General features: G+C 65.4%; 106 protein-coding genes and 1 pseudogene (2 of these 107 cut by a window edge). 56 read left to right on the forward strand and 51 right to left on the reverse strand.

The features are described 5' to 3' along the window. Positions 1–599, reverse strand: the 5' portion of a protein-coding gene (locus tag CH283_RS03435; protein WP_068053041.1) for an SDR family oxidoreductase. It extends 103 nt beyond the left edge of the window; only the first 599 of its 702 coding nucleotides appear in the window; it begins with the start codon at positions 597–599; the stop codon falls past the left edge of the window. Positions 600–659: 60 nt separating this feature from the next. Between CH283_RS03435 and CH283_RS03440 the strand changes: the two genes are divergently transcribed. Beyond that, the gene (locus tag CH283_RS03440) at positions 660–1,100 is read left to right on the forward strand and encodes a MarR family winged helix-turn-helix transcriptional regulator (protein WP_094629587.1); all 441 of its coding nucleotides are present in this window, start codon (positions 660–662) and stop codon (positions 1,098–1,100) included. On the opposite strand, the gene CH283_RS03445 is transcribed toward CH283_RS03440, so the two are convergent. After that, on the reverse strand, positions 1,075–1,836 hold the full coding sequence (locus CH283_RS03445; RefSeq protein WP_255183065.1) for an SDR family NAD(P)-dependent oxidoreductase: 762 nt from the start codon (positions 1,834–1,836) through the stop codon (positions 1,075–1,077). The genes CH283_RS03440 and CH283_RS03445 overlap by 26 nt on opposite strands. Positions 1,837–1,897: 61 nt before the next feature. Here CH283_RS03445 and CH283_RS03450 point away from each other — a divergent pair, with 61 nt between their 5' ends. The 3 genes from CH283_RS03450 to CH283_RS03460 are packed head-to-tail and all read left to right on the forward strand — an operon-like array spanning position 1,898 to position 3,390. Continuing rightward, positions 1,898–2,482 (forward strand): TetR/AcrR family transcriptional regulator, encoded by a 585-nt coding sequence (locus CH283_RS03450; RefSeq protein WP_094641261.1) that lies wholly within the window; start codon positions 1,898–1,900, stop codon positions 2,480–2,482. A 10-nt stretch (positions 2,483–2,492) separates the two neighbouring features. Next, a complete protein-coding gene (locus tag CH283_RS03455) occupies positions 2,493–2,924 on the forward strand; it encodes a DUF1810 domain-containing protein (RefSeq protein WP_094641263.1) in 432 nt (143 codons plus the stop codon). 10 nt (positions 2,925–2,934) lie between these two features. After that, positions 2,935–3,390, forward strand: coding sequence for a 6,7-dimethyl-8-ribityllumazine synthase (locus CH283_RS03460; RefSeq protein WP_094641265.1), 456 nt, complete (start codon positions 2,935–2,937; stop codon positions 3,388–3,390). A 414-nt stretch (positions 3,391–3,804) separates the two neighbouring features. On the opposite strand, the gene CH283_RS28620 is transcribed toward CH283_RS03460, so the two are convergent. Then, positions 3,805–4,044 (reverse strand): hypothetical protein, encoded by a 240-nt coding sequence (locus CH283_RS28620; protein ID WP_255183066.1) that lies wholly within the window; start codon positions 4,042–4,044, stop codon positions 3,805–3,807. 50 nt (positions 4,045–4,094) lie between these two features. On the opposite strand from CH283_RS28620, the pseudogene CH283_RS28625 reads away from it, so the two are divergent. Continuing rightward, positions 4,095–4,421: pseudogene (locus tag CH283_RS28625) on the forward strand (DUF222 domain-containing protein); the annotation flags it as partial. Positions 4,422–4,880: 459 nt separating this feature from the next. Here CH283_RS28625 and dapD read toward each other — a convergent pair. Then, the gene (gene dapD, locus CH283_RS03470) at positions 4,881–5,834 is read right to left on the reverse strand and encodes a 2,3,4,5-tetrahydropyridine-2,6-dicarboxylate N-succinyltransferase (RefSeq protein ID WP_094641267.1); all 954 of its coding nucleotides are present in this window, start codon (positions 5,832–5,834) and stop codon (positions 4,881–4,883) included. Positions 5,835–6,044: 210 nt separating this feature from the next. On the opposite strand from dapD, the gene CH283_RS28185 reads away from it, so the two are divergent. The 12 genes from CH283_RS28185 (at position 6,045) to CH283_RS03530 (ending at position 15,474) form a co-directional block, all read left to right on the forward strand. Further along, a complete protein-coding gene (locus CH283_RS28185) occupies positions 6,045–6,188 on the forward strand; it encodes a hypothetical protein (protein ID WP_176460385.1) in 144 nt (47 codons plus the stop codon). A gap of 46 nt (positions 6,189–6,234) precedes the next feature. Further along, the gene (locus CH283_RS03480; protein WP_094641271.1) at positions 6,235–7,179 is read left to right on the forward strand and encodes an SMP-30/gluconolactonase/LRE family protein; all 945 of its coding nucleotides are present in this window, start codon (positions 6,235–6,237) and stop codon (positions 7,177–7,179) included. 11 nt (positions 7,180–7,190) lie between these two features. Then, positions 7,191–8,276 (forward strand): succinyl-diaminopimelate desuccinylase, encoded by a 1,086-nt coding sequence (dapE, locus tag CH283_RS03485; RefSeq protein ID WP_094641273.1) that lies wholly within the window; start codon positions 7,191–7,193, stop codon positions 8,274–8,276. A gap of 10 nt (positions 8,277–8,286) precedes the next feature. Next, positions 8,287–9,039: a TIGR00730 family Rossman fold protein gene (locus CH283_RS03490; protein WP_094641275.1), complete on the forward strand. Its 753-nt coding sequence runs from the start codon at positions 8,287–8,289 to the stop codon at positions 9,037–9,039. Then, the gene (locus CH283_RS03495; RefSeq protein WP_094641277.1) at positions 9,036–9,599 is read left to right on the forward strand and encodes a TIGR00730 family Rossman fold protein; all 564 of its coding nucleotides are present in this window, start codon (positions 9,036–9,038) and stop codon (positions 9,597–9,599) included. Before CH283_RS03490 ends, CH283_RS03495 begins: the two co-directional genes overlap by 4 nt. A gap of 92 nt (positions 9,600–9,691) precedes the next feature. Further along, entirely contained in the window at positions 9,692–11,467 is a 1,776-nt protein-coding gene (locus CH283_RS03500) for a long-chain-acyl-CoA synthetase (RefSeq protein ID WP_094641279.1), read from the forward strand. 36 nt (positions 11,468–11,503) lie between these two features. Next, positions 11,504–12,364, forward strand: coding sequence for a dihydropteroate synthase (gene folP / locus CH283_RS03505; RefSeq protein WP_094641281.1), 861 nt, complete (start codon positions 11,504–11,506; stop codon positions 12,362–12,364). Beyond that, on the forward strand, positions 12,361–13,290 hold the full coding sequence (locus CH283_RS03510) for a glucosyl-3-phosphoglycerate synthase (RefSeq protein ID WP_094641283.1): 930 nt from the start codon (positions 12,361–12,363) through the stop codon (positions 13,288–13,290). Before folP ends, CH283_RS03510 begins: the two co-directional genes overlap by 4 nt. A 31-nt stretch (positions 13,291–13,321) precedes the next feature. Continuing rightward, positions 13,322–13,648 carry a DivIVA domain-containing protein gene (locus CH283_RS03515; protein WP_094641285.1) on the forward strand — a complete coding sequence of 109 codons (327 nt, stop codon included), beginning with the start codon at positions 13,322–13,324 and terminating at the stop codon, positions 13,646–13,648. Then, on the forward strand, positions 13,645–14,253 hold the full coding sequence (locus tag CH283_RS03520) for a DNA-3-methyladenine glycosylase I (RefSeq protein WP_094641287.1): 609 nt from the start codon (positions 13,645–13,647) through the stop codon (positions 14,251–14,253). Before CH283_RS03515 ends, CH283_RS03520 begins: the two co-directional genes overlap by 4 nt. A 95-nt stretch (positions 14,254–14,348) precedes the next feature. Next, a complete protein-coding gene (locus CH283_RS03525; protein ID WP_008714277.1) occupies positions 14,349–14,516 on the forward strand; it encodes a DUF3117 domain-containing protein in 168 nt (55 codons plus the stop codon). A 103-nt stretch (positions 14,517–14,619) separates the two neighbouring features. Beyond that, the gene (locus tag CH283_RS03530) at positions 14,620–15,474 is read left to right on the forward strand and encodes a methyltransferase domain-containing protein (protein ID WP_094641289.1); all 855 of its coding nucleotides are present in this window, start codon (positions 14,620–14,622) and stop codon (positions 15,472–15,474) included. Between the two features lie 10 nt (positions 15,475–15,484). Here CH283_RS03530 and glgA read toward each other — a convergent pair whose 3' ends face one another. Beyond that, positions 15,485–16,648: a glycogen synthase gene (gene glgA, locus CH283_RS03535; RefSeq protein ID WP_094641291.1), complete on the reverse strand. Its 1,164-nt coding sequence runs from the start codon at positions 16,646–16,648 to the stop codon at positions 15,485–15,487. Between the two features lie 76 nt (positions 16,649–16,724). Here glgA and glgC point away from each other — a divergent pair, with 76 nt between their 5' ends. Next, positions 16,725–17,939 (forward strand): glucose-1-phosphate adenylyltransferase, encoded by a 1,215-nt coding sequence (gene glgC / locus CH283_RS03540; protein WP_032394095.1) that lies wholly within the window; start codon positions 16,725–16,727, stop codon positions 17,937–17,939. Between the two features lie 67 nt (positions 17,940–18,006). Here the strand turns inward: glgC and CH283_RS03545 are convergent, their stop codons facing one another. Next, positions 18,007–18,618: an O-methyltransferase gene (locus tag CH283_RS03545; RefSeq protein ID WP_068053115.1), complete on the reverse strand. Its 612-nt coding sequence runs from the start codon at positions 18,616–18,618 to the stop codon at positions 18,007–18,009. Between the two features lie 239 nt (positions 18,619–18,857). On the opposite strand from CH283_RS03545, the gene sigE reads away from it, so the two are divergent. From sigE to tatB, 4 genes are all read left to right on the forward strand, one after another. Next, on the forward strand, positions 18,858–19,484 hold the full coding sequence (gene sigE, locus CH283_RS03550; protein ID WP_052047749.1) for an RNA polymerase sigma factor SigE: 627 nt from the start codon (positions 18,858–18,860) through the stop codon (positions 19,482–19,484). A gap of 16 nt (positions 19,485–19,500) precedes the next feature. Next, positions 19,501–19,827 (forward strand): anti-sigma factor family protein, encoded by a 327-nt coding sequence (locus tag CH283_RS03555; RefSeq protein WP_068053118.1) that lies wholly within the window; start codon positions 19,501–19,503, stop codon positions 19,825–19,827. A gap of 73 nt (positions 19,828–19,900) precedes the next feature. Continuing rightward, positions 19,901–21,433: a S1C family serine protease gene (locus CH283_RS03560; protein WP_373557658.1), complete on the forward strand. Its 1,533-nt coding sequence runs from the start codon at positions 19,901–19,903 to the stop codon at positions 21,431–21,433. 18 nt (positions 21,434–21,451) lie between these two features. Next, positions 21,452–21,901 carry a Sec-independent protein translocase protein TatB gene (tatB, locus tag CH283_RS03565; protein ID WP_094641293.1) on the forward strand — a complete coding sequence of 150 codons (450 nt, stop codon included), beginning with the start codon at positions 21,452–21,454 and terminating at the stop codon, positions 21,899–21,901. Positions 21,902–22,037: 136 nt separating this feature from the next. Here the strand turns inward: tatB and CH283_RS03570 are convergent, their stop codons facing one another. The 4 genes from CH283_RS03570 to CH283_RS03585 all read right to left on the reverse strand — a co-directional run bounded on the left by CH283_RS03570 (position 22,038) and on the right by CH283_RS03585 (position 26,057). Continuing rightward, positions 22,038–23,174 carry an Mrp/NBP35 family ATP-binding protein gene (locus CH283_RS03570; RefSeq protein WP_068053099.1) on the reverse strand — a complete coding sequence of 379 codons (1,137 nt, stop codon included), beginning with the start codon at positions 23,172–23,174 and terminating at the stop codon, positions 22,038–22,040. A 61-nt stretch (positions 23,175–23,235) separates the two neighbouring features. Further along, positions 23,236–24,108: a lytic transglycosylase domain-containing protein gene (locus CH283_RS03575; protein WP_068053102.1), complete on the reverse strand. Its 873-nt coding sequence runs from the start codon at positions 24,106–24,108 to the stop codon at positions 23,236–23,238. A 114-nt stretch (positions 24,109–24,222) separates the two neighbouring features. Beyond that, positions 24,223–24,762, reverse strand: a complete 540-nt coding sequence (locus CH283_RS03580; RefSeq protein WP_068053104.1) for a DUF1003 domain-containing protein — start codon at positions 24,760–24,762, stop codon at positions 24,223–24,225. Between the two features lie 20 nt (positions 24,763–24,782). Beyond that, a complete protein-coding gene (locus tag CH283_RS03585; RefSeq protein ID WP_068053108.1) occupies positions 24,783–26,057 on the reverse strand; it encodes a magnesium transporter MgtE N-terminal domain-containing protein in 1,275 nt (424 codons plus the stop codon). Between the two features lie 59 nt (positions 26,058–26,116). On the opposite strand from CH283_RS03585, the gene CH283_RS03590 reads away from it, so the two are divergent. The 6 genes from CH283_RS03590 (at position 26,117) to CH283_RS03615 (ending at position 32,105) form a co-directional block, all read left to right on the forward strand. Then, on the forward strand, positions 26,117–27,073 hold the full coding sequence (locus CH283_RS03590; RefSeq protein ID WP_094641295.1) for an HpcH/HpaI aldolase/citrate lyase family protein: 957 nt from the start codon (positions 26,117–26,119) through the stop codon (positions 27,071–27,073). A gap of 70 nt (positions 27,074–27,143) precedes the next feature. Then, positions 27,144–27,632, forward strand: a complete 489-nt coding sequence (locus tag CH283_RS03595) for a general stress protein (RefSeq protein WP_057475533.1) — start codon at positions 27,144–27,146, stop codon at positions 27,630–27,632. A gap of 195 nt (positions 27,633–27,827) precedes the next feature. Next, a complete protein-coding gene (locus CH283_RS03600; RefSeq protein WP_068053122.1) occupies positions 27,828–29,150 on the forward strand; it encodes an ABC transporter substrate-binding protein in 1,323 nt (440 codons plus the stop codon). Further along, the gene (locus tag CH283_RS03605; RefSeq protein ID WP_037191569.1) at positions 29,147–30,097 is read left to right on the forward strand and encodes a carbohydrate ABC transporter permease; all 951 of its coding nucleotides are present in this window, start codon (positions 29,147–29,149) and stop codon (positions 30,095–30,097) included. Before CH283_RS03600 ends, CH283_RS03605 begins: the two co-directional genes overlap by 4 nt. Next, a complete protein-coding gene (locus tag CH283_RS03610) occupies positions 30,097–30,930 on the forward strand; it encodes a carbohydrate ABC transporter permease (protein ID WP_032375916.1) in 834 nt (277 codons plus the stop codon). Before CH283_RS03605 ends, CH283_RS03610 begins: the two co-directional genes overlap by 1 nt. Positions 30,931–30,935: 5 nt before the next feature. Next, positions 30,936–32,105 (forward strand): ABC transporter ATP-binding protein, encoded by a 1,170-nt coding sequence (locus CH283_RS03615; protein ID WP_094641297.1) that lies wholly within the window; start codon positions 30,936–30,938, stop codon positions 32,103–32,105. A 65-nt stretch (positions 32,106–32,170) separates the two neighbouring features. Here CH283_RS03615 and CH283_RS03620 read toward each other — a convergent pair whose 3' ends face one another. The 4 genes from CH283_RS03620 to CH283_RS03635 all read right to left on the reverse strand — a co-directional run bounded on the left by CH283_RS03620 (position 32,171) and on the right by CH283_RS03635 (position 35,763). Further along, complete coding sequence (locus CH283_RS03620) at positions 32,171–32,455, reverse strand: hypothetical protein (RefSeq protein WP_068053133.1); 285 nt, start codon at positions 32,453–32,455, stop codon at positions 32,171–32,173. Positions 32,456–32,614: 159 nt separating this feature from the next. Then, on the reverse strand, positions 32,615–34,069 hold the full coding sequence (locus CH283_RS03625) for an MFS transporter (protein WP_094641299.1): 1,455 nt from the start codon (positions 34,067–34,069) through the stop codon (positions 32,615–32,617). A gap of 124 nt (positions 34,070–34,193) precedes the next feature. Further along, entirely contained in the window at positions 34,194–35,057 is an 864-nt protein-coding gene (locus tag CH283_RS03630; RefSeq protein ID WP_094641301.1) for a chromosome partitioning protein ParB, read from the reverse strand. Beyond that, positions 35,047–35,763, reverse strand: a complete 717-nt coding sequence (locus CH283_RS03635) for a metallophosphoesterase family protein (protein WP_068053171.1) — start codon at positions 35,761–35,763, stop codon at positions 35,047–35,049. Before CH283_RS03635 ends, CH283_RS03630 begins: the two co-directional genes overlap by 11 nt. 70 nt (positions 35,764–35,833) lie before the next feature. Between CH283_RS03635 and CH283_RS03640 the strand changes: the two genes are divergently transcribed. Next, positions 35,834–36,427, forward strand: a complete 594-nt coding sequence (locus CH283_RS03640) for a suppressor of fused domain protein (protein ID WP_094641303.1) — start codon at positions 35,834–35,836, stop codon at positions 36,425–36,427. 1,101 nt (positions 36,428–37,528) lie between these two features. Here the strand turns inward: CH283_RS03640 and CH283_RS03650 are convergent. After that, a complete protein-coding gene (locus CH283_RS03650; RefSeq protein WP_068053140.1) occupies positions 37,529–38,617 on the reverse strand; it encodes a magnesium and cobalt transport protein CorA in 1,089 nt (362 codons plus the stop codon). A 57-nt stretch (positions 38,618–38,674) separates the two neighbouring features. On the opposite strand from CH283_RS03650, the gene CH283_RS03655 reads away from it, so the two are divergent. The 4 genes from CH283_RS03655 (at position 38,675) to CH283_RS03670 (ending at position 41,883) form a co-directional block, all read left to right on the forward strand. Continuing rightward, positions 38,675–39,511: a PHP domain-containing protein gene (locus CH283_RS03655; protein WP_094641544.1), complete on the forward strand. Its 837-nt coding sequence runs from the start codon at positions 38,675–38,677 to the stop codon at positions 39,509–39,511. After that, the gene (locus CH283_RS03660) at positions 39,508–40,122 is read left to right on the forward strand and encodes a MarC family protein (protein WP_068053143.1); all 615 of its coding nucleotides are present in this window, start codon (positions 39,508–39,510) and stop codon (positions 40,120–40,122) included. Before CH283_RS03655 ends, CH283_RS03660 begins: the two co-directional genes overlap by 4 nt. Further along, positions 40,119–40,406 carry a hypothetical protein gene (locus CH283_RS03665; protein ID WP_068053146.1) on the forward strand — a complete coding sequence of 96 codons (288 nt, stop codon included), beginning with the start codon at positions 40,119–40,121 and terminating at the stop codon, positions 40,404–40,406. Before CH283_RS03660 ends, CH283_RS03665 begins: the two co-directional genes overlap by 4 nt. Before the next feature lie 271 nt (positions 40,407–40,677). Further along, positions 40,678–41,883: an NAD(P)-dependent malic enzyme gene (locus CH283_RS03670; RefSeq protein WP_176460383.1), complete on the forward strand. Its 1,206-nt coding sequence runs from the start codon at positions 40,678–40,680 to the stop codon at positions 41,881–41,883. A 78-nt stretch (positions 41,884–41,961) separates the two neighbouring features. On the opposite strand, the gene CH283_RS03675 is transcribed toward CH283_RS03670, so the two are convergent. Genes CH283_RS03675 through CH283_RS03690 form a run of 4 tightly spaced genes read right to left on the reverse strand, consistent with a single transcriptional unit; the run spans position 41,962 to position 45,438 of the window. Next, entirely contained in the window at positions 41,962–42,654 is a 693-nt protein-coding gene (locus CH283_RS03675; RefSeq protein WP_094641305.1) for an ABC transporter permease, read from the reverse strand. Next, positions 42,651–43,316, reverse strand: coding sequence for an ABC transporter permease (locus CH283_RS03680; protein ID WP_068053154.1), 666 nt, complete (start codon positions 43,314–43,316; stop codon positions 42,651–42,653). The genes CH283_RS03675 and CH283_RS03680 overlap by 4 nt, the downstream gene beginning before the upstream one ends. Beyond that, the gene (locus CH283_RS03685; RefSeq protein WP_094641307.1) at positions 43,313–44,464 is read right to left on the reverse strand and encodes an ABC transporter ATP-binding protein; all 1,152 of its coding nucleotides are present in this window, start codon (positions 44,462–44,464) and stop codon (positions 43,313–43,315) included. Before CH283_RS03685 ends, CH283_RS03680 begins: the two co-directional genes overlap by 4 nt. Next, positions 44,464–45,438, reverse strand: coding sequence for an ABC transporter substrate-binding protein (locus CH283_RS03690; protein ID WP_094641309.1), 975 nt, complete (start codon positions 45,436–45,438; stop codon positions 44,464–44,466). The genes CH283_RS03685 and CH283_RS03690 overlap by 1 nt, the downstream gene beginning before the upstream one ends. A 207-nt stretch (positions 45,439–45,645) precedes the next feature. Here CH283_RS03690 and CH283_RS03695 point away from each other — a divergent pair, with 207 nt between their 5' ends. After that, a complete protein-coding gene (locus CH283_RS03695) occupies positions 45,646–46,536 on the forward strand; it encodes a glycine betaine ABC transporter substrate-binding protein (protein WP_094641311.1) in 891 nt (296 codons plus the stop codon). Here the strand turns inward: CH283_RS03695 and CH283_RS03700 are convergent. The 3 genes from CH283_RS03700 to CH283_RS03710 are packed head-to-tail and all read right to left on the reverse strand — an operon-like array spanning position 46,492 to position 49,858. Next, positions 46,492–47,448, reverse strand: a complete 957-nt coding sequence (locus tag CH283_RS03700; RefSeq protein WP_094641313.1) for an alpha/beta hydrolase — start codon at positions 47,446–47,448, stop codon at positions 46,492–46,494. The two genes, CH283_RS03695 and CH283_RS03700, sit on opposite strands and share 45 nt — an antisense overlap. A gap of 8 nt (positions 47,449–47,456) precedes the next feature. Then, positions 47,457–48,290, reverse strand: a complete 834-nt coding sequence (locus CH283_RS03705; protein ID WP_068053168.1) for an SDR family NAD(P)-dependent oxidoreductase — start codon at positions 48,288–48,290, stop codon at positions 47,457–47,459. Continuing rightward, positions 48,287–49,858, reverse strand: a complete 1,572-nt coding sequence (locus CH283_RS03710; RefSeq protein WP_094641315.1) for a flavin-containing monooxygenase — start codon at positions 49,856–49,858, stop codon at positions 48,287–48,289. The genes CH283_RS03705 and CH283_RS03710 overlap by 4 nt, the downstream gene beginning before the upstream one ends. Before the next feature lie 69 nt (positions 49,859–49,927). Between CH283_RS03710 and CH283_RS03715 the strand changes: the two genes are divergently transcribed. Next, a complete protein-coding gene (locus CH283_RS03715; RefSeq protein WP_094641317.1) occupies positions 49,928–50,581 on the forward strand; it encodes a TetR/AcrR family transcriptional regulator in 654 nt (217 codons plus the stop codon). A 307-nt stretch (positions 50,582–50,888) separates the two neighbouring features. Here CH283_RS03715 and CH283_RS03720 read toward each other — a convergent pair whose 3' ends face one another. The 8 genes from CH283_RS03720 to CH283_RS03755 all read right to left on the reverse strand — a co-directional run bounded on the left by CH283_RS03720 (position 50,889) and on the right by CH283_RS03755 (position 64,158). After that, on the reverse strand, positions 50,889–54,695 hold the full coding sequence (locus tag CH283_RS03720; RefSeq protein ID WP_094641319.1) for a multifunctional oxoglutarate decarboxylase/oxoglutarate dehydrogenase thiamine pyrophosphate-binding subunit/dihydrolipoyllysine-residue succinyltransferase subunit: 3,807 nt from the start codon (positions 54,693–54,695) through the stop codon (positions 50,889–50,891). A 110-nt stretch (positions 54,696–54,805) separates the two neighbouring features. Next, on the reverse strand, positions 54,806–58,540 hold the full coding sequence (locus CH283_RS03725; RefSeq protein WP_255183074.1) for an ABC transporter ATP-binding protein: 3,735 nt from the start codon (positions 58,538–58,540) through the stop codon (positions 54,806–54,808). A 225-nt stretch (positions 58,541–58,765) separates the two neighbouring features. Next, entirely contained in the window at positions 58,766–59,536 is a 771-nt protein-coding gene (locus CH283_RS03730; RefSeq protein ID WP_068053192.1) for an ABC transporter permease, read from the reverse strand. Next, the gene (locus tag CH283_RS03735) at positions 59,533–60,567 is read right to left on the reverse strand and encodes an ABC transporter ATP-binding protein (RefSeq protein ID WP_094641321.1); all 1,035 of its coding nucleotides are present in this window, start codon (positions 60,565–60,567) and stop codon (positions 59,533–59,535) included. The genes CH283_RS03730 and CH283_RS03735 overlap by 4 nt, the downstream gene beginning before the upstream one ends. A gap of 112 nt (positions 60,568–60,679) precedes the next feature. Beyond that, positions 60,680–61,519 (reverse strand): LLM class F420-dependent oxidoreductase, encoded by an 840-nt coding sequence (locus CH283_RS03740; protein WP_068053203.1) that lies wholly within the window; start codon positions 61,517–61,519, stop codon positions 60,680–60,682. A 43-nt stretch (positions 61,520–61,562) separates the two neighbouring features. Further along, on the reverse strand, positions 61,563–62,282 hold the full coding sequence (locus CH283_RS03745; RefSeq protein ID WP_094641323.1) for a hypothetical protein: 720 nt from the start codon (positions 62,280–62,282) through the stop codon (positions 61,563–61,565). A gap of 47 nt (positions 62,283–62,329) precedes the next feature. Beyond that, positions 62,330–63,346 (reverse strand): glutathione S-transferase family protein, encoded by a 1,017-nt coding sequence (locus CH283_RS03750; protein WP_176460382.1) that lies wholly within the window; start codon positions 63,344–63,346, stop codon positions 62,330–62,332. Between the two features lie 68 nt (positions 63,347–63,414). Next, positions 63,415–64,158, reverse strand: coding sequence for a GNAT family N-acetyltransferase (locus CH283_RS03755; protein WP_068053223.1), 744 nt, complete (start codon positions 64,156–64,158; stop codon positions 63,415–63,417). A gap of 174 nt (positions 64,159–64,332) precedes the next feature. On the opposite strand from CH283_RS03755, the gene CH283_RS03760 reads away from it, so the two are divergent. After that, on the forward strand, positions 64,333–64,536 hold the full coding sequence (locus CH283_RS03760) for a cold-shock protein (RefSeq protein ID WP_008714360.1): 204 nt from the start codon (positions 64,333–64,335) through the stop codon (positions 64,534–64,536). A 196-nt stretch (positions 64,537–64,732) separates the two neighbouring features. On the opposite strand, the gene CH283_RS03765 is transcribed toward CH283_RS03760, so the two are convergent. Beyond that, on the reverse strand, positions 64,733–65,878 hold the full coding sequence (locus CH283_RS03765) for an acyl-CoA dehydrogenase family protein (RefSeq protein ID WP_032396497.1): 1,146 nt from the start codon (positions 65,876–65,878) through the stop codon (positions 64,733–64,735). 89 nt (positions 65,879–65,967) lie between these two features. Here CH283_RS03765 and CH283_RS03770 point away from each other — a divergent pair, with 89 nt between their 5' ends. After that, positions 65,968–66,759 (forward strand): enoyl-CoA hydratase/isomerase family protein, encoded by a 792-nt coding sequence (locus tag CH283_RS03770; RefSeq protein ID WP_068053232.1) that lies wholly within the window; start codon positions 65,968–65,970, stop codon positions 66,757–66,759. A 10-nt stretch (positions 66,760–66,769) separates the two neighbouring features. Beyond that, positions 66,770–67,711, forward strand: coding sequence for an adenosine deaminase (locus tag CH283_RS03775; RefSeq protein ID WP_068053229.1), 942 nt, complete (start codon positions 66,770–66,772; stop codon positions 67,709–67,711). A 1-nt stretch (position 67,712) separates the two neighbouring features. On the opposite strand, the gene CH283_RS03780 is transcribed toward CH283_RS03775, so the two are convergent. Continuing rightward, positions 67,713–69,200: a molybdopterin-dependent oxidoreductase gene (locus CH283_RS03780; RefSeq protein ID WP_094641552.1), complete on the reverse strand. Its 1,488-nt coding sequence runs from the start codon at positions 69,198–69,200 to the stop codon at positions 67,713–67,715. A 134-nt stretch (positions 69,201–69,334) separates the two neighbouring features. Continuing rightward, positions 69,335–70,648, reverse strand: coding sequence for a D-arabinono-1,4-lactone oxidase (locus CH283_RS03785; RefSeq protein ID WP_094641325.1), 1,314 nt, complete (start codon positions 70,646–70,648; stop codon positions 69,335–69,337). A gap of 169 nt (positions 70,649–70,817) precedes the next feature. On the opposite strand from CH283_RS03785, the gene CH283_RS03790 reads away from it, so the two are divergent. Both CH283_RS03790 and CH283_RS03795 read left to right on the forward strand, forming a co-directional pair. Then, positions 70,818–71,459: a TetR/AcrR family transcriptional regulator gene (locus CH283_RS03790; protein WP_068053247.1), complete on the forward strand. Its 642-nt coding sequence runs from the start codon at positions 70,818–70,820 to the stop codon at positions 71,457–71,459. A gap of 72 nt (positions 71,460–71,531) precedes the next feature. Then, positions 71,532–72,746: an alanine racemase gene (locus tag CH283_RS03795; RefSeq protein ID WP_094641327.1), complete on the forward strand. Its 1,215-nt coding sequence runs from the start codon at positions 71,532–71,534 to the stop codon at positions 72,744–72,746. Here CH283_RS03795 and CH283_RS03800 read toward each other — a convergent pair. Continuing rightward, positions 72,716–76,165, reverse strand: coding sequence for a TM0106 family RecB-like putative nuclease (locus tag CH283_RS03800; protein WP_094641328.1), 3,450 nt, complete (start codon positions 76,163–76,165; stop codon positions 72,716–72,718). The genes CH283_RS03795 and CH283_RS03800 overlap by 31 nt on opposite strands. 79 nt (positions 76,166–76,244) lie before the next feature. Here CH283_RS03800 and CH283_RS03805 point away from each other — a divergent pair, with 79 nt between their 5' ends. Beyond that, a complete protein-coding gene (locus tag CH283_RS03805; RefSeq protein WP_068053245.1) occupies positions 76,245–76,862 on the forward strand; it encodes an alpha/beta hydrolase in 618 nt (205 codons plus the stop codon). 60 nt (positions 76,863–76,922) lie between these two features. On the opposite strand, the gene CH283_RS03810 is transcribed toward CH283_RS03805, so the two are convergent. Next, the gene (locus CH283_RS03810; protein ID WP_176460380.1) at positions 76,923–78,710 is read right to left on the reverse strand and encodes an AMP-dependent synthetase/ligase; all 1,788 of its coding nucleotides are present in this window, start codon (positions 78,708–78,710) and stop codon (positions 76,923–76,925) included. A 277-nt stretch (positions 78,711–78,987) separates the two neighbouring features. Between CH283_RS03810 and CH283_RS03815 the strand changes: the two genes are divergently transcribed. The 4 genes from CH283_RS03815 (at position 78,988) to CH283_RS03830 (ending at position 84,414) form a co-directional block, all read left to right on the forward strand. Continuing rightward, positions 78,988–80,766 (forward strand): DEAD/DEAH box helicase, encoded by a 1,779-nt coding sequence (locus CH283_RS03815; protein WP_068053249.1) that lies wholly within the window; start codon positions 78,988–78,990, stop codon positions 80,764–80,766. A 95-nt stretch (positions 80,767–80,861) separates the two neighbouring features. Then, positions 80,862–81,362: a 2Fe-2S iron-sulfur cluster-binding protein gene (locus tag CH283_RS03820; protein WP_068053261.1), complete on the forward strand. Its 501-nt coding sequence runs from the start codon at positions 80,862–80,864 to the stop codon at positions 81,360–81,362. Then, the gene (locus CH283_RS03825; RefSeq protein WP_094641331.1) at positions 81,359–82,354 is read left to right on the forward strand and encodes an FAD binding domain-containing protein; all 996 of its coding nucleotides are present in this window, start codon (positions 81,359–81,361) and stop codon (positions 82,352–82,354) included. The genes CH283_RS03820 and CH283_RS03825 overlap by 4 nt, the downstream gene beginning before the upstream one ends. Next, complete coding sequence (locus CH283_RS03830; RefSeq protein ID WP_094641333.1) at positions 82,351–84,414, forward strand: xanthine dehydrogenase family protein molybdopterin-binding subunit; 2,064 nt, start codon at positions 82,351–82,353, stop codon at positions 84,412–84,414. The genes CH283_RS03825 and CH283_RS03830 overlap by 4 nt, the downstream gene beginning before the upstream one ends. 83 nt (positions 84,415–84,497) lie before the next feature. Here the strand turns inward: CH283_RS03830 and CH283_RS03835 are convergent, their stop codons facing one another. Genes CH283_RS03835 through CH283_RS03850 form a run of 4 tightly spaced genes read right to left on the reverse strand, consistent with a single transcriptional unit; the run spans position 84,498 to position 87,822 of the window. Next, positions 84,498–85,244, reverse strand: coding sequence for an amino acid ABC transporter ATP-binding protein (locus CH283_RS03835; protein ID WP_068053258.1), 747 nt, complete (start codon positions 85,242–85,244; stop codon positions 84,498–84,500). Then, positions 85,241–86,731, reverse strand: coding sequence for an ABC transporter permease subunit (locus CH283_RS03840; protein WP_094641335.1), 1,491 nt, complete (start codon positions 86,729–86,731; stop codon positions 85,241–85,243). The genes CH283_RS03835 and CH283_RS03840 overlap by 4 nt, the downstream gene beginning before the upstream one ends. A gap of 39 nt (positions 86,732–86,770) precedes the next feature. After that, on the reverse strand, positions 86,771–87,253 hold the full coding sequence (locus tag CH283_RS03845; RefSeq protein ID WP_068053267.1) for a RidA family protein: 483 nt from the start codon (positions 87,251–87,253) through the stop codon (positions 86,771–86,773). Between the two features lie 14 nt (positions 87,254–87,267). Then, positions 87,268–87,822 carry a histidine phosphatase family protein gene (locus CH283_RS03850; protein ID WP_068053269.1) on the reverse strand — a complete coding sequence of 185 codons (555 nt, stop codon included), beginning with the start codon at positions 87,820–87,822 and terminating at the stop codon, positions 87,268–87,270. Positions 87,823–87,900: 78 nt separating this feature from the next. Between CH283_RS03850 and CH283_RS03855 the strand changes: the two genes are divergently transcribed. Both CH283_RS03855 and CH283_RS03860 read left to right on the forward strand, forming a co-directional pair. Next, entirely contained in the window at positions 87,901–89,076 is a 1,176-nt protein-coding gene (locus CH283_RS03855; RefSeq protein WP_068053271.1) for an acyl-CoA dehydrogenase family protein, read from the forward strand. A 16-nt stretch (positions 89,077–89,092) separates the two neighbouring features. Further along, positions 89,093–90,220, forward strand: a complete 1,128-nt coding sequence (locus CH283_RS03860; RefSeq protein WP_068053274.1) for an acyl-CoA dehydrogenase family protein — start codon at positions 89,093–89,095, stop codon at positions 90,218–90,220. Between the two features lie 72 nt (positions 90,221–90,292). On the opposite strand, the gene CH283_RS03865 is transcribed toward CH283_RS03860, so the two are convergent. Beyond that, on the reverse strand, positions 90,293–91,102 hold the full coding sequence (locus tag CH283_RS03865; protein WP_094641337.1) for an alpha/beta fold hydrolase: 810 nt from the start codon (positions 91,100–91,102) through the stop codon (positions 90,293–90,295). A gap of 158 nt (positions 91,103–91,260) precedes the next feature. Between CH283_RS03865 and CH283_RS03870 the strand changes: the two genes are divergently transcribed. Then, the gene (locus tag CH283_RS03870) at positions 91,261–92,172 is read left to right on the forward strand and encodes a phosphodiesterase (RefSeq protein ID WP_094641556.1); all 912 of its coding nucleotides are present in this window, start codon (positions 91,261–91,263) and stop codon (positions 92,170–92,172) included. Positions 92,173–92,175: 3 nt separating this feature from the next. Here the strand turns inward: CH283_RS03870 and CH283_RS03875 are convergent, their stop codons facing one another. From CH283_RS03875 to CH283_RS03885, 3 genes are all read right to left on the reverse strand, one after another. Next, positions 92,176–93,606, reverse strand: a complete 1,431-nt coding sequence (locus tag CH283_RS03875) for a stealth family protein (protein ID WP_094641339.1) — start codon at positions 93,604–93,606, stop codon at positions 92,176–92,178. 230 nt (positions 93,607–93,836) lie between these two features. Next, positions 93,837–94,199: a VanZ family protein gene (locus tag CH283_RS03880; RefSeq protein WP_094641341.1), complete on the reverse strand. Its 363-nt coding sequence runs from the start codon at positions 94,197–94,199 to the stop codon at positions 93,837–93,839. A 9-nt stretch (positions 94,200–94,208) separates the two neighbouring features. Continuing rightward, a complete protein-coding gene (locus tag CH283_RS03885; protein WP_094641343.1) occupies positions 94,209–94,877 on the reverse strand; it encodes a class I SAM-dependent methyltransferase in 669 nt (222 codons plus the stop codon). An 84-nt stretch (positions 94,878–94,961) separates the two neighbouring features. Between CH283_RS03885 and CH283_RS03890 the strand changes: the two genes are divergently transcribed. Beyond that, positions 94,962–95,435, forward strand: coding sequence for a phosphoribosyltransferase (locus CH283_RS03890; protein ID WP_094641345.1), 474 nt, complete (start codon positions 94,962–94,964; stop codon positions 95,433–95,435). Between the two features lies 1 nt (position 95,436). Here the strand turns inward: CH283_RS03890 and CH283_RS03895 are convergent, their stop codons facing one another. Further along, a complete protein-coding gene (locus CH283_RS03895) occupies positions 95,437–96,471 on the reverse strand; it encodes an NADPH:quinone reductase (RefSeq protein ID WP_094641347.1) in 1,035 nt (344 codons plus the stop codon). Positions 96,472–96,570: 99 nt separating this feature from the next. Between CH283_RS03895 and CH283_RS03900 the strand changes: the two genes are divergently transcribed. Then, a complete protein-coding gene (locus CH283_RS03900) occupies positions 96,571–97,080 on the forward strand; it encodes a mycothiol transferase (RefSeq protein WP_094641558.1) in 510 nt (169 codons plus the stop codon). Positions 97,081–97,083: 3 nt separating this feature from the next. On the opposite strand, the gene CH283_RS03905 is transcribed toward CH283_RS03900, so the two are convergent. Beyond that, positions 97,084–97,578 carry an SRPBCC family protein gene (locus tag CH283_RS03905; protein ID WP_094641349.1) on the reverse strand — a complete coding sequence of 165 codons (495 nt, stop codon included), beginning with the start codon at positions 97,576–97,578 and terminating at the stop codon, positions 97,084–97,086. Continuing rightward, on the reverse strand, positions 97,575–98,411 hold the full coding sequence (locus tag CH283_RS03910; RefSeq protein ID WP_094641351.1) for an SDR family NAD(P)-dependent oxidoreductase: 837 nt from the start codon (positions 98,409–98,411) through the stop codon (positions 97,575–97,577). The genes CH283_RS03905 and CH283_RS03910 overlap by 4 nt, the downstream gene beginning before the upstream one ends. A gap of 102 nt (positions 98,412–98,513) precedes the next feature. On the opposite strand from CH283_RS03910, the gene CH283_RS03915 reads away from it, so the two are divergent. Then, positions 98,514–99,563 carry an iron-siderophore ABC transporter substrate-binding protein gene (locus CH283_RS03915; RefSeq protein WP_094641353.1) on the forward strand — a complete coding sequence of 350 codons (1,050 nt, stop codon included), beginning with the start codon at positions 98,514–98,516 and terminating at the stop codon, positions 99,561–99,563. A 164-nt stretch (positions 99,564–99,727) separates the two neighbouring features. On the opposite strand, the gene CH283_RS03920 is transcribed toward CH283_RS03915, so the two are convergent. Next, the gene (locus tag CH283_RS03920; RefSeq protein WP_094641355.1) at positions 99,728–101,140 is read right to left on the reverse strand and encodes an HNH endonuclease signature motif containing protein; all 1,413 of its coding nucleotides are present in this window, start codon (positions 101,138–101,140) and stop codon (positions 99,728–99,730) included. Positions 101,141–101,332: 192 nt separating this feature from the next. Next, the gene (locus CH283_RS03925) at positions 101,333–102,805 is read right to left on the reverse strand and encodes a cryptochrome/photolyase family protein (RefSeq protein ID WP_094641357.1); all 1,473 of its coding nucleotides are present in this window, start codon (positions 102,803–102,805) and stop codon (positions 101,333–101,335) included. Positions 102,806–102,932: 127 nt separating this feature from the next. On the opposite strand from CH283_RS03925, the gene CH283_RS03930 reads away from it, so the two are divergent. From CH283_RS03930 to CH283_RS03945, 4 genes are all read left to right on the forward strand, one after another. Then, positions 102,933–104,585, forward strand: coding sequence for an alkaline phosphatase D family protein (locus tag CH283_RS03930; protein WP_094641359.1), 1,653 nt, complete (start codon positions 102,933–102,935; stop codon positions 104,583–104,585). Between the two features lie 18 nt (positions 104,586–104,603). Continuing rightward, positions 104,604–105,446, forward strand: coding sequence for an oxygen-dependent tRNA uridine(34) hydroxylase TrhO (trhO, locus tag CH283_RS03935; protein ID WP_094641361.1), 843 nt, complete (start codon positions 104,604–104,606; stop codon positions 105,444–105,446). 4 nt (positions 105,447–105,450) lie between these two features. Then, on the forward strand, positions 105,451–106,326 hold the full coding sequence (locus CH283_RS03940) for a pseudouridine synthase (protein ID WP_094641362.1): 876 nt from the start codon (positions 105,451–105,453) through the stop codon (positions 106,324–106,326). A 100-nt stretch (positions 106,327–106,426) separates the two neighbouring features. Continuing rightward, on the forward strand, positions 106,427–106,642 hold the full coding sequence (locus CH283_RS03945) for a hypothetical protein (protein ID WP_141215313.1): 216 nt from the start codon (positions 106,427–106,429) through the stop codon (positions 106,640–106,642). A gap of 124 nt (positions 106,643–106,766) precedes the next feature. Here CH283_RS03945 and CH283_RS03950 read toward each other — a convergent pair whose 3' ends face one another. The 3 genes from CH283_RS03950 to CH283_RS03960 all read right to left on the reverse strand — a co-directional run bounded on the left by CH283_RS03950 (position 106,767) and on the right by CH283_RS03960 (position 113,919). Next, a complete protein-coding gene (locus CH283_RS03950) occupies positions 106,767–112,244 on the reverse strand; it encodes an ATP-binding protein (protein ID WP_094641560.1) in 5,478 nt (1,825 codons plus the stop codon). Positions 112,245–112,630: 386 nt separating this feature from the next. Continuing rightward, the gene (locus CH283_RS03955) at positions 112,631–113,302 is read right to left on the reverse strand and encodes a TetR/AcrR family transcriptional regulator (protein ID WP_068053330.1); all 672 of its coding nucleotides are present in this window, start codon (positions 113,300–113,302) and stop codon (positions 112,631–112,633) included. Between the two features lie 20 nt (positions 113,303–113,322). Then, positions 113,323–113,919 (reverse strand): dihydrofolate reductase family protein, encoded by a 597-nt coding sequence (locus CH283_RS03960; protein WP_094641366.1) that lies wholly within the window; start codon positions 113,917–113,919, stop codon positions 113,323–113,325. A gap of 219 nt (positions 113,920–114,138) precedes the next feature. On the opposite strand from CH283_RS03960, the gene CH283_RS03965 reads away from it, so the two are divergent. Next, positions 114,139–114,436: the 5' end (the start) of an AAA domain-containing protein gene (locus tag CH283_RS03965; protein WP_094641368.1), read on the forward strand. It continues 4,886 nt past the right edge of the window; 298 of the gene's 5,184 nt are visible here — the first part of the coding sequence; its start codon is at positions 114,139–114,141; its stop codon lies beyond the right edge, outside the window.

Here is a 114,436-nt window from a genome sequence, read left to right on the forward strand (position 1 = left end):
CGCGTTCCGCGGAATCCATTGAAGTCGGTGGCGACGTGCCCAGGAGCTGCTCCGTTGACCTTGATCGGGGTATCGGCAAGGTCTCGGGCGTAGTGGACGGTGAGGGCGTTCAGAGCGGTCTTCGAGCTCGAATACGCCATCGATGGCGTGCCCACCCATGCGCCGTCCTCGCCGATGGAACCGCGCTTGCTGGTGACGTTGACGATCCGACCGGCCGGGGACTCTCTCAGTAGCGGCAGGAATGCGTTGGTCACATCGACGACGGCGAAGACGTTGACGTCGTACACCTTTCGCAGATCCGACGAATTCTCCTCGATAGGGCGGTGATAGCCGACGTTGATGCCTGCGTTGTTGATCAGAGCGTCGAGGTGGCCCACTTCGGTGTCGATGTGTCGGACGGCCTCGTCGATGTCGTCGGCCGAGGTGACATCGAGCCGAATCGGGCGTACGTCTCCGTCGATCCCGGTGGCCGCGGTGACGCCCCCGGCGAGATCTCGCGAGCCCAGATAGACGACAAACCCCTGGGCGGCGAGGCCGCGGACGATGGCAAGGCCGATGCCTCGGTTGGCACCCGTGACCAAAGCAGTGTGTGTTGTCATATCAACACCATGCACCCGGTTGTGTTGTCATGTCAACAGGTCGGTGGATAGGGTGGCGCAATGACGCTGTTGAACGAATCCGAGATGGCCCTGTGGCACGCGTGGAAGCGGGCGCAGGACGCCGTATGGACTCGCGTCACCGCGGAGATCGCGGACAGAACTGGCTTGTCGGATCAGGACTTCGCGGTTCTGACCCGAGTGCACGAAATAGGGCATGGGGTGCTGCGACAGAGCGCATTGGCGGCGTTGCTCGAGTGGCATCGCAGTCGGCTGTCGCATCATCTGACCCGAATGGCCGACCGCGGACTGATCACTCGTCGTCCGGTCGACGGGGGAGTGGAGGTAGTTCTCACCGAGGTGGGGCGCGACGCCGTCGTGCGCGCGCGGCCCGTTCACGCGGAGGCGGTCAGACGGTATCTGCTCGACGCGATTCCGGCTTCCGAGCGAGTGGTGTTCGAGCGCATCCTTGCCGGCCTCATGCTTTCAGCAGGCGACCACTGATCACGGTGGCCAGTGCACGTGGAGCAAAACGGACACTGCCGGCGCTGATCTTGTTGGACAGGCCGGACACGATGCTGGCGGGGGTGCGGCGAGAGTCCAACGCGCGCAGAGCCGTCGCGACCACTTGCTCGGAGGTCTGGAAGTTGCCCACCGCGGCGTCCTCGGATCCGACGACGTCGAAGAACTCGGTGCGGGTAGGGCCGGGGGAGAGCGCGAGAATCTTCAGCAGCGAGGCGCGGTGCTCGAAGGCCAGCGCTTCGGTGAAGTTCAGGACGAATGCCTTCGTTGCGCCGTAGACGGCCATGTTGGGTGTGGGTTGGTACGCGGCGGTACTCGCGACGTTGATCAGTGCGCCGGTCAGGTTCGGCAGGAATGCGTGAGTGAGGTCGACCAGCGCACTGATGTTGAGGGCGATCTCTGCGGCCACGCGCTTCGGATCCTCGTCGGCGAACTTCCCGTGCGTGCCGAAGCCTGCGTTGTTGATCAGTGTGGTGGGTGTGATTCCCCTGTCCGCCAATGTGGTTCGAAGGGTTTCGCCGATGCCGGGGACGCCAAGATCCATGGCTACGACGGTGGCCGTCACCCCGTGATCGGCTTCGATGCGCCGTGCCAGGGCGTTCAGTCGATCGGTGCGTCGCGCCACGAGGACGACGTTCTCGCCGCGTGCGGCGAAGCGGGTGGCGAATTCCTCGCCGAGCCCCGAACTTGCTCCGGTGATGAGCGCTGTGGAAGTCATGGCCGCCAATGTAGGCAGTGTCAGCATTGTTGTCAACGCCAACATCACCTAGGGTGAGGGCATGGCAACGCAGCGCTACCACCATGGCGACCTGCGCGCGGTGTTGCTCGACGAGGCCGAACGGAGCATCGCGCACGGCGGGGTCGACGCGTTGTCGCTTCGGCAGCTGGCCAGAGACGTCGGCGTCAGTCACGGTGCCCCGGCGCGCCACTTCCGCGACAAGCAGGCGCTGCTGGATGCATTGGCGCTGCACGGATTCGAGGAATTGAATCGCCGGATGGTCGCAGCGGCAACGGGACCCGGTGAGCTGATGGCCAGGTTCCGTGGCGTCGCCCGTGCCTACCTCGGATTCGCCGTCGAACACCCGGAGTTGCTGGACGTCATGTACAGCACCAAGCACCACCCCGACGCCAGTGAGAAGCTGAAAAGCGTTGCGCACGAGAGTATGACCGCCACCGAGGCTTTGCTGAAGGAGGCGATGGCGGCCGGTGTGATCACCGAGGCTCCACCCGAGATACTCGCGCGCGTCGCTTTTGCGAGCGTGCACGGACTCGCGATGCTGGCCACCGGCGACCTGCTCGACGGCGTCCCGACCGAGGATCTGCTCGACGCCACAGTCGACACTCTGCTGCGCGGGTTCACCTAAGTTGAACGGCATGACCGAATACGACCTGCAACGCTTCGTCGATGCTCAGGACCCCGTCTGGACCGCGGTGACGAAGGAACTGAAAGCAGGGCGAAAGCAGACACACTGGATGTGGTTCGTGTTCCCGCAATTGGCCGGATTGGGGCGCAGTGCGCCTGCCCAACACTTCGGCATCGCCGATCTGACCGAGGCGGAGCTGTACATGTCTCACGAGGTACTGGGGCCGCGCCTGAAGAAGGCGGCCCGGCTTGTGGTGGCTGTCGAGGGGCGGACGGTCGAGGAGATCTTCGGTTATCCCGACAACCTGAAGCTGCATTCGTCCATGACGCTTTTCGCCGAAGCTACCAAGGGTCAGTCCGTATTCGGCGAAGTGTTGCAGAAGTATTTCGCCGGTGAATTCGATGGCCCGACACTCGACTTGCTCGACGAGCGATACCGCTAGCATCGCACCCATGACCACTCCACTCGCCGGTTCCATTGCCTTCGTCCACGCCAGCTGGCACCTGGACATCGTCGATCGCGCGCGAGTGGGATTCTCCGCCGAACTGCAGAAGCTCGGACAAGCCGAGACGCCGCTCGACGTGTTCGAGGTGCCCGGGGCCTTCGAGATCCCACTGCACGCACAGCGGTTGGCCAAGACGGGCAAGTACGCCGCAATCGTCGCCGCTGCGCTGGTGGTCGACGGCGGAATCTACCGACACGATTTCGTCGAAACAGCGGTCATCGACGGCCTGATGCGAGTGCAGCTGGACACCGACGTGCCGGTGTTCTCGGTAGTGCTGACACCACACCACTTCCACGAACACGACGACCACACAGCCTTCTTCACCGCGCACCTGGAGAAGAAGGGTGCCGAGGCTGCACGCGCAGTGGTGAAGACTCTGGCGTCGCTGGGGACCATCGGCTGACGCTGGTCCGAGCCTCCGATATCGATAGCGACGGAAGGCCGGTTCGACGCCGACTGGGAGGCCGGCGGGTTCGAGCTACGGGAAGTTGCACCCGAGAACTTCCTGCTGACGTACACCCTGCTGCTCGACGACCGGCTCACCCGCAGGGTCACGGTGTGGCAGCGAAGTAACGATGCATGGAAGATTCTCTACCACCAAGGAACTGTGGTGGTCGACCGTGAATCGTGAAGAATGAGTCGGCTCCTATCACACGCCTCCGACAGGTTTGATTCTCGAATCCTTGTGCAGGGCAATAGTTTTCGATTGCACTATGGTTGTCAGTCGAACGCGCGTTCGATACACTTGCTCCATGACCACGGAGATCTGGCAACTGAGCGAGAGCGAACTGCTCGCCGACGCCACCGCGGTCTCCCATCAGATCCAGTTGTTGGAAGCCAGGCGGATCGCTCTCGTCGCCGAGATCGACACCCGCGTCTCACGGGAGAAACTCGGCTTCCCCGGACCCGCCGGCTGGCTGACCTCCACCACCCTGCTCTCACCGTCCAAAGCAACCAAGATCGTCGCCCTCGCCCGCGGCATGGCTGCGTTTCCCGACATCGCCGACGCCGTCAACACCGGCGTCATGACCATCGACCACGCCGCCCTGATCCTCACCTTCGCCGAAACACCTCCCGGAAAAGGGTCGCGATGCCGCGCGCGCCGCCTTGATCAAAGCTGCGACAGGGCCCGACGCGCGCACCGGCCGGATCCGAGCAGCGATCACCAGACTCGAAGACAGCTTCGGCAGCAAGAAACCACCCGCCGAGAACACCGACCGCAACGAACTCTTCGCCTCCACAACCCTCAACGGGCGGCTGGTACTCAAAGGAGACTTCGATGCTGTCACCGGCGAGAAACTGCTCACTGCGCTCTCCCCGTTGACCGAACCCCACCCCGCCGCCGACGGCACCCAAGACCAGCGCAGCCCCGCCAGGCGCAGAGCCGACGCCTTCGGACACATCCTCGACCAGTACCTCGCCTCCAGGGATCGCCCCATCGAAGGCGGAGAGCGCCCGCACCTGAACCTGCACATCCGGTTGCAGGACCTCACCGACCTCCGCGACATCGCCGACGACATCACCGACGACGAAACCTCACGCGCAGCAACAGAATCCGACACCGACACCGCAGATCCAGTCGACATCAACACCCGACGGCGGCCCCACCGACATGAACAATCTGGTTCTGTTGTGCGGGTTACACCACCGCCTCATGCACCACTCCGACTGGGAAGTGTTCATCGGCACCGACAACCACCCGTGTGGGGGCACCTCCCGCTTGCGGGGGCTCGTACCGCCGGCAACCGTCGACCCCTACCGGCAACCCAGGCCATCCCACGCCCGAGCAGGCCCCCACATCGCGTGAGCCTCAGGAAAGACTCCAGCCCCGCACCGAGAACACGGTGCGGGGCTGGACGAGATTGTTCGACAGGCCGATTGGGGTGGAGCAAGCTAGTCGTTGGCGTGCAATGCCGCGTTCAGTTCGACGCCGGTACCCTTCCACGGCACCACCTCGACAGCACCCGACAGCGAGTTGCGACGGAACAGCAGGTTCGACTTGCCGGACAACGTGGCAGCCTTCACCACTGTCCCATCCGGACCGCTCACCTTCGTGCCGGCGGTGATGTAGAGCCCGGCCTCGACGACGCAGTCGTCACCGAGCGAAATGCCGAGCCCGGAGTTCGCGCCCAACAGGCAGCTCTTACCGACGGAGATGACGTTCTTGCCGCCACCGGAGAGCGTGCCCATGATCGACGCACCGCCACCCACGTCGGAACCGTCGCCCACCACGACACCCGCGGAGATTCGTCCCTCGACCATCGAGTTGCCGAGCGTGCCGGCATTGAAGTTGACGAAGCCCTCGTGCATGACCGTCGTCCCGCTGGCCAGGTGCGCGCCGAGACGAACGCGGTCGGCGTCGGCGATACGAACTCCGGTGGGAACGACGTAATCGACCAGGCGCGGGAACTTGTCGACTCCGTACACGGTCACCGGACCGCGGGCGCGCAGCTTTGCGCGCACCGTCTCGAAACCGTCCACCGCAGCGGGCCCGAAGTTGGTCCACACCACGTTGGCCAGCAGACCGAACACTCCGTCGAGGTTCTGCCCGTGCGGCTGAATCAACCGGCGCGACAGGAGATGCAGTCGCAGATACGCATCGTGGGCGTCGATCGGGGCGTCGTCGAGCGAGGCGATGCTGGTGCGCACTGCGACGACCTCGACGCCGCGCGCCTCGTCCGGTCCGACGAGAGCGGCCAGCTCCTCGGGGACGTCCGAACCCTCGAGCCGGGTGGTGCCGGTCTCGAAGCCCGACCCGAGCTCCGGGCTCGGAAACCAGGTGTCGAGAACAACGCCCGACGTCGTGATGTTGGCTATTCCTACTGCTGATGCTCCATGTGCGCTCACGGGACGAAGAATACGCGGTGGGCCGAATGCGGTGGGCTCGGCAACCGGCTCCGGTCGGCGACTGTTCTGCACACGGTCTCGGGCGTGCGGATTGCGGGAACACCTCGATTCGGGTGCTGCGTCGGTTCGTTATCGGTTCGACTGCCGAGCGTGATCGCATCGGGATGCAGGCCGACGAATCGGCGGCGGGGAGCTGACAGAGTGTGTCCGGTGATCACTCGTACCGCCTCCCGTAGCCGTGGCGCGACCTCGGCGATGGCGGGCAGTGTGTCCTTCACCGGGTTGGTGACCACCCTGGCGACGACGATCGTGCTCGGAGTCGCGCTGGGTTTGGTTGTCACAGGCGCGTGGTAGACATCGTCATCGGCTGACAGGGGGTCGCCGAGGCTGGGGGAGTGCCATGAATTCGAGCATGTCCGCGCGCGTGCGTTCGGTCGTCACGGCTATTGCTGCCGCTGTGGTGGTGTCGAGCGGTGTCGTCCTCGGCTCCGGCACCGCAGCCGCAGATCCCGATTGCGCCGGAGCAGGCGGGCCGTCGGCAGTGGTCGCACGAATCCCGGGGTCAGCTCTGGAAGGACTGGCAGTCGACGCGTCGGGCCGCGCCTACGTCACCGACATCGTCTCCGGCCGGGTGTACCGCATCGACGCGCCAGGACAGGCCGCCTATCCCATCGCGATGGTCCCCAGCGGAGGCGGTGGCGCTCTGGCCTGGATGCCCGACGGCACCCTGCTGGTCGGCTACGGAGCGGACCCTCGCGTCTTCGTCGGAGACATCGTCAGGGCCGCGGGGATCGTTCGACTCGACGTCGACACTCTCACCGTCACTCCGTTCGCGTCCGGTCTGAGCGCGGCCAACGGCCTTGCCGTTGCCGCCGACGGAACGGTGTACGCCACCAACGACTTCGGCTCGCTGATCGGCCGGATCAGCCCCGACGGTTCGGTCGACCCGGCGTGGGCGAGCTTCCCCAGTGCCAACGGCGCGGTGCTCGACGCCGCCGATCGGTACCTGTACGTCTCGCGGACTTTCGTGAACCCGGGCGTCAGCAGGATCCCGATCGCCGACCCCTCGGCACCGGAAAGTGTTCTCGACCTGTCGGGACTCGACGGCTTCGCGGCTCCGGACGGGCTCACCCTCGACGATGCGGGACGCCCGGTGGTGCCGCTCAACGCAGGCGGCTCCGTCGTCCGCATCGATGCGCCGGGGGCGACATGTGTCATCGGCACCGGTACGCGGTTGACGAGCGTCGTGGCCTACGGACGTTCCGACCAGGGCTTCTCGAGCGGAAGATTGTTCGGTGCCGGCTTCGACGGCGTGGTCCGCGAGATTCCGGGATCCACGGCCTAGAGTTTTCTCCCGTGACGCTCGAACTGCATGCCGACCCGATAGACCTCACCGCGGCACTGGTGGACATCCCCAGTGTCAGTGAGGACGAATCGCGCATCGCAGACGAGGTGGAGCAAGCGCTTCGCGAGCAGACGACGGGCTTCGAGATCATCCGCAGCGGCAACGCCGTGCTGGCCCGAACGAACCGCGGACTCGCATCGAGGGTGATGCTCGCGGGTCATCTCGACACGGTTCCCATCGCAGACAACGTGCCGTCGAGGCGCGAGCACGACAGCGCCGAGGGCGACATTCTGCACGGGTGCGGAACCGTCGACATGAAGTCGGGTGACGCGGTGTTCCTGCACCTCGCCGCCACGATCGACAACCCTGCGCACGATCTGACCCTGGTGTTCTACGACTGCGAGGAGATCGCGGCCGCGCGGAACGGACTGGGCCGGATCGAACGCGAACTCCCCGAATGGCTCGCTGCCGACGTCGCGATCCTCGGCGAACCTTCCGGCGGATTCATCGAGGCGGGTTGCCAAGGGACGCTGCGGGTTCGGCTGACGGCGTCGGGAACACGGGCTCACAGTGCCCGATCCTGGTTGGGCGACAATGCAATTCACAAATTCGGTGCGGTCCTCAATCGACTCGCCGCGTATCGTGCGCGCACAGTCGATATCGACGGCTGCGTGTATCGCGAAGGGCTGCAAGCAGTCCGGATCTCCGGTGGGGTCGCGGGCAATGTTGTTCCCGACGCAGCCGAACTCGACGTCAACTTTCGCTTCGCGCCGGATCGCAACGTCGACGACGCCGTCGAACACGTTCGTGAGGTCGTCGAGGGACTGGATCTCGGCTTCGAGGTCACCGACTCGTCGCCCGGAGCACTTCCCGGTTTGAACCGACCCGCAGCGTCCGCTCTCATCGAGGCAGCGGGCGGACAGTTCCGGGCCAAATACGGCTGGACGGACGTCTCCCGCTTCTCGGCGCTCGGGATCCCGGCGGTCAACTACGGACCCGGCGACCCCAATCTGGCCCACAAGCGCGACGAACGCGTACCCGTCGAGCAGATCACCCATGTCACACAGGTTCTCCGGAGCTACCTCTCTGCCGGATAGCCTGAACGCCATGAACAGCGTTGAAGGACACGGCAGCGAGAAGCCGGCCAAGCACAAGGGATCCGTAGTACTTCGGCGTGGCCGGAACACCGAGACCTCCACTTCGGATCAACGGCTGCTCGACGAGCGAGGGCCAGGAAACTGGATTCACTCCGACACCTGGCGAGTGCTGCGCATCCAGAGCGAATTCGTCGAGGGATTCGGTGCGCTGGCCGAGGTCCCGAAGGCCGTGACCGTGTTCGGTTCGGCGCGCACCCCCGTCGACCATCCCGAGTACGAGCGCGCCCGGCAACTCGGAGCCGCTCTCGCGAAGGAGGGCTTCGCCGTCATCACCGGCGGCGGTCCCGGGGCGATGGAAGGGGCCAACCGCGGTGCGAGCGAGGCCGACGGCTACTCGATCGGGCTCGGCATCGAGCTGCCGTTCGAGCAGGGCCTCAACGAGTGGGTCGATCTGGGCGTCAATTTTCGCTACTTCTTCGTGCGCAAGACCATGTTCGTGAAGTACTCCCAGGCGTTCGTGTGCCTTCCCGGCGGTTTCGGTACTCTCGACGAACTCTTCGAGGCGCTGACCCTGGTGCAGACCGCCAAGGTCACGAAATTCCCGATCGTGTTGCTGGGCAAGGACTTCTGGTCGGGACTGCTCGAATGGCTCGAGACGACGCTCGTGAAAGAAGGCAAGGTGTCCGAGAAGGACCTCGACCTCATCCACTGCACCGACAGCGTCGACGAGGCTGTCCGGATCGTCCGCGAGGCCCAGCAGTGAGCGAGCGAGCATCGACCGAACGCGCGCTCAGCGTCTGCGTCTACTGCGCGTCGGGTCCCGTCGACTCTTCGTTCATCGACCTGGCCGGTGAGGTCGGCACCGAGATCGGTCGACGAGGCTGGCAGCTCGTCTCGGGCGGCGGGAACGTCTCGATGATGGGCGCGGTCGCCGCGGCAACGCGAGCAGCGGGCGGCAATACGGTCGGCGTGATTCCGAAAGCACTCGTGCACCGTGAGGTCGCCGATGTAGACGCCGACGAGCTGATCGTCACCGACACGATGCGTGAGCGGAAGAAGATCATGGAGGACCGCGCCGACGCGTTCATCACCTTGCCCGGTGGGATCGGGACGTTGGAGGAGCTGTTCGAGACATGGACGGCGGGCTACCTGGGCATGCACAGCAAGCCGATGGTGATGCTCGATCCATTCGGACATTTCGACGGCATGATGCAGTGGATAGAAGGTTTGCGAGAGACCGGATTCGTCCAGCAACGCGCCCTGGACGCCCTGGTCAGAACGTCGACCGTCGATGCAGCATTGGATGCCTGCGCAACGTTGTGACAGGTCACCAAGCGCGGCCACGAAGTGGGATGCTCAAAGTTGTTACTCTCAAGTAGGGTAAGAAATCTCACATCGTCTTCAAAGGGGAGTTCATGGCTGTCGATGCCCGTCAGAAAATTGGAGTGACCGACCTCGCGGTCGCGTTGCCGAAAATGGTGACGGAGGTGCCTAGTCTGCTCAAGGGCCTGGCGGGATTCACCCGCAAGCCCGACCACAAAGCGTCGATCGGTCAGGTCTTCCAGGACGCCGCCGCGAAGAACAGCGACCGTCCGTTCGTGCGGTTCGAGGGCGAATCGATCACCTATCGGGACGCGAACGAACTCGTCAACCAGTACGCCGCGGTATTCGCGGACCACGGGGTGAAGCGCGGCGACGTCGTCGGCATTCTCAGCAAGAACAGGCCGGAGGCACTGTTCGCCGCGCTCGCTACCGTCAAGCTCGGTGCCACGGCGGGAATGCTGAACTACAACCAGCGCGGTGACGTGCTCGAGCACAGCCTCGGCATTCTCGACGCGAAGGTCCTCGTGCTGGACGAGAGCGCACAGGAAGCTCTCGATTCGCTCGACGGGGAGCCGAAGGTCGGAGCAGTACTGCCGCTGAAGAAGCTGGCCGAGCTCGCGGCGTCGGCGTCGACGGCCAATCCGAAGGTCACCGCCGAGATCCAGGCCAAGGAGAAGGCGTTCTACATCTTCACCTCGGGCACCACCGGCATGCCGAAGGCCAGCCTGATGAGCCACTTCCGCTGGCTCAAGTCGATGTCCGGTCTGGGTAACATGGGTGTGCGGCTGCGCAGCAACGACGTCATCTACTGCTGCCTGCCGCTCTACCACAACAATGCGCTGACGGTGACGCTGTCCTCGGTGCTCGCAGGCGGCGCGACGATGGCCATCGGCAAGCAGTTCTCGGTGAGCAACTTCTGGGACGACATCCGGCTCAACAAGGCCACCGCGTTCACCTACATCGGTGAGCTGTGCCGCTACCTGCTGACACAGCCGGAGAAGCCTTCCGATCGGGACAACTCGGTCAAGCTGATCGTCGGCAACGGACTGCGCCCGGAGATCTGGGAAGAGTTCACCCAGCGATTCGGCATCTCCCGCGTTGCCGAGTTCTACGGTGCCAGCGAGTGCAACATCGCATTCATCAACGCCCTGAACATGAAGAAGACCGCAGGCGTCTGCCCGTTGCCGTACGCCGTCGTCCAGTACGACGAGGAGTCCGGCAAGGCCAAGCGCGGCCAGGACGGCAAGCTCCGCAAGGTCGGCAACGGCGAGGTCGGACTGCTGCTGTCCAAGGTCACCGACCGAGCACCGTTCGACGGCTACTCCGACGACAAGGCCACCGAGAAGAAGCTGGTGCGCGACGGATTCAAGGACGGCGACGCTTGGTTCGACACCGGCGACCTGGTCCGCAAGCAGGGCTTCATGCACGTCGCGTTCGTCGACCGCCTCGGTGACACCTTCCGCTGGAAGGGCGAGAACGTCGCGACCACACAGGTCGAGGGAGCCCTGGGTGGGCACTCGTCGATCGACGGTGCCGTCGTGTACGGCGTCGACATCGAGGGAACCGACGGCAAAGCAGGCATGGCTGCGGTGACGCTGCGCGAAGGCGAGACCTTCGACGGCAAGACGATGGCCGAGCACCTCTACGACAAGCTCCCGACGTACGCGGTGCCCCTCTTCGTCAGGGTCGTCGAGAGCCTCGAGCAGACGTCGACGTTCAAGAGCCAGAAGGTGGCCCTGCGAAAGCTCGGCTACGAAGAGGACAGCGACAGCGACCTGTACGTGCTGCGTGGCAAGTCCGGTGGCTACGAGAAGGCGTACGACGGTTACGTGGCCGAGGTCGCCGCAGGCAAGGCACCCAAGGGCTGAGCACTCGAAATATGCCCACGTGCCACTATTGATTTCATGAGCACTCTCTGCGGCAAACCGGTCGCCGACGATCGCGCATTGGTCATGGCGATCGTCAATCGCACCCCCGATTCGTTCTACGACGGGGGTGCGAACTTTTCCGACGACGCAGCGATGGCGTCGGTGCACCGGGCCGTCGCGGAGGGTGCCGACATGATCGACATCGGCGGTGTGAAGGCCGGCCCCGGCGCCATCGTCGACGCCGAGGAGGAGATTCGCCGTGTCGTTCCGTTCGTCGAGGCCATCCGGGACGCGTATCCGGAGCTGCTGATCAGTGTGGACACCTGGCGCAGCGAGGTCGCTCGACTGGCCTGTGGCGTCGGCGCGGATCTGATCAACGACACGTGGGCCGGGGCCGACCCGGAGCTGGTGCGCGTCGCTGCCGCCGAAGGTGTCGGCATCGTCTGCTCGCACACCGGCGGGGCGGTGCCCCGTACGCGCCCGCATCGTGTTCGGTACACCGATGTGGTGGCCGACGTGATCGCCGAAGTCACCGCCGCCGCGGAGAACGCCGTCGCGGAGGGGGTGAAAAAGGATTCGATTCTCATCGATCCGACGCACGACTTCGGGAAAAACACCTATCACGGGCTCGAGTTGTTGCGTCGCGTGGACGATCTTGTAAACACCGGGTGGCCTGTGCTCATGGCTCTGAGCAACAAGGACTTCGTAGGCGAGACTCTAGGGGTAGAGCTCGCCGACCGGTTGGAGGGAACATTGGCAGCGACAGCATTGGCCGCAGCAGGCGGAGCCCGAATGTTCCGGGTTCACGAAGTTGCGTCGACCAGAAGAGTCGTCGACATGGTGGCAGCGATCCAGGGTCTGAGAACCCCGGCGCGGACGGTCAGGGGTCTGGCATGACACTCGCAGATCGAACGGACGTCACCAGGGCGTGGTCCGAGACCAACAGCTGGGACACCCCGCAATGGACCGTCGCCGAACTCGAGGCCGCCAAAGCGGGCCGAACGGTGTCGGTGGTACTCCCGGCGCTCAACGAGGAACAGACGGTCGCCGCCGTCATCGACACGATCCACCCGTTGCTCGGCGGTCTCGTCGACGAGCTGATCGTGTTGGACTCCGGTTCCACCGACGAAACGGCTGTGCGCGCGACGGCGGCCGGTGCACGGGTCATCAGCAGAGAAGAAGCGGTACCAGGAGTCGACCCGGTACCAGGCAAGGGCGAGGTGCTGTGGCGATCGGTGGCTGCGTCGACCGGTGACCTCATGGCGTTCGTCGACTCCGACCTGATCAACCCCGATCCGGCGTTCGTACCCAAGTTGCTCGGCCCCCTGCTGATGGGCGACGGCATCCACCTCGTCAAGGGTTACTACCGCCGTCCGTTGCGGACCAGCGGAACCGAGGACGCCAACGGCGGTGGACGCGTCACCGAGCTGGTGGCACGGCCGCTGCTCGCTGCGTTGCGGCCCGAGCTGACCGGGGTCATTCAGCCCCTCGGAGGCGAGTACGCCGGTACGCGTGAGCTTCTGTCCGCGGTGCCGTTCGCGCCCGGCTACGGAGTGGAGATCGGGCTGTTGCTCGATACCTACGACAGGCTCGGGCTGGGGGCGATCGGCCAGGTGAATCTGGGAGTGCGCAAGCACCGCAACCGCCCGCTGGTCGAACTCGGGGCGATGAGCCGACAGATCGTCGGGACGATGCTCAACCGCTGCGGGATGGTCGATTCCGGTGCCGGTCTTCTGCAGTTCCGCGTCGACGGTGACTCGTTCGAGCCGTTCTCGACCGAGGTGTCGTTGTTGGATCGACCGGCGATGAACTCGCTGAAATAGTCGTGTCGGGCGGTCGTGACAAGATCGAGGCATGTTGACGCTGCTGATCTACGTCGTCGTCATTGCCGTCGTCGCTGCTGCATTGTTCTTCGTGGCGTCGGCGGTGTTCGGTCGCGGTGAGGAACTGGGCCCGTTGCCCGAGGGAACCACCGCGACCGTTCTGCCCGCGGAGGGCGTCACCGGTGCCGACGTGCGCGCGCTGAAGTTCCAGCAGAGCCTGCGGGGTTACAAGCCCAGTGAGGTCGACTGGGCACTGGAGAGACTCGGCGGCGAGATCGACATGCTTCGTTCGCGATTGTCGGCCGCGCAGTCCCCGGGTACCCCACAGTCGGCCGTATCCGAGCCGGACGGGCAATGAGTGCGGTCGCCGGACCGGACGGCAAGCTCCGCTGCCCGTGGGGCGCCACCGACGACTCTGTGTATCGGGATTACCACGACGTCGAGTGGGGGCAGCCGCTTCACGGGCGCAACGAGCTCTACGAGCGACTGTGTCTCGAAGCGTTCCAATCGGGTCTGGCGTGGATCACGATCCTGCGCAAGCGCGAGAGTTTCCGCACCGCATTCGCCGGTTTCGATCCGGAGCAGGTGGCCCGCTTCGACGAGGCCGATGTGGATCGGTTGATGAACGACGCGTCCATCGTGCGCAATCGGCTCAAGATCGAGGCAGCGGTGAACAACGCGCGCGCCGTCGTCGATCTCCACGACACCGACCTCGACACCCTGCTGTGGTCCTTCGCGCCGAAACCCAGGCCGGCGCGCCTGACCGAGTTCTCCGAAGTGCCCGCCTCGACTCCCGAGTCCACAGCCATGGCCAAGGAGCTCAAGCGGCGTGGTCTGCGGTTCGTCGGTCCGACAACCGCCTACGCCCTGATGCAGGCCACCGGAATGGTCGACGATCACCTGTCGGAGTGCTGGGTGCAGGTCACGAATACCGACTCCGTTTCCCGGTATCGAGGTCGATAGGGAAGAATAGGAGTCAACACCCGTCGCCCCGCGACGAATTTATCTTTTAGGCCGAGGCGCCGAGTTGGTGGGCGCAGATCTGGAGGGAGCAGAGGATGGCGGCGATGAAGCCCCGGACCGGGGACGGTCCCCTCGAAGCAACCAAAGAGGGACGAGGAATCGTCATGCGTGTCCCGCTCGAGGGGGGCGGCCGCCTGGTCGTCGAATTGACCCCCGACGAGGCCGCGGCACTCGGTGACGAACTGAAGGGTGTCACCGGCTGATCGCCCTGTCGATCGATCATCGCTCAGCCCCGCTGGCCGTACCGGCAAGCGGGGCTTTGTGTTGTTTCCAGGGGTGTGCGTGCCGGTGTGAAAGAGGTGCTCGATGCTGACCGATGTCGTGGACGTGCTGTTGTGTCCGCAGTGCCGAGTGCGCGAGGTCGACTCCGGTCTCGGTGTAGGCGACACCGATCGGACGCTGTGGTGCGATCGAGGGCATTCGTTCGACGTGGCCCGGCAGGGTTACGTCAGTCTGCTCACCGGTGACGGCGGCAAGTTCGCCGGCGACTCGGCCGAGATGATCGCGGCACGCGACGTGTTCCTGGAGAAGGGGCATTTCGACCCGATCGCCGCAGCGGTCTCGGCGGGTGTGCCGGTGGACAGCGAGGTGGTGCTCGACGTCGGAGTCGGAACCGGTCACTATCTCGCGGCTGTTCTCGAGGCCTGCCCCGAGGCCCGGGGGATAGGCGTCGACGTGTCGAAGTTCGCGGCCAGGCGCGCCGCACGATCCCATCCCAGGCTGGGGTCCGTGGTCGCGGACATCTGGAGTGGACTTCCGGTGCGGTCGGGTGCGGTGTCCGCGGTGACGTGCGTGTTCGCCCCGCGCAACGCCGGTGAACTGAACCGAGTCCTCGTCGACGACGGAGTGTTGGTCGTCGTCACGCCCACGATGCGACATCAGCGTGAGCTGCGGGGGCCACTGGGCCTCATCGGCGTCGCCGAGGACAAGACCCGCCGGCTCGGCGAATCGTTGTCCGGCCTGTTCGAGCCGGTGGCGGAGTCTGCGCTCGACTACTCGATGATGCTCTCGCACAACGACATCGAGGCGCTGATCGGCATGGGCCCGTCGTCGCGCCACGGTGACCACGACGCTCGGTCCGCTGCCCTGGGTGAGCTACCGGACGTCACCGAGGTCACCGCGTCGGTGACTGTGTCGACCTATCGCAGGGCGAATCGCTGAGTCGTCCCGATCAGCGGCGCCGCGCCAGCGCGTCGTTGTAGACGGCGAGAGTCTGCTTCGCGATCGAGGCCCAGGAGAACTCGGCGACAGCGCGCTCGCGGCCCGCCGTGCCCATCGCCGTTGCGAGCGTGGGGTCGAGGGCGACCTCGTTGACGGTGTCGGCGAGGGTTCGCTCGAAAGCATCGGGTTCGTAGGAGTTGTAGTGCACCAGGCGTCCGGTGCGGCCCTCGTCGACGACCTCGGGGATGCCGCCGACATCCGAAGCCACCACCGCAGTTTCGCAGGCCATCGCCTCGAGGTTGACGATGCCGAGTGGCTCGTACACCGAGGGGCAGACGAACACTGCTGCTGCCGTGAGAATCTCGCGAATCTTGTCGGTGGGCAGCATGTCCTTGACCCAGAACACGCCGCTGCGCTGCTCGGCGAGCGACGCCACCGCGCGCTCGGTCTCCGCGGCGATCTCCGGTGTATCGGGCGCGCCTGCACACAGGACGAGCTGGATCGACGGGTCGAAGTGGTGGGCTGCTGCGATGAGGTGCCCGACGCCCTTCTGCCGGGTGATGCGTCCGACGAACGCGACGATCGGCTTGCTTCGATCGACGCCGATCTCGTCCAGGGTCGAGGTGCCGTGGTCGGCGAACCACCGCTGGGTGTCGATTCCGTTGCGCACCACATGAACCCGGCTCGGATCGAGTCGCGGATAGGCGTCGAGCACATCTTTTGCCATGCCCTCGCTGACGGCGATGACCGCGTCGGCGTACTCCACGGCATTGCGCTCCGACCACGACGAGATGCGGTAGCCGCCGCCGAGTTGCTCGGCCTTCCACGGTCGGCGCGGCTCGAGGGAGTGCGCGGTGAGGATGTGGGGGACGTCGTACAACTCTGCTGCCAGATGACCGGCGAGACCGGTGTACCAGGTGTGCGAATGCACCACGTCCGCGCCTGCGGCGGCGTTCGCCATCCGCAGCTCGGCCGACAACGTCGTCAACGCAGCGTTGGCTCCGGCGAGCGCGGGATCCGGGTCGTGCACCTGCGCAGTGTCGCGGGGCGCGCCCATACAGTGGATGTCCACGTCGCACAGCGACTTCAGCTGCGCGGACAACTCGGTGACATGAACTCCTGCGCCACCGTAGATCTCCGGGGGATATTCCTTGGTCATCATTGCTACGCGCACGTGAACGAACCTACATTCCCCAGCAGTTGTGCGTGTACTGCTCGCAAGGTTCTCTCGGTGCGGATAGGTTGAGTGGGTGAGGACACAACCGCACGTACTAGGGATCGTGCTTGCCGGCGGCGAGGGTAAGCGTCTTTACCCGATGACCGCGGACCGAGCCAAGCCGGCAGTTCCCTTCGGGGGCGCCTACCGACTCATCGACTTCGTGCTGAGCAATCTCGTCAACGCCGGTTACCTCCGGCTCTGCGTGCTCACCCAGTACAAGTCCCATTCACTGGACCGCCACATCTCGCAGACGTGGCGGCTGTCCGGATTCGCCGGGGAGTACATCACTCCGGTTCCCGCGCAGCAGCGTCTCGGACCCCGGTGGTACACCGGCAGCGCCGACGCGATCTTCCAGTCGCTGAACCTGGTGTACGACGAGGACCCCGAGTACATCGTGGTCTTCGGAGCCGACCACGTGTACCGGATGGATCCGGAGCAGATGGTGCAGCAGCACATCGACTCCGGCGCGGGCGTCACCGTCGCGGGCATCCGGGTTCCGCGTAGCGAGGCCTTCGCGTTCGGGTGCATCGATTCGGACGAGAACGGCAAGATCACCCAGTTCCTCGAGAAGCCGGCGCAGCCGCCCGGCACCCCGGACGACCCGGACGTCACCTATGCGTCCATGGGTAACTACGTGTTCACCACCAAGGTGCTCGTCGACGCCATCAAAGCCGACTCCGAGAACGTCGACTCCGACCACGACATGGGCGGCGACATCATTCCGGCGCTCGTCGAAGCGGGCGTCGCCTCGGTCTACGACTTCAACGACAACGTCGTGCCCGGTGCCACCGAGCGCGACCGCGGCTACTGGCGAGACGTGGGCACCATCGATGCCTTCTACGACGCCCACATGGACCTCGTGTCGGTGCACCCCATCTTCAACCTGTACAACCGCCGCTGGCCCATCCGCGGATCGGCCGAGAACCTGCCGCCCGCCAAGTTCGTCCAGGGCGGCTTGGCTCAGGAGTCGGTCGTCGGTGCCGGGTGCATCCTGTCCGCGGCCACGGTCCGCAACTCGGTGCTCAGCTCCAACGTCATGATCGACAGCGGCGCGACGGTCGAGGGCAGCGTCCTGATGCCCGGCGTCCGGATCGGCAAGGGTGCCGTCGTGCGGCACGCGATCCTGGACAAGAACGTCGTGGTGGGCGACGGCGAGATCATCGGCGTCGACCACGAACGCGATCGCGAGCGCTTCAACGTCAGTGCCGGTGGAGTCGTCTCCGTCGGCAAGGGCGTCTGGATCTAGAGCCTGCGGCATGTGAACGGTAATTCGTAACCCGCTACGAGTTACCGCTCACATGCGGCGCAGCCGCTCACGCTCTCGACGCGCAGATCAACCCGTCGCCCAAGGGCAGCAGCACCGTCGTCAGACGGTCGTCCTCGGCGATGGCCCGGGCAGCGGAACGGACTGCAACAGCGGTGGCGTCGCGCTGAGTGGGATCGGCGACCCGTCCGCCGAGCAACGCGTTGTGCAGCACCAGAACTCCGCCGGGGCGCAGCAGCCTGACGCTCTCGGCAACGAAGTGCGGATGGTCGGCCGGACTGGCGTCGATGAACACCAGGTCGTAGGTGTCGTCGGCCAACCGGGGGAGCACGTCCAACGCCCAACCGTTGATCAGCCGGGTACGTGAGGGCGCTATTCCCCCCGCGCGGAACGCTTCTCGGGCCGCGCGCTGGTGCTCCGGTTCGGTGTCGATGGTGGTGAGAACGCCGTCCGCGCGCATCCCGTCGAGCAGCCACAAGCCGCTGATGCCTGCGCCGGTTCCGATTTCGACGACGGTCTTCGCGCCGAGCATCTGGGTGAAGATGGACAGAATCGCTCCGACCGACGGCGGTACCGGGGCGGCACCGAGGTCGACGGCTCGCTCTCTGGCTGCGATCAGAACCTCGTCCTCCTGGGCGGAGTCTTCGGCGTAGGCGAGCATCTTCTCGGCGTTGGTCGGCACGCCCCGAGGCTATCGTGCCCAGGGCACATTCTCACGCACACATTCTCAGGTGCGCCTCAGCTGTTTCATACCGGACCCACACGCGGGTCCGTCAGGCTATGGAGGAGTCGAAGGTCCATCTCGATTGCGAAGTGTGAGCTGGAACATCCGAGGGTAGTCGTCGGTTGAATCAGAAGGACGTACGCAGTCCTGAGCAGGAGGATCCAACTATTTACAAGATCAACGGCGATCGCGACACCGCGCGTCTACCCGAGTCCGTACCCGCGCCCGACGACCTCAGCGGCACCGCAGTGTTCGATGCGACCGGGGAGGACTCCACCATGCCGTCCTGGGACGAACTGGTTCGCGAACACGGCGACCGCGTCTACCGACTGGCCTACCGTCTGTCCGGCAACGCTCAGGACGCCGAGGACCTGACGCAGGACACCTTCATTCGCGTGTTCCGCTCCCTGTCGAACTACCAGCCGGGCACCTTCGAAGGGTGGCTGCACCGCATCACCACCAACCTGTTCCTGGACATGGTTCGCCGTCGCAGCCGCATCCGTATGGAAGCGCTCCCCGAGGATTACGACCGCGTGCCCTCCGACCGACCCAACCCCGAGCAGATCTACCACGATGCCCGCCTCGATCCCGATCTGCAGTCCGCGCTCGACTCGCTGGCACCCGAGTTCCGCGCCGCAATCGTGCTGTGCGACATCGAAGGACTGTCCTACGAAGAGATCGGTGCGACACTGGGCGTCAAGCTCGGAACGGTTCGCAGTCGCATTCACCGTGGACGCCAGGCGCTACGCGAGTACCTTCGAGTGCACGGGAAGGTCGACTCCGGTCACGCAAGTGTCCACTAGCTACGAGGAGGGTTGGATGACGCAGGCGCGCAAGCCGAAGCAATTCAGCTCCACCGAACATCTGGCCAGTGAGGCCGTCGCGGCGTACGTCGACGGCGAATTGCGAATGCCCGCTTATCTCCGTGCAGCCGACCATCTGTCCGAATGCCCCGAGTGCGCCGCCGAGGTCGAGGCCCAGCAGCAGGCGCGCAAGGCCTTGCGTGGAGCAGGGGAGATGTCGATGCCCCATTCTCTGCTCGGTCTGCTCAGCCAGATACCGTCCTGCGCCGGCGAGGATCGGCCGTCCCACACCAAGCGAACCTTCATGTCCGCCGTAGCCGACGTCCGCCGTCGACGACGCTGACGGTGCCCGACTCTTCTCACCTGCATCGAGCCGCGCCGACCGCTCGAGTGATACTGAACTCTCACACCGACGTATGCGAGGGGTAACCGGACGCGTGACATCGAATTCGACCAGCACCGAGACCGCAGGCACCGATCCGGCAGATTCCGAGGCCGCAGGGACCGGTCCGGAAGGTCCTCGGTTGCCACCGCGTCCGCTGTATCGACCCTCCGTCGATCCGGTGTCGGCCTCGGTGTTCGGACGTCCCGACGACGTGGACGGTTCCTTCTCTCCTCGTAGGCCCGGCGACGAACTTCCCTCGCGCGTATCGGTGCGCCCACCCGATCCCGTCCTCGCCGAGGCCTTCGGTCGCCCGAACGATGCCCATGAATCACTGCAACGAGACCCGAACGCCGAGGACGAGAGCGACACCGCCCCGTCGGCTCCGGCCGATCCGTGGCGCGACCCCACCTCTCGGGTCTCCCTCGGCAGCGCGGCGCTCGATTCCCCGCCCCCTCCCGTTCTTCCACCGGGCACCAAACTCGGTGTGCGAGACGTGCTGTTCGGTCGGTCTGTGTCCGTCCGAGCTCTCGTCGCTCTCGGTGTTCTCGCACTCGTCATCGGATTGGTAGGCGGGCTGTTCGGTCGCCTCACCGCCGAGGTGACGGGCGCGTTGACCAGCCAGAAAGTGACGCTGACCCAGTCCAGCGGCGACGACATCCCGCGCGGACAGATCAGCAACGTCGCCGACGCCGTCCTGCCGTCCGTCGTCTCGATCCAGGTGACGCTCGGCGAGACCGGCGGCACCGGCTCGGGCGTCGTCATCGACGGTGCCGGCTACATCGTGACGAACAACCACGTGATCTCCCTGGCGGCATCCGACCCGGAGAACTCGACACTCGAAGTGACCTTCTCCGACGGCACCAAGGTGCCCGCCGACATCGTCGGCCGCGACACCAAGACCGACCTCGCCGTCCTCAAGACCGATGTCGGCAACCTCACCGTCGCCGAACTCGGTCGTTCCGACGACGTTCGCGTCGGGCAGGACGTGATCGCGGTCGGCTCGCCGCTGGGATTGAACAAGACCGTCACCTCCGGCATCGTCAGCGCGCTCGATCGGCCCGTGGCGCTGTCCGGTGAAGGCACCGATACCAACGCCGTCATCGATGCCGTGCAGACCGACGCCGCCATCAACCCCGGCAACTCCGGCGGTCCGCTCATCGACTTCGAGGGCCGCGTGATCGGCATCAACTCGGCCATCCGAAGCGAGAGCGGCGGATCGGTCGGCCTCGGCTTCGCGATCCCCGTCGACGAGGTCACCGAGGTGACGCAGAGTCTCATTCGGGACGGCGTCATGCGTCATCCCGACTTCGGCGTCAACGCCCGATCGGTCATCAACGACACCTCCGCCGGGGCAGAAGTGGCCAACGTGCGCTCGGGCGGGCCTGCTCAGGAAGCGGGCATCGTCGAGGGAGACGTCATCACGAAGGTCGGCGACCGCACCGTGGGTAACGCCGACGAACTGGTCGTCGCCGTGCAGGCCACGACGATCGGGGAGTCGGTTCCGGTGCAACTCGTCCGGTCGGGACGGCTGGTGGACCTCTCCGTCACGCCGGTTTCGGACTGACGACGTAGGCTGGCAGGCGTGTTCGGCAACATCGGTTGGGGAGAGCTCGTCATTCTCCTCGTAGCAGCTCTCGTGATCCTCGGCCCCGATCGCCTCCCCGGCGCCATCAGCTGGGTGTCCAAGTCGATCCGGCAGGTCAAGGACTACGCCAACGGCGCGAGCCAACAGCTCAAGGACGAGCTCGGCACCGACTTCGAGGACCTTCGCAAGCCGCTTGCCGATCTCAACCAGCTCCGGGGCATGACCCCGCGCGCGGTGATCACCAAACACCTGCTCGACGGTGACGACTCGGTCTTCAAGAACCCACTCGACGACACCTTCAAGGGCAAGCCCTTCGAGACCAAGCCGAAGAACGTGGGCGGACCGACTCCACAGGCCGGAACCGCTCGCAGTGGGGTGTCGATGAGCAAGAACGAGCCGAAACTGTCTGCAGGCGATACCCCGCCGATCGACGCCGACGCCACGTAGCAGTCTCCATCCTCGGTCGACGCTCCCGACCACGCCCATTCGGATCAATGCGGGATTCAGTCACTCTGAGTGCAACAAAGCCACATTGATCCACAGCTGGGTGGGGGCCGTCAGCCAGGCCGGCTGCCACGCGTGTCTAGAGCTTGCGCGCCGAGTCGATTCCGAGTGACATGCCGACCAGTCCGCGTTCACGGACTGCCAATTTCGCTGCCACGGCTTCGAGTGCTTGTGCTGCAGGCGATTCCGGGTTGCTCAGTACGATCGGAGTGCCGGCGTCTCCGCCTTCTCGGACGGCGGTGTCGAGGGGGATCTGACCCAGCAGAGGCACGCTGGCACCCACTGCCTTGGTCAGTCTGTCGGATACGTCCTGTCCGCCACCGGATCCGAAGATGTCCATCCGGGTACCGTCGGGCAGTTCGAGCCACGACATGTTCTCCACGACGCCTGCCACGCGCTGACGCGTCTGCAATGCAATCGCGCCCGCTCGTTCGGCCACCTCGGCCGCGGCCTGCTGCGGGGTCGTGACGACGAGGATCTCGGCACTCGGAATGAGTTGGGCGACAGAGATGGCCACGTCACCGGTGCCGGGCGGGAGATCGAGCAGCAGTACGTCCAGATCGCCCCAGAAGACATCGGCGAGGAACTGCTGCAGTGCGCGGTGCAGCATCGGCCCGCGCCAGACGACGGGGGTGTTGCCCTGGGTGAACTGCGCGATCGAGATGAACTTCACTCCGTGCGCCTGCGGCGGCATGATCATCTTCTCGACCTGCGTCGGCCGCGCGTCGTTTCCGAGCATCCGGGGCACGGAGTGACCGTAGATGTCGGCGTCGAGCACACCGACCGACAGCCCACGAGCGGTCAGTGACGCGGCGAGATTCACCGTCACGCTGGACTTGCCCACGCCGCCCTTGCCCGACGCCACCGCGTACACGCGCGTCAGGGATCCGGGTTGCGCGAAGGGAATGATCGGCTCCGCGGAATCGCCGCGCAGAGATTTGCGGAGCTCGGTGCGCTGCTCGTCGTTCATGACGTCGAGTTCGACCGTCACGGTGCCCACGCCGGCGACGTCGGCGACGGCGTTCTTCACGCGATCGCTGATTTCGGTCTTCATCGGGCAGCCGGAAGTGGTCAGATAGATGCCGACGCCGACCGCGCCGTCGTCGGAGATGTCGATGCTCTTGACCATCCCGAGGTCGGTGATGGGTTTGCGGATCTCGGGGTCGATCACCTTCGTGAGTGCGGTCCGAACGTCGGATTCGGTCAGTACAGCCATTGCCTCATGCTAGGCGGTGGGTCGTGCGCCGATGGACAGCAGGGCAGGCGCGGGCGCGATGTCAGTGAATGCGGGGCAGCTGGTCCGAGGACGGGACGATGCCGGTGGCGTAGCCGGCCGACCATGCGAGCACGTTCGCCACATAGGCCATCGAATTGTTGTAGCGCAGGATCGCTTTGGTGGTCGATCCCAGATCGCGCATGTCGGTGCCGTTGTCGCACAGGTACATGCCGGTGGCCAGGGCTGCGTCGAACAGGTTCTGGGGGTCGGAGACTCCGTCGCCGTTGCCGTCGGCGTGATAGAGGTTCCACGTCGAGGGCAGGAACTGCATGGGTCCCACTGCGCGGTCGTATTCGGCATCGCCGTCGAGCGCCCCGCCGTCGGTGTCACGAATCACCTGGTTGCCGGCCAGTGTGCCGTTCAGCCGGGGGCCGAGGATGGGTTCGTGCAGTTCGCCCGAGTCGTCGACCTTGCCGTTGTTGGCATGGGTGGATTCGACGCGGCCGATGCCGGCGATGACGGTCCAGCCGATGCCGCAGCCGGGTTGCTGCTGGGCCAGGATCCGCTCGGCGTTCTTGTACGCCGAGACGTTGACGACCGGGATGGCGATGGGGCTGACGGCGAGGTTGGTGGGCAGCTCGGGTGTGGGCGGGATCTCGGGAATCGGCGCGGGTGCGGGGACCGCGGCGGGCACCGGCTGCTCGGCCTGAGCCACCGGCTGCGCCTGCTGGTCCTGGGCGATCGGCTGCGGAGTCTCCACCACTGAGTTCGATTCCTGGGCGGCCGTGGTGGTCTTGGCCGAGACGAACGGAATGTATTCCGTGGCTCCGGCGCTGGTGGCGGCGGTGACGAGTCCTGCGGGGACGAGACCTGCCAGAGCAATCACCGAGTTCCGTCGAACCTTGGAAGTCGATGCTTTTCTGTGACGACCCACGCGTGCTGTACCTCCTGATTTCCCCGGATGACAACCGGGGCCCGACCTGATGACCGGGATCGAGGGTACCTGATTCGAGACTGTTCCGTTATCGGGCCGTTACAGAGCGAGCCGCTACGTATCGAGGTCCGAGACCTCCGGGGTGCCCGCGTCGTCCTGCACCCTGGCGGCGGCCTTCTTCCGTGCTTTCTTCGGAGCCGCTGTGGGCTGGCCCGTCGCCTGCTCGAGGAGCGCCTTGATCTCGTCGAGTTCGCGGCGCAGGTAGTCGCGGGTGGCGACCTCGCCGACCGCGATCCGCAGCGATGCCAACTCGCGAGCGAGGAACTCGGTGTCGGCTTTCGTCTGTTGTGCGCGAGAACGGTCTTCCTCGAGCGAGACGCGGTCTCGGTCGTCCTGCCGATTCTGGGCCAGCAGAATCAGCGGAGCTGCGTACGCGGCCTGGGTCGAGAACGCGAGGTTGAGCAGGATGAAGGGATACGGGTCCCACCGAAGGTTGACCGCCACGACGTTGAGGAAGATCCAGACGATCACGATGCCCGTCTGGATCGCCAGGTAGCGGCCGGTACCGAGGAACCTCGCGGCCTTCTCGCCCGACCTGCCGAGGTCGAAATCGACGTTGACGTTGAACATCCGCGATCCGCGCGGAGTGTCCATTCTCTGGCGTGCTGTTTCTTTCACTGTCCGGCCACTTCCTGATCTCGCCAGTCCTCGGGCAGCAGGTGATCGAGGACGTCGTCCACGGTCACGGCCCCGACCAGGTGGTCCTCGTCGTCGACCACCGGGCCGCAGACGAGGTTGTACGTCGCGAAGTATCGCGTGACGGCGGTGAGGCTGTCCTCGGGCGACAAGCGCGGCAGGGCGCTGTCCACCACGCCGCCGACCAGACTCGCCGGGGGTTCTCGAAGTAGCTGCTGCAGATGTACGCAGCCGAGGTACGGCCCGGTGGGAGTGGCGGTGGGCGGCCGCACCACGAACACCAGTGAGGCGAGCGCGGGCGTCAGGTCGGGGTTGCGTACCCGGGCGAGCGCCTCGGCCACCGTCGTCGATGCGGTGAGTACGACGGGCTCGGGGGTCATCAGACCACCGGCGGTGTCCGGGGAGTGCTCGAGCAGCCGTCGGACGGGTGCGGAGTCCTCCGGATCCATCAGTCGCAGAAGCGATTCCGCTTCGGTCTCGGGCAGCTCTCCGAGGAGGTCGGCGGCGTCGTCGGGGTCCATGGCCTCGAGCACGTCGGCACCGCGGTCGACGCCGAGGTAGTGCATCAGCTCCACCTGATCGTCGTCGGGCAGTTCCTGGACGACGTCGGCGAGCCGTTCGTCGTCGAGGGCCCGCGCCACTTCCATGCGTCGTTTGACGGGAAGCTCGCGCATCGCGTTGGCGACGTCGGCCGCTCGCAGGTCCTCGAACTGCATGAGCAGCTGTGCCACACCCTGATCGGGCATCGACAGTTCGTTCTGCGTGAGTCCCTGCACGTGCAGCCAGTCCACGACATGGATGGCACCGCGGCGCGCCAGGCGCTGACGTTGCTTGCGTACCGCTACTCGCGCGACGACCCAGTCCCGCGTTCGGGTGAGCTCGATACCCAGATCGACGACGATGGAATCGGCGTCGTGCAGCTCGTCGAGTTCGGGGTCGTCGACGCGCACCTTGGAGTCGAGGATCTGGGCGAACACCAGGATCTCGTTCGCGCGCTGGGTGAATCGCCGCAGACTGACGTTGCCGGTGGTGAGTTGAACCGAGTTGGGCTCGATACTGGTGACTCTGAGCATCGGTACGAAAATTCTTCGGCGCGTTGCCAATTCGACCACGAGGCCGAGGACTCTGGGTTGCGCTCTGCCGACCCGCATCGAGATGACCACGTCGCGAACTCGGCCGATGGATTCGCCGTCGGGGCCCAGGACGCCCAGGCCGGCGAGCCTGGCCGCGAATACCTTGCTCAGTGCTGCCATGATGGCAAGGTTAGAGGTTGGGCGATACAGACGATGAATCAGACAGGGGTTGTGCTGCGGTGAATGCGTCGGGCCTACGGAGATCGGTGCTGGCCGTTCCGGGCAGTTCGGACAAGATGATCGCCAAGGCCAAGGGACTGCCTGCCGACGCGATCTTCCTCGATCTCGAAGACGCCGTCGCGCCCATCGCGAAAGTCGAGGCCCGCGCGCGCATCGTCGATGCTCTGAACTCCGATGGCTGGGGCGATCAGATCAAGGTGGTGCGCGTCAACGACTGGACGACGCAGTGGACGTACGGGGACGTCATCGACGTCGTGTCCGGTGCCGGACGCAATCTCGACGCCATCCTGCTGCCGAAGGTGGAGTGCGCCGCGCACGTGCAGGCGTTGGATCTGCTGCTCACCCAGCTCGAGAAAGAGCACGGACTCGACGTCGGTGCGATCGGGATCGAGCCGCAGATCGAGAGCGCCCGCAGTCTGCGCAACATCGACGAGATCGCGACCGCGAGCCCGCGGGTGCAAACCCTGGTGTTCGGTCCCGCAGACCTGATGGCCAGCGTCAACATGCGCACCCTGGTCGTCGGCGAGCAGCCGGTCGGATACGACACGGGCGACGCCTACCACCACATTCTGATGACCATCCTGCTCGCCGCCCGAACACACGGTCTGCAGGCAATCGACGGTCCGTATCTTCAGATACGTGATCTCGACGCCTTTCGTCGGGCGGCGGGCCGGACGGCAGGCCTCGGTTTCGACGGCAAGTGGGTGCTGCATCCGACGCAGATCGAGGCCGCCAACGAGATCTTCGCGCCGCGTCAGGCCGACTACGACAAGGCCGAGATGATTCTCGACGCGTACGAGTTCCACACCTCCGCGGCGGGCGGCGGTCGCGGCGCAGTGATGTTGGGTGACGAGATGATCGACGAGGCGAGCCGCAAGATGGCGCTCGTCGTCTCGGCGAAGGGACGTGCGGCAGGAATGACACGGACGACCGCCTTCGTGCCGCCCGCGCCCTGACCGACCGTCAACCTGCTGTGAACCGCTACAACGGGTGTGCCGAGTGTCCGTTTCGGGGCACAATGGAGCCATGACCAATCCCCTCTCGCAGCCCGGTCGCCCAGGGCAGGGCCTGCCGACTCCGCCCTCCGGCTGGCCTATCGGTTCCTACCCCACCTACGCCGAGGCGCAGCGCGCCGTCGACTACCTCTCCGACGAAGAGTTCTCGGTGCAGGACGTGACGATCGTCGGTGTCGACCTGATGCAGGTCGAACGCGTGCTCGGCCGCCTCACCTGGCCCAAAGTCATTGGCGGAGGCATTGTTTCGGGTGCCTGGCTGGGAGTCTTCCTCGGCCTGGTCCTCGGCATCTTCAGTGAGAACATCTTCGGAGCGCTGCTCATCGGCGTCGGCGGCGGCATCATCTTCGGCCTGATCTCGGCGTCCATTCCGTACGCGGCCACCAAGGGACAGCGAGATTTCGCGTCGAGCATGCAGTTGGTCGCGGGCCGATACGACGTCATCTGCGAGCCGCGAACCGCGGAGAAAGCACGCGACCTGCTCGCCAAACTGTCGATCTGATCACACCTGGTGGACGACCAGGCAACCGACAGGTAACGGAATAGCCCCAAATCGCCCTCTATGCCAGTGAGTTCGGTTACGTTTCTTTCGTGCACGGCAGTCCCACACAATGTGCTGCGCGAGTAACTGAACGTACGGAGGCGGAAAGTGCCGAGACATCGTGGTCGTAGGCGTGGAAAAGCAACGAGGATAGGGGTGTTGGCGGCAGCGGCTCTGGTCACGAGTCCGTTGCTCGCAGCGTGTGGTTCGTCCGACAGTTCGGTTCCGGTTCTGAGTTTCTACACTGCCGCAGACGGCGCAGAGCAGTACGCCGCTGCGGCACAGGTGTGTTCCGACGCCTCCAACGGCCGCTACCGAGTGGAGCAACGGACTCTGCCCAAGAGCGCCAACGATCAGCGGCTCCAGCTCGCGCGGCGCCTCGCCGGCAACGACAGGACGCTGGATCTGATGACACTCGACGTCGTCTGGACGGCCGAGTTCGCCGAGGCCGGATGGGCATTGCCCGTCCCGGAGGACCTGTCCGAGAAGCTGCGCGACGGTGCCACGCTCGAGGGCCCACTCGCCACGGCAGAGTGGCAGGATCAGCTGTACGCGGTGCCGCTCAACTCCAACACCCAGTTGCTCTGGTACCGCCCGGACGAGGTGCCCGACGGAGTGCCGCCGCAGACGTGGGATCAGCTGATCGACGTGGCCGAGGCCAATGCGGCGGCGGGCAAGCCCGCACAGATCGGCGTTCAGGCAAAGCAGTACGAGGGCTTCATGGTCTGGTTCAACTCGCTGCTCGAGAGCGCTGGTGGTTCGGTCGTCGCCGAGGACGGAACGACGGTGACGCTGAACGACACTCCCGAGCATCGCGCCGCCACCGAGAAAGCCCTCGAGATCATCAAGCGAGTGGCCACGGCCGACGGCCGCGATCCCTCGGTCTCGCAGAGCGACGAGGCAACTGCCCGCCTCGGCATGGAATCGGGACGGATGGCATTCCAGGTCAACTACCCGTTCGTGCTGCCCGGGTTGAAGGAGAACGCCGTTGCCGGTGCCGTCTCGTTCCTCGACCTGTCGACGGTGCCCGAGGATCAGCAGGACGCACGCATCGCCGAGGTCTTCCGTAGCGCCCCGTATCCGGAGGTGAACCCGGGCGAGCCCGCGAAGGTCACCATCGGTGGCTTCAACATCGGCGTCGCGAAGACCACTCAGCACGAGGATCTCGCGTGGGAGGCCGTCGATTGCCTCACCAACGAGGAGAACCAGCGCAACAACGCCGTCAACGGTGGTGTGCCGCCGGTGCTGAAGTCGCTGTACTCCGATCCCGAGTTCCAGGCCGTCTATCCCGCGTGGGAAGGGGTTCTCGGTTCCATCGAATCTGCGGCTGTGCGACCCGTTTCGCCTGCCTACCAGAGCATTTCGATTCTGCTGACCGATGCGCTCAACCCGCCGCAGAACATCGATCCGGTGGCCGACGTGGACAAGCTCGCAGATCTGGTCTCCAAGGCCGTCAATTCCGAAGGGTTGATTCCATGAGCGCCACCACCGAGTCACAGCCCGCATCGCAGCCTGTCGACAAGCAGGCGGCTCTGAAGAACGTCTCCGACGGCAAGAAGGCCGAACGTCGCCTGGGGCTGATGCTCATCGCACCCGCCGCCCTGCTGATGATCGCGGTCACCGGGTATCCGATCATCTACGCGTTCTGGCTCAGTCTGCAGAAGTACAACCTCGCATTCCCCGAGGATCGTGAATTCGTCGGCCTCTCCAACTACGTGACCGTGCTGTCCGACGGCTACTGGTGGACGGCGTTCAGCGTCACGGCCGGCATCACGATCATCTCGGTGATCATCGAGTTCATCCTCGGCCTGGCCGTGGCTCTGGTCATGCACCGCACCATCTTCGGTCGCGGACTCGTACGCACCGTGGTGCTCATCCCGTACGGCATCGTGACCGTCGCCGCCGCGTACAGCTGGTACTACGCGTGGACCCCCGGCACGGGCTATCTCGCCAATCTGCTGCCCGACGGTAGTGCTCCGCTCACCGAGCAGTTCCCGTCACTGGCGATCGTCGTACTGGCCGAGGTCTGGAAGACGACGCCGTTCATGGCGCTGCTTCTTCTGGCAGGCCTGGCGCTGGTGCCCGACGATCTGCTCAAGGCGGCCGAGGTCGACGGAGCGGGTGCGTGGACCAGGCTGATGCGCATCACGATTCCGTTGATGAAGCCGGCGATTCTCGTCGCGGTGCTCTTCCGCACCCTCGACGCGTTCCGCATCTTCGACAACATCTACGTCCTCACCCGCGGTAGCAACGAAACCGGATCGGTCTCGATTCTCGGTTACAACAACCTGTTCGGTGCGTTCAACCTCGGGCTCGGGTCGGCGATCAGCATTCTGATCTTCTTCTGCGTCGCGATCATCGCGTTCGTGTTCATCAAGTTGTTCGGTGCATCGGCACCGGGATCCGACGACGGAGGCCGCAAGTAATGACCACTGTTACGCCTCGCAAGAAGGTCGGTTGGACGGTCGTCAACGTCCTCGTCCTGCTCTACGCACTCGTTCCACTGCTGTGGATCATCAGCCTCTCGTTCAAGTCGACGGCCACCATCGCCGACGGCAACTTCATTCCTCGTTCGATCACCTTCGACAACTACAAGGGCATCTTCTCGACCAATCAGTTCACCTCGGCGTTGGTCAACTCGATCGGTATCGGACTGATCACCACCGTGATCGCCGTGGTGATCGGCACGATGGCCGCGTATGCCGTTGCGCGTCTGGACTTTCCGGGAAAGAAGGCTCTGGTCGGTGCAGCACTGCTCATTGCGATGTTCCCCCAGATCTCCCTGGTGACACCGCTGTTCGACATCTCCCGCTCGCTGGGACTGTTCGACACCTGGCCGGGGCTGATCATTCCGTACATCACCTTCGCGTTGCCGTTGGCGATCTACACCCTGTCGGCGTTCTTCCGCGAGATTCCGTGGGAGCTCGAGAAGGCAGCGAAGATGGACGGCGCGACGCCGGCACAGGCGTTCCGCAAGGTCATCGCCCCGCTGGCCGCACCCGGCATCGTCACCGCCGCCATACTGGTGTTCATCTTCGCCTGGAACGACCTTCTGCTCGCCATCTCGTTGACGGCGACGGAACGTTCGGTCACCGTCCCGGCGGCCATCTCGCAGTTCACCGGTAGCTCTCAGTTCGAGGAGCCAACGGGATCGATCGCGGCGGCAGCAGTCGTCATCACGATCCCGATCATCATTTTCGTGCTCTTCTTCCAACGACGTATCGTGGCGGGCTTGACGTCCGGCGCAGTGAAGGGATAACCGTCATGGCCGAAATCGTTCTCGACAAAGTCACCAAGCTCTACCCCGACGGCGCGGCTGCCGTCAGCGACGTCGACATCACCATCGCCGACGGCGAGTTCATCATCCTCGTCGGCCCGTCCGGTTGCGGAAAGTCCACGACCCTCAACATGATCGCCGGTCTCGAGGACATCTCGTCCGGCGAGCTGCGCATCGCGGGGGAGCGCGTCAACGAGAAGGCACCGAAGGATCGCGACATCGCGATGGTGTTCCAGTCGTACGCGCTGTATCCGCACATGACGGTGCGGCAGAACATCGCGTTCCCGCTCACGCTCGCGAAGCTCTCGAAGTCGGAGATCAACAGCAAGGTCGAAGAGGCAGCCAAGATCCTCGACCTCAGTCAGCACCTCGACCGCAAGCCGGCGAACCTCTCCGGTGGTCAGCGTCAGCGAGTTGCCATGGGCCGCGCCATCGTTCGTACCCCCAGTGCGTTCCTGATGGACGAGCCGCTGTCCAACCTCGACGCGAAGCTGCGTGTGCAGACTCGCGCCGAGATTTCACGTCTGCAGAAGCGGCTCGGCACCACCACCGTGTACGTCACGCACGACCAGACCGAGGCCATGACCCTCGGCGATCGCGTCGTGGTGCTACGTGGCGGATTGGTGCAGCAGATCGGTTCTCCGCAGGAGCTGTACGACAAGCCGCGAAACCTGTTCGTGGGCGGCTTCATCGGATCGCCCTCGATGAACTTCGTTCCCGGACAGCTCACCGCGAACGGAGTGTCGACCGCGCTCGGTGAGATCGACATCCCGCTCGAGCGGATGGACGCGATCAAGGCCAAGAACCCGGGTCGCGAGGTGGTTGTCGGCATCCGCCCCGAGCACTTCGAGGACGCAGCACTGATCGACGGCTACCAGAAGATGAGCGGTGCCACCTTCACCGCCACCGTCGACGTACTCGAGTCGATGGGTAGCGACAAGTACGTGTACTTCACGCTCAAGGGTGCGCGGGTCGAATCCAGTGAGCTGCAGGAGCTCGCAGCGGACGCGGGTATTGCCGATCTCGGTGGCGCACAGGTGGTTGCGCGCCTGGCCGCCGAATCCAAGGCCGCCGAGGGTGGTCAGGTGGAACTGTGGTTCGACCCGGCGAAGATCTCGGTGTTCGACCAGGCCTCGGGTGCGAACCTGACGCTGTAGAGCGCTGCGCGCATGTGCGCGGAAACTCGTAGTGGGCTACGAAGTTCCGCGCACATGCCGCAGGCTCAGAACGCAGAGCCGGTGCTCGGCAGCTGGTAGCCCTGGAAGAAGTTGTACGGCACCACGTTCGGTGCCGGATTCTGCAGCTGCGGCGCCGGTGCCTGGGGGAACAGCTCGGAGAGCTCGAACTGGTTCGGCCCGTCGTTTCGGTTGTCGTCGTATCGGGTGTGATTGTCGCCCCGGTCCGTCCACAGTGGATCGGCCGATGCTGTGCCCGCCATTGCCACCAGAGGAATGGCCACCAGAGCCCCGGTCACTGCTGCGCGGGTGAAGATCTTTCGGGTGTTCATGTGTTCCCTTTCGTCGGTGTTCGTACTTCTCCGACGTTAGGTCGACGAGGTGGGCCCGCGACAGGGAAAACTGCTACCTCCCAGCACATTACGAGCTTTCTGCCAAGGAGCGTTGCCCGTGATTTCGTGCGTCTCCCCTGGTCGCGGCACGGGCAGTGGTCAGGTCGTCGGCGCAGACCTGGCAGTGCTGCCAGCCGGAACGGCCGGTTCGCTGCGGCCGCCGACCACCGATTCGCCGGTGTTCGGAGTGCTCTTGATGGCCAGGGCCGCCAATCCGACGACGAGACAGGCCACCGCTCCGGCGGCGAAGGCCGCGGTGTAGACGATTTCACGGGCGACCCCGGTCCCGTCGATGGCGAACATGGCCAGTGCGGTGGACAGTGTTGCGCTTGCGATCGACGTGCCGACGGTTCTGACGATCGAGTTGACACTGTTGGCCACGCCGGTGTCCGCCGCATCGACCTCGGCCATGAGCAGGTTGGGCAGGGCAGCGAACGCGAGACTGACGAACACGTTGATGACCACACCGGCGGTGATCAGTTGCCAGGTGTGATCGTGCGCCAGTGCGACGAACACGAAGCCGACCAGCCCGATCACCGCACCTGCGATCAGAACTCGACGCGGCCCGAAGGACCGGATGAGACGACCGCTGAGGACGGCCGCAACCACGCCGACCGCCGCGCCGGGTAGCAGGTAGACCACGCTCGCCTCGAGAACGTTGGCGGTGAAGCCGTAGCCCGCCACCGCTCGTGGTGTCTGCACGAAGTACGAGCAGGCGAGGAAGTTGACGAACATCCCGATACCGACGAACACGGTGGCGACGTTGGTGGCGAGCAGCGGACCGTGGGTGAGCATGCGGGGCGCGACCAACGGTTCGGCGGTGCGCTTCTCGAGCAGCCACCAGAGCGTCCCCGTCAGTACACCGGCAAGGGCGCAGCCGAGGGTGGCCACCGAACCCCAGCCCCAGGTGCGGCCTTGTGTCAACGCGAGGAACAGGAGCAGGAGGGTCACGGCGAGTCCTGCGGCACCCCACCAGTCGACGGTGCCGCCGCTGGTCTTCGGTCGCGCGGGCACGCCGAACCAGGCGATCGCGAGGGCGAGCACGACGAACACGACAGTGAGCCAGAACACGCGGTGGTAGTCGGCTCCGTTGGCGGTGAGCAGCCCGGTCAGTACCAGTCCGAAGCCGCCGCCGACGCCCAGTGTCCCGGACAGGACGGCCATCGAGCCGACGAGCTTTCGTGGGGGCATCTCGTCGCGCAGTACCGCCAGCGCGATGGGGAACAGGGCATAGGACACTCCCTGCAGGACGCGACCGACGATCAACCAGAGCAGCGAGTGCGTCAGGGCCGCGAGCAAGGACCCGGCGAGGACGACGGTGAGTACACCGATGAGCACCGGCCGCTTGCCGTGCAGGTCGGCGAGCCGGCCGATGACGGGGGTGGCAATGACCGCTGCGAGGAGGTTGCCCGTCAGTACCCAACCTGCGGCCGTGGTGCTGACGCCGAGTTGGGTGCCGATGGTTCCGACGATGGGGACGACCATCGTCTGCAGAACGGCGAGAGTCATGACGATGAAACAGAGTCCGGGCAGCAGTATGCGGCGGGTGGACATGGAAGAACTACCTCGTTACCTGTCGAAAAAGCACTAGAAGCGACGCAAATAAATTGTTGAATGCATCTAAGTGACTATCAGATATCGCCGAACGAGGGAAGCGGTCCCCGACGACGGCACCGTGTCACTGCGGACGGGTGGGCTTGCCCAGCGCCTTCTGCCGCAGTTCGCTGACGATCTCGTCGTTCCACACATGCTCGCGCACCAGGCGGTAACGCTCCCGGCTCATCCACAGGTACGCCTCCGCGTCGGTGCGGTCCTCGAGGATCTCCGCAGCGCGCACCATGCGCACCACCGGGAGGTACTCCTCACCGAACCAGCGCCGCGCGACGGTACCGCGGTCGACGAACTCGCCGACCTCCTGCATCAACCGGAAGCCCCACGCCTCCACCGATTCGCTCAGCTGGGCGTAATCGAACGGATCGGTCACCTGAACGGCCTCGCGTGCCTTGCCCACCAACGGGACACGACTGAGGAAGATGCGCCGGTGATCCTTGATCAGCAGGTCGCCGCGTCGGGTGATGCCCTCCGGTGAGATGCGGGTGATGATCTCGGTGACGACGGCGTCGATCGACGTCCGGTGCATCGCGAAGGCGATGGAGACTCGATGGTGTCCGTCGACGACGAAGTGCATGCCACCGATGCGGTACACCTGGATCGGCGGCATCGCCTCGCCGCGGCGCTGAGCAGCCGCGAGTCGTTGCCAGCGTTCGCGGATGCGCGCCGACGTCGGCCGAAAGAATCGATCGAAGTCACGAGTGCGATCGACGCTGCCGACGATGGTCTCGACGCGGATGACCTGCAGGCCGAGGTGACGCTCGCCCACCTTGCCGAGGGCGGCGACCACCTCGTCGAACGGCAGGATGGTGTTGACGTCGTCGGGTTGACGACGCAGCCACCCGACCAGACGTGCGACGTCGGCGCGGCGGCGTTGGCGGGTGAAGTCGTTCTCCGCGTCGGCGGCCGGAAATCCGGTGTCACGTGCCATGTCTGCGCCTCACGATCTTGGGTGTCTCGAAATCCGGTCTCTCGCCGCCCGGTTCGATCTCGAGGAGGGTGTATCCGACGGTGTTGATCACCGCCGCGCCGTGCAGGGACAGGTCGTCCGGGGTGTGACCGTGCGGATGAATGTGGCCGTGCAACAACAACTGTGGGGAGAGTCGACGCGTCACCTCGTCCAGACAGTCGAAACCGATGTGCGCCGGGTCGGTGTCGTCGCCGACGCCGAGCGGTGGACTGTGGGTGAGCAGAATGTCGACGGGCCGAAGGTCCTTGCGCACGTTGCGATGCCACGCGAACGTCCGGGTCAGCGTTCGTGATCGACGTCGCTGCTGCCGTTGGGTCCACTGATTGGGCCCACCGTTGTAGCGGATGGACCCGCCGAGCCCGGCGATCCGGAGGCCTGCCGCCGACACGATGCGACGATCGACGTTGACGGCACCGACCGGTCCGGGCCAGGTGGCGGGCAGCCCGGCACGCATCCACCCTGCGCGCCCGGCCGAGTACCCGGTGAGGTCCGCGTCGTGATTGCCCGGCACGAACACACACGGTGCGTTCAGCGCGTCGGTGAGGTACTCGAGGTAATCGAACGGGAGGTCGCCCGCGCCGAGGATCAGGTCGACTGCGAGCGACTTCACCTGCGGACTCCACAGGGATTCGATCGTTTCGTCGGCAACTGCGAGAACGGAGACCACGGGTACGACGGTACCCACCTCCGGTGCGGTGGTACCTCCGAACGGACTTCTCGGGCATCGGTGGTGTTGGATGGGTCAGGTGAGCGACAGTGTCATCGAAGCGGTACGCGCACATCTGGTGACCGAGATCGGCGACGAGAATCCGTCGTCGGCGTCGGTGACGTTCCTCGGCCTCGAGTCACTGGACGTGCTGAGATTCGGCGCGGACTCCGACGTGGTCCGATACGTCAGTCTCGGCTGTTCTCGTCACCCCATGGCCGACCCCAACGAACTCGTCGCCGATCCCTCGCGCGGCCCCCGAGCCGAACTGGTGCTGACTCTGCGCGGTGGAGCAGGCGTGGCGTCGGGCGTGCACAAGTCCCTGGCCGTGCTCGCTGCCTCTCCCGCGGTGGAGGGCGTCGTACTCGTCGAGGACGCGCTGCTCGACCTGGGCGAGCCGCTGTGGACCAACGCGCCGTTCACTGCGGTGCTGCTGGGCGAGAGCGATATCGCCGATCTGACGCTGCCCGAGCCCTACGATCCGGTTCGCTTTCTGGCCGCCGTGCCGTTGACCGGCACCGAGGCCGCGTGGGTGCGGCTGCGCGGTGCCGCGGCCCTGCGGGAGGCCTGGACCGAGGCAGGGATCGACGTGCGTGATCCGAATCGATCTGCGGCCAGTCTCTGACGAGACGTCATCGCGTAGGACGCCAATTCCGGTTCGGCGGTGACGGAATCGAAGATGAGGTGCAGAGGCACCTCGGCCAGGTACATCAGTCCGGTGATCGCGGCATCCGCGTCGTAACGCAGGTTCGGCATCGTGGTGGTGAAACACAGGTCGTCCGAGATGCGTTCGCGCACAGCAGGTCCGTCGTGTTCGAGCGCGTCGAGGACGAGATTGAAGGCGACGTTGTCGCCGATGATGTTGAAATGTTCGACGGGCCGGAGCGGGCAGACGTCCTGGACGGCGATGTTGGCGGCCCCGGCGAGGGTGCTGGCGTGCGGTTGCGGGTAGATCAATTGGTCGAACTTCGTATAGATCGAGGTGTAGCTGGGCCCCGCGGGCAACGGACGCGCCGCCAGTGCGGTGAGGAACTTCGATCCGGTGGCGATCTGCCAGTTCGCCGGCGGGCATTCGTGCGAGTCGTCGCATCCCGAGCGCGCCGAGTCGGTGCCGTTGTACGGGGTGGCGAGCGAGATGAAGTCGGACACCAGTGCGGGCAGATCCGGCCAGAACGTCAACGCCCACAGCTCGTCGAGTGGACCGTGCTGGTGACCCATCAGGACGACCTGGCGACCGCTGTCGGCTGCCATGGTGCGGACCGCATGCACCACGTACTGGGCGGCGACCTGCAGGTCTCCGTAGCCCTCGTCGGGAAGCGAAAGGCTGCACACCGGTATCCCAGCGGCGGGCAGTGACTGCAGATAGTTCCAACCGAACGATTGCTGATCGGTGGCGAAAGCCGGGGTGAGCAGGACCGGATCGCGGGTGGCGTCGTGCAGATCGGGGGTGCACGTGAGGGCGTGGTCGAGGGCGGCCGGAGCGACGGTGAGCACGGGACCGAGATCGGGGTTCGACCCGGCATGAGCTGTACCCGGAGCGCAGACGGTCATGATCGCGACGGCCACTACCAGTGAGCGGATTCTCATCGATCCCTTCCGGACGGAGATGCAGAACTTCTGCAGTCTCATCCGGTCAGGACCGGCGGGATCGTGACCCGGAAGGGGTCGGGGTAATCACCAACGACCGTCGGACTCTGTTGGACGTTGTCCAATCTGCGAAAGGTCGCTAGAGCCAGTCGTTCTTGTGGAACGTCCGCCACAGTCCGATACACACGCACAACACGACCGCGACCATCAGGTGATAGCCGTACGTCCAGTGCAACTCGGGCATGTTGTCGAAATTCATCCCGTAGATGCCCGCGACCATCGTCGGCACAGCGGCGATCGCCACCCACGACGAGATCTTGCGCATGTCCAGGTTCTGCTGCATCGTCACTCGCGCCAGCGCGGCGTCGACCAATGAGCTGAGCACCTCGTCGTACTCGGAGATACGTTCGGCGACGGTCGTCTGATGGTCCTGCACGTCGCGCAGGTAGCGTCGCACCGCCTTGGGGACGCTCGGCTCCTGCACCAGACGCGCCAACGGCGTCGACAGTGGTGTCACCGACCGGCGCAGCTCGACGACCTCCCGCTTGAGGAGATAGATGTTCTCGATGGGCACGTGGTGGTGCGGCGAGAACACTTCCTCCTCCATGCCGTCGACGTCTCGCTCGATCGAGTCGGTCACCGCGAGATACTCGTCGACGACGTGGTCGGCCACCGCGTGCAGTACCGCCGACGGACCGAGCGCGAGCTGTTCCGGGTTCGCTTCGAGGCGCTGACGCACACCGGCCAACCCCGAATGCTCCCCGTGCCGGACGGTGATGACGAAGTCGCGGCCGACCATCACCATGATCTCGCCGCTCTCGACGATCTCGTTGGCCGTCGTCACCGACTCGTGCTCGACGTACTTCACCGTGCGCAGCACCAGGAATGCGACGTCGTCGTAGCGCTCGAGCTTGGGCCTCTGATGGGCGTGCACGGTGTCCTCGACCATCAGCTCGTGCAGGCCGTAACACTGGGCGATCGCGCTCATCTGGTGTTCGTCGGGTGCATGCAGACCGACCCACACGAATCCCTCGCCGCGGGCGCGGACCTCCGCGATGGCCGAGGTGTGCGTGAATCTCCCGGGCAGTCGAGCCCCGTCGACGTAGACCGCGCAGTCGACGATCGCCCGGGCCGTGGGCACCGGAATGCGCGGTATCGGCTCGGGACCGGCCTTGGCCGAACGTCGATGCAGTGACGGCAGCGACGGGCGTGGTGGAAGGGACGGCATGGCGGGCAATCGTACGCCAGCAAAACGACGACGGAGTGGGCCTGGAACACTGTGCAGGTGCTCATCGATCTCCACACCCACTCGACGGCGTCCGACGGCACCGACAGCCCGGCCGAGCTGGTCCGCGCCGCAGCCGAGGCGGGACTGTCGGTGGTGGCTCTGACCGACCACGACACCACCTCGGGGTGGGACGAAGCGGCCGCCGCACTGCCGTCCGGCCTCACGCTGGTGCGCGGCATGGAACTCTCCTGCACCGGGCGAGGCGAGGACGGCGAGCCGGTTCCGGTGCATCTGCTGGCGTATCTGTTCGACCCGGCGAACGCGGCCTTCGCGGGCGAGCGCGCACGTTTGCGCGGCGAGCGGGTCACTCGATTGCGTGCCATCGCCGAGAAGATGGCGGCGGACGGTCTGCCCATCGATCCCGACGCGGTGCTGGCCTCGGCCGGAGCGGCAGCCGGACGACCGCACCTGGGTCGCGCGCTGATCGACGCCGGCTACGTTCCGAACATGGACGCAGCGTTCGCCGGTCCGTTGGCGACGAGCGGCAAGTACTACGTCGAGAAGGTCGACACTCCCCTCGAGGTCGCGGTCGACATGATCGCCGCGGCAGGCGGTGTCAGTGTGCTCGCGCACGCCAGAGCTCGTGCCCGCGGTCGCATCCTCGACCTCGATCACATTCGCGAACTCGTAACGCGCGGTCTCGGGGGAGTGGAAGTGCATCACATGGACCACTCGCCGCAGGACACCGCGGTGATGGCCGATCTCGCTGCCGAACTGGACCTGATCGTCACCGGATCCTCGGACTACCACGGCACCAACAAGACGGTGAAACTGGGCGAATACAACACGGCCCCAGAGCAATACGACCGTCTCGTCGCGGCGGCACGCCCATGACATTCGACGTGACGCTCTACCTGACGGTGCTCATCACCCTGTTCGTCATCATGGACCCACCGGGCGCGATCCCCGTGTTCCTGTCGCTGGTGGGCCGCAAGAGCAAAGAAGAACGCAACAAGGCCGCGTGGCAGGCTCCCGCCGTCTCACTGACCGTCATCTCGGTGTTCGCGATCGGCGGCCAAGCGATCCTGAGCTACCTGCACATCGGCATTCCGGCACTGCAGGGCGCAGGTGGGTTGTTGCTGCTGCTCATCGCGTTGTCACTGCTCACCGGAAAGGGCGCGGGCGGAGACACCGCCGCGGAGGACGTCAACGTCGCGCTCGTGCCGCTCGGGACTCCGCTCATGGCCGGCCCCGGTGCCATCGCCGCGGTGATCGTCTACGTCAGCCAGGCCGACGGTGACGCCGGTTCGTTTCTGGCAATTGCGTTGGGCATCATCACCATTCACGTGCTGTTCTTCCTGGTGCTGCGATTCTCGACGGCGCTGATCCGGCTCCTCGGAGAGGGCGGCATCTCGCTGTTGGCCCGCATCGCCGGCCTGTTGCTCGCCGCCATCGCGGTGCAGCTGATCGCGGATTCTGTTCGCGGATTCGTGGCCGGCGGATGACCGGGGGATCGTTCGGGCTCCGATTCCTGCGCGGGCTCAGCGGCATCGTCACCGCAGGACTGGTGGTGCTCGCCATAGGCGTCGCCGTCACGCAGTATCTGGGGCACTCCCGCGGATTCCCCGGTCCTGGCGGTCTCTCGGTCGCCGCACACATCGTCGCGGCGATCGTTGCCGTGTTCGCGCAGCGCGTCACCGATCACCGTCGCGGATTCTCGGCCGTCCTCGGGGCGATCGTGGTCTTCGTCGCCACCGGCCTCGTCCTGTGGACACAGTGGTGGCAGTAGAAGCGGTGGTGGCAGTAGCACAGCGGTGGCACCGAGATCTGCTCCGTTCTGACTCTGTGGTCAGGTGGGGTTGCGATGTGGCACACTGGGGCACCGACAGGGCTACAGCCCATCGCTGATCGTGCAGGCGCACCCGCCTCACATGCGAGACACGCTCTCGGCAGTTTGCAGCCAGCACTGGCGCACTCCGACGGCCCTCATTTCCACCACTCACTTCGTTGACATTTCGTCGCCTCGCCGGTCGAGGTCGACAGTGCGAGGAGCTTTCACCGTGACGGCAGTCGAAGACACCGCAGCAACACCCACAACGCCGGCCCTTCCCGCCGGAATCACCGACGAGGAGATCTTCGCCGGGCACCTCGGCGGAAAGCTGTCGGTCGAGTTGGCGGCACCGCTCGAGACCCAGCGCGATCTCTCTATCGCCTACACCCCAGGAGTGGCCCAGGTCAGCCGCGCCATCGCCGCCGAACCCGCGCTGGCCAAGCGATACACCTGGACCGATCGCCTCGTCGCCGTCATCTCCGACGGTTCCGCAGTGCTCGGCCTGGGCGATATCGGTCCGCGCGCGTCGTTGCCGGTGATGGAAGGCAAGGCCGCACTGTTCAAGAAGTTCGCGGGCCTCGACTCCATCCCGATCGTGCTCGACACCAACGACGTCGACGAGATCGTCGAGACCATCGTGCGGATGCGGCACAGCTTCGGTGCCGTGAACCTCGAAGACATCTCGGCACCGCGCTGCTTCGAGATCGAACGCCGCGTCATCGAGGCGCTCGAATGCCCGGTGATGCACGACGACCAACACGGCACCGCCATCGTCGTCCTCGCCGCGCTCAACGGGGCTGCGAAGGTGCAGGGCCGGAGCACCTCCGAACTGAAGGTCGTCATCTCCGGAGCCGGGGCAGCAGGTGTGGCGTGCGCCAACATGCTGCTCCTGGCCGGCATCCGGGACGTGGTGGTGCTGGACTCGCGGGGGATCGTCTCTTCAGATCGCCAGGATCTCACCAGCGTCAAGGCCGACCTCGCCGCGCGCACCAACCCCCGTGCACTGGCCGGCGGAGCGGTCGACGCCCTGGCCGGAGCCGACGTGTTCCTCGGTCTGTCCGCGGGCAAGGTCGACGAGAGCTACATCGCCTCGATGGCCCCGAACTCCATCGTGTTCGCGCTGTCCAACCCGGATCCGGAGATCCATCCGGAGGTGGCGAGGAAGTACGCCGCCATCGTGGCAACCGGACGCAGCGACTTCCCGAACCAGATCAACAATGTTCTCGCCTTCCCCGGTGTGTTCAAGGGCGCGCTCGACGCAGGTGCCCGCCGCATCACCGAAGGCATGAAGCTCGCCGCTGCCGAGGCAATCCTCTCGGTTCTCGGCGACGAGTTGGCTGCGGACAAAATCGTGCCCAGCCCACTCGATCCTCGTGTCGCCCCGGCCGTTGCGGACGCAGTTGCGGCAGCAGCGCGAGCCGAGGGCGTCGCGTAGGAAAACGGAAAGAAAACACCGGCGAACCCGGCCCCACCCGGGCCTGCGGTTCGCCGGTGTCTTTCGTCGTGGCTCGAGTCAGACCTTCGCGAGTCCGGTCGGCATCCGCCGCAGGCGACCGGTTCCCGGGACGGACGCCCACACGGCGAGGGCGAGCAGACCGTCGACGATCAGGGTCAGCAGCGCCACCAGAATCGCGCCGACCAGAACGCGGCCGTAGTCGTAGAGCGCGAGCCCGTCGAAGATGTAACGGCCGAGCCCGCCGAGGTTGACGTAGGCCGCGATGGTCGCGGTGGCGATGATCTGCAGTGTGGTGTTGCGCAACCCGCCGAGGATCAGGGGCAGAGCGTTGGGGATCTCGACGCGAAACAGCACTTGGGTTTCGGTCATCCCCATCGCCCGGGCGGCGTCGACGACGTTGGCGTCGACGTTCGCGATGCCGGAGTACGTGCCGGCCAACAGCGGAGGAATGCCCAGCAGCACCAATGCGATGATCGGCGGGATCAGGCCCAACCCGATCACCAGAACCAGAAACACGAGAATGCCGAGGGTCGGCAGCGACCGCAGCGCGTTGACGAGCCCGACGATGACGGCCTCACCGCGGCGCAGGTGACCGATGAGCAGACCGACCGGAACCGCGACGGCAGCCGAGAGCAACACTGCCAACAGGCTGTACCACATGTGTTCGATCAGCCGTGCGCCGATTCCCGTGGGACCGGCCCAATTTCCGCCGTCGAGAATGTACGAGAACGCCTCGGAGAAGAGATTCATGCGCGTGCCTTCTTCTTCGACGAGCCTGTGCTCAGCCGCGTCCACGGGGTGAGACGACGCCCCAGCAGGTACAGGGCCGCGTCGAAGATCAACGCCAGGAACACGATCGAGATGATGCCCGCGAAAATCTGATCGGGATAGTCACGCTGGTAGCCCTGGGTGAACAGCTGGCCGAGGCCGCCGATGCCGATCACCGAGCCCACCGAGACCAACGAGATGTTCGTGACCGCGACGACCCTGATGTTGGCGATGAGTACCGGAAGTGCCAGTGGCAGTTCGACGGTCACTGCTCTCCGCAGTGTCGAGTAGCCCATCGCCTCGGCGGAATCGACCACGGCGAACGGCACCGAATCGAGTGCCTCGGGTACTGCGCGCACGAGCAGCGCGGTCGAGTACACCGCCAGCGCGATCACCACGTTCAACGGATCGAGAACGGGCAGACCGACGATCGCGGGGATGGTGACGAACAAAGCCAGCGACGGAAGCGTGAAGGCAATACTGGCCACCGTCAGCGTGATTCGGCGAACCCAACGGGTGTTGCGAATGACGGTACCCAACGGGATGGCGATCAACAGTCCGATGAGCAGCGGGACGAGCGAGAGATACAGGTGAGTCTTCGTGTAGCCGAGAACCACATCGAAGTTGTCCAGCAGCCAGGTCACTGTTCGTTGTCCCCGGTAGTGAGGAAGTGGTGCCGGTTGCGTTCGGAGTCCTCCGACTTGCGTTGTGCAGCAAGGTTTTCGAGTATCTCAGCCCCGTCGACGCTACCCACGGCCGCCCCGGATGCATCGACCGCGACACCGATCCCCGACGGCGAGGAGATCGCCGAGTCGAGTGCCTGACGCAGATCGCCGCCCTCGAGGAACAGGGAGCCGCCCGCCGCCGTGCTCTCGTCGATGCTCCGGCCTTCGCGCACCTTCTCGACTCCGGTCGCGTCGATCCATCCGAGTGGACGGCGCTGCCCATCGACGACGAGGACCCACTGCCCCTGGTCCAGCCTCAGACCGTGGATCTCGTCCTCGGTCGCCGTATGGATGGGGTGCATGGTCACCGACTGTGCCGACCGAAACGACAGGCCGCGGTAGCCACGATCGCGACCGACGAACGACGCCACGAAGGACGTTGCCGGGGAGGCGAGTACGGTCTCCGGCTTGTCGTACTGCTGCAATCGGCCCTGGGGTCCGAACACGGCGATGCGATCACCGAGCCGTACGGCCTCGTCGATGTCGTGGGTGACGAACACGATCGTCTTCTTCAGATCGGCCTGCAGTCGCAGCATCTCGATCTGCAGTTCCTCCCGAACCACCGGGTCGACCGCGCTGAAGGGCTCGTCCATCAGCAGGATCGGCGGGTCTGCGGCAAGCGCCCGGGCGACGCCCACACGCTGTTGCTGCCCGCCGGACAGTTGCGCGGGGTAGCGCGAGGCGAATGCCGGGTCGAGGCCGACGCGCTCGAGAACGTCGAGCGCGGCTGTGCGTGCTGCGCGACGCGATTCGCCGTTGAGTACCGGCACCGTGGCGACGTTGTCGACGACGGTCCGGTGCGGCAGCAACCCGGCACTCTGGATGACGTATCCGATGCCGCGGCGCAGCTTCACCGCGTCGATGTCTGCGATGTTGCGCCCGTCGACCGTGATGACGCCCGAGGTGGGCGTGATCATGCGATTGATCATTCGCATCGAGGTGGTCTTGCCGCAGCCGGACGGCCCCACGAACACGGTGAACGAGTGTGGCTCGATCACCAGGTCCAGCGAGTCGACGGCAGTGGTGCCGTCCGGACACGTCTTGTTGATGCTCTCGAAGGTGATCATCAGCTGACCGGCTGATCCAGACCCTTGTCCTGGACCCAATCCGCTGCTGCTGCCGCGGGCTCGACCTTCTCGTCACCGGACACTCGCGTGTTCAGCGCAATCAGCTCCTCGGTGGTGATCTGCGCCGACACGGCGTCGAGCACCTGAGTGAGCTTGTCGGACTGCTTGGCCGTACGCAGCACCGGAATGATGTTCTGGGCCGCGAAGTTGTTCTCCGGATCCTCGAGAACGACGAGATCGTTCTGTGCGATCGAGGGTGCGGTGGTGAAGATGTCCGCGGCGACGACCTGTCCGGAGACGAGGGCCTCGACCGTCGCCGGGCCGCCGCCGTCGGAGATCGGGATGTAGTTGCCGGGTGAGATGTCCAGGCCGTACTTGTCTCGCAGACCGGGCAGGCCGCCGACGCGTTCCTGGAATTCCGGGGTACCGGCGAAGGTCACCTCGGAGGAGAACGGGGCGAGGTCGCCGATGGTGGTGAGGTTGCGCTCGGTGGCGGTCTGACGCGTGACGACGACGGCGTCCTTGTCCTCGCCCGGTGCCTGCGCCGTCACGGTGAGGTCGTCGCCCAGAGCCGCGGGTAGCGCGGCCAGGACGTCCTCGGAGGACGTGGCGGTCGCGGATTCGTCCAAGTACTGCAGCAGGTTGCCGGTGTAGTCGGGGATCAGGTCGATCGACCCGTCTCGCACTGCCGGAATGTAGGCCTCACGGCTGCCGATGTTGAGCTTGGTGCTCACCTCGAAACCGTTGGCGCGCAGAGCCTCGGCGTAGATGTTCGCCACGGTCTCGGACTCGGGGAAGTTGGCCGAGCCGACGATGATCGAGTTGGTGTCGCTGTTGCTCTCGCCGCCACCGCTGGACAGTGGATCCGAATTTCCGCCGCAGGCGGTCAGAGCGGTGACCGAGAGAGCGAGTGCGGCTACGGCGGCCACTGCCCTCGGAGCGGAGAACGCGCGCGTGATTCGGGAGGTGGTCATGGTGTCCTTCCATCGGTTCGGGCACAGTCCTACCCATCGCCGACCGCCGCCACCGGGCTGCGGGGGCATCGTCGAAACCAGGACTCGGGCTGCTCGGGATGGTAGTCGAATTCAGCGTGCCCATAAGGTTGGTTCGACTACCGTCTCGTTCGCACTAGTGCCCCGCGGCCGAGATCGGTAAACCACCCGGGCAGTGAACAGGAGAAAATGACAGTGCGATCGTCGGTTCTGGCAGCAGCCCTGGTGATGTCGATCGCCGGACTGGTCGGCGGTTGCAGTGCGGGCGCGTCGACCGACCCTGCCGGCGCGGCCGTCGTCGTCGGAGCAGGCAGCTCGGATCTGTCGCGTCTGCTCGCGCAGATCTACGCCGGTGGACTGCGGTCGACGGGAGCGGACGTCGAGGTGAAGGACGACCTGGGAGACCGAGCCGACTACCTCGCGGCACTGGACCGCGGTGAGGTGACGATGGTTCCCGATCTCACCGGAGAACTGCTGCGCACTTTCGACACACTGTCGGCGGCAACCGAGGCCGAGGACGTGTACACCGAACTGAACCGATCACTGCCGGCCGGGTTGTCGGTGGGGGATTACGCCACCGCCGAGGATCGACTTGCCGTTGCGGTGGCGTCGGACAGTGAATCGGGCGACGAGACGGTGACCGACTTCCTGGGGCGTGAGGAAAAGACCGTGGGAATCGTGGACGGCCAGGTCGATCCCATGGACGTCATTGCCGAAGGCACGAAGAGTCCCACGTTCACAGGGGCGTCGTTCACCGATATCACTCCGTATGCCGATGCGCAGTCCGCCGTCGACGGGTTGAACGCCGGGGAGGTCGACGTACTCGCGATTCGCACCGCCTCGTTCGGCCCGTTGGCGAAGGATCTGACCACGCTGCCCGACGACGATCATGTGTATCCCGCGCAGAACGTGGTTCCGCTCTACGTCGACGGAGTGCTCAGCGAGAGTGCTGTGAGGTCCTTTTCCGTGGTGGCGGGGGAGCTGACGACTGCGGACCTCGCCGACATGATCGGCGAGGTCCGCAACGGCGTTCCGTCAGGCGAGGTCGCCGGCCGCTGGCTCGGTGAGCGCAACCTGTGACACTGTGCCCGTCTGCGTTGCCCTGACCTTGCGGCCCAGGTACGAGCCCATGTGATGGACGGCCTGAGCCGCCTCCCGCAGGATCGACGCCTGTAGATGAGCCACGTGCCAGAGCTTCTTGTATTCCACGTGCTCGAGCTCGACGCCCGACGATCGCAGCTTGTCCGCGAACGCGGTGATCTGCGCGTACAGCACCTCGTCGGTGCCGACGTGCATGACGGTCGGAGGCAGTCCGTCGAGGTTGCCCAGCAGTGGTGCGAAGCCCTGGTCGAGTGGATCGCCCGCACCCAGATAGGCGTCGGCCGAGCTGTAGGACCAGCCGGTGTTGACCACGAGATCGCGGTCCTTGGCGGCGTCGCGCGCACCGGGATCGACCCAGGGCGAGATCAGGCCGAGGGCGGCCGGGCTGGTGCCGTCGTCCACCAGACGCCGGGCGGTGGCGACCGTCAGACCTCCACCGGCGGAATCGCCTGCGATGGCGATGCGGTCCGCGGTGAATCCGTGCACGCGGACCAGCTCGCGGAACGCCGCCACGGCGTCGTCCAGACCGGCCGGGTACGGGTTCTCCGGGGCCAACCGGTAGTCGAGCACGTAGACGGCGCTGGCCGATTCCCGCGCCAGATGCGCGGCCAACGACCGGTGCGTGTTGATCGAACCGATCGTGTACGCGCCGCCGTGCAGGTACAGAATCGCGGTGCCGCGTTCGGTTGCCCCGACGGTGATGCGCTCCGCTCGCCGTCCGGCGAGCGTCAACTTCTGCGCGACGGTTCCGTGCGGAAGAGTCTGCGCCGGAGCCGCCGCCTCGAGCAGGGCCCGCTGCGCTCGGAACGACAGACGCGGATTCAGCGCCAGGCGATAGAAGGGCTTGAGTGCTGCCGCGACGATCGGCAGGGGAACGTAGAAGGACTTCACGGGCTCGCCTACTTCTTCGTACGCGGCAGCGCGCGCTTGGACACCGCGGCGATCAGGCCCTGGTAGCGAGAGCCGGTGATGCGCTGCAACAGATCGAGGGCGATGGCGTCGGACCCGATGAGTACCCGGCCCTTGCCCTTCTCGACGCCCTTGAGGATGGTCTTGGCCGCGTCGATCGGGGTGGTCTTGGCGAGCTTGCTGTCGAAGAACTTGGCCACGTCGGCCTGATCGAAGTTCTCGGCGACGGTCGCGTTGCGGGCGATGGCGGTCTTGATGCCACCGGGGTGCACCACGGTCACCTTCACCGGTGCCTTGGAGATCAACATCTCCATCCGCAGCGATTCACTGAACCCGCGGACGGCGAACTTCGCCGCGTTGTACGCCGACTGGGACGGCATGGCGAGCAGGCCGAACAGGCTGGAGATGTTGATGATGTGGCCGTCGCCGGAGGCCTGGATGTGCGGCAGAAATGCCTTGGTGCCGTTGACGACTCCCCAGAAATCGACGTCGACGATGCGCTCGATGTCCTTGAACGAGGACTTGTCCACGTCACCGTGGTACGCGATACCGGCGTTGTTGTAGATCTGGTTGACCTTGCCGAAATGCGCGACGACGGCCTCGGCGTAATCCAGCACGGTCTCGCGCTGGGACACATCCAAGAAGTCCGACTTGACCTCGGCGCCCAACGCCTCGACTCGTCGAACCGTTTCGTCGAGTCCGGCGGTGTCGACGTCGGACAATGCCAACTTCGCTCCGCGGCCGGCCAGTTCGAGGGCCAGGGCGCGGCCGATTCCCGAGCCCGCGCCGGTGACGACGGCCACCTTGCCTGTGAATGTGCTCATCGTGCGGACACCTTGTCTGTGTTGTTGCCGGCGGAGTTGGTCGCCGACGGTCCGGAGGGCAGGTCTGCGGTAGCGACGCTACGGTACGCATCGAGATCGAAGTTCCTGGTGATTCTGCGGAACTCGAAGGTGAAGCCCGGCCACAGCGTCGTGTTGTTGCCGTGCTTGTCGAGGTACCAGCTGGCGCATCCGCCGTTCATCCAGACACTCTTGGAGAGTTGGTCCTGCAGCGTCACGTTGTACTCGTCCTGCACGTCCTTGCGCACCTCGATGGTGCCGATGTCGTGCTTGTCGATGGTGTTCAACGCGTCGACCAGGTAGTTGATCTGCGACTCGATCATGAACACCATCGACGTGTGGCCCAGGCCGGTGTTGGGGCCCACCAGGAAGAACATGTTGGGGAAGTTCGCGACCGCCGCGCCCTTGTAGCCCTGCTGACCGCCGTCCTCGAAGGTTTCGGCCAGTGTGCGGCCGTCCTTGCCGGTGATGCCGTGGTAGGCGGGGGAGTCGGTGACGTGGAAGCCGGTGGCGACGACGAGCGCGTCGATGGGGCGTTCGGTGCCGTCCTTGGTGACGATGGAGCCCTCGCGGATCTCGGCGATGCCGTCGGTGACGAGATCGACGTGGCTCTTGGCGAGCGCGGGGTAGTACGCGTTCGAGATCAGCATGCGCTTGCAGCCGATGCGGAAGTTCGGCGTGACCTTCGCGCGGAGGGTCTTGTCCTTGATCTGCGTGCGCAGGTGGTTCTCCGACGCCCACTGCAGCGGCTTCATGAAGGCCGGAGCCTTCGCCAGTCCGACGACCTGCGTCTCGCGCATCGCGTAGATGCCGGTCCGCGAGAGACGCTGGAATCCGGGAACGTGCTTGAAGGCGAAGCGTTCGAGCTTGGTGTACGGGCGGTCCGCGCGGGGAAGAATCCACGGCGCGGTGCGCTGGTACACGTCGAGGTGCTTCACCTGATCTGCGATGGCGGGCACGATCTGAATCGCCGAGGCACCGGTACCGATGACGGCGACGCGCTTGCCGGCGAGCGAGACGTCGTGATTCCACTGGGCCGAATGGAAGACGTCGCCCTTGAAGTCGTGAATTCCCTTGATGTCGGGCAGGTTCGGCTCACACAGCGCGCCGACGGCGGAGACGACGATCTTCGCGGTGTAGTTGCCCGTGGTGGTCTCGACGTCCCAGCGGTTGGTCTCGGCGTTCCAGCGGGCCGAGGTCACATCCGTGCCGAACACGTGCTTGTCCATGACGCCGTACTTGCGCGCCACCCCGGCGATGTACTTCTGGATCTCGGGCTGCGTGGAGAACGAGCGCGTCCAGTTCGGGTTCAACGCGAACGAGTAGGAGTACAGGTGCGACGGCACGTCGCAGGCGGCACCGGGGTAGGTGTTGTCGCGCCAGGTGCCACCGACGTCGTGGCCGCGTTCGATGACGACGAAGTCCTTCTTGCCTGCCTTCGTCAACTTGATCGCGGCACCGAGGCCGGCGAATCCGCTGCCGATGATCAGCGTATCGACGTGACGCGGCGTCGTTGCACGGTCCGAAGTATCTGTTACGGGAAGACTCATGTAGGGGAGCGTAGAAGCTTATTGAGTGTGAGTCAATAGTTATTGACTAACATTCAGTAGGGTGGTTGCATGGCGTTCGTGAACAGCCCCGGCACATCGACAACGAAGAGGACCAGACTCAGTCCGCAGCAACGACGAGCGCAACTGATCGAGCTCGGCACCGAAATGCTCGCCGACCGCCCCCTCGAACAGATCTCCGTCGAGGACATCGCAGACCAAGCAGGCGTCTCCCGAGGTCTTCTGTTCCACTACTTCGCCTCCAAGCAGGAGTTCCACCTCGAAATCGTGCGTGAATCCTCGCGCGTCATGCTCGAGCGCACCGCACCCGATTCGTCGTTGCCACCGTACGAGATTCTGCGCGATTCCATCGCGAACTACGTCGATTACGTCACCGACAAGCGGCAGATGTACGTCTCGCTCCTGCGCGGCACTCCCAGCGGTGATCCGCAGATGCGCGCGGTGTTCGAGGACACCCGCTCCGCCATGGCCGAGCGAACCGTCGCGCAACTCGGGGGACTCGACATCGAGGTCACCCCCACCATCGTGCTGGCCGTCCGCGGCTGGATCGCCTTCGTCGAGGAAACGACCATCAACTGGCTCACCGCTCCCGAACTGAGCCGCGACGAACTGATCGACCTGAACGTCAACGCTTTGCCCGCGGTCGCACTGGCACCAGGAATGATCACCGCACTCCTGGGAACCGACGCCGACGCCTCAGCCTGACCGACGCCCGCCCCGGTTGGGATCAATGTCCCTTCGTTGCAGTCTGACCGACTGAATCTCGCATTGATCCAGTCGGTGGCCCCCCGCCCGTCGCCCCGCACGCGTCGCCCCGCCCCGCACGCGTCAATGGACCCTTGCACTTCCCAGACGTATGCAGCGGTCCATTCACTCAGCCACTGACTCTGCGTGGATGGACCGTTGCACTGCTCAGACGTATGTGATGGTCCATTGACGCGGAGCGGGGAGCCCCGAAACGACAACAGCGGCCCACTTCCGAGGAAGTGGGCCGCTGTCGTTGTCGAATTTTCTAGCCTTCGCCGACTGCGTTGAAGGCCTCGTCGATGATTTCGAGTTGCTCGACGGCGTGCACCTTGCTCGATCCTGACGACGGGGCGGACATTGCGCGACGCGAGATGCGCTTGATGCCGACCAGCTTCTCGGGGACGAGCTCGGGCAACGCGAGACCGAAGAACGGCCAGGCACCCTGGTTCGCAGGCTCTTCCTGAACCCAACGGAATTCCGTTGCATTCGGGTAGCTTTCGAGTGCTTCCCGGATGCGGCGGACCGGCACGGGGTAGAGCTGCTCGATGCGGACGATGGCGACGTCGTCGCGGTTGTCCTTCTGCTTGCGTGCGAGCAGCTCGTAGTAGAGCTTGCCGCTGACCATCAGAACTCGCTTGACCGCGCTGCGGTCACCGGTGCCGGTGTCGTAGGTGGGCTCGTCGAACACCGAGTGGAACTTGCCGTCGGTGAAGTCCTCGATGTTGCTCACTGCTGCCTTGTTGCGCAGCATCGACTTCGGGGTGAAGACGATCAGCGGGCGACGGATGCCGTCACGCGCGTGCCTGCGCAGCAGGTGGAAGTAGTTCGCGGGGGTCGAGGGGAGTGCGACGGTCATCGAGCCCTCGGCGCACAGCGTCAGGAAGCGTTCGATGCGTCCGGACGTGTGGTCGGGACCCTGGCCCTCGTGGCCGTGCGGCAGCAGCAGCACGACGTCGGAGAGCTGACCCCACTTGGCTTCACCGGACGAGATGAACTCGTCGATGATGGATTGCGCGCCGTTGACGAAGTCGCCGAACTGCGCTTCCCACATCACCAGTGCGTCCGGGTTGCCCACGGAGTAGCCGTACTCGAAGCCGACTGCGGCGAACTCGCTGAGGGCGGAGTCGTAGACCATGAACTTGCCGGGGTTGTCACTGCCGATGTTCTGCAGCGGGGTGTACTCGGCACCGGTCTTGCGGTCGATGATCACCGAGTGACGCTGGGTGAACGTGCCGCGTCGGGTGTCCTGGCCGGAGAAGCGGATGTTGCGTCCCTCGTCCACCAACGATCCGAGCGCCAACAGCTCGCCGAAGGCCCAGTCGACCTTGCCCTCGTGCGCCATCTCGCGACGCTTCTCGAGCACCGGCTTGACGCGCGGGTGGACGTTGAATCCGTCGGGAACGTCGAGGTGCGCATCGCCGATGCGGTGCAGCACTGCCTTGTCGACGGCCGTGGTGAGCTTGGCAGGCAACTGCTGGTCGAGTTCGACCGATTCGCTGGGCTCCGGGGTGTACTTCTCGAGTTCGCGTACCTCGTTGAAGACGCGTTCGAGCTGGCCCTGGTAGTCGCGAAGTGCATCCTCGGCTTCCTTGAGCGAGATGTCTCCACGGCCGATGAGCGATTCGGTGTAGCTCTTGCGGACGCTGCGCTTGGTGTCGATCACGTCGTACATCGCCGGCTGCGTCATCGAGGGGTCGTCGCCCTCGTTGTGGCCGCGACGGCGGTAGCAGATCATGTCGATGACGACGTCCTTGTGGAACTTCTGACGGAAGTCCACCGCCAGCTGAGCCACCCAGGCGCAGGCCTCGGGGTCGTCGCCGTTGACGTGGAAGATCGGCGCGGCGATCATCTTCGCCACATCGGTGCAGTACTCGGACGAACGCGAGAACTCCGGTGACGTGGTGAAGCCGACCTGGTTGTTGACGACGATGTGCACGGTGCCGCCGGTGCGGTAGCCCCGCAGATCGGACAGGTTCAGCGTCTCGGCGACGACGCCCTGGCCTGCGAATGCCGCGTCTCCGTGCAGCATCAGCGGCAGAACGGAGTAACCGCCCTGGCCGGTGCCCTTGTCCAGTAGGTCCTGCTTGGCGCGGACGAGGCCTTCGAGAACCGGGTCGACGGCTTCGAGGTGCGACGGGTTCGCGGTGAGCGAGACCTTGATGTCGTTGTCACCGAACATCTGGATGTACGTGCCCTCGGCACCGAGGTGGTACTTCACGTCGCCGGAGCCGTGTGCGGCGGCCGGGTTCATGTTGCCCTCGAACTCGGTGAAGATCTTCGAGTAGGGCTTGCCGACGATGTTGGCGAGCACGTTGAGGCGACCGCGGTGCGGCATACCGATGACGACCTCGTCGAGGGCGTACTCGGCGCTCTGGTCGATGACGGAGTCCATCATCGGGATGACCGACTCTGCACCTTCGAGCGAGAAGCGCTTCTGCCCGACATACTTGGTCTGCAGGAACGTCTCGAACGCCTCGGCTGCGTTGAGCTTGCTCAGAATGTACTTCTGTTGCGCCACAGTCGGTTTGACGTGCTTGGCCTCGACGCGTTCCTGCAGCCAGGTGACCTGCTCGGTCTCGAGGATGTGGGTGTACTCGACGCCCACGTGGCGGCAGTACGAGTCGCGCAGAACGCTGAGCACGTCCCGCAGCTTCATCTTGTCCTTGCCGTGGAATCCACCGACCTTGAATTCGCGGTCGAGATCCCACAGCGTGAGGTCGTGGCTGATCACGTCGAGGTCCGGATGCATCCGGAACTTGTCCTTGGTGAACTGCAGCGGATCGGTGTCGGCCATCAGGTGACCGCGGTTGCGGTACGCCGCGATGAGCTCGAGCACGCGGGTGTTCTTGTCGACCGTGCCCTCGGGCAGATCCTTGCGCCAGCGAATGGGCTCGTAGGGGATCTTCAGCGAGTGGAACAGCTCGTCGTAGAACTCGTCGCTGATCAGCAGGTTGTGGATCGTCTTGAGGAAGTCACCCGACTCCGCACCCTGAATGATGCGGTGGTCGTACGTCGAGGTCAGCGTCATGAGCTTGCCGACGCCGAACTCGGCGAGACGCTCATCGCTGGCTCCCTGGAACTCTGCCGGGTACTCCATGGCACCGGCACCGATGATGGCTCCCTGGCCGTTCATCAGACGCGGCACCGAGTGCACGGTTCCGATTCCACCGGGGTTGGTCAGCGAGATGGTGACGCCCTGGAAGTCCTCACCGGTGAGCTTGCCGTCGCGAGCGCGACGCACGATGTCCTCGTACGCGTTGTAGAACTGCGTGAACGTGAAGTCCTGCGTGTTCTTGATGGCAGCGACGACGAGGGAACGGTTGCCGTCCTTGCCGGGCAGGTCGATGGCGAGACCGAGGTTGATCGCGGCCGGAGTGACGGCGTTCGGCTTGCCGTCGACCTCGGCGAAGTGGCGGTTCATGTTCGGGAACGCCTTGACGGCCTGCACGATGGCGTAGCCGAGCAGGTGTGTGAACGAGATCTTGCCGCCGCGGGTACGAGCGAGATGGTTGTTGATGACGAGGCGGTTGTCGACCATGAGCTTGGCCGGAATCGCACGCACGCTGGTCGCGGTGGGAATCTGCAACGAGGCGGACATGTTCTTCGCCACCGCGGCAGCAGCGCCGCGCAGAATCTTGCTCGACTCTTCACCGAACTCGGCTGCGGCGGGCTTCGCGGGAGCGGACTTGGCCGGCGCTGCCTTCTTCTCGGCAGGCTTGGCAGCAGCGGCAGGCTTCGCGGCCTCGGCCTTGGGAGCGGCGGCTTTCGGAGCGGCCTTGGGTGCTGCGGCCTTCGGCGCGTCGGTCTTGTCGGGAGCAGAGGCGGCCGGCTTGGCTGGTGGCGCTGGTGCTGCGGGAGGCGCGGACTTGGTCGAGCTACCGTTCGAGGCTGCGCCGTTACCGGCAGCACCGTTGGATCCGGCGGTCTCGTCGGTTGCTGCCTCGGGGTCGTAACCGGTCAGAAACTCGTGCCAGCTCGCGTCGACGGATGAAGGGTCCTGCTTGAATCGCTGGTACATCTCGTCGACCAGCCATTGGTTTTGTCCGAATTGGGTAGTAGAGCTGCTGCTCACGGCAGTAGTTCGCCTCGTTTCTGTCTTCGTTCCCGTTCAGCGCGCGTACGTGTCCAGGCTAGACCGTTGGTCCAGCTCACGTGCGTCCGGGACGTAGCTGTGATATGTACTCACCGGTAACCATCGGCCTCGTTGTCGATGACACCTTCGATTATCGAATTATTCCCTCGGTTCGTTTCGGCTGCAGTCCACAGCTGCGCGTAGAAGCCGCCCTGCGTGCGGAGCTCCGAATGTCGACCTACTTCCACGATACGGCCGCCGTCGACCACCACGATCAGATCTGCCCGCGCGGCGGTGGCCAAGCGGTGCGCGACGACCACTGCGGTGCGAGTACGCGCGACGGCACTGCCGGCGGCTAGCACGGTGCGTTCGGTCGCGGGATCGAGCGTGGCGGTGGCCTCGTCGAGGAGCAGCAGGTCGGGGTCGACCAGCTCGGCCCTGGCCAGTGCGATCAGCTGTCGTTGACCTGCGGACAGTCCTTGGCCGCGCTCGCCGACGGGTTGGTGCATACCGCCGCGAAGTGCGGCGATGGTGCTCAGAGCACCCACCGAGCGTGCCGCGTTCTCGATGTCGGTGCGGCTGGCATCGGGTCTGCCGTAGGCGATGTTCGACGCCACGGTTCCGGTGAACAGGTGCGCTTCCTGCGGTACGACGCCGAGTCGGTGGCGGTAGTCCGAGAGGCGATAGTCGCGTAGATCGTGGCCGCCGACCCGCACCGATCCGGAGGTCGGATCGTAGAAGCGGGCCAGCAGTTTCACCACTGTGGATTTGCCCGCGCCGGTGCGTCCGACCAAGGCGACGGTGGTGCCGGCGGGGATGGTGAGATTTACCTCACTCAGGGCGTCGGAGTGGGCCCCGGCATACCGGAAACCGACATCGACGAGTTCTATATCGGCGCGCAGGCGTCCGCCGGGAAGTGCGGTGGTGTTCGCGTCGGCGGAGGTTTCGATCGAACTCGTGGTGCGCAGGAGATCCCCGATGCGGCCGACTCCGACGCGTGCCTGCTGGTAACCGTCGAACACCTGCGAGAGCTGCTGGATGGGTCCGAAGAGCAGTCCGAGGTAGAGCACGAACGCCAAGAGGGTGCCCGCTGTGGTGGTGCCGGTGGCGATCTGATGCGCGCCGACGAACACGACGACGGCGAGGGCGATGTCGGAGAGCAACGTGATGAGGGGGAAGAACACCGAGATCGCGGTCTGCGATCGCATTCGACTCGCGCGGTAGCGGTCGGAGCGTTCGGCGAATCGGGATGCGGCGTACTCCTCGCGCCGGTAGGCCTGTGCCGCGCGCAGGCCGGTGACGTTCTCCTGGAAATCGGCGTTGACGATGGAGATTCGCTCGCGGGACGTCGAGTACGCCGCCGAGGAGATGCGCCGGAAGATCACGGTGGCCACGGCGAGCGGTGGCACGACAGCCAGCGCCACCAGCCCGAGAGTGGGGTCGGTGACGAGCAGAGCGGCGGCAATACCGACGACGGTCAACACACTCACCACGGCCGTAGATGCCCCGGTCTGAATGAACGACGACAGTGCGTCGACGTCGGTGGTCATGCGGGTCATGATGCGGCCCGACAGCTCACGTTCGTAGTAGTCGAGGCCGAGCCGCTGAATGTGTGCGTAGCTGCGGACACGGAGTCCGAAGAGCACTCGCTCACCCGCCCGCGCGGTGATCACCGTCGTCCAGCAGACGACGAACCAACTCGCCGCTGCCAACACGACGCCGATCGAGGTGGCGATCCACAGGGTGTTCGAGTCTCCACTCGCCACTCCGTTGTCCACCGCGTAGCGAACGAGCGAGGGGAAGGCGATCGAGGCCAGTGAGTCCAGCGCGAGAAGCACCACCACGACGGCGAGCAACGAGCGCACGGGGCTCAGCAGTCTCGACAGCCGGAACTCCGGGTCGGGTCGACGCAGCTGCGATCCGGATGTGCCCGGATCCTCGGTCGCAGGCGGCAGGGCCGCGACTGCCCGGGATATGGCGGGTGTGGGTGCGAGCGATCCGAAAGCCCCGGCCATCGCAGTTCCGTGACCACCGCCGCCTCCGGGCGCGGGTGTCGAGACTGCGCCGGGCTCGACCGTCGACTCCGGATCCGTGTCCGGCCAGAGCGTGTCGGCGGAGGGGTCGACGGTCGGCTCCGCACCGGGATCGTCGTTCTCCTCGCCGTCTCCACCGGCCAGGAGGGCCCGGAACAACGGACAACGCCGATCGAGTTCGTCGACGGTTCCGGTGTCGATGATGCGGCCGTTGTCGAGCACGGCGACGCGGTCGGCCAGGGTCAGGGTCGAGCGGCGATGAGCGAGAACGAGGGTCGCGCGCGTCCGGACGCCACGCAACGCGTCGAAGATGGCGGCCTCGGTCTCGGCGTCCACTGCCGAGGTGGCGTCGTCGAGGATCAGAATTCGAGGCTCGACGAGAAGAGCACGGGCCAGTGCGATGCGTTGGCGCTGGCCGCCGGACAGGGTGAGTCCGCGTTCGCCGACGAGGCTGTCGTACCCCTCGGGCAGCGCGTCGATGAAGGTCGATGCCTGTGCCAGCCGCGCCGCATGCTCGATCTCCTCCGCTGTGGCGTCGGGCCTGCCGAGGGCGATGTTGGCGGCGATGGTGTCCGAGAAGAGGAACGGCTCGTCGAACACCAGCGAGACCGCCTCGCGGAGCGACGTCGAGTCGAGGTCGTCGATATCGAACGACGTTCCGTCGGATGTCAGCGCAATCTGTCCCTCGGAGGGGCGATAGAAACGGGGGAGCAGCAGGGCGAGAGCGGTCTTTCCCGAGCCCGCGTGGCCGACGACGGCCACCGTCTCACCCGGCGAGATGGTCAGATTCAGGCCGGTCAGCACATCGCGTTCGGGCTCGAACCCGAAGGTCACCTCGGAGATGCGGACTCCGAGCGGGCCGTCGGGCAATGTTACGGGGGCGGCCGGTTCCGGGTCGGACGGCTGGGTATCGACCACCTCGTAGACGCGCTCGACGGCCGCGCGGGAGAGCTGAGCCATGATGACCACCGACGAGACGGTGCGGGTCACGGCGGACAGCGTTGCGACGTAGGTGGCGAAGGCCAGGAACGTGCCGATCGTGATGTGGCCCTGCAGGGCCAGATAGCCGCCCAGGGCGATGACTCCGACGAGTCCGAGTTGCGGAATGGTGGCCAGCGACGGTGCGAACCGCGAGTTGCTCTTCGCCGATCGCATGCGCTCGGCGAAGAGCGTGCGACCGAGCGTCTCGATGCGATCCACCGCGCGGGCTTCCTGGCCGAAGCCCTTGACGACTCGAACGCCGGTGACGGTTTCCTCGACGTGCTGAGCCAGATCGGCGGCGCGTTGTTGCGCCGACCAGGTGGCCGCGAAGAGAGTGGGCCGCATTCGGTAGACCACGATGCTGACCGCAGGAACGATGAGTATCGCGACAACGGTGAGCAGCGGCGACAGATACGCCATCACTGCCAGCGCCAGTACGAACTGCAGGACGGCTCCCGCGGACAGCGGCACCATGGCCAGCAGACCCTGCACGAGTTGCAGGTCGGTGATCGATCTCGACACGACCTGGCCGGTGCGGATCTCGTCCTGCTTTCGACCGTCGAGCCGCTGCAGCGACGCGAGCAGGTCCAGGCGCAGATCGTGCTGAACGTCGATCGAGAGCCGGCCGGCGAGCATGCGTCGACCGAATTGGCATGCGAACCGGACCAGACCCAACAGTGCGATGGCGGCGGCGACGGTGGCGATCTTCTCGCCGTTTCCTGCGGTCGCGTCGTCGATCGCCACTCGGGTCAGCAGCGGGAACGAAATGTCGATCACGGCCGCGATCATCGTCACGCCCAGGGCTCCCAGTGCGGTACGGCGATGCAGCATGCACTGCGCGATCAGACGTCTGATCCATCCACGCCGGGTTATCGGCGCGGGTTCTGCGCTGTCGAGTGTCGACGAGCCGCGTCGGGGTGCCGCTGCACGGTCTTTCACCGCATTACTGTGTGCCATCGATTCACCACGGTAGACCCGGGCACCGACAGCGTCGGCCTGCGAATGTGGGGACCGGTTGTCTGGGTCGTTCCGCAGGCTCCACTCCCGGTACCGACCTCAGTCGATGTCGCGAGTGCGGGCCAGGAACCAACCGACGCCGGTGAGAATCGCCGCCCACAGCGCGAGGCCGAGCGGTGCCCACGGCCACGACGCCAGGTCGCCCGCGTCGTCGAGTTGCGTCGCCGCCATGGTCGGCAGGGTCAGGTTCGACGGAAGCGCCACGGCGACCGATCCGAGCCCGAGTCCGAACAGGATCAGCGAGAGCAGACCCTCGCCGAACGGGAGCCAGGCGACGAGCACGACGGCGGCCCACGTCGGAGATTTGAGCAGCAGACCGAGGCCGGCACCGATGATCGACCACAGCACCACGGCGAGGAGGCACGATGCCACCACGCCGATGAACGCGCCGTCGAGCAGCACGGTCCGCTCGTTGAAGATCAGCAGGCAGATCAGGCTGGCCAGCAGCACCACCATGCCGTATCCGAGGCCGAACAACGCAGTGACGATCAGCTTGGCGGCGATCACTCCGTCTCGGCCGCGAGCGGTGAGGAAGCTGGTGGTGATGGTCTGGTGGCGGAACTCGGTTCCGGTGTTGACGGCACCGAAGATGCCGGCGAACAGAATCGCGGCACCGGCGGCGACGTAGAGACCGATGGAGGCGACCCCGCCGGAGATGTCCAGGTCCTCCTCGAACTCGCCCAGCTGGTTCGCGATCACCGACGTGATGACGGATGCGAAGACTCCGACGACGATCGGCGCGATCGCCAGTGCCCACCAGAACTTCAGTGTCGTGACCTTGCGGATCTCCGACGTCAGCAACGCGTTCATCGCGGGCCCCCGTTCCAGTTCTGCGGCGGAGCGTAACTCTGCGGCGGCGGGCCGTAACTCTGCGGCGGCGGGCCGTAACTCTGCGGCGGCCCGCCGTACGGGTTCTGTTGGACGGGTGCGGCGTTGTACTGGCCCGCGGTCATGGACAGGAACACCTGCTCCAGGTCGACGTGTTCACTCGTGGTCCCGAAGATCGTCACCTGGGCGTCGGCTGCGATGCGGGCGATCGTGGCCGCGTCGGTCCCGGCAACGCCGATGCGTCCGTCGGACAGCAGTTGAGAATCGTTGAAGCCGTTCGACGCCAACGCGAGCGCCAGTTTCGCCGGATCCGATGCGGCCACGAGTACACGGCTCGGACGCGTCGATCGCAGTTGCGCGATGGATCCCTGGTAAACGAGTGCACCGGCGCTGACGATCACCAGATTGTCGACGGTCTGCTCGATCTCGCGCAGGATGTGACTCGACACCAGCACGGTGCGTCCCGACGCGGCGAATGCCTTCAGGAAGTCGCGCAGCCAGGCGATGCCCTCGGGGTCGAGACCGTTCGCGGGTTCGTCGAGCACGAGGATTTCCGGATCCCCCAGCAGCGCGGTTGCCAACGTGAGGCGTTGACGCATGCCGAGGGAGTATCCGCCCGCGGCGCGGTCGGCGGCGTCGCCGAGGCCCACCAGGTGCAGCACGTCGTGTGCGCGACTGTCGGGTACGCCGATCGCGGCGGTGTAGATCTTCAGGTGATGTGCAGCGCTGCGCTTGGGGTGCAGGCTCAGCGAGTCGAGGACGGCTCCCACCGTGCGAGCCGGGTGGGTTGCCGTGCGGAACGGAACGCCGTTGACGAGGCCCACGCCGGAGGTGGGTGCAACGAGCCCGAGGAGCATGCGCAGTGTCGTCGATTTACCCGATCCGTTGGGGCCGAGGAATCCGGTGACGGTGCCGCGCGGGACGACGAAGCTCAGATCCGAGACCGCGCGAACAGTGCCGAATTGCTTGGTCAGTGCGTGCGCTTCGAGCGCTGCTCCCGAGTAGCTGGTCATCCGTGCGCACTCCCCCTCACCGTGAAACACCTCGTGTACCGGCTGCTCGCGGCAACCGGTACCCGAGGCTACGGGGTGCGCCCGACATCGCCCTCGAGAGCGCCGTCTTCGGTCAGCGATGCAGCGCGGCGGCGACCTCTCTGTACGTCTCGACCGGATCGGCCAGGTCGGGTAGCGAGTGCAGTGTCACGTGCGACGCACCCGCGTCGAGGTGCTCGTTCAACCGTGCTGCGATCGCGTCGGCGGTGCCGTGCGCCACCAACGCGTCGATCAGTCGGTCGCTGCCGCCGTCGCCGATCTCCTCGTCGGAGTAGCCGAGTCGGTTCAGGTTGTTGGTGTAGTTCCGCAGGTGCAGGTACGGGTTGTTGACCGGTGGTCGGCCGATCGAGCGCGCCTTCTCCGGATCCGACTCGAGGACCACCTTGTGCTCGGGTGCCAGAATCTTGTTCGGGCCCAATGCTTCTCGCGCATCCCGGGTGTGCTCGGGGGTGGTCAGGTACGGATGCGCACCCGCGGTGCGGTCGGCTGCCAGCGCGAGCACCCTCGGTCCGAGGGCTGCCAGGACGCGTCGTTCCACCGGAACTCCGGCCTCGTCGAGAGCGTCGAGGTAGGCCACCAAGGCGTCGTACGGCTTGGTGTATTCCTGCGTCGCCTCCGGGTGGCCTGCACCGATCCCGAGCACGAAACGGCCCGGGTGCTTGCTCTCCAACCGGTGATACGACGCGGCGACGTCGGCCGCTGCGTCCGACCAGATGTTGACGATGCCGGTGGCGACGACGACCGTCTCGGTGGCGTCGAGGATCTCTTCGGTGGTGGTCAGATCCGCAGGCGGTGAGCCGCCGAGCCAGATCGTGCCGTAGCCGAAGGACTCGATCGCCCGCGACAGTTCCGGGGTGAACGCCGAATGCAGTCGCCAGACGCCGTACTTGCCGAGTTCAGGTGTGGAAGTCATGTTCGGAGTCAACGCCTCGGGCTCGGGAAGATTCCGCAAGCCCTCATTCGTCCGGCTCGATGATGCGGTTCTCCGGGAACCGGGCAGGCGGAGGACCGAAGGCGTCGCGGGCGTTCTTGATGACGCCCTTGCCGACGGCGCGGTTTCCCGCCCCGCCGATCGCCGCGCCGATTCCGGCGGGAAGCAACTTGCCGACCAACAACGCACTGCGTTTGGCGAGGTACTTGGTGATGAACTTCTTCACCAAGGACTTGTTCATGCTGGTCATCGATCCACCGGGAATTCGGGACGTGATCAGCGGTCCCCAGTTCTTGGCAGTCTTTCCGACGGTTCGCTGCACGATCTGCATGCCCGATTCGCCCAGCGCGACCGAGAGCACCAGGGCGCGTCGCTGTTGGTGATTCTCTACGGGAATGCCGTGGACGGCCGCGACCGACAGCGTCAGCAATGCCGAGGACTCGATGAAGAACGCGGTTTCGGCGCCCACCGCCGCGATCGAGGCGACGGTTCCGACGCCGGGGATCGCCGCCGCACCGCCCACCGCGGAGCCGCTGCCGGTGACGGCGAGCAGAAATCGCTTCTCGAGCCGTTCGATGATCTGCGCCGGGGTGTCGTACGGGTGTGCTCGACGCACGTGCGCGACGTATTTGTCGACGGCGGGTCCCTGGAGGCGGCTGGCGTTGTCGAGGATGTTGACGAGCGCGCGTTCGAGCTTGCCTCCGATCGAGACCTCGACCTGTGCGTCGTCCTTCTTGCCTGCCATCGATGTCTCTTTCGGTCGCGTGTGTGGTTGCCGGTCGAACCTGGGGTTCAACGCACCCAGTGATCGGGCGGAACGAGTTCGTCGGGCTTCGGCGGCGAGGGAGCGGTGCCGTCGCCGAAGGGTGATCCGCCCAGGGCTTCGCGGCCGTGGGGTTCGAGCCACCCGGTCAGGTCCGGTCCGTTCGGCACGATGCCCGACGGATTGATGTCGGTGTGCACCGCGTAGTAGTGCCGCTTGATGTGGTCGAAGTCGACGGTGTCGCCGAATCCGGGGGTCTGGAACAGGTCGCGTGCGTAGTTCCACAGCACCGGGATCTCGCTGAGCTTGCTGCGGTTGCACTTGAAGTGGCCGTGATAGACGGGATCGAAGCGCACCAGTGTGGTGAACAGGCGCACGTCGGCCTCGGTGATGTGGTCGCCGACCAGGTATCGCTGCGTGGACAGGCGTTCGACGAGCCAGTCGAGGCGGGCGAACAGTAGGTCGTAGGCCTTGTCGTATGCCTCCTGCGATCCAGCGAATCCGCAGCGGTAGACGCCGTTGTTGACGTCCTCGAACACCAGCTGGGCCACTTCGTCGATCTCGCTGCGCAGGGCCTCCGGGTACAGATCGGGGGCTCCGTCGCGGTGATACTGCGTCCACTCGGTCGAGAAATCGAGGGTGATCTGCGGGTAGTCGTTGGTGACGACCTCACCGGAGGGAACGTCGACGATCGCGGGGACGGTGATGCCGCGCTCGTAATCGGGGAAGCGGGCGAAGAACGCGTCCTGAAGTCGAGGGATCTGCAGAACAGAGTCGACGCCGCCGGGCTCCTCCTGGAAGTTCCAACTCCGAGGATCATGGGTCGGACCCGGAATGCCGAGCGAGAGAACATCTTCGAGGCCGAGTAGCCGTCGGACGATGATGGATCGATGGGCCCACGGGCAGGCGCGCGCGGCGATCAGTCGGTACCGTCCCGGCTCTACCGGATACCCGTCCCGGCCGTCGGCGGTGATCCGCGTCGGGATGTAGTTGGTGTCGCGCTTGAATTCCTTGCCCGGTTCCACATATGCGGCATCGTCGGCCATGCTCTCGAACTCCTCAGATCGATCGGTCTCATCTCGACGCTACCCAGTTCGGAGCCGGCTCAACCGGGTCACGGTCGGAGCACTGCGGTGTGGCACGCGCCGATTTCCACATATCCCAGCCGCGCGGCGAGGCGTCGAGCAACGGCGTTCTCGGGTCGCGATCGCCACTGCGGAATCAGGCCGTCGTCGATGGCGTCGTTGGTGGCCAGCCTGCCGACCACCTGGGCGTGGCCCCGTCGGCGATGGTCCGGGTCGGTCAACACGCGCATGTCGGCCAGAATCAGCTGCTCCTCCGAGTAGCCGGCCGACGCTTGCGAATGGGCCGAGTCGGCAGGTCGGTCGTCGCCGAGCAGCGTGAACCAGTTCCGAGAGACCGGCTCGCCGAATGCCTCGGCGACGTCGGCGTCGCTGCAGTGCGCGGCGAGGTTGCGTGCGTGCTGCGCATCGTGGGAGATCAGCGGGTCGTGTACGTCGATGGTGTGGCCGATGTCCGAGCCGTACGCCAGCGTGTGGGTGCCGATCTCGTAGTGCGCCGAACGGTCGCCGAGCAGTGCCGAGATCCAGGTTCGGTCCGCGCTCGCCGGGCCGCTGATCGCGCGAGAGGCATCGACGGCCCAGGACGGTCCGACGATCACGGTGGTTTCGGCCAGTCGCAGCACGGTGACGTCGTCGGTGGCACCGACATGTTCGACGCGGTCGGCGTCGGTGTCGAGGGCTCGATCGTCCATCTGCAGGCGGCGACACCAGGCCAGACGGACGATGTCGAGTCGATGGGGATCGAAAGGGCGGGCATCGTGAGAGGGGAGATCCACGTCTGAAACCCTAGCCACCGGGGCGCTGAGCAACGTTCCGGTTTCACCGTCCAAAAGCAATCTTTCGAACTTTTTCGCCCCCGGTGTTTCGCTCAGCGCCGATAGATGGCAGACTCACTTTTGAGATTAGAGCTTCGACGTGAAGATCTAGCTCGCTTACAGAAGGTTTACAGAATGACGCAGGGCAGTGTGAAGTGGTTCAACGGCGAAAAGGGCTTCGGCTTCATCGAGCAGGATGGTGGCGGACCGGACGTTTTCGTTCATTACTCGGAGATTCAGGGTAGCGGCTTCAAGTCGCTCGACGAGGGCCAGCGCGTGGAGTTCGAGGTGGGCCAGGGTCAGAAGGGCCCCCAGGCTACCGGCGTCCGCGCCATCTGATTCAAGCTTCGTAACCCGACTTCTCCTGGTGGAGTGACCTTCTCGAAGTAAATTCCACCAGAAACTCGGTGACAAGGCCGGATACACGGAAGAAATTCCGAGTATCCGGTCTTCGTCTGTTTCGAAGTGCCTGCGGCAGTGGTGCGGTTGGGTGCCTTCCATAACACTTGTTCACACCACTGCCGCAGGCACTCACCTACAGCCCCAGATCGCGTCCGATCAGTTCCTTCATGATCTCGTTCGATCCGGCCCAGATTTTCGTCACGCGAGCGTCTTTCCATGCCCGGGCGGCGCGGTATTCGTTCATGAATCCGTAGCCGCCGTGTAGCTGGACGCAGTGGTCGAGGATTTCGTTCTGCACCTGCGAGCTCCACCACTTCGCCTTGGCGGCGTCGATGGCGGTCAGTTCACCGATCCCGTGTGCGGCGATGCAGTTGTCGATGTACGCCTGTGCCACATCGAGTTTGGTGACGAGCTCGGCGAGCAGAAACTTGTTCCACTGCAGTGAACCGATCTGCTGGCCGAATGCCTTGCGATCCTTGGCGTACTGCAGCGTCTCCTCGAGAATGGGACGGACGTGTCCGAGGTTGGCCACCGAGCAGCTGATCCGTTCCTGGGGGAGTAGCTGCATCATGTGGATGAAGCCGCCGTCGAACTCGCCGATCATGTTCGAGCTCGGGACGCGCACGTTCTCGAAGAACAGCTCGGCCGTGTCGGATTCGGGCTGACCGACCTTGTCGAGCTTGCGGCCGCGGGAAAAGCCTTCGGTGCCGTTCTCGACGGCGAACAGCGTGATGCCCTTGGCCTTCTTCTCCGGCGTCGTGCGGGTGGCGACGATGACCAGGTCTGCGGAGTTGCCGTTGGTGATGAACGTCTTCGAACCGTTGATGATGAAGTCGTCTCCGTCCTTGACGGCAGTGGTCTTCAACGCGGCCAGGTCGGAGCCACCGGACGGTTCGGTCATCGCGATCGCCGTGAGAATCTCGCCGCTGCAGAAGCCGGGCAGCCAGCGCTTCTTCTGCTCTTCGGTGGTGAGCTTGACCAAGTAGGGCGCGACGATGTCCACGTGGATACCGAAGCACGACGCCACCGCGGCGCTCGAGCGGGCGAGTTCCTCGGCGAGGACGGCGTTGAATCGGTAGTCCTCGGCTCCGCTGCCGCCGTATTCTTCCGGTACTTCCAGTCCCAGGAAGCCGTTGCGTCCGGCTTCGAGCCAGATCTCGCGGTCGATGTATCGCTGCTCGACGAGCTTTTCCTCGACCGGTGTGATGGTCCGGGTGACGAATTCGCGTACCGACGCGCGGAAGTCCTCGTGATCGGCCTCGAACAAGCTGCGCTTCATCTATCTGTTCCTCTCGGTAACGGTGAGTTATCAGCGAACAATACTCGTTGGTAACAACCGTCCCGGACCGGTGTGGCACTATGCGAACCATGGCTGACGCACCCACTTCGCTCGTTCGATCGACCACCGCGGCAGGCGCCGAGCTCGCCGTCCTCACCTTCGACCACGGTCCGCTCAACCTGTTCGATCAGGCCATGTTCGACGCGGTTGCCGCGAACGTTGCCGATCTCGTCGCGCGACCTCCGCGGGCGGTGTTGTTGCGCGCCGAGGGCAAGGTGAACTCTGCGGGCGTCGACGTGCACGTCTTCGATGGTCTGTCCGCTGCGCAGGGTGCCGATCTGTGGCGTGGATTGTTCGCACAGATCGCCCATCCGCTCGAGGCGTTGCCCTGCCCGGTGATTTACGCCGCGCACGGTTTGACGCTCACGGCGGCGTTCGAGATCTCGCTGGCGTGCGACATCATTCTCGCCGGTCCCAAGGCCAAGTTCGGTCTGGTCGAGACCGTCGTCGGTCTGACACCGTCGATGGGCGGACCGCAGCGCCTCGCCGAGCGGGCCGGTTCGGGTCGAGCTCGCGAGCTCGTCATGACCGGTGATCTGTACGACGCGCAGACGCTGAAGGAGTGGGGCGTGGTCAATCAGATCCACGACGACGTCGATGCCGCTGCGCTGGCGCTGACACATCGACTGGCCGACGGCCCCACCGTCGCGCATGCGGCAACGAAACAGATTGTGGCAGCGTGGCGTTCGGGCGGCGTGGCCCATGCGGACGAAATCACCTCGGAGGTCTCCGGAGCACTGTTCGAGACCGAGGATCTGCGGGGTGCGGTGAAGAGCTTCCTCGAGGTCGGCCCGGGGAAGGCGACGTACACGGGCAAGTAGCATCGGGTGAGTGAGTACTGATCAGCTGGCCGAACTGCACCTGCACATCGAAGGGTCGCTCGAACCTCCGCTGATATTCGATCTTGCCGAGCGCAACGGATTGTCGCTGCCGTACAACGACATCGATGAACTGCGGGCGAAATACGAGTTCAGCGACCTGCAGTCGTTCCTGGATCTGTACTACGCGAACATGGCCGTGCTGCGCACTGCCGAGGATTTCGCCGATCTCGCCCGGGCCTACTTCCGCCGCACCGCGCAGGCCGGGGTGACGCACGCGGAGATCTTCTTCGATCCGCAGGCGCACACCGAGCGCGGTGTCCCGCTCGCGGCTGTCGTCGAGGGATTGGCCGACGCATGTGCGTCCAGTGAGCGCGAATTCGGTGTCACCAGTGGGTTGATCGCGTCGATCCTGCGGGACAAGCCGGTGCTGCATGCCAATCAACTGTTGGACGATCTGTTGGCCATGCAGGCCCCGATCATCGGTCTCGGCCTCGATTCCGCAGAGGTGGGCTACCCGCCATCGCTCTTCGTCGACGTGTTCGCCAAGGCCCGCGCCGAGGGTCTGCACGTCGTCGCCCATGCCGGTGAGGAAGGTCCACCCGACTACATCTGGCAGGCACTGGATCTGCTGAAGGTCGAGCGCATCGACCACGGGGTGCGGTGCCTCGAAGACGAGGCGCTGGTGAATCGTCTTGTCGAGGAACAGATTCCGCTCACGGTATGCCCACTGTCCAACGTCCGGCTCAAGGTGATCGACACTGTCGAGCAGCTGCCGCTGCGACAGATGCTCGAGCGGGGCCTGTCGGTGTCGATCAACTCGGACGATCCCGCCTACTTCGGCGGCTACGTCGACGACAATTTCGCTGCCCTCGAAGCAGGTATGGGGTTGACCTTGCAGGAGCGAAACGTGTTGGCCGAGAACTCGATCCGCGCGAGCTTCGTGACTGTCTAGATCAGCTCGCCGTCACCGAGATCCTGGGGTAGCCGGTGGCACCGTCGGGAACGGTGTCTGCGGTCCTGTTGGTCTGCAGTTCTCCCGCGGAGTTGGTGGCGCGGGCGCGGATCGAATGCGGCCCCGCGGGTAGGTCGAGCTCGACCGTCCATTGCCGCCAGGTGTCCTTGGAGTACTCCTCCGACAGCGTGGCCGGCACCCAGTTGCCCTCGTCCACTTGCACTTCCACGCCGTCGATTCCGGTGTGCTGGTCCCACGCCACTCCGGCGATCACCGTCTGTCCGGCCGGCACGGAACTGCCCGATTGCGGGGTGTCGATCCGCGAGGCCGTCTTGATCGGTCCGCGTTCGCCCCAACCTCGGTCGGTCCAGTATGCCGTCGCGCGGTCGAAGCGGGTGATCTCGATGTCGGTGACCCACTTGGTCGCCGAGACGTATCCGTACAGACCGGGGACGACGAGCCGGGCCGGGTAGCCGTGCTCGACGGGCAGCGGTGCACCGTTCATCCCGACGGCCAGGAGGGCGTCGCGGCCGTCGAGCAGAACCTCGAGGGGAGTGCCCGCGGTGAAGGCGTCGCTGCTCGACGACAGGGCCATGTCGGCGTCGGGGGAGATGCCTGCCTCTTCGAGAATGTCCTTGAGCGGGTAGCCGATCCACGTCGCATTGCCCACGAGGTCGCCGCCGACGATATTGGACACGCAGGTCAACGTGACCGTCTTCTCCACTGCCTGGCGCTCGGCGAGGTCGGCGAACGTCAGCTCGATCTCGCGGTCCACCATGCCGTGGATGCGCAGCGACCAGTCCTCGGACGCCACGCGCGGCACGACCAACGCGGTGTCGATGCGGTAGAAGTCGTCGTTCGGGGTGATGTACGACGCGAGGCCGTCGATCTGCAGGTCAGCCCCGGCCGGTATCGGGGGTTGCGGCGTCGGCGTGGGCAGCATGAAGCCGAGTCGATCGGCGGTGACGGCGCGGGCGGAGGTGAGCATCCGTCCGGCTGTTCCGGCGACGACGCCGAGTACCGCGGCACCGGCGGCGAGAGTGAGGAAGCTGCGTCGGTTCATTCCCTCGGTCGCAGGCGCGGCGGCACCGATGAGGGCGTGCAGCACGACGATGCCGACGATGACGCCGCCGATGGTCGGGACTGCGTAGAGGGCCGTCGCGTCGGGTCGGGTCACTGCCGCGAGTACGCCCACGACGCCCAGTGCGGCGAACACCACGGCACCGATCGGCTTGCGGGCGATGCCTGCCGCCGCGGCGATCGCTCCGATCACCACTGCCATGCCGATGAACAGGGCGAGCTTGTCGGAGGTGCCGAACGTGTCGATGGCCCATTCACGGATCGGGGCCGGACTGTTGTCGACGGCCGAGGACCCGACGGCGGTCAGCGGTGACGAGTTGGGTCCGATGGGTACGGCGATCAATTCACCGACGCCGAGGACCACCCCGGCGGCGACGATGCCGGACAGCGCGCGTTTTCCTGTGCTCACTCGTTCCAATGTAAGCGTGCGGGGAGTGGCTGCGCGCACGGGACACTCCAATCGACCCGTTGGCCTGGGGAAACCCACTCGACGGTCGCAGGAGTGGAGCAAAAATTGCGCGCAGCGCTACACCGGTCGGCCGCTCAGGACAGCAGACGCTCGAGGTATCTGCTGCCGAACAGCTTCATCGGGTCCATCGCATCCCGAACACGCAGGAAGTCGTCGAAGTGTTCGTAGGTATCGCGCAGCTCGTCGCCGTCGAGGGAATGCAGTTTGCCCCAGTGCGGCCTGCCGCCGACGCTGCGGCAGATGGCCTCGACGGCGCCGAAGTACTCGCGGTGATCACGTCGGTGGTACTGGTGCACGGCGATGTACGCCGTCGGGCGCCCGTACGCGGTGGAGAGCCAGATGTCGTCGGCCGCGGCGAACCGCACTTCGACAGGGAACGCGATGGACACGGCAGACCGTTCGAGCCAGCGATCCACCTCGCGCAGCACCCCGCCGATCTCGGCTACAGGCACGGCATATTCCATCTCGACGAACTTGACGGTCCGCGACGACGCGAACACCCGGTACGAACGATCGGTGTACTCACGCGCCGACAGCGCCCGGGCCGAGACCGAGTTGAGGCGCGGAATCAGGGCAGGCACCCGCGTCACCACGCGGTTGAGGCTCTCGAAGACGGTGTTGGACAGCAATTCGTCGTCGAGATACGACCGCACCTTTCCCAGCGGACGCAGCGCAGCGTCGCCGGGTAGGCGGGTGTTGCGTTTGGTCAGCACCCGGTCGGTGTGCGGAAACCAGTAGAACTCGAAATGGTCGACGCCTGCCACGATCGCATCGAGATCGGCGAGCGTCGCCCGGAGCGTCGACGGCTCCTCGACGGCCCGGAGGGCGAAGGCCGGAACGCATTCGAGCGTGACTCGGGTGATGACACCGAGCGCACCGAGCCCGACGCGGGCCGCGTGGAACAGTTCCGTGTTCTCCTCGCGAGAGCACTGCACGAGGCGGCCGTCCGAGGTCATCAGCTCCAGTGCGTACACCTGGGTAGCGATGCCGCCGAAGCGGGCTCCGGTTCCGTGAGTGCCCGTGGAGATGGCTCCGGCAATCGATTGTTCGTCGATGTCGCCGAGGTTGGTCATGGCCAGGCCGAGGTCCCACAACCGCGCGGTCAGATCGCGAAGCCGGGTGCCTGCGAGCACCGTCACCCGGGCGGAACCGTCGTCCTCGCGCACCACCGATTCGATCCCGCGCAGCGAATCCAGGCTGATCTGAACGCCGTCGGTGACCGCGATCGGAGTGAACGAGTGGCCCGCTCCGACGCACCGCACCGTCCGAGATCGTTCGACGGCATCCCGCAGAATCGCACGCAACTCGTCCACCGATGAAGGCTCGGCTCGATGCAACGGATACGCATGCTGGTTGCCCGCCCAGTTCTGCCACGACCGCTCGATCATCGAATCACTATCGCACTGCTCAAACCGAAGGTCGTTCCGCAGGCTCCACTGCTGCAACCTCCAGGTCATTCCGCACGCTCCACTGCTGCAACCTCCAGGTCATTCCGCAGGCTCCACTCCCGTGGGTCAATCGGAGGCACAGAACTCGTCTGCGCCCTAGGATCGGGTGATGCAATCGAGGCTGCCCGCTGATGTGCGGCGCGCACAACTGGTGCAGTCTGCGATCGATGTCGCGGAGCGGGTCGGCATCGAGTCTCTGACCGTGCGTGCTCTCTCTGAGCACGCCGACGTCACCAAGGGCATCGTGCAGTACCACTTCGAGACCAAGCAGGATCTGGTGATCGCGATGGGGGAGCACCTCATCGTCGACGTCACCGAGATTCTGCATGCCGCGTTGGACAGCGCGGTGGGCACGCGCGAACTCCCGGGTGTCCGTGGTCTGCGCGAGCTGGTGCACGGCGGTCTGAGCGCGGTGTGGTTGCTGATCGAGAAGTCACCGGGTCGGCAGTTGCTCGCGTACGAGATCAAGACCTACTTGCTGCGCCATCGTGCGCTCGGGTCCGCCACGGCCGCCGAGATCGCCAGTGGGCAGTACCGAATCCGGGACTCCGAGGCCCGGTTGTTCTTCGAGAAGTGTTCCGCCCACACCGGGACGCGATGGCTGGAGCCGGTGGCGTCGATCGCGCGTTTCGGGATGGCCACCCTCGACGGCCTCGTGCTGCGATGGTTGGTCGACGGCGACGATCTCGAGGTGCTGGCGCAGATCGACGACCTGTCGGGTCTGATAGCGGCCAAGGCTCAGGACCGCTGAATGCTCGCCGGGACTTCTCGGCTGTGGAGTGTTTGACTGTTCGGACCTGGCAACGACAAAGGAATGAGCCGCATGAGTTCGATCGCCGGTGTCGCAACCACCGACACGACACCACTGTCCCGTATCGCCGCTGCCACCGAAGGGCTCGAATCACCATTGGCTGCAGTCGATCTGGCGGCCCTCGATGCCAATGCTGCGGCGCTGCGAGCACGGGCGGACGAAGTGCCGATCAGGATCGCGAGCAAGTCGGTTCGGTCCCGGGCGGTTTTGGAGCGGGTGCTCGCGGCCGACGGCGTGAGCGGGGTCATGGCGTACTCCCTGCGTGAGGCGATCTGGTTGGCACGCCACGGCGTCGAGGACATCCTGATGGGGTACCCGACGGTCGACCGCACCGCCCTCGCCGAGGTCGTCAACGATCGTGTTCTGTCTGGGCGCATCACGCTGATGGTCGACGACGTCGCACAGCTGGACATCGTGCGCGACGCCACCGCCAGTGATCTTCTCAAGCCCCGTATCTGTCTCGACGTCGATGCCTCGCTGCGGATCGGGCCGCTGCACATCGGTGTCAGACGTTCGCCACTGCGCGAACCCGAGCAGGTCGCCGCCTTCGCGCGGGCGGCGCATGCGCGGGGGTTTCGGGTGGTCGGGCTGATGTTCTACGAGGCGCAGATCGCCGGTGTGCCCGACGCCAATCTCGCGGTGGAATGGATGAAGTCGCTGTCGTCTCGTGAGATCTCCACGCGCAGAACGGCGGTGGTCGAGGCCGTGACCGCGGCAGTCGGCCGGATCGAGATCGTCAACAGTGGCGGGACCGGGTCGATCGAGTTCTCGGCGGCCGATCCGGTCGTCACCGAGGTGACCGCGGGATCGGGTCTGTTCGCGCCGACGCTCTTCGATCGGTATCGCGCGTTCTCGGCCGAGCCCTCGCTGTTCTTCGCGTTGCCCGCGGTGCGCAAGCCGACGCCACAGATCGCGACGCTGTTCGGCGGTGGCTACATCGCGTCGGGTCCGGCGTCGACGTCGAGGTCCCCGCGGCCGATCGCGTGGTCGAGAAAGGCCAGGGGCGCGGTGACGTCAGGTTTGAAGTTGCTGCGCAACGAAGGTGCGGGCGAGGTGCAGACTCCGGTGAGCGGAGCGGGCGAGATCAGGATCGGTGATCGCGTCTGGTTCCGGCATGCCAAGGCCGGCGAGCTGTGCGAGCGATTCGACACCCTGCATCTGGTACACGCCGACGGGTCCGTCGAGGCGGTCCCCACCTATCGTGGTGAGGGCATGGCGTTCGGCTGAATTCCGTTCTCGCACAGGCTCATGAAAGTGCCGAGGGTGACCAGTCCGGCCGGGGTCGACGGCAGGTACCGGGTCAGTGCCCGCGACCGGACCAGTATCGCCGCCCACTGGCCACGCGAGACGGCGACGTTGAGTCTGTTGCGGGACAACAGGAATTCCATGCCCCGTGGCACGTCTTCGATTGCCGACGCGGCCATCGAGATCAACACCACCGGTGCCTGTCGTCCTTGGAACTTGTCGACGGTGCCCACCGAGACCTCGTCGAGTCCCGCTGCCGCGAGTCGCAGGGCGATGACGGCCACCTGCGCGTTGTAGGCCGCGACGACCAGGAAGTCGCCCTGGTCCATGGGCCGCGCACCCTCGAAGGATTGCGGGTCGCTCCACAGTCGGCCCAGCAGCTTCTGCACGTGAGTGACGATCTCGTCGGCTTCCTCCACCGAGTCGGTGGAGTTGCCGTGGTGGTCGAGGTAGACGACGTGCAGGCCGGGTTCGAGCGACTCCAGTGAACGTGCTTGTGTCACAGCACGGTTGGACTCGAGCTTGCCCTCGTAGGACAGTGCTGAGACCGGCGCGCACAGATCGGGATGCATCCGCCACGTCGTGGCCAGGAAGTACCCTCGGTCGGCGGGCAGGGTCGGGTGACCGTTGGTGATCCAACCCAGAGCCGACTCGTCCACGGGTTCGGGGTGGGTGCCCTGGCTGACCTGCGGCAACTGTGCCGGGTCGCCGAGCAGCAGCAGGTTGCGTGCGGACACCGAGACGGCGATGGTGTTGGCCAGCGAGAACTGCCCGGCCTCGTCGATGACCAGCAGATCGAGCGACTCGGGCGGAATGCGGCCGGGGTTGGAGAAGTCCCAGGCGGTACCGCCGATGACGCAGCCGTCCTCGGCCTCGGTGACGAAGCGGGAGTACTCCGCCGGGTCGACGACGGTGTGGGCGGTCGGGGCTTTCTTACCCACCCGACCCGGGTCGACTCCGGCCTGAACAATCGTGTCCAGCAGATTGTTCACCACGTGATGCGACTGGCCCACCACCCCGACCCGCCAGTGATGGACATCGACCAACTCGGCGATGACCCGCGCAGCGGTGTACGTCTTCCCCGTCCCGGGTGGTCCCTGTACGGCAACGTACGACCGGTCCAGATCGAGCAGTGCCGCCGTGGCGGCCGCCGCGTAGTCGCCGGCGTGCACCTCGGGAAGTCCGGTGCCGGAACGGGTTCGGGGCGGCGAGAGTGTCAGCAGATCGGCGACGGCCGTGCGCGGAAGGTGCGGCAGCGCGGCGTGGACCTCGGCCGCGACGGCAACGATCGCCTGCTCCAGATACTTGGTGGCCGGGGGCGGCTCGGGTGCGGTGGCGACGGGAAAGTCGGGGTACTCGTCCACTCCCTTGCGCAGGTTCTCCTGCACCACCACCATGTCGAGGGTGCCCTCGTAGCCCGCCTCCACGATCTCGACCGTCGTGGTCGCGCGATGGGTCGGCTGCTGTTTCGGTAATCCCTCCGGGGCCGGGTTGTCGTAGAGCAGCTTGACCTTCGAGCTCGACAGGACGCCGCTGCTCAGATGCCCCAACAGCTTGAGCTGTCGTCGCAGGACCCGTTGCTTCGGTGCAGTCTTCATCCAGTCGTGCACCAGCTCGGCGCGCTCGACCTTCAGCACGTCGGCTGCGTCGGCCCACTCGTCCAAGTGGTGAGTGAGCCGATCGAAGTGCGCCCACCAGAACGGCTTTCGCTCGCGTCGGTGGTAGCCGATGGAACCGGAGAACAATGCGACGGCCTGCTGCGTCGAGGTGCGCTCCCACGGCAGACCGGCGTAGTCGGCGAGTTCGAGCTCCAGCGGGCTCGCGGTGTCCGTCGCACCGTCTTCGAGTTCGAGATGCTGCCGAGCCCGCGGGTGCAAACCGGCGTCCGACGCGCGCCCCAGCAACCAATTCCGCAGTCGCAGCGTCGATTCGCAGTCGGTGCGGTTGTACTCGGCGATATCGGCGAGGAGCGCAGCAGCCTCGGCGTCCTTGCCCTGGTCTCGTAGATCGCACCAGTTCGCGTATTCGACGATCGACGCGGCCGCATCGGTGACGTCCCCGTCGCGGGCTGCAGGCATGTACAGGGGTTCGAGCTTCTTGATGCTGTACGACCTGGCTCCGATGCGCACCGCAGATCGCACGATCGGGTAGAGGTCCACCAGAACGTCGTCCCGCAGTAGGTCGTCGACTGCGTCCTCACCCACTCCGTAGCGTCCGGCGAGGCGCAGTAGCGCGGTCTTCTCGTACGGCGCGTAGTGGTAGACGTGCATGTTCGGGTAGGCGGCGCGACGGGTGGTCACGTAGTCGAGGAAGTCGATCAGGGCGCGGCGTTCCTGTGCGCGATCGTGCGCCCAGAACGGGAGGAAGTCGCCGTCGGCGGTGTAGACGCCGAACAGGTACTCGAGACCCCATTCGGCACTGCCGGCCTCGGCCCACAGTGGGTCGCCCTCGAAGTCGAAGAAGATGTCGCCCGGATCGGGCTCGGGGATGCCGCCGAGGGCGTCGGCGTCGAAGACCTCGAATTCGGCGTCGCCGCTGCGCTCCTGGCGAACCTGCAGCGCGGCCTGAGCTCGCAGATTCGTGACCGTGCGAGACGACATGCCGTCCACGCTTCCGGTCGATGCAGCCAGTTCGTCGACCGTCGAGATGCCGGCGTCGAGCAGTCTGTCCCTGGTGCTCGCGCGCATGCCTGCGACCAGAACCAGGTCGCGGTGCTGTTCCACCTCGACCGTGCATGCCTCGCACTGTCCGCAGCCGGAGTAGCGCGAGTCGAACCAGTCGACGACGGTCCCCTCGGCGTGGTGCTCGTCGAGGATGTGTTGCAGGTGTTCCCTGGACTGTCGGTAGACCGGCAGGATCTCGGCGAGCGAGTGCGCGGAGTCGCTGCCGTCGCCGAGCATCAGGTGCACCTCGTCGCTCGGGGTGATGCCGCCGGACCGCAGCGCGTCCGCGTAGGCCGCCAACTGCAGCAGTGCCGGAACCTTCGCGTGCCGCGACAGCTTGGTGTCGTACACGGCGTACCGATCGCCCTCGGCCACCAGGAAGTCGCAGAAACCGAGAAATCGGCCGTCGAAGAAGGTGGCCTGATAGACCACGGGTGTGCGGGAGGTCAGGGCGGTGAACGTCGCCCAGGCCGCGTCGGCCATTTCCTGCGCGGTGCGTCCCGGTCGGTCCATCGTCAGGACACCGCCGGGAAACCGCTGCTGGAATGTCTCGAGTTGACGGCGTTCGTGCTCGAATCCGAGTGCAGAGGTGCGGTCCAGCATCGGATCCGGCTCGGCGGTGGCCCGCGGGATCAGACCGGTGAGGCCGTCGAGTCGGCGCAGCAGTCCGAATTCGCACGACGCTGCCGCGGCGAGGTCGCTGGCGCTGTAGATGACGCGATCGCCGATGAGGAACACGCGCCCACCCTAGTCACCGCCGCGAGCGGTACCGGTCACGTTGCGCGCGGATGCCGTCGCGAGGAGGCAAAATGATCGAATGCCTTTTTTCGACGGAGCCACCGGCGCGGTCCACTACCGAAACTGGACTGTCCCCGATGCTCGTTTCGGTCTCGTTTTTCTGCACGGTCTCGGCCAGAACAGCGGCCATTATCACCGTTTCGCTCGCGTCCTCAACGGACGCGGAGTCGATGTGTGGGCGGTCGATCACGTGGGCCACGGCCTCACCGAAGGTGAGTTGACGGACGCCGCTCAGATTCCCGCACTCGCGCAGAACGCGCTGCAGTTGCTCGAGATCGCCGAGGCCGAACACCCGGAGTTGTCGTTCGCACTGATGGGTCATTCGTTGGGCGCGGCGACGGCCATCGCAGCCCTCGGTGCGCATCCGGAGGCGGTGCAGTGCGCCGTACTGTGCGGAACACCCAAGTCGGTGACCGGCTCGGTCACCGATCTCGCCGACAACGTCATTCCGCTGCTGGCCGTGCACGGCGTGGACGATCGTCTGGCTCCGGTCGATGCGGTGCGCGAGTGGATCGGCGGCGTTCCCGACGCGTCCCTGCGCGAATTCGAGGACGGTGGCCACGACTTGCTGCACGAGAAGATCCATCTGCAGGTGACGTCGGTGGTGGCGGAATTCCTCGACGACCACATGTCCTGACAAACAAAGAGAACGGGCCCGGCGCGAGGATCGCGCCGGGCCCGTTCTCTTGTGGTCGATCTACGAGTAGATGGCTTCGATGTCGCTGCCGCGCTCGGCATGAATGATGTTGCGCTTGAGCTTCATCGTCGGGGTGAGCTCACCGGTTTCGACGGTGAAGTCGTTCTCGAGAATCGTGTACTTCTTGATCTGCTCCGGGTTCGAGACCTTCTTGTTGGCCTCGGCGACGGCCTTGTCGATCTCGGCGACCATCTCGGGATTCTTGGACAATTCGGAGAACGGAATGTCCGCGGACAGGTTGTGCCGCTCGAGCCAGCCCGGCAGTGCCTCCGGGTCGAGGGTGATGAGCGCACCGATGAACGGCTTGGCGTCGCCCACGACGAGGCACTGGCTGATGATCGCGTTCGCGCGGAGGGCGTCCTCGAGCACTGCGGGGGCGACGTTCTTGCCACCCGCAGTCACTATGATCTCCTTCTTGCGGCCGGTGATCGAGACGTAGCCTTCCTGGTCGATGGCACCGAGGTCGCCGGTGTGGAACCAGCCGTCGACGATGGCCTCGGAGGTGGCCTTCTCGTTGTGCCAGTAGCCGCTGAACACGACCGGTCCCTTGAGCAGCAGTTCGCCGTCCTCGGCGACCTTCACCGAGTGGCCGTCGATGGGCTTGCCGACGGTGCCGACGCGCTGTTCCTTGGTGGTGTTGACGGTGATGGCCGCGCTGGTCTCGGTCAGGCCGTAGCCCTCGTAGACCGGGACGCCCGCACCGCGGAAGAAGTGGCCGAGGCGGGCACCGAGAGGTCCACCACCGGACACCGCGCGGGTGCAGTTGCCGCCGAGTGCGGCGCGCAGCTTGGAGTACACGAGCTTGTCGAACACCGTGTGCTTGAGGTTCAGAACCAGCCCGGCTCCGCCCTTTTCCTGGGCCTCGCTCCACTCGATGGCCGTCGCGGCGGCCTTGTCGAAGATGGAACCCTTGCCGCCGTCGTGTGCCTTCTGCTTGGCGGAGTTGTAGACCTTCTCGAACACACGCGGCACCGACAGGATGAAGTCCGGCTTGAACACGGCGAACTGATCCACCAGCGTCGTCACGTCCGAGGTGTGTCCGACAGTGACCTTGGACTCGAACGAGCCGAACGAGACGGCGCGGGCGAACACGTGCGCCATCGGGAGGAACATCAGTGTGCGGTTGCCCTCCTTCATCGAGTCGTGCAGCGCGATCTGGGTGGCCTGCACCTCGGCGTAGAAGTTGGCGTGCGTGAGCTGAACGCCCTTGGGCCGTCCGGTGGTGCCCGAGGTGTAGATCAGGGTCGCGGGCGATGCCGCGCTGACCTGATGGCGTCGTGCATGCAGTTCCTCGTCGCTGACCGAGGCTCCGCGGGTGGTCAGCTCGTCGATGGCTCCGGCGTCGATCTGCAGGACCTCACGCAGATCCTTGGCACCCTCGGTGACCTCTTTGAGGTTCGAGGCGTGCGCTGCGGTCTCGACGACGAGCAACTTGGTGGCGGAGTCCTCGAGAATCCACTGCGCCTGGTCGGCGGAGGAGGTCTCGTAGATCGCGACGGTGCAGCCACCTGCGGACCAGATGGCGTAATCGAGGACGACCCACTCGTAGCGCGTCGCGCTGAGGATCGCGACACGGTCGCCGAGTTCGATACCGGAGGCGATCAGTCCCTTGGCTGCTGCCGCGACCTCGGTCGCGAAGCGAGCTGCGGTGACATCGGTCCAGTTGCCGTTCACCAGACGTTGGAAGGGTACGAAGTTGGGCGATTCCTTCTCGTACCTGTAGACGGTGTCGGCCATGGATGCGTCGTCAGGAATGGTGAACGACGCCGGCACAGAATATTCGCGCACTGCTGGACCCCTTACGGAAAAATAGCGTGGTAGTTGTGCATTTCATCACATTCGAGGCCGTGGCGCACCATCCGGGGTGTCCGGTTTGTCGACTTTGCCGCGAGTCCGGGGGAGTTGAGTGTGACTCGGGGTACAACTTAACCGTCCGCAGTCGCGTTCGGGTGTGGGGTCGCCGGTGTGAGGCCGCTCGCACCGCAGGCCGTCGTGACCGTTTTCGTCACCTGATCAGCGTAGAAGGGTTCGCAGGGCCCGAGCAGGTACTAAACTCGTGCGACATATGAGCACTTCAGAAACTGAACAGGATGCCGCCGTGACGTCCGACGAGACGAATTCGCCCCCGCAGGAGTCCGCCGTTCCAGCGGGCGACGACATCACCTTCGCCGACCTCGGGATCGACGAGCGGGTCCTGAAGGCCCTCCGCGATGTCGGCTACGAGAGCCCGTCGCCCATTCAGGCGGCCACCATTCCGCCGCTGATGGCAGGCAACGACGTCGTCGGACTCGCGCAGACCGGAACCGGCAAGACCGCCGCGTTCGCGGTGCCGATCCTCTCGCGTCTCGACGTCTCGCGTCGGGTGCCGCAGGCTCTGGTGCTGGCCCCGACCCGTGAGCTGGCGCTCCAGGTCGCCGAGGCGTTCGGCAAGTACGCCACCCACATTCCCGGTCTGCACATTCTGCCGATCTACGGCGGTCAGGCGTACGGCATCCAGCTCTCCGGTCTGCGCAAGGGCGCACAGATCATCGTCGGTACTCCCGGCCGCGTCATCGACCATCTCGAGAAGGGCACGCTCGACCTGTCCGGGCTCGAGTACCTGGTGCTCGACGAGGCCGACGAGATGCTCAAGATGGGTTTCCAGGAGGACGTCGAGCGCATCCTCTCCGATACCCCGGAGTACAAGCAGGTTGCGTTGTTCTCGGCCACGATGCCGGCCGCGATTCGCAAGATCTCCAAGCAGTATCTGCACGACCCGGTGGAGATCACCGTCAAGACCAAGACGTCGACGGCACCGAACATCACTCAGCGCTACGTCCAGGTGGCACATCAGCGCAAGCTGGAGGCGCTCACTCGAATCTTCGAGGTCGAAGAGTTCGAGGCGATGATCATGTTCGTCCGTACCAAGCAGGCCACCGAGGAGCTCGCCGAGAAGCTGCGCGCACGGGGCTTCTCGGCCGCGGCGATCAACGGCGACATCGTGCAGGCCCAGCGTGAGCGCACCATCGGTCAGCTCAAGAACGGTCAGATCGACATTCTGGTGGCCACCGACGTCGCGGCCCGCGGTCTCGACGTCGACCGCATCTCGCACGTCATCAACTACGACATCCCGCACGACACCGAGTCCTACGTGCACCGCATCGGTCGTACCGGCCGAGCGGGTCGCGCCGGGCAGGCACTGTTGTTCGTCGCACCGCGCGAGCGGCACCTGCTCAAGGCCATCGAGCGTGCGACGCGTCAGCCGATCACCGAGATGCAGCTGCCGAGCGTCGACGACGTCAACGCGCAGCGCGTGACGAAGTTCAAGGACTCCATCACCGAGAGCCTCGGCAACGAGAACCTGGCGTTGTTCCGTCGTCTCATCGAGGATTACGAGCGCGAGCACGACGTGCCCCTGGTCGACATCGCAGCGGCGCTGGCCATTCAGTCCCGCGACGGCGAGGCGTTCCTGCTCAAGCCCGAGCCGCCTGCCCCGCCGCGGGCACCGCGCGAGCCGCGCGAACCCCGGCCACCGCGCACGTTCGACGAGGATGCGGCCAGCTCGCACCATCGCAAGACCGGCCAGGAGATGGCGACGTACCGCATCAGCGTCGGCAAGCGGCATCACGTCGCCCCGGGAGCGATCGTCGGTGCCATCGCCAACGAGGGCGGTCTGCGTCGAAGCGACTTCGGGCACATCAGTATTCGTCCCGATCACTCGTTGGTGGAGTTGCCGGCCGACCTCGCCGACGAGACCGTCGAGGCGTTGCGCCGCACCCGCATCAGTGGCGTACTGATTCAACTGCAACCCGATTCCGGTCCTCCCGGACGTAGTGGCGGCGGAAAGTACAAGGGGCGGCGCTAGCGCACGTGCACGGCACTTCGTAGCCCACTACGAGTTTCCACGCACGACCCCAGCGCGAGCGTTTGGTGGCCGAGGCCGCGGGTATCCGCCCGTGCATGACCAACGTCACTCTCCGTGTCAACGGGACCGACCGCGCTTTCGACTGCGATACCCGAACCACCCTGCTCGACGCTCTCCGCGAGAACCTGGACCTGATCGGTGCCAAGAAGGGGTGTGACCACGGGCAGTGCGGGGCCTGCACGGTGCTGGTGGACGGCCGGCGGATCAACAGCTGCCTGACGTTCGCAGTGGCGCAGCAGGATCGTGAGATCACCACGGTCGAGGGGTTGGCCGACGGCGACACCCTGCACCCCGTGCAGCAGGCCTTCGTCGATCGCGACGCGTTCCAGTGCGGGTACTGCACATCCGGGCAGATCTGTTCGGCGGTCGCGGTGATCGAAGAGGCCAAGCAGGGATGGCCCAGCGCGGTCACCGAGGACATCGAGGGTGCCGACGTCGAACTCGATCCCGACGAAATACGAGAACGTATGAGCGGCAACCTCTGTCGTTGCGGTGCCTACTGCAATATCGTGTCGGCCGTACGGGACGCGTCGTGAAGACCTTCGAGTACGACGCAGCCACCGCCGTCGACGACGCCGTGGCCCGCCTCGCCGAGAACGAGAACGCGATGCTGCTCGGCGGGGGAACCAACCTCGTGGACCTGATGAAACTCGGAGTCGTGGGCCCGACGACGCTGATCGACGTGACGCGACTTCCGTTGCACGACATCGACGTATCCGACGACGGCTCGCTTCGTGTCGGTTCCGGCGTGAGCAACAGTGATCTCGCGGTGCACCCGGTGGTGCGTCAGCGTTATCCGGTGCTCTCGCGGGCGGTGCTGGCCGGTGCCTCGGGTCAATTACGCAACATGGCCACCACCGGCGGGAACCTGTTCCAGCGCACTCGGTGCGTGTACTTCATGGATGCATCGAAGCCGTGCAACAAGCGCGAACCCGGGTCGGGCTGCCCGGCCCGGACCGGTGAGCACCGCAACCTTGCCATCCTCGGGGCCTCGGAGGCCTGCGTGGCGACGCATCCCTCCGACATGGCGGTCGCGCTGTCCGCTCTCGACGCACGTGTGGTCGTGCGCGGAGTCGACGGAGAGCGCACCCTCGCGATCGATGACTTCTATCGGCTCCCCGGCGACGCGCCCGAGCGCGACAACACGGTCGCGCGGGACGAAATCGTCACGGCCATCGAGATACCGGCACCGGCGGACGGCACCGTCTCCACCTACCGCAAGGTGCGAGACCGGCAGTCCTACGCCTTCGCGGTCGCCTCGGTCGCTGCCACTCTCGATGTCGAGGACGGAATCGTGCGCGGGGTGTCGATCGCGCTGGGCGGCGTGGCGCACAAGCCGTGGCGGGCTCGCACGGCCGAGTACACGCTGCTCGGCGCGGCTGCCGAGGAGGCGTCGTTCCGGCGGGCCATCGCGTTGGAACTCGACGCAGCGGAACCGTTGCGCGACAACGCGTTCAAGATCCCACTGGTGACCAACCTCGTCACCCGCACCTTGGCGGAACTCACAGTGTCGGGAGACCGGTCATGACTGCATCGATCGGACAACCGATTCAGCGCACCGAATCGATCGCGAAGGTCACCGGCCGGGCTCGGTACGCCGCCGAGCAACCGCAGGCCGTCGGGCAGCTGTACGCCTGGTACGTGCCCGCGACAGTTCCCGCGGGCACGGTCGAACGAGTCGAATTGGACGACGACCCCACGGTGCATGCGATCATCTGGCACGGCAACGCGGAGAAGCTGGGTGAGGTCGAGGACGCCGAACTGCATGTCCTGCAATCGAACACCGTCGCGTACCGCGGTCAGATCGTGGCCGTCGTCGTGGCCGATACTCTTCAGGACGCCCGCGCCGCCGCAACCCGAGTGCGGGTGCAGTACACCGATGTCCGCTCACCCGACAACACTCTGACGGCCGAGCACGGCTCGCTCTACGCACCCGAGTCCGTCAACGCCGGCTTTCCCACCGACGTGACGATCGGGGAGCCCGATGCGGCGCTGCAGACCGCCGAGCATGTCGTCGACAACTGGTATTCCACCGCGCCGATGCACAACAGTCCGATGGAGCCGCATGCCACCACGGCGCAGTGGGCCGACGGCGTTCTGACGCTGTGGGACTCGACGCAGGCACCGTCGGGTGTGCAGGGCGATCTCGCCACGGCGTTCGACCTCGAGCCCGAGAACGTTCGCGTCGTCGCCGAGAACGTCGGCGGCGGATTCGGAGCCAAGGGAAGTACTCGGCCCAACGCGATCCTCGCTGCGATGGCCGCGCGAGCCACCGGCCGCACCGTGAAATTGGTGCTGCCGAGGCAGGCGTTGTTCGATGTCGTCGGGTATCGCACGCCGACGCTCAATCACGTTCGTCTGGGCGCTGATTCGACCGGTGTGCTGCAGGCGATCACGCACGATTCGTTCCAGCAGACCAGCACGATCTTCGAGTTCTGCGAGCAGACGTCGGAATCGACTCGGCACATCTATGCGGCCCCCAACCGTCGCACCACCCACCGTCTCGCGAAGCTGGATGTCGGAACGCCGCGGTGGATGCGGGCACCCGGCGAGGCACCCGGCATGTTCGCCGTCGAGACGGCCATCGACGAATTGGCCGCGGCCACCGGTGTCGATCCGATCGAATTGCGCGTTCGTAACGAGCCGGACGTCGATCCCGCCAGTGGTAACCCGTTCAGCTCACGCAGCGTGGTGCAGTGCCTGCGCGAGGGTGCGGAGAAGTTCGGCTGGGACCGCCGCGATTCCACACCCGGTCAGCGTCGAGAAGGCAACACCCTCGTCGGCATGGGAGTCGCGACGGCCAGCTACCCGGTGTTGATCTCACCGAGTACCGCGTCGGCGCGAGTGGAGTCGGACGGCACGATCACGGTGTCCGTCGCCGCGTCGGACATCGGTACCGGCGCGCGCACCGTGCTGCGACAGATCGCCGCCGATGCTCTCGAGGTCGATGCCGACAGCGTGACCGTCGAACTCGGCGACAGCGCACTGCCGACCGCTCCGGGAGCCGGTGGATCCTCGGGTACCTCGTCGTGGGGCTGGGCCGTCACCAAGGTCTGCCACTCGTTGAAGTCTCAGGGTTCGTACGAGCCGGGCAACTCCGCCGAGGCCGACACCACCGACGACGTCGAGGGGCAGAAGGAGCTGGCGCGCATGGCTTTCGGTGCCCAGTTCGCCGAGGTCGCGGTCGACATCGACACCGGTGAGGTGCGGGTCCGCAGGATGCTCGGTGTCTTCGGCATCGGCGCGGTGATGAACCCGCGGCTGGCCAGGTCTCAGCTCATCGGCGGAATGACGTTCGGACTCGGCATGGCGCTGATGGAGAACGGCATCACCGATCACGAGTTCGGCGGGTTCGCCAATCACGATCTCGCGGAGTACCACATCCCGGCGTGCGCGGACGTCACCGATCTCGAGGCCGTGTGGGTCGAGGAAGTCGACACCGAACTCGCGCCGATGGGCGGCAAGGGAATCGGTGAGATCGGTGCGGTGGGATCCTCGGCGGCCATCGGCAATGCCGTCTACAACGCCACCGGCGTCCGAGTCCGCGATCTGCCGATCACCCTGGACAAGGTGCTGCCGCACCTCTAGAGCGGCTTCGCCGCAGGTGAGTGAAAACTCGACCCCTGCTACGAAGTTCCGCGCACATGGGGCGCAGCCCCTCTACAGCCCCTCTAGGCCAATATGCGCTGCAGGAACTGGCGGGTACGGGGCTCCGTCGGGTTCACCAGCACCTGTTCCGGTGTGCCGCGTTCGAGGACGACGCCGTTCTCGATGAACAGCACCTGATCGGCGACTTGCTGGGCGAAACGGATTTCGTGGGTGACGATCACCATCGTCCAGCCCTGCGCGGCAAGGCCTTTGATGACGGCCAGTACCTCGCCCACGAGTTCGGGATCGAGGGCTGAGGTGGGCTCGTCGAACAGCATCAGCTTGGGGCGCAGCGCTAGGGCTCGGGCGATTCCGACGCGTTGTTGCTGGCCTCCGGACAGTTGGAACGGGTACTGGTCGGACTTGGCGTCGAGACCGATCTGGTCGAGGATCGCGTGCGCGTCACGGATGGCGTCGTCCTTGGCTCGCTTCTGCACGATCACCGGTCCCTCGATGATGTTCTGCAGCACCGTCTTGTGTGGAAACAGGTTGTGGCTCTGGAACACCATGCCGCTCTGAGCGCGGAAGTGTCGGAGCTGCGCCGCGTTGACGGATTCTGCGAAATCCACCGACACGTCCCCGATGCGGATGATGCCTGCGTCGGCCTGGTCGAGTGCGTTCAGTGTGCGCAGCACCGTGGTCTTGCCGGATCCGGACGGTCCGATGATGACGGTGACGGTGCCGGACGGCACGGTGAACGAGATGTCCTTCAACACCTCGAGTGGCCCGAACGATTTCTTCAGTGCGGATACTTCCAGCAGGTCTGTCATTTGGCCACGTACCTGTCGAGTCGGACTTCGAGTTTGCCTTGGAAGAACGAAAGAACGATGCAGATCACCCAGTAGTAGAGCGCCGCAACGGTATACAGGGTGAAGAAGTCGAAGGTCGGTGCGGCCGCGAGTTGTGCGACGCGCAGCAGCTCGGTGACCAGGATGGTCGATGCCAGGGAGGTGTCCTTGACCAGCGAGATCAGCGTGTTCGACAACGGTGGTACCGCGGTGCGCAGTGCTTGCGGAAGTACGATGCGCTGCAACGTGGTTCGGTAGCCCATCCCGATGGTCTGCGCGGCCTCCCACTGCCCTTTGGGCACGCTCAGTATCGCGGCCCGGATCACCTCGGCCGCGTAGCCACCGACATTGAGCGAGAGCGCGACCACCGCGGCCGGGAACGGCGAGATCACGATGCCGAACTGCGGCAGCCCGTAGAAGATGATGAACAGCTGCAGCAGCAGGGGAGTGCCGCGGATGATCGAGACGTAGAACCGGGCGACCGCGGCGAGCGGTGCGATCGACGAGATCCGGGCCAGTGCGACCGCGAGGGCGATGACGAGTCCGATCACGAAGCTGATGGCGGTGAGCGGAATGGTCATGGTCACAGTGGCTTTGAGCATCGGCCACAGGTTGTCGAGAACGAGCTGCGTTTTGGACGGTGCCGTCGACGCTGCGTCGTCGCTCGTCGGAACCACGGTGTCGGCTGTCGGTGCGGCGACGTCGCTGCCGAAGTACTTGTTCGAGATCTCGGCGATGGTGCCGTTCTCGCGCAGCGTGTCGATGGCGGTGTCGACCTCGTCCATCAACCCACTGTCCTTGCGGGCCACGAAGGATTGCAGCGTCGTGTCGCCGGTCTCGCCTGCGATCTTCACGCCGGTGTCGCCGGTCTGCTGCAGGTATTCGGCGATGGCGAGGGAGTCGTTGACGGTGGCGTCGACGCGGCCGTCCTTGACGAGAGTGACCGCCTGAACGAATCCCTCGACGGCTTCGACGTTCGCGCCTGCGTTCGCCGCGACCTCGGCCCAGTTGCTCGTCGACGATTGCGCGGTGGTCTTTCCGGCCAGGTCGGCGAGAGAGGTGATGGTGGAGTCGTCTGCGGCGGTGAGGATCTGGCCTTCCGACACCGTGTACGGCGTGGACAGGTCGTAGGCCGACTGGCGCGCAGGAGTGATCGAGACCTGGTTGGCGATCAGATCGAAGCGTTGGGATTGCAGTCCGGCGAAGATCGAATCGAACGGGGTCTGCACGAAGTCGACGCGTACGCCCAACTCGGCTCCGACGGCGTTGATGACGTCGATGTCGTATCCGGTGAGTTGTCCGTCCGCGCCCTGATAGCTGAACGGGCTGTAGGTGCCCTCGGTGCCGACGACCAGTACGCCCTCGTCCTGCACCCGGTCCAGCAGCGACTGTGAGGACGAGCTGCAGCCGGACAACCCGAGGATGCCGATGAGAATCGCGACCAGAGCAAGAATCGATCTGCGCACCATCTGCGCCCGCTTTCGCCGTATGTACGAGTGGAGCAAAACCTACCCGTCGATCTCCAGTTCCGCTGACACCACGACGGTGTTGTTCATCGGCAATGCCGCCACCCCGAGTGCGGTGCGGGCATGGGCACCGATTTCCGGACCGAAGATGGCGAGCACCAGATCGGAGAAGCCGTTGACGACCGTGGTGGTCTGAGTGAAGCCGTGGTCGGCGTTGACCGACCCGGTCACGGTCAACCACGCGCTGATTCGATCGAGGTCGCCGATTGCCCGGGCGACGCTGCCGAGGAGCGCCAGCGCGGTGTCGCGTGCGGCGTCGGTGGCCGAATCGAGATCGACCTGCGACGGCACTGCACCGAACGGGCCGGCCAGGGTGCCGTCCCGGTCCAAGGGGGAATGGCCCGAGGCGAAGACTCGGTTGCCACGCACGCGCACCCATTCGAACGAGAACTCGAAACCGGGCGGAGCGGTCGGTTCCCCGGGCAAGGTGAAGCCGAGTTCGGTGATGCGACGTTCGATCTCCATGAAAGAAAACTCTGTCAGACCGGGATGCCGTTGATGGTGCGAACGGTCCAGCGAGAACCGTCGTGTTCGAGGGTGGAGACGCCCGCGTTGAGGATGCGCGGGGAGTGGCGTCGCCGGATCGCGTCGAAGATCGCCCGGATGACGCCGCCGTGCGCCACGGCGATCACCGCCGAGTCCGGGTAGCGCGCGGCGATCTCGTCGACGGCGCGCACGCCACGCACGATCAGGTTCGAACGCGGCTCCAAGCCCGGGTACCGGCCGTCCGGCCAGTGGGAATACGCGTCCCAGTCGGTGAAGCCCTCGGCGTCACCGAAGTGCCGCTCGGCCAGATCGGGGAACTCGGCGGTGCGGGTCAGACCCAGGTGCGCGCCGATGATGTCTGCGGTTTCCGCTGCTCGGATCAGCGGGGAGCTGACCAGGTGGTCCCATGTCCGGTACTCGAGTTCGTAGCCGGCCTCGCGGGCCTGAGCTCGCCCGGTGTCGTTGAGAGGAATGTCCGAAGAGCCCTGCAGGCGCCCGTGCAGATTCCAGTTCGTTTCACCGTGCCGAACCAGTGCCAGAAGAGTCATAGTGAGCGGAGAATATCCCAGAGTTACCAGGGAGTACGGTCGATACGAAGATACGCGAACGAGCTTGGAGGATTGTCGATGAATCTTGCCCTGACAGAAGAAGAGGCCGCGTTCCGTGACGAGATGCGGACGTTCTTCACCACGAAGGTCCCCGCCGAGATTCGCGAGAAGAGTGCGACGGGTCAGGAGTTGAGCAAGGACGAGGTGGTCACGACCATGCGAATCCTCAACGAGAACGGCCTGGCGGTGCCGCATTGGCCCGCGGAGTTCGGTGGCCGCGACTGGACCGCTGTACAGCGTCACATCTGGCTCGACGAAATGCAGTTGGCGTCGGTGCCCGAGCCGCTGGCGTTCAATGCCTCGATGGTCGGCCCGGTCATCGCGACGTTCGGCTCGCAGGAGCTCAAGGAGAAATTCCTGCCCAAGACGGCGAACCTCGACATCTGGTGGTGCCAGGGCTTCTCCGAGCCCGAGGCCGGATCGGACCTGGCGTCGTTGCGCACCACCGCCATCCGCGACGGTGACGACTACATCGTCAACGGACAGAAGACGTGGACCACGCTCGGCCAGTACGCCGACTGGATCTTCGCGCTCGTGCGCACCAACCCGGACGCGCCGAAGAAGCAGGCCGGCATCTCGTTCCTGCTGATCGACCTGAACACTCCCGGCATCGAGATGCGTCCCATCAAGCTGATCGACGGCAGTGTCGAGGTCAACGAGGTCTTCTTCGACAACGTCCGCGTTCCGGCGGAGAACCTCGTCGGCGAGGAGAACCAGGGCTGGAGCTACGCCAAGTTCCTGCTCGGCAACGAGCGCACCGGCGTCGCCCGGGCCGGACACACCAAAGTCCATCTGGGACAGGCGAAGAAGCACGCGGCGCAGACCAAGGTCGGCACCGGCACGTTGCTCGAGGATCCACTGTTCGCGGCCAAGATGGCCGAGGTCGAGAACGAACTGCTTGCCCTCGAGCTGACTCAGCTGCGCATGGTGTCGAGCTCGGACGACGGCAAGCCCAATCCGGCGTCGTCCATCCTCAAGCTGCGGGGATCGGAACTGCAGCAGGCCACCACCGAATTGCTGATGGACGTTGCCGGGCCGGACTCACTGCCCTACGAGGCGGGCGAGGACATCGAGAGCGAGGGCTGGGCGCAGCGCTCGGTACCGGGTTATCTCAACTACCGCAAGGTGTCGATCTACGGCGGCTCGAACGAGGTTCAGCGCACCATCATCGCCTCTGCGATTCTCGGACTGTAAGGGAGCATCTGAAGACATGGATTTCGAACTCAACGAAGAGCAGAAGCTGCTGCGCGACACCACTCGTGAGGTTCTCTCGCGGGCCTACGACACCGAGAAGCGCAACAAGATCGTTGCCGGTGAGCTGGGTTGGAGCACCGACGTCTGGAAGCAGTTGGCCGAGGTCGGCCTGCTGGGTCTGACGTTCAGCGAGGAAGACGGCGGGATGGACGCCGGTCCGGTGGAGATCATGGCCGTGATGACCGAGGTCGGACGACGGCTCGCACCGGAGCCGATTCTCGACGCCGTTCTCGTCCCCGGCGGGTTGATTTCCGAGCTCGGCAGCGCCGATCAGCGCGCGCGGCTCCTGCCGCCCGTCGCCGAGGGATCGTCGATGTTGGCGTTCGCGCACAACGAATCCGGTAGCCGCTGGCCCAACGTCGAGGTCGCCACCACCGCCACCGAGGACGGTGGCTCGTGGTCGATCAACGGCGTGAAGAACCCGGTTCCGCACGGTGGTAGCGCAGACGTGATCGTTGTCAGTGCGACGCTGCCCACCGGTGGAACAGGACTGTTCGTCGTCGACGCCGACGCGACCGGGCTCACGCGCAAGTCGTACGCCACCCACGACGGTCAGCGCGCCGCGCAGATCGAATTCGTCGACGTCGCAGCCGAACCGCTCGGCACCGCCGAGAACGCGGCCGCGGCCATCACCGGTGCCGAGGTGCGAGCGCAGGCCGCGCTCTGCGCCGAGGCGATCGGTGCGATGGAAGAGGCGCTTCGGTTGACCACCGATTACCTCAAGCAGCGCAAGCAGTTCGGGGTTCCGCTGGCCAAGTTCCAGGCACTCACCTTCCGTGCGGCGGACATGTACGTGCTGCTCGAACTCGCCCGCAGCATGAGCCTGTACGCCACGATGTCCTTGGCCGACGGCAACGTAGACCCGACCATCGCGTCGCGCGCGAAGCTGCAGATCTCGCGGTCCGGTCGCAAGATCGGCCAGGAGGCCATTCAGTTGCACGGCGGAATCGGCGTGACGGCCGAATATCCGGTGGGGCACTACACCAGTCGACTGGTGGCCATCGAGCACACGCTCGGTGGTGCCGACGAGCACCTACGCATCCTTGCCGCGAAGGTCGCCGATCACGATCTCATCGGGATCTGACGCTCGTCCTAACACTCCTCGGGCCCGGCCACCGTCGACAGGTGGCCGGGCCCGAGGTCGTTTCGTGAGGTGTCAGCTGCCCGCATCCGCCTCGGCGACGAGGTCGGCCACGGCTGCGGGGTTCGAGACCAGGATCGCGTGCGAACCCGGCACCTCGGTCACCCGAGCACCCGCCCGCTGCGCCATGAACCGCTCGGCCGAGGCCGGGATGATCTGATCCTGCTGGGGAATCAGCGCCCACGACGGTGTGTCCGCCCAGGACGGTGGGCCGCTCGGCTCGAGCAGCGCACCGGCAGCGATCGTCTTCTGGTGAGCGACCATGCGCGCGGCCTGCTCCTCGGTGACATCAGGGGCGAAGAACGGCCGGAACAGGGCAGGCGTGATGTACGAGTCGACGTTCTTGCCGATCAGGTTGGAGGAGTCGTCGACGATCGACAGGCCGATCACCGGCGGTACCAGCGCGGTCACCGGGAATCGGATGGGGTCGAGTTCCAGGGCGACGGGTTCGCCCTCGACGGGCATGAACGCGGCGACGTAGACCAGCGCTTCCACGTTGTCGGCGTGCACGTTGCTGATCACCGTGCCGCCGTACGAATGGCCCACCAGTACCACCGGCCCGTCGATGCTCTCGACGACATCGGTGACCGAGGCCGCGTCGAACGCCGGTCCGCGCAGCGAGTTGTCCGCCGTCACCACGGGGTAGCCGCGGCCGCGGAGGTTGTCGGCTACGCCGTCCCAGCTGGTGTTGTCAGCGAAGGCTCCGTGCACCAGCACCACGGTCGGCAGCTCCTGCGCGGCAGCGGGCGCGACGCCGATGCCGACCATCGACCCCACCGTCAGTCCTGCAGTTGCGAGAAGGGTGGTCAGCTTCGGTTTCGTCATGCTCTCAACCTGTCACACGCCGGATGTTGGTGCGGTGTTCACCGCGTAGATCCGACCAGCTTTTTCTCAGTGAACGCTCGTATGCTTGGGTTGCAACAGTGGCGTTCGCCCGGCCGGGTGAACGTGAAACGGTAGGTCCGATCGTGAGCGAGAGTTCGATGAAGTCTCGGATGGCCGAGTACCCACGTCCCCATCACTGCTTGCTGCATATCAGCGACACGCATCTCGTCGACGGCGGAGGTCGGTTGTACGGGGGCGTGGACAGTCATTTGCGGCTCGAGCAGGTGATGACCGACGTACGCAACTCCGGTGTGCGGCCCGACGCATTGGTGTTCACGGGGGATCTGACGGACAAGGGTGAGCCGGGCGCGTACGAGAAATTGCGCGCGTTGGTCGAGCCGGTGGCCGAGGAACTCGGTGCGCAGATCGTCTGGGCGATGGGCAATCACGACGACCGGGCGACGTTTCGTCAGAAGCTTCTCGACGCCGAACCCACCGGGCAGTCCATCGATCGTGTGCACGACGTCGACGGTCTTCGGGTGGTGACGCTCGACACGACGGTCCCGGGCAGGCATCACGGCGAGCTCGGCGACGAGCAATTGACCTGGCTGGCAGACACTCTCGCGACCCCCGCCGAGTTCGGCACCATTCTCGCGATGCATCATCCGCCGGTACCGACCGTGCTCGATCTCGCCGTGCTGGTCGAGCTGATCGATCAGCCTCGGCTGGCCGACGTACTACGCGGAACCGATGTGCGATCCATTCTTGCTGGGCACCTGCACTATTCGACGACGGCCACGTTCGCGGGTATCCCGGTCTCGGTGGCGTCGGCCACGTGCTACACCCAGGATCTGAACGTGCCCGCAGGCGGATTGCGCGGACGCGACGGTGCCCAGGGGTACAACCTGGTCCATGTCTACGAGGACACCGTCGTGCATTCGGTGGTGCCCACAGGGTCGTACGACACCGTGGGAGAGCCGGTCTCGGCTCAGGAGACCGCGCGCAGGCTGAATGCAGCGGGAGTGACCATCGCAGACAGCGCGCGGCGCAAGACGTTCAGCGACGCCTGAGCATCAGCGTTCGTCGGTCCTCGCGCGTTCCCAGGGTGCGACGATGGGGAAATACTTGTCCAGGAACTGTGTCACCGTTCGGGTGCGAAGGTCCAGGTCGACCTCGGGGAAGCTGCCGTCGTTGAGGCAGAAGAAGTCCACCGATCGCTTGGGGAGCAGCTTCTCCATCAGGTCGAGACCGGCCACGGTGGTGGTGTCGATGTACCGGACCTTGGCGTCCTTCTGGACCACGGCGCGACCGCTCATCAGCGCGTAGTAGTGGTACAGCGAGTTGGTCACCGAGATGTTGGTGCTCGCCCGGAACGCGCTCGCCGCGGTGGAGGCGAACTCGTCCGGGAATTCGTTCTCCATCTCCTGCATCACGCTGCGCCGCAGCGGTGTTGCCGCGTGTTCGAGATGCCGGGTTGTGGTCATTCCGAATCGGTTCTGCAGGATTCGACGGTTCACCCGCGCCGCGTTCTCGAAGCCGCTGCGGTCGGCGTCGCTGTAGCCCAACCCGATTCGGGTCGTCGCCTCGATGAACATGCTGATTCCGCCGGGGGAGAAGAACATCGACGGACTGACCGGTCGACCGAAGAACATGTCGTCGTTCGAGTACAGGAAGTGCTCGGACAATCCGGGGATGTGGTGCAGCTGGCTTTCGACGGCCTGCGAATTGTGGGTCGGCAGAACGGATGTGTCGACGAAGAAGGCCTCGCTCGGCACGAACGTCACCTTGGGGTGGTCGGCGAGCCATGCAGGTCTCGCCGAGTCGGTGGCCACGAAGATGCGCCTGATCCACGGCGCGTACATGTGAATCGACCGCAGCGCGTACTTCAGTTCGTCGATCTGCCGGTAGCGGGCTGCCGAATCGTCACCCTCACCGACGACGTAGTTCGCCATCCGCCGCGCGCGCTGGGCCTGGAATTCTGCCGAGGAGCCGTCGACCCAGGAGAACACGATGTCGATGTCGAAATTGATGTCCGACGCGTGGTCGGCGAACATGTTCTCGATGGTCGGCCAGGTTCGGCCGAAGCGTTCGACCGTGCCGCGGACGGCCTCGTCGGGCCGAATGTTGCGACGGGTCAGCGAATTCTCGATCGGAAGCACGATCTCGGACGGCGAGAACGACCACAGTTCGATCTGCACTGCCGTCGATGCGCCGTAGTACAACCCGCTGAACGGTTCGACGCGCGGTCGGTACAGGCGCACGATCCGGGCGTTGGCCGACGGGGAGAGTGTGCCGTCGGCAACCAGTACGGCTTTTCCGCGGGCGTCGACGGTCTTGGAGTAGAACGGCTCGGCGCGGCAGGCGTGCACCAGTGCGGTGGTGAGCGCGTCCCGGGCAGCCAGTTCGATGGCGATGACCGGTCGTTCGTCGTTACCGCGGACGAGCAGGTACTTGATGTGTGCGGCGTCGAGCACGGCGCGGACGAACAGCAGATCCTCGACCATCGCCTGGTGCGGGGTGGTGGAGGTGATCGTCAGTGCGTAGCGGCCGTCGTGGCTGACGACGTCGGATCGTTCGCTCAGTCGCGCTGCGGATGCGGCAGATTCTCGGGTGACGGCATCGTTGATCTCGTGCTCCGGTGGAACGAGGTAGATATCGTGCGGGGCAGAAGACGAGGTGATGACGTTCCTTCCGGAGTCGCGCGCTGGCCGAGGGACCCCGGTGCAGGGTCAGTCTAGTGCAGGTCCGGGGCGCGTTCGACGCGCTGCGGTAGAACCCGACTCGCTGCGAGCAGGCCCACAGCAACTCCGGCGGCGTCGGCAAGGGCGTCGGCGAGCGATCCGGAGCGTCCCAGAGGCAGGATCGCCTGCAGGACCTCCGAGATCGCCGCGAATCCCAGCACCCACGCTGCGGTGCCGGCCCAGCCGATTCCGGCCAGGCGGGAGGTGTACGCGAGGACCGCGAACAACAGGAAGTGAATGATCTTGTCGCTGTGTTGAAATCCCGACGGCACCCCGGACGCGGGGGTGAACAGCACGATCAGCGCCACCACGAAGGTGACGGCCAGGGGAATTCGATACGTCGACTGCGAGAACACCGCCCGAGTTTACCGGCGCTGCAGTACCACCACCGTGTCGATGCGCTCGTCGCCGTCGGGCGTCGTGCGAGTGCGGTGTTCGGCATGGATCTGCTCGAACCCGTCGCCCGCCGCGGCGACCACCGGTTCCGGAGCGAACAGCCGGTTCTTGGCCGGGTGCTGCGAGGCGTGGCTGTCGCTAGGACTGTGCCCGACGATCAGAAGACGTCCCTTCGGTGCGACAGCAGCCGCGAACCTGCGGGTGGTCAGTGCGAGCTCGTCCGGCGGCACCTGCAGGAAGTGCACCGACACCAGATCGAACGCCGCGGCCGGGGGAGTCCACTCCAGAACGTCTTCCTGACGCCATTCCACCTCGAGTGTCTGCGGCTCCAGAGCCTGCTGCGCCGCGCGAGCCCGGCCGAGGGCGACATCGGAGATGTCGACGCCGGTCACGTTCCAGCCTTCACCGGCCAGCCACAGGGAGTCCGCACCTTCACCGCAGCCGATGTCCAGTGCGCGACCCGGAGTCAGCTCGGACGCTTCCTGTACCAACACGGCATTGGGATTGCCGCTCCAGATGGTGGTGCGCTGGTTGTAGAGGTCGTCCCAGAACGCCTCGTCGAAGGCACCGTTCTCGAAATCCGGTTCCACGTGGGCCCCGTCGGCGGAATGAGTGTGAGTATGTGTGTGGTCGGCCATGGTTCGAGACTGCCCGCTGCCAGGCCTTCACGCAAACATCGTTGCTATTTCGGCAAAATCTGGTGCTGGGTAGAGTGGTGCGTCATGACCGAACAGGAACGTGAAGTGCTGACATGGGCGACGTTCGGGGACGCCTCGCGTGACCTGACCGAGAAGATCGTCGACGACGGGTTCGTCCCGGACATCGTCATCGCGATCGCTCGCGGCGGACTCATTCCCGCGGGTGCGATTTCCTACGCGATGGGCGTCAAGGCGGCGGGCACCCTTAATGTCGAGTTCTACTCCGACATCGAGGAGACCCTGCCCGATCCTGTTGTCCTCGAACCGCTTCTGGACACCGACGCAATCGTCGGAAAGAAGTTGCTCGTCGTCGACGACGTCGCCGATTCCGGCCGCACACTGGCTCTGGTCATCGACCTACTGAAGGTGCATACCGCCGACGTGCGATCGGCCGTGATCTACACCAAGCCGAGAACCATTGTGCAGCCCGACTACTCGTGGCGAGAGACCGACAAGTGGATCAATTTCCCATGGTCCACGTTGCCGATCATCACCTGAGTCATTCGCTGGAGACGTCGATCAGCACCTTGCCAACGGTTCCGTTCTCGACGGCGTCGTGTGCCGCTGCGGTCTCGCTCAGCGAGAAGCGGTGCAGCGGTAGACCGGTGGCCTCGCCCACCTCGAGCACACCTGCGGCTGCCGCAGCGCTGACGTCCGCCTCGGCGTTGCGAAGAGCTTCGTCGCCCACGGTGTAAAGGAGGACGAACTGGTAGCGCGTGTTGAGCACCATGTTCGGCCGAACGTCGAGGGTCACGGTGTCGCCGCCATTGTTGGCGTACACCGCGATGGAGGCGCGGTTCGCGCCTACGGCAGCGTTGAGTGCGGCGTTCTGTGCGGGAGCCACCTCGACGATGAGATCGATTCCGGCAGGAACCAGTTCACGAATTTCGGCGGCGGCGTCGCCGGTCTTGTAGTTCACCACGTGGTGCGCGCCCGCCGCGGTCGCCAGCGCGCCCTTCTCCGGTCCGCTGACCGTCGTCACCACGGTCGCGCCCGCCCAGCGGGCCAACTGGATCGCGGCATGGCCGACGGCACCGGCACCACCGGCGACCAGAACCGACTTGCCGTCCAGCACGCCTGGGTGCAGCCGCGTTGGTCCGTCCTCGGAGACGGTCAGTGCGCGGTGCGCCGTCATCGCGGGCACTCCGAGGCTTGCGCCCACGTCGAATCCGACGCCATCGGGCAGCCGTACCACTCGGGAGGCAGGCAGGATCGAGAAAGACTGGGCAGTACCGGTCGGGCGCTGATGTTGGGCCAGGTAGACCCAGACGCGATCTCCGACGGCAAGCCCCTCGACATCGGGGCCGACAGCGTCGATCACTCCGGCACCGTCCTGGTTCGGTACCACCTCGTCGAATGCCAGCTTCTCACCCGGCCCGGAGCCGGTCCTGTTCTTCCAGTCCGTCGGATTGACGCCCGAGACCACGATGCGGACGCGGACTTCGCCTGCGGCCGGCTCGGTCACCTCGCGATCCTTCAGTTCCAGGACGGAGGAATCGCCGGTGCGGGTGTACACAATCGCTGGAGCAGTCATATCCGGTCCAACGCGCTCGGACCGCCCCGATGTTCCCTGCGGGCGCATCGGGGGTATGCATGGGTGGTCATCAGTGCTGTCACAGGAGAAACGGATCGCATGAATCACAACGAACTGCTCACCGACGCGTTCGGCCGAATCAAGGAACTCGTCCACTCGGTATTGGACGACATCCCCGCCGCAGCGTTGACCTACCGGCCCGACTCCGAGGCAAACAGCATCGCGTGGCTGCTGTGGCACCTGACGCGGGTACAGGACGACCACATCGCCGGAGTGGCAGGCAGCGAGCAGTTGTGGAACTCCGACTCGTGGTTCGAGCGCTTCGGTCTCCCGTTCGACCGGTCCGATATCGGGTACGGCCAATCGTCCTCCGACGTCGCTCATGTCACCTCGAGCGCCGACTTGCTGCGTGAGTACCACGACGCCGTGCACTCGAAAACCGTTGCCTACCTGAGCAGTATCTCGACCGACGATCTGGACCGGATCGTCGACGAGAACTGGGACCCGCCGGTCACGCTGGGTGCACGGCTGGTGTCCGTGGTGTCCGACGACCTTCAACATGCCGGGCAGGCCTCGTACGTTCTCGGCCTGTACACCCGGCGGGCCTGAGAATCAGGCGTAGACCTTCTGCAGATTCTCCAGCGTCTTGCGAATGTTGCGACGCTGGAACTGCGGGAACGTCTTACCGCTGGTGACGATCTTGTCGAACACGAGCGCCAGCGCGTCGGGCCATTTCGTCCGGTCGTCGGTCCAGGTCTCGGTCACTTTCGTGCCCCCTGCGACCGGTTCGAAGTCGTATCGCCAGGTTGCGTTTGCGCCCTTGATCTTGGGAGCGCTCTTGCCGATGGCGTGGACGCGGAACTCGAAGGTCTTGCCAGGCTCGGCCGCGGTGACGGTGCAGCGCGTGACCCACTTCGCCCGGCCGCGCTTGTTGGTTCCGTCGAACACCATTCCCACGTAGGCAGTCTCGCGAGGGTCGTGGACGGTGGCACCTTTGTTCTCCGGGCTCCACTCACCCATGCGCGTGGGGTCGCTGATCGCGGCGTACAGCGTGTTGGGATCGGCAGCGACGACGATGCTGTCCGAGACGGTGAGTTCGCGACTCATGACGAGGCTCCCTTGCGGGCGTTCTTGCCCAGGCCGGGGTGAATGCGAGTGAGCATGGGCACCAACACCGTTCGCGGGGTGATCTGCGCGAAGATGGATCCGATGCGGTTGGCCGCTCCCGGAATCGACACCATGCGCCCCTTGGTCATGTCGTCGACGGCAGTCTTGGCGACTGTGTCCGCCTCGACCCACATGATAGGTGGAAGTGCCTTCTCGGCATCGTCTTTCGCGAACCCTGCGGCCTCGCCGAATCCCGTGTGTACCGGTCCGGGGCACAGCGCAGTGGCCGTGACGCCGGTTCCACGCAGTTCACCGGTCAGCGACTGTGTGTACGAGAGCACGAATGCCTTGCACGCGCCGTAGCCGGCCTGTCCGGGCAGAGGTTGGAACGCGGCAGTCGAGGCAACGTTGAGCAGTGCGCCGCGTCGGCGCTCGACCATGCCGGGGAGGAACCGGGTGCACAGGTCCGCGACGGCGACCACGTCGACCTCGATCATGTTCATTTCCGCAGCCGGGTCCGATTCTGCGACCGGTCCGAGGGTGGACAGTCCGGCGTTGTTGATCAGGATGTCCGGGATGAGACCGAGTTCGATGATGCGGCCGAGCAGTTCGGCGCGAGCGCTGCGGTCGGAGAGGTCTGCTGCGAGCACTTCGGCTCGGACTCCCCGTGCTCGGATCTCCTGTGCTAAGTCTTCGAGCTTGTCGGCTCGCCGAGCGACGAGGGTGACGCCGTAGCCCCGGGAGGCGAGTTCGCGGGCGATGGATGCCCCGATGCCCGAGGACGCTCCGGTCACGACGGCGGTCCGGTCGGGTGCTGGACGAGGAAGGCTCATGCGACCCACCGTAGCGAATGGCCGCCGGGCAGCGCATTTGAACGCCTTTTGTAGGTTAGCCTAGTCTTACTTTGATTCCCGCTGGTTCGTCGAGAGGTAACCATGTTCTCAGTGTCACCGGCCGGTCGACGCACTGCCGGCCGTGCAACCCTGCTGTCCACGCTTGCCGTGGCAACCCTGGTGGTGGGGGCGTGCTCCTCTGCCGATACTGCCGAGCCCGAACAGGACGGCGGCGGTGACTTTGCCACTGTCACCATCGATTCGGCTCTGGGTCAGGCCGTCATCACCGAGAAGCCCGAGCGCATCGTGACTCTGGGGCAGGGCTCGGCCGAGACGGCGATCGCGCTGGGCACCGTGCCCGTCGGCGTCGAGGAGTACTCGTGGGGCGCCGACGACACCGGGTATCTGCCGTGGGTTCACGACGCGGTGACCGAGTTGGGTGCCGAACTTCCCCAACAGTTCACCGGTGGAACCGAATTGAACATCGAAGCCGTTGCTGCCCTCGAACCCGATCTGATTCTGGCCCCGTGGTCCGGCGTCACACAGGATCAGTTCGACAAGCTGAGCGCATTCGCACCGGTGGTCGCGTACGAGGAACAGCCGTGGACGATCACCTGGGAAGACCAGATCACCGTCATCGGCAAGGCCATGGGGGAGGAGCAGAAGGCGGCAGACGAGATCGAGAAGATCAAGGGCCGCTTCGCCGACGCCACCAGCGAGCACCCCGAATACGCCGGGGTGAGTTTCTCGTACATCTACAACACCGGGCCGGGGACGCTCGGAGTGTTTCTTGCCGACGAACAACGCGTCGCGATGGTGCGAGCCCTCGGGTTGCAGGTCGATCCGGTGGTGAACACGCTCGACGAGACCGAGGGCACCGACTCGGCGGTCATCGGGTTGGAGAACGCGAATCTGTTGAACGACTCGGACCTGATCTTCACCTTCTACTCGGATCCGCAGAACCGCACCGATACCGAGAATCAGCCTGCGTACAAGCAGATTCCGGCTGTGTCCCGCGGTTCGGTCGTGGCACCGACGGATCAGTCGTTCGTCACCGGATCGTCCATCATCAATCCGCTGACGGTGCCGTGGGCACTCGAGCGATATGTGCCGATGATCGACGAGGCGATCGCGACACTCGACGCAAACTAGGTCAGTACACCTCGCGCAGTCGTTCCTGTTGCAACACCCGCTCGAGGTGATGTGACACGACCACGGTGACCGATCCGTGCTCCACTCGAATCGGCCTGTCGAACAATCTCTTCCAGCCCCGCACCGGTGTTTCGGTGCGGGGCTGGAGTGGTCTGTGGGCGGGTTCAGGCGATGTGGGGGCCTGCTCGGGCGTGGGATGGCCTGGGTTCTCGACACGGGTCGACGGTTGCTGGCGGTACGAACCAGGGGTGGTTGTCGGTGCCGATGAACACTTCCCAATCGGAGTGGTGCATGAGGCGGTGGTGGAATCCGCACAGTAGGACGAGGTTGTTCATGTCGGTGGGTCCGCCGTCGCCCCAGTGCCAGATGTGGTGTCCTTCGGTCCAGGCGGCGGGTTTTCCGCAGCCGGGGAACGCGCACCCGTGATCGCGGGCGGTGAGGGCTTTGCGTTGTTTGGCTGTGATGGTGCGTGCGGTGCGGGCGAGATTGAGTGGGTTGCCGTTCTCGTCCATGACGATGGCAGTGAGGACACAATCGCAGGCCAACTGGCGGGAGGTGTTGCGGGAGAGCGGTCCCATCCACGGCAGCCAGCCGACCGTGGTGCCGTCGCCGAACAGGTCCCGATACGCGCCGCGATCAGCGGCAGCTCCCGCAGCCTTGCCGGCCTCGGGTTCATCCGCCGCGTCCGGTTCTCCCGTGTCGGGGTGCATCGGGCCACCGGTGTTGATGTCGACGGGATCGACTGTGTCGGTATCGGATTCTGTTGCTGCGCGTGAGGTTTCGTCGTCGGTGATGTCGTCTTCGCCGCCGCAGTTCTGGAGGTCGGTGAGGTCCTGCAACCGGATGTGCAGGTTCAGGTGCGGTCGTTCACCACCTTCGATGGGGCGATCACTGGAGGCGAGGTATTGGTCGAGGATGTGTCCGAAGGCGTCGGCTCTGCGCTTGGCGGGGCTGCGGTCGTCTTGGGTGCCGTCGGCGGCGGGGTGGGGTTCGGTCAACGGGGAGAGTGCGGTGAGCAGCTTCTCGCCGGTGATCGCATCGAAATCACCTTGCAACACCAGCCGACCGTTCAAAGTCTTGGAGGCGAAGAGTTCGTTGCGGTCGGTGTTCTCGGCGGGTGGTTTCTTGTTGCCGAAGCTGTCTTCGAGTCTGGTGATCGCTGCTCGGATGCGGCCGGTGCGTGCGTCGGGCCCTGTCGCAGATTTGATCAAGGCTGCGCGGGCCATATCGCGACCCTTTTCCGGCAGGTTTTCCGGTGGGGTTTCGGCGAAGGTGAGGATCAGCGCGGCGTGGTCGATGGTCATGACGCCGGTGTTGACGGCGTCGGCGATGTCGGGAAACGCAGCCATGCCGCGGGCGAGGGCAACGATCTTGGTGGCCTTGGACGGGGAGAGCAGGGTGGTGGAGGTCAGCCAGCCGGCGGGTCCGGGGAAGCCCAGTTTCTCGCGCGAGACGCGGGTGTCGATCTCGGCGACGAGAGCGATCCGCCGGGCCTCCAACAGCTGGATTCGGTGGGAGACCGCGGCAGATTCGGCGAGCAGTTCACTCTCGCTCAGTTGCCAGATCTCCGTGGTCATGGGAGCAAGTGTATCGAACGCGCGTTCGACTGGCAACCATGGTGCAATCGAAAACTATTGCCCTGCATGAGGATTCGAGAACCCGAACCTGTCGGTGCGTCATGGTAGAGGACCCGCGGTACCCGAAGATCGCACGTCTCGGCCAATATGGTGTGACAAATGCACCCGAACGTCGGTGCGTTTCCTGATGCGTCAGTACACCTCGCGTTGACGTTCCTGTTCCAGCACCTGCTCCAAGTCGCTCAATCGGTTCATCGACGACACCTGTCGCGCGGTGCGGTGGTTCTGCGCCAACATCTCGCGGTGCCGGTGTACGAAGGCCCAGTAACCGGCGGTGAAGGGGCAGGCGTCGTCGCCCAGTCGCTTTTTCGGGTTGAATTCGCACGGCTTGCAGTAGTCGGTCATGCGGTTCAGGTACGCCCCGCCCGAGGCGTACGGCTTGGTGGCGATCACCCCACCGTCCGCGTGTTGGCTCATGCCGATCACGTTCACCGGCATCACCCAGGCGAACCCGTCGACGAAAGCCGTTGCGAACCAGTCGGTCAGCGCTCGCGGGTCCCAGGCGTGTTGCAGCGCAAAGTTTCCCAGGATCATCAGTCGGGGGATGTGGTGCACCCACCCGCGATCACGCACGCCGTCGACGGTGCTGGACAGGCATTTCGCCACCACGGCATCACCGTCCAACTCCGTCAGCCAATCCGGTAGTGGCTCATGGGCTTCGAGCTTGTTGCGCTCGAGATACTCCGGTCCCAGATGCCAGTACAGATGCCACACGTATTCGCGCCAGCCGAGGATCTGCCGCACGAACCCTTCGACGCTCGCCAAGGGGGTGCCGTCGCGGTGCGCGTCCTCGGCGGCGTGCGCCACGTCCACCGGTTGCAGCAGGCCGAGGTTCAGTGGCACCGACAGCAGCGAGTGCGACATCGTCCAGTCGTCGGCCATCACGGCGTCCTCGTACTTGCCGAAGTCGTCCAAGCGGTAGTTCACGAAGTGCGCCAACGCATCCGCCGCCTCGGCAGCAGTCACCGCGAACACTCGTGGCCCGTCCACTCCGACGGTGTCGAGGTCCCAGTCGTCGAGGTCGGCGCGCACCTGCTCGTCGATCGCGTCCTCGGTCGGCCACCACGGTTCTTCGACTCCGAGCGTCAGGCGTCCCTTCGGCGGCGGTGACTGATTCTCGGCGTCGAGGTTCCATTTTCCGGAGACCGGTTCGGAACCGTCCATCAGTACCCCGAACTTCTTGCGTTGCTCGCGGTAGAACGTCTCCATCCGAAAGGTGCCGCGCTCGGCTGCCCACTCCGCGAAATCGGCGCGGGGAAGCGCGAACATCGGCGTCGGCAGAATCTCCGAGACCAAGCCCTCCTCGTGCAACGTGGCGACGAACTTCTCCGCCGCGTGCGAGGTGGGCTCGAACACCACCACGGGCTTGCCGTATTCGGCCAGCGCCTCCCGGTACGTCTCGGTCTGCAAGTAGGTGACGCGATCACCCAACTCGTCGGCGAGGTGCCGCATCCCCGACAACACGAGATGCAGCTTCTGTCGGTGGTATCTCCGACGCCGGAACACGCGCCGGGACTCGATCATCAGCACATCCCGATCCGCGTGCTCGTCCACGGAGTGAAAGTGCGGGCCGAGCTGATCACCGAACAACCACAGAGCGTCCATTCCCGGAGTGTTCTCCCGCAGCGACGAAGGCAAACCAGCGTCCGGCACATGGCCGGCCGGTGAACACTGTGGCCGACCCAGGCGCGCCTTACTTGACCACCGACCATCCATCGCATGGACTGACCCGATGCACGCTGAGTCTGCGCTTTCCAGAAGGACGTTTCTTCGCTCGTCGTCGGTGGCCGTCGCGGTGGCCGGAGTCGCCACGACACTGCCGGCGATCGCCCACGCGCAGGGCAGCGACCGCGGCTTTCTGCACGGGGTGGCGTCGGGAGATCCCTTGCCCGACGCGATCGTGCTCTGGACCCGCATCACCCCCACGCCCGACGCCACCCCGGGCTCCGGCGTCGGCCCGCAGGTATCGGTGACGTGGCGTGTTGCCCGCAGCGCGGACATGGGTGACATCGTCGCTTCCGGAACCGTCGAAACCGGCCCCGCCACCGACCACACCGTCAAGGTCGACGTCGACGGACTCAGCGCGGACACCACGTACTTCTACGACTTCCGGACGAGCGACGCGGCATCGGCCGTCGGGACCACGCACACCGCACCGGCCAACGACGCCGATATCGATGCGATGCGTTTTGGTGTCGTCTCGTGCTCCAACTGGGAGTCCGGCTACTTCGGCGCGTATCGGCATCTGGCGGCCAGGACGGACTTGGACGCCATCGTCCACCTCGGTGACTACATCTACGAGTACGAAACCGGCGGATTCCCGGGACGCGACGGGGTGATCCGGCAGCATTCGCCCACCCACGAGATCGTCACCCTTGCCGACTACCGTCAGCGCCACGGCCAGTACAAGTCCGATCCCGATCTGCAGGCCGCGCACATCGGCGTGCCGTGGATCTGCACGTGGGACGACCACGAATCCGCCAACGATGCCTACGACACCGGCGCGCAGAACCACACCCCGGGCACCGAGGGCGACTGGTCCACCCGCAAGGCCAATTCCGAGCAGGCGTACTACGAGTGGATGCCGGTACGCGCGGCGGGCACCGCAACCAACCGTCACCTCTACCGTCGGCTGCGGTTCGGCAACCTGCTCGAATTGTCGATGCTGGACCTACGCACCTACCGCTCGCAGCAGGTGTTGCCGTTCAACGGTCCCGAGGTCGATTCGCCCAACCGGACCATCACCGGCGCGGAGCAGATGCAGTGGCTCACCGACGGCATCGTCTCGTCGCCGACGCAGTGGAAGATCGTCGGCAATCCGGTGATGATCACGCCCACTCTCATCCCGCCGCTGGACCGGGACGCGGCCAGGGCGGTCACCTCGCTTCTCGGGATCCCGGAGGGCGGTCTGCCGTACAACGCCGATCCGTGGGACGGATACACCGCCGACCGCCGCAAGCTCCTCGGTGCCATCGTGGACGCGGGCGTCGACAACACCGTCTTCATCACCGGCGACATCCACTCGGCCTGGGCCTGCGAGGTACCCCTCGACGCGGCGCAGTACGCAACCACCGAGCCTGCTGCCACGGAGCTCGTCGTCACCTCGGTCAGCTCGGCCAACATCGACGACCTGACGCGTACTCCGCCCCACACGCTGGGCCGGGTCGCCGAGGAGGCATTCAAGGCGCTCAACCAACACGTGAAGTTCGTGGACCTGGACAGTCACGGGTTCGGTGTCTTCGAGGTCACCAGGACGGCGGCGCGGATGGACCACTGGTTCCTCACCGCCAAGGAGGATCCGCAGACCGGCGTCTACTGGGGAGCGGGCTTCACCGTCGACTCCGGCACCCAGCGCGTCCGGGCGGCGGCACCGCCTGCCGGGTAACGCGCCATACTGGTCGGCGTGGCTGTACCGAAAATCGTCCTGTTCTACGTGTTCACTCCGCTACCCGATCCCGAGGCGATCCGGTTGTGGCAGCAGACGCTGGCCGCGTCGAACAATCTGACCGGACGCATCCTGATCTCCGAGCACGGCATCAACGCGACGGTGGGCGGTGACGTCGACGACGTCAAACGGTACGTCCGCGGCACCCGCAGCTATCCGGCGTTCAAGGCGGCCGACGTCAAGTGGTCCGAGGGGCTCGGCAACGACTTCCCGCGCCTGAGCGTGCGGGTGCGCGACGAGATCGTCACGTTCGGTGCCCCCGGCGAGTTGAAGGTCGACGCCGACGGAGTGGTCGGCGGCGGTAAACACCTGAGTCCGCAGCAGGTGCACGAGCTCGTCGATTCCCGCGGCGACGACGTCGTTTTCTTCGACGGGCGCAACGCCTTCGAGGCGAAGATCGGCAAGTTCAAGAACGCGGTGGTGCCCGACGTCGAGACGACGAGGGACTTCGTCTCCCAGCTCGATTCCGGTGCCTACGACCATCTGAAGAAGTCCCCGGTGGTCGCGTATTGCACCGGGGGAGTCCGCTGCGAGGTGCTCTCTTCGCTGATGGTGGCCCGTGGTTTCGAGGAGGTGTATCAGCTCGACGGCGGAATCGTTCGGTACGCAGAAACTTTCGGCGACGACGCGCTCTGGGAGGGGTCGTTGTTCGTCTTCGACAAGCGGATGGCGCAGAACTTCTCCGACCACACCGCCGTCATCGGTCGCTGCAGTGCCTGCGGCAATCCGACGTCCCGGTACCAGGACTTCGACGGCGACGCCGGCCGTGGTCTGCGGTTGATCTGCCTCGACTGCGCCTAGAAAGATGCTGCCCTTCCGGGACGGTCTCGCTCCGCTCAGACTGCTTCTGCCGCATGGTGATTCGGTCACCACCGTCGTGGAGTATCTCGAACGTGAGCTGCCCGACGACGACTGGCGGCGGGCCATTCGCGACGCCGAAGTGGTCGACGAGAAGGGCAGGCCGATCTCCGTCGATACGCGGTATCGCGCCGGAAGTCAGGTGTACTTCTATCGCATTCCAGCGCAGGAGGTTCCGGTCCCGTTCGAGATCGGCATCCTGCACGAGGACGACGACCTGCTGGTGATCGACAAGCCGCACTTCCTCGCCACCATCCCGCGTGGTCGGCACGTCACCGAGACGGCGACCGTGCGACTGCGCAAGCACTTCGACTGCCCCGACCTGACGCCCGCGCATCGACTCGATCGCGCCACCGCAGGGGTGTTGCTCTTCACCAAGACGAAGCATGCCCGACGGCCCTATCAGGAACTCTTCTCCTCCCGTAACGTCACCAAGGAGTACGAGGCTGTCGCGGGATTCGATGCAGCACTGAACTTTCCGCGCGTCGTGCGCAGCCGAATCCTCAAAGAGCACGGGGTGATGACGGCATACGAGGAGCCGGGGGAGCCGAACAGCGAGACCCTGATCGAACTGGTCGACACGTTGGGCACCGCCGCCCGATATCGACTCTTCCCCAAGACGGGCAAAACCCACCAACTGCGAATCCACCTGTCGTCGTTGGGGATTCCGATCGTGAACGACCCGTACTATCCGGTGTTCACCTCTGTCCCGGGCGATGACTTCGCCCGGCCGCTGCAACTCCTCGCCCGAGCACTGAATTTCACGGACCCGTTGACCGGTGAAGCGCGGCGTTTCGTCAGTGCCCGAACCCTCGAGCTTTGACGGCCGGCATCGTTCGTTCGTTCGGAGGATTGTGACAATTGGGACGCGAGGTTAGCGTGTCGAGCGAACCATGTCCGATGGAAGAGAAGAGGAGAACAGCGTGAAGCGTCGTATTGCTGTTGTGTTGGGAGCCGCAGTCATCGCCATCGCGTCACCGGCAGTCGCGGTGGCCGATACCGGAAGCGCGAGCACCGGTAGCTCGAGCGGAGTGTCGAGCTTGTTCTCGGATCTGTCCCGGTTGTGGGAGGCCTGCGCGGTGACCATCTTCACCGGACAGTGCACCGGAATCGTCGCCACAGACGTGACCTACTGGTAGCGAGCCCTGAGCCGAGCCCCCAACCGACAAACGCGCGCGCATTCGCCAGACGCTCGCGGAACAGGTAACCATTCCGTGAGCACCCGGCAAACGCGCGCGCGTTTGTGTCGAGTGAGCCCAAGCCCTACTTAGCCAGCGACCGCGCCATTCCGCGTTCGATGGCGGCGACCAGTTGCGGGCGCAGTTCGGCGGCGGGGACGATGTGGTGCACCGATCCGACGTTCTGTGCTCGCTGGATGTTGTGGATGGCCTCGAATTCGGCTGCCACTTCACCCAGTTTGGCGTTGCGTGCGTTCGCTCGTACGGTGGCCAGTTCGACGCGCAGGGCCGAGCGGGTGGCGTCGTCCGAGGCGTTGTTCAGTGCAGTCTCGAGTTCCTTGACGGTCGGGTCCGCTGCGGTGCGGGCGTTGACGTCGCGGGTGAACACCACTGCTGCGGCCGGGGCACCGCCGAGCACGGAGGCGAAGGAGCCTTCCACTGCGAGGACCTCCATGTTGTCGTTGAGCGCTCCGGAGAACACCACGAAAGCGCCTCCGTGGTAACGCGATACCACGCAGAACACAACCGGTCCGTCGAAGTTGACGATGGCGCGGCCGATCTCGGCACCGTATTCGAGCTGGATGTTTCGCAGCGATTCCGGTGATCCGTCGAAGCCGGAGAGGTTGGCCAGCACCACGATCGGTCGGCTTCCGCTGGCGGCGTTGATGGCGCGTGCTGTCTTCTTCGACGAGTTCGGGAACAGGGTGCCCGAGGTCCACTGATCGGGGCCGTCGGACGGGAACCAGCCCTTACGGGGGATGGCTCGTGATTCGATCCCGATGACGGACACCGGGATTCCGGCGAGGTGGGCGTCGAACACCACGGAGGTGTCGGCGTCGGCCATGTCGGCCCAACGCTCGAGTACCGAGTGATCCTGGTCCACCACGGCGCGCATGACGGTGCGAATGTCGAACGGCTTCTTGCGGTCCGGGTTGGTGACCGAGGAGAAGATGTCGCCGACGGTGGTGAAGTCGCTCGACGGGTGAACGTGCGGGTAGGTACGCACGTCGCGTTCGGTCGGGTCTGCGGTGGCTGCGCGACGTGGGAATCGTTCTCCCGGTGCGGCATACGCGTGGTCGTAGTGCGCGAACAGGATGTCACATGCGGCCCGCAGGTTCGGTGCCCAGTACTGCGCCTGGCCGTTGGGGCCCATGACGCGGTCGTAGCCGCCGATGCCGAAGTTGTCCTCGGCCGAGACGCCGCCGGAGTAGTCCAGGGACTGCTTTCCGGTGAGCACCATGGCACTGTCGGGGGTCATCACCAGGATGCCCTTGGTGTGGGTGAGCATCGTGGCTTCGGCGTTCCAGTACGGCTGTGCGCCGACGTTGATGCCTGCGACGACGATGTTGATCTCACCGCCGGCCTGGGTGAAGGTGATGATGCGACGCAGGCCGCGTGAGACCCAGTCCATGTTCTCGGTGCCCGATTCCATGGAAATCGTTGCACCGGAGGACAATGCGAACCATTCGACGGGTGCGCCGAGTTGTTCGGCGAGGTCGATGGCCGCGACGATCCGCGAGCACTCGGCCTCGGCGACGGTGCCCAGTGCCTTGGTCGGGTCGCCGAACAGTGCCACGCGGGTGATGCCCTCGGGGTACTTGGCGGTCGGTGTGGTGGCCACACCGACGATGACGCCTGCGGCGTTGCGGCCGTAGGGACGATCGACCGGGGCGAGCACGCCGTCTGCGTCGAAGTCGTACTCGGTGAACGTGCCACCGTTGCTGCTCAGCAACGGGATCAGCTCGTACGGGTACACGGTGCCGCGGGCCTGCGAGCGTTGCACCTTCTGGGTGTACTCGTCGAGTGGACGCATCGGCTCGGTCGGCGGCGGGGTCACCTTGGCCACGATGCCTGCACCGGAACGGTACGACAGGCGCAACGCGACCTCGCGCGGTGTCGCGCCCGGAGTCTCGGCCAGACGCGCGATGAGGGTGATCTCCTCGAGGCCCGCGCCGATCGTCAGCGGCGCGATGTGCCGCGCGATGGTGGCGATGCGGTCGGCGGGCACGTTCAAGACGGGCCAGACATAGAGCACGACGCGGTTGGCGTCGAGGCGCTTCTTGCCGCGTCCGGCCTGAGCGCGGCGGATGCCGTCGAGGCAGGCGGCAACGGTGCGTTCGATTTCCGGTACCGCGACGATGTTTCCGGCGTCGTCCAACTGTGTTGTGACGCCGCGGATCTCGGCGAGTGCGACGAGGCGCTCGTCGGAGGGGTTGGCCTTCGACGTCAGGTGAAACAGGTACGTTCCGGCGCTGGCGGGCAACCGGACACCGTCGAAGTTCTTCAGTCGCCACAGGTCGAGTCGCTGACCGGTCAGCGGGTGCATGTCTCGAATGATCGTGTCCTCGGCGAGAGGCTCGGATCCTTCGGCCGTGGTGCGACGGTAGGTCATCTTGCGGGTGTCGGAACCGAAAGCGGTCACCGTCACGCGGCGCCAGTGGCCCGTGCCCGAGTGGGCAGCCAGCACGGCTTGGAGCTGGGCCGAGAGTTCGTCGCCGTCGGTCGGAGCGTCCGGCCAGGACAGGTAGAGATCGACCGCCAGGTTCTCCGGTGCCGGTCCGGCGATGTCGTCGACCGAATCCAGAGTTGCTGCGAGCGAGTCGAAATCGGTTGCGGTCGATACCAGGTGCAGCCGTTCGCCCGAGAGCTCGAAGTTGCCGGTGACGAAGTGCTTGCCGTCGCGGTCGAAGGCCTTGACGTCTTCGAGGGTGCGGATCTCGTAGTACTGACGGGTGATCACTTCGAGCAGGGCACCGGGATCGGTGATCCGTTGTGCCAGTAACTCGATCAACGGTTCCGGGGTGGAGACCAGAGCTGCGATGCGGGCCGAGTAGTCGGCGGCGTCGGGGTTCTCGGCGAGGTACTGCAGGCTGCCACGGACGCCGTCGTAGATCTTCTCGCGTGCACTGCGGATCTGCGGCTCGTCGAACAGCCGGAAGCGCAGGTTGCGAGCCACATCGCCGATGACGGGGTAGCGTGCCTGGGTGGCACCGATGAGGCGCTCGAGTACCTCGGCCATGGCCGGGGTGGCTTCGGGCTGCGCGGAGCAGTCGCTGAGCCAGTGGCCGAGCAGCGCCGCGATGACCGGAACCTGGTTCTCCATACGCTGCAGAGCGAGGAAGACGCGGTAGACAGCCTCTTCGAGTTCGGGGGTACGACCCTCGTCGATGGCGGCATCGTAATGCGCGAGTGCGCGAGTGAGCTTGGCGCGGAACGAATCCGGGAGACCCTGAACGTCTGCGTCGAGCGAGTGCAGGAACGAGTGGAAGTGCTCACGAGGGGAGTGGACGCGCTCGTCGTTGCTTTCCTCGTCCATCGTCGGCCTGTTGCGAGAGAGCTCGCAGATGTCGGCGAACGTGTTGAGCAGATCCAGCTCGGCCGAGACCAGACCCGAATCGTTGCGCGGCACGTCGGCACGAAGAGTCTCATAGGTGGACAACAGGTTTCGCGCTCGGGCTCCGCTGACGTCGAAACCGGTGATGAGGGCGGCGAGTTCGTCGAGTCGGTCCAGTGCCCGACGCTGCGGCGAACGCTGTGCCGCATCGTCGATACCGCGGAACTGCACGCGCGGTGCCTGCTCGGAGACCTTCTGCTCACCGGCCTGATCGACGCGCAGCAGTGCCGCTCCGGCGTCGACCTGTCCGTTGACCGAGGCCAGTACCTCACGCACGGTGCCCGCGTAGGGGGACCGGACGGCTGTTTCCATCTTCATCGATTCGAGGACGACGAGGGTCTGTCCCGCTTCGACCTCGTCACCGACGGCGACCGGGACGGCGACGACGACGGCGGGTGCCGGTGCCCGGACCAGTCCGGCCTCGTCCTGGGAGATCTGGTGGCTGATGCCGTCGACCTCGACGAGGAAGTGTGCGGCTCCGGCGACGGTGACCACCTGGTAGCGACGGTCGCCGATGACGAGGCGGCTCTCGTAGGTGCCGAGGCGTTCGACGTCGACCTGCAGATCGCCGATGCCGTCACCGTCGATGCTGTAGCGGTGCGTGCCGGTCTGGCCGACCTCGAGCTTGTAGGCCTGACCCTGGTAGTTCAGCTCGACCGTGCGGCCGATGGCATGGGTGGCGCGCGGCCGGCCGCCGCGTGCGGAGCTGAGGAACGCGGTGCGCTCGCGGCCTTCTTCGGCGTCGTAGGCGTCGATGGCCGCGGCGATGATGGCGATGTCGGCGACGGCGGTCGGGCCCACCTGGGAGCCGGCCTCGGTGCGGTCGAGCCAGCCGGTGTCGGCGGAGGCGGAGATGACCTCCTCGCGGTCGAGCAGGCTCAGCAGGAACGATTTGGTGGTGGTGCCGCCGTCGATGACGACGGTGGTCTCACGCAGCGCGTTGCGCAACCGCGCCAGCGCTTCGCTGCGGTCGCGGCCCCAGGCGATGACCTTGGCGACCATCGAGTCGTAGTCGGGCGGGATGACGTCGCCCTGCGCGATACCGGTGTCGACGCGGATGCCGGTGCCGAGCGGGAACTTGAGCAGCTCGACGGTGCCGGGAGCCGGAGCGAAGCCGTTGTCGGCGTCCTCGGCGTTGAGGCGAGCCTCGACGGCGTGGCCGAACTCGGTGGGGCATTCACCGGGCAGTGCCTGGCCGTCGGCGACGAGGATCTGCAGCTTCACCAGGTCGATGCCGGTGGTGTATTCGGTGATGGGGTGCTCGACCTGGAGGCGGGTGTTGACCTCGAGGAACGTGAAGATCTTCTGCTCGGGCTGGTACAAGTACTCGACGGTGCCTGCGCCCTGGTAGCCGGCGGCCTTGACGAGCTCGGCCGAGGCGGTGCGCAGTTCGTCGGCCTGCTCCTTGGTGAGCAGTGGGGAGCTGGACTCCTCGATGACCTTCTGGTTGCGGCGCTGGATGGAGCAGTCGCGCACGCCCGGGGCCCAGACGTTGCCGTGGCTGTCGGCGATGACCTGGACCTCGACGTGGCGAGCATCGGTGACGAGCCGTTCGAGGAAGACGACGGGGTCGCCGAACGAGCGCTCGGCCTCACCCTGGGTGCGTTCGAGGGACAGTTCGAGTTCGTCCTCGTGGAAGACCTTGCGGATGCCGCGGCCACCGCCGCCGGAGCGGGCCTTGATGATCAGCGGGTAGCCGATCGCCGCTGCGTGACGCCTGGCGTCGGCGCGGGTTTCGACGGGGCCGCCGGACCACGGTGCGACGGGAACGCCGACCTTCTCGGCGAGGATCTTGGCCTCGACCTTGTCGCCGAGCAGGCGCATCGCGTCGGCCGACGGGCCGATGAAGGTGATGTTCAGGCGCGCGACGAGGTCGGCGAACGTCGGGTCCTCGGCGACGAAGCCCCAGCCGACCCACACCGCGTCGGCACCGGACTCGACCAGCGCCGCCTCGAGGACGCCGTAGTCGAGGTAGGCCGAGCCGCTCGCAGGCTTGCGCAGCGTGACCGCTTCGTCGGCCTGGCGGACGAACATGGCCCGCTTCTCCGCCTCGGTGTGCAGCGCTACGGTGCGGATGCCGTAATCGTGTTCGGCGTTGAGCTCTCGGACGGCTCGGATCAGGCGTACTGCTGCCTCGCCTCGGTTGACTACTGCAATCCGCTTGAACAACGTATCTCTCTTCGCTCGGTGTGGGCGCACCGCGTCGGTGCACTCGATGGAACGTGGATTGGTGCCGGGCATGTCGATTTCTCGTCCATCGTGCGGCACTCCGATCGGCTCATTCTAACGGTAACGAGGCCCTGTGCATCGCCAACGGCGTTCGGCGTGAGTGTGATTGATCACCAACAAGTGAATTATATTCTGTGGCAGGCACTTTCGCTTTCAACTCGCTGTCGAGTTCTGCTCACGTCGCTAACGTACTCGCGAGTAGCGTTGGCGCGTGGCGTAATTCGACATTCGACGACTTTCGTTGCTACCGGCGAGTACATTACTGACGGGTACAACTCGAGCCGATCGGCTCGAGTTGGTTCGCACGTCGCCGAGTGCGGTCTCCCTCACCTGTCGCCCTCGCTCGCCCGTGGCAGTCGCAGCGCGTTGACCCACAGCCTCGTCGCCGTCGCGAGCAGATCCTCGGAGTCCGCGGGTGGGAGGCCGTCTGCGGCGTCGACGACGAAGTGGTTGAACGCGAGCCGGCTGATCATCGACGACAGTGCGCGCGAGGCGAGCAGGGGATCGAGTTCCGCGTCGGCCAGACCGCGGCTCTGCAGGCTCTCGATGCTGCGGGCGTTGCGCCTGACGAAGGCATCGGCGCGTTCGCGGCGGAGGCGTCGGAACTCGGGATCGATGTTCGAGACCTGCTCGAGCAGCGCCATCAGCTTCGCGTTGCGGCGGTATGCCTCGAAGTACGCACGGTTGCTCGCGGCGATCACGGCAACCGGATCGTCGTGCGGGTTCACTCGCTCGGTTCCGGGATGCAGCATGTCGTCTCTGGCCTGCTCGAGCACTGCGGCCAGGATCTCTTCCTTGCTGGTGAAATAGGTGTAGAAGGTGCCGGCGGAGCATCGAGCAGCGCGGGTGATGTCGATCAACCGGGAGTCGAGGTAACCGCTGTCCTCGAAGACTCGACGCGCGGCGGCCACGAGCGAGGTACGGGTTCGCAGCCCGCGCGGGGTGGTCGGCAGCTCCCGATTCGGCAGCTCACGGTCTGGCTCCGGCGCGGCAGGCATTTAGTCTTTATACGTCATCGTCAGCGCGCGTCCGGGCGGATGAACCGGGAGAATCTCACCCCGCTGTCGAACTGGCGTGATTCGAGGTGCTGGAACCGCTCCGCGGGGAACGGATCGGGGCCGATTCCCGATGAGAACAGGCCGATGCCCCTGCCGAGCACGACGGGATTGACCTTGAGGAACAGCTCGTCGATCTCGGGCAGCAGTTGACCCGCCAGGTTTCCACCTCCGCAGATCCAGACGTCGTACTCGGAATCCTCGGCTTTGAGGCTCCTGACCAGTCCGATCGGATCCTCGTTCACGACGGTGAGGGTGGGGTCGTCCGACGGTGCGAGGGTGCGCGAGAAGACGTACTGGCGCAGGTGGGGATAGGGGCTGGTGATACCCACGTCGAGCGCCGGCTGCAACGTCTCGCGGCCCATGAGGAGGGTGTCGAACCGAGCGGGTGGACCGTCCAGGCCGAACATGTCACGAACGTGGACCGGCAACGTCTCGGGCAGCTCGGCCACGATGGCGTCGAGATGATCGCCGTCGGGCACGAAACAGTCGTAGTTGCCATCGGGTGCAGCGATGAACCCGTCGAGGGTGACGGCGATGTAGTAGACCAGGTTGCGCATTCGGCTCCTGTCGTGTTCGACGGGTGAGAACCCGTGGGCCTGCGGGGTATGTCGCTGTGGCGGATCCAGTGACCGAAGTCGGTCTTTGTGAACCAGCACTAGAACGTATTTTGTGTGCTCAGGACGCAACGAACAACCGGTTTTCAGCGGCTAGTCTGGCCCGGGTGTGCAAACACCGTCCCTGAAACGGACGACCATTCGAGTATTTGTGGGGAAACTGTGACGGCTGCAGCGGCTACCGGTCGTGAACACGACGACGAGCTCAAGAGCAGGGTTCAACGCCTGCTGCGCTTTCTTCGCGAAATCGTCGGGGCGCGTTCGAACCCGGTGCTGCGCTTCGACGACCACGTGCAGGTCGAATGGATCCATGCCGGTGACGTTCCCATGCAGCTCGACCCACGCGCCAAGCAGGGTGGTGTGGTGCTCCGCGCACCGCGCATCGCGGTCGACGATCCGCCCGAGCCGCCGGCGCTGCTGTCGGGATGGCTCGACCCGCAGGTCGTTGCCGACAGCCGCT

Origin of the sequence: Rhodococcus sp. 05-2254-2 (assembly GCF_002259095.1) — a bacterium.
GTDB lineage: Bacteria > Actinomycetota > Actinomycetes > Mycobacteriales > Mycobacteriaceae > Rhodococcoides.

What these genes read in the sequence shown, in the direction of transcription:
- CH283_RS03440 (WP_094629587.1), top strand. Translation starts at nt 660, where the DNA reads ATGACGCTGTTGAACGAATCCGAGATGGCCCTGTGGCACGCGTGGAAG.
- CH283_RS03445 (WP_255183065.1), bottom strand. Translation starts at nt 1,836, where the DNA reads ATGACTTCCACAGCGCTCATCACCGGAGCAAGTTCGGGGCTCGGCGAG.
- CH283_RS03450 (WP_094641261.1), top strand. Translation starts at nt 1,898, where the DNA reads ATGGCAACGCAGCGCTACCACCATGGCGACCTGCGCGCGGTGTTGCTC.
- CH283_RS03455 (WP_094641263.1), top strand. Translation starts at nt 2,493, where the DNA reads ATGACCGAATACGACCTGCAACGCTTCGTCGATGCTCAGGACCCCGTC.
- CH283_RS03460 (WP_094641265.1), top strand. Translation starts at nt 2,935, where the DNA reads ATGACCACTCCACTCGCCGGTTCCATTGCCTTCGTCCACGCCAGCTGG.
- CH283_RS03480 (WP_094641271.1), top strand. Translation starts at nt 6,235, where the DNA reads ATGAATTCGAGCATGTCCGCGCGCGTGCGTTCGGTCGTCACGGCTATT.
- CH283_RS03490 (WP_094641275.1), top strand. Translation starts at nt 8,287, where the DNA reads ATGAACAGCGTTGAAGGACACGGCAGCGAGAAGCCGGCCAAGCACAAG.
- CH283_RS03500 (WP_094641279.1), top strand. Translation starts at nt 9,692, where the DNA reads ATGGCTGTCGATGCCCGTCAGAAAATTGGAGTGACCGACCTCGCGGTC.
- folP (WP_094641281.1), top strand. Translation starts at nt 11,504, where the DNA reads ATGAGCACTCTCTGCGGCAAACCGGTCGCCGACGATCGCGCATTGGTC.
- CH283_RS03510 (WP_094641283.1), top strand. Translation starts at nt 12,361, where the DNA reads ATGACACTCGCAGATCGAACGGACGTCACCAGGGCGTGGTCCGAGACC.
- CH283_RS03515 (WP_094641285.1), top strand. Translation starts at nt 13,322, where the DNA reads ATGTTGACGCTGCTGATCTACGTCGTCGTCATTGCCGTCGTCGCTGCT.
- CH283_RS03520 (WP_094641287.1), top strand. Translation starts at nt 13,645, where the DNA reads ATGAGTGCGGTCGCCGGACCGGACGGCAAGCTCCGCTGCCCGTGGGGC.
- CH283_RS03525 (WP_008714277.1), top strand. Translation starts at nt 14,349, where the DNA reads ATGGCGGCGATGAAGCCCCGGACCGGGGACGGTCCCCTCGAAGCAACC.
- CH283_RS03530 (WP_094641289.1), top strand. Translation starts at nt 14,620, where the DNA reads ATGCTGACCGATGTCGTGGACGTGCTGTTGTGTCCGCAGTGCCGAGTG.
- CH283_RS03545 (WP_068053115.1), bottom strand. Translation starts at nt 18,618, where the DNA reads ATGCTCGCCTACGCCGAAGACTCCGCCCAGGAGGACGAGGTTCTGATC.
- CH283_RS03555 (WP_068053118.1), top strand. Translation starts at nt 19,501, where the DNA reads ATGACGCAGGCGCGCAAGCCGAAGCAATTCAGCTCCACCGAACATCTG.
- CH283_RS03560 (WP_373557658.1), top strand. Translation starts at nt 19,901, where the DNA reads ATGCGAGGGGTAACCGGACGCGTGACATCGAATTCGACCAGCACCGAG.
- CH283_RS03570 (WP_068053099.1), bottom strand. Translation starts at nt 23,174, where the DNA reads ATGGCTGTACTGACCGAATCCGACGTTCGGACCGCACTCACGAAGGTG.
- CH283_RS03580 (WP_068053104.1), bottom strand. Translation starts at nt 24,762, where the DNA reads ATGGACACTCCGCGCGGATCGCGGATGTTCAACGTCAACGTCGATTTC.
- CH283_RS03585 (WP_068053108.1), bottom strand. Translation starts at nt 26,057, where the DNA reads ATGGCAGCACTGAGCAAGGTATTCGCGGCCAGGCTCGCCGGCCTGGGC.
- CH283_RS03595 (WP_057475533.1), top strand. Translation starts at nt 27,144, where the DNA reads ATGACCAATCCCCTCTCGCAGCCCGGTCGCCCAGGGCAGGGCCTGCCG.
- CH283_RS03605 (WP_037191569.1), top strand. Translation starts at nt 29,147, where the DNA reads ATGAGCGCCACCACCGAGTCACAGCCCGCATCGCAGCCTGTCGACAAG.
- CH283_RS03610 (WP_032375916.1), top strand. Translation starts at nt 30,097, where the DNA reads ATGACCACTGTTACGCCTCGCAAGAAGGTCGGTTGGACGGTCGTCAAC.
- CH283_RS03615 (WP_094641297.1), top strand. Translation starts at nt 30,936, where the DNA reads ATGGCCGAAATCGTTCTCGACAAAGTCACCAAGCTCTACCCCGACGGC.
- CH283_RS03620 (WP_068053133.1), bottom strand. Translation starts at nt 32,455, where the DNA reads ATGAACACCCGAAAGATCTTCACCCGCGCAGCAGTGACCGGGGCTCTG.
- CH283_RS03625 (WP_094641299.1), bottom strand. Translation starts at nt 34,069, where the DNA reads ATGTCCACCCGCCGCATACTGCTGCCCGGACTCTGTTTCATCGTCATG.
- CH283_RS03630 (WP_094641301.1), bottom strand. Translation starts at nt 35,057, where the DNA reads ATGGCACGTGACACCGGATTTCCGGCCGCCGACGCGGAGAACGACTTC.
- CH283_RS03640 (WP_094641303.1), top strand. Translation starts at nt 35,834, where the DNA reads ATGGGTCAGGTGAGCGACAGTGTCATCGAAGCGGTACGCGCACATCTG.
- CH283_RS03650 (WP_068053140.1), bottom strand. Translation starts at nt 38,617, where the DNA reads ATGCCGTCCCTTCCACCACGCCCGTCGCTGCCGTCACTGCATCGACGT.
- CH283_RS03660 (WP_068053143.1), top strand. Translation starts at nt 39,508, where the DNA reads ATGACATTCGACGTGACGCTCTACCTGACGGTGCTCATCACCCTGTTC.
- CH283_RS03665 (WP_068053146.1), top strand. Translation starts at nt 40,119, where the DNA reads ATGACCGGGGGATCGTTCGGGCTCCGATTCCTGCGCGGGCTCAGCGGC.
- CH283_RS03675 (WP_094641305.1), bottom strand. Translation starts at nt 42,654, where the DNA reads ATGAATCTCTTCTCCGAGGCGTTCTCGTACATTCTCGACGGCGGAAAT.
- CH283_RS03685 (WP_094641307.1), bottom strand. Translation starts at nt 44,464, where the DNA reads ATGATCACCTTCGAGAGCATCAACAAGACGTGTCCGGACGGCACCACT.
- CH283_RS03690 (WP_094641309.1), bottom strand. Translation starts at nt 45,438, where the DNA reads ATGACCACCTCCCGAATCACGCGCGCGTTCTCCGCTCCGAGGGCAGTG.
- CH283_RS03695 (WP_094641311.1), top strand. Translation starts at nt 45,646, where the DNA reads ATGACAGTGCGATCGTCGGTTCTGGCAGCAGCCCTGGTGATGTCGATC.
- CH283_RS03705 (WP_068053168.1), bottom strand. Translation starts at nt 48,290, where the DNA reads ATGAGCACATTCACAGGCAAGGTGGCCGTCGTCACCGGCGCGGGCTCG.
- CH283_RS03710 (WP_094641315.1), bottom strand. Translation starts at nt 49,858, where the DNA reads ATGAGTCTTCCCGTAACAGATACTTCGGACCGTGCAACGACGCCGCGT.
- CH283_RS03715 (WP_094641317.1), top strand. Translation starts at nt 49,928, where the DNA reads ATGGCGTTCGTGAACAGCCCCGGCACATCGACAACGAAGAGGACCAGA.
- CH283_RS03725 (WP_255183074.1), bottom strand. Translation starts at nt 58,540, where the DNA reads ATGCTGCATCGCCGTACCGCACTGGGAGCCCTGGGCGTGACGATGATC.
- CH283_RS03730 (WP_068053192.1), bottom strand. Translation starts at nt 59,536, where the DNA reads ATGAACGCGTTGCTGACGTCGGAGATCCGCAAGGTCACGACACTGAAG.
- CH283_RS03735 (WP_094641321.1), bottom strand. Translation starts at nt 60,567, where the DNA reads ATGACCAGCTACTCGGGAGCAGCGCTCGAAGCGCACGCACTGACCAAG.
- CH283_RS03740 (WP_068053203.1), bottom strand. Translation starts at nt 61,519, where the DNA reads ATGACTTCCACACCTGAACTCGGCAAGTACGGCGTCTGGCGACTGCAT.
- CH283_RS03745 (WP_094641323.1), bottom strand. Translation starts at nt 62,282, where the DNA reads ATGGCAGGCAAGAAGGACGACGCACAGGTCGAGGTCTCGATCGGAGGC.
- CH283_RS03750 (WP_176460382.1), bottom strand. Translation starts at nt 63,346, where the DNA reads ATGGCCGACGATGCCGCATATGTGGAACCGGGCAAGGAATTCAAGCGC.
- CH283_RS03760 (WP_008714360.1), top strand. Translation starts at nt 64,333, where the DNA reads ATGACGCAGGGCAGTGTGAAGTGGTTCAACGGCGAAAAGGGCTTCGGC.
- CH283_RS03765 (WP_032396497.1), bottom strand. Translation starts at nt 65,878, where the DNA reads ATGAAGCGCAGCTTGTTCGAGGCCGATCACGAGGACTTCCGCGCGTCG.
- CH283_RS03770 (WP_068053232.1), top strand. Translation starts at nt 65,968, where the DNA reads ATGGCTGACGCACCCACTTCGCTCGTTCGATCGACCACCGCGGCAGGC.
- CH283_RS03785 (WP_094641325.1), bottom strand. Translation starts at nt 70,648, where the DNA reads ATGATCGAGCGGTCGTGGCAGAACTGGGCGGGCAACCAGCATGCGTAT.
- CH283_RS03790 (WP_068053247.1), top strand. Translation starts at nt 70,818, where the DNA reads ATGCAATCGAGGCTGCCCGCTGATGTGCGGCGCGCACAACTGGTGCAG.
- CH283_RS03795 (WP_094641327.1), top strand. Translation starts at nt 71,532, where the DNA reads ATGAGTTCGATCGCCGGTGTCGCAACCACCGACACGACACCACTGTCC.
- CH283_RS03805 (WP_068053245.1), top strand. Translation starts at nt 76,245, where the DNA reads ATGCCTTTTTTCGACGGAGCCACCGGCGCGGTCCACTACCGAAACTGG.
- CH283_RS03815 (WP_068053249.1), top strand. Translation starts at nt 78,988, where the DNA reads ATGAGCACTTCAGAAACTGAACAGGATGCCGCCGTGACGTCCGACGAG.
- CH283_RS03820 (WP_068053261.1), top strand. Translation starts at nt 80,862, where the DNA reads ATGACCAACGTCACTCTCCGTGTCAACGGGACCGACCGCGCTTTCGAC.
- CH283_RS03830 (WP_094641333.1), top strand. Translation starts at nt 82,351, where the DNA reads ATGACTGCATCGATCGGACAACCGATTCAGCGCACCGAATCGATCGCG.
- CH283_RS03835 (WP_068053258.1), bottom strand. Translation starts at nt 85,244, where the DNA reads ATGACAGACCTGCTGGAAGTATCCGCACTGAAGAAATCGTTCGGGCCA.
- CH283_RS03840 (WP_094641335.1), bottom strand. Translation starts at nt 86,731, where the DNA reads ATGGTGCGCAGATCGATTCTTGCTCTGGTCGCGATTCTCATCGGCATC.
- CH283_RS03845 (WP_068053267.1), bottom strand. Translation starts at nt 87,253, where the DNA reads ATGGAGATCGAACGTCGCATCACCGAACTCGGCTTCACCTTGCCCGGG.
- CH283_RS03850 (WP_068053269.1), bottom strand. Translation starts at nt 87,822, where the DNA reads ATGACTCTTCTGGCACTGGTTCGGCACGGTGAAACGAACTGGAATCTG.
- CH283_RS03855 (WP_068053271.1), top strand. Translation starts at nt 87,901, where the DNA reads ATGAATCTTGCCCTGACAGAAGAAGAGGCCGCGTTCCGTGACGAGATG.
- CH283_RS03860 (WP_068053274.1), top strand. Translation starts at nt 89,093, where the DNA reads ATGGATTTCGAACTCAACGAAGAGCAGAAGCTGCTGCGCGACACCACT.
- CH283_RS03865 (WP_094641337.1), bottom strand. Translation starts at nt 91,102, where the DNA reads ATGACGAAACCGAAGCTGACCACCCTTCTCGCAACTGCAGGACTGACG.
- CH283_RS03870 (WP_094641556.1), top strand. Translation starts at nt 91,261, where the DNA reads ATGAAGTCTCGGATGGCCGAGTACCCACGTCCCCATCACTGCTTGCTG.
- CH283_RS03875 (WP_094641339.1), bottom strand. Translation starts at nt 93,606, where the DNA reads ATGGTCGAGGATCTGCTGTTCGTCCGCGCCGTGCTCGACGCCGCACAC.
- CH283_RS03885 (WP_094641343.1), bottom strand. Translation starts at nt 94,877, where the DNA reads ATGGCCGACCACACACATACTCACACTCATTCCGCCGACGGGGCCCAC.
- CH283_RS03890 (WP_094641345.1), top strand. Translation starts at nt 94,962, where the DNA reads ATGACCGAACAGGAACGTGAAGTGCTGACATGGGCGACGTTCGGGGAC.
- CH283_RS03895 (WP_094641347.1), bottom strand. Translation starts at nt 96,471, where the DNA reads ATGACTGCTCCAGCGATTGTGTACACCCGCACCGGCGATTCCTCCGTC.
- CH283_RS03900 (WP_094641558.1), top strand. Translation starts at nt 96,571, where the DNA reads ATGAATCACAACGAACTGCTCACCGACGCGTTCGGCCGAATCAAGGAA.
- CH283_RS03905 (WP_094641349.1), bottom strand. Translation starts at nt 97,578, where the DNA reads ATGAGTCGCGAACTCACCGTCTCGGACAGCATCGTCGTCGCTGCCGAT.
- CH283_RS03910 (WP_094641351.1), bottom strand. Translation starts at nt 98,411, where the DNA reads ATGAGCCTTCCTCGTCCAGCACCCGACCGGACCGCCGTCGTGACCGGA.
- CH283_RS03915 (WP_094641353.1), top strand. Translation starts at nt 98,514, where the DNA reads ATGTTCTCAGTGTCACCGGCCGGTCGACGCACTGCCGGCCGTGCAACC.
- CH283_RS03920 (WP_094641355.1), bottom strand. Translation starts at nt 101,140, where the DNA reads ATGACCACGGAGATCTGGCAACTGAGCGAGAGTGAACTGCTCGCCGAA.
- CH283_RS03925 (WP_094641357.1), bottom strand. Translation starts at nt 102,805, where the DNA reads ATGGACGCTCTGTGGTTGTTCGGTGATCAGCTCGGCCCGCACTTTCAC.
- CH283_RS03930 (WP_094641359.1), top strand. Translation starts at nt 102,933, where the DNA reads ATGCACGCTGAGTCTGCGCTTTCCAGAAGGACGTTTCTTCGCTCGTCG.
- CH283_RS03940 (WP_094641362.1), top strand. Translation starts at nt 105,451, where the DNA reads ATGCTGCCCTTCCGGGACGGTCTCGCTCCGCTCAGACTGCTTCTGCCG.
- CH283_RS03955 (WP_068053330.1), bottom strand. Translation starts at nt 113,302, where the DNA reads ATGCCTGCCGCGCCGGAGCCAGACCGTGAGCTGCCGAATCGGGAGCTG.
- CH283_RS03960 (WP_094641366.1), bottom strand. Translation starts at nt 113,919, where the DNA reads ATGCGCAACCTGGTCTACTACATCGCCGTCACCCTCGACGGGTTCATC.